At 73.0% G+C, this 110,381-nt stretch carries 91 protein-coding genes, 6 tRNA genes, 3 pseudogenes and 1 riboswitch; of the genes and pseudogenes, 51 read left to right on the top strand and 49 right to left on the bottom strand.

The genetic code is table 11. The features are described from left to right. The first annotated feature begins 636 nt into the window (after positions 1-636). Entirely contained in the window at positions 637-1,128 is a 492-nt protein-coding gene (locus AB0O19_RS14420; RefSeq protein WP_363619514.1) for a hypothetical protein, read from the top strand. A gap of 96 nt (positions 1,129-1,224) precedes the next feature. Here the strand turns inward: AB0O19_RS14420 and AB0O19_RS14415 are convergent, their stop codons facing one another. Beyond that, positions 1,225-2,184, bottom strand: coding sequence for an aldo/keto reductase (locus AB0O19_RS14415; RefSeq protein WP_363619513.1), 960 nt, complete (start codon positions 2,182-2,184; stop codon positions 1,225-1,227). A 164-nt stretch (positions 2,185-2,348) separates the two neighbouring features. On the opposite strand from AB0O19_RS14415, the gene AB0O19_RS14410 reads away from it, so the two are divergent. Then, positions 2,349-2,765, top strand: coding sequence for a VOC family protein (locus tag AB0O19_RS14410; protein WP_363619512.1), 417 nt, complete (start codon positions 2,349-2,351; stop codon positions 2,763-2,765). Position 2,766: 1 nt separating this feature from the next. On the opposite strand, the gene AB0O19_RS14405 is transcribed toward AB0O19_RS14410, so the two are convergent. Next, positions 2,767-3,474, bottom strand: coding sequence for a helix-turn-helix transcriptional regulator (locus AB0O19_RS14405; protein WP_363619511.1), 708 nt, complete (start codon positions 3,472-3,474; stop codon positions 2,767-2,769). 129 nt (positions 3,475-3,603) lie between these two features. Beyond that, positions 3,604-5,139, bottom strand: coding sequence for an MFS transporter (locus tag AB0O19_RS14400; protein WP_363619510.1), 1,536 nt, complete (start codon positions 5,137-5,139; stop codon positions 3,604-3,606). Positions 5,140-5,372: 233 nt separating this feature from the next. Between AB0O19_RS14400 and AB0O19_RS14395 the strand changes: the two genes are divergently transcribed. Continuing rightward, positions 5,373-6,125: a TetR/AcrR family transcriptional regulator C-terminal domain-containing protein gene (locus AB0O19_RS14395; RefSeq protein ID WP_363619509.1), complete on the top strand. Its 753-nt coding sequence runs from the start codon at positions 5,373-5,375 to the stop codon at positions 6,123-6,125. Between the two features lie 7 nt (positions 6,126-6,132). Here AB0O19_RS14395 and AB0O19_RS14390 read toward each other — a convergent pair whose 3' ends face one another. Next, the gene (locus tag AB0O19_RS14390) at positions 6,133-6,906 is read right to left on the bottom strand and encodes an isocitrate lyase/phosphoenolpyruvate mutase family protein (RefSeq protein ID WP_363619508.1); all 774 of its coding nucleotides are present in this window, start codon (positions 6,904-6,906) and stop codon (positions 6,133-6,135) included. Beyond that, positions 6,903-7,064, bottom strand: a complete 162-nt coding sequence (locus AB0O19_RS14385; RefSeq protein ID WP_363619507.1) for a hypothetical protein — start codon at positions 7,062-7,064, stop codon at positions 6,903-6,905. Before AB0O19_RS14385 ends, AB0O19_RS14390 begins: the two co-directional genes overlap by 4 nt. A 157-nt stretch (positions 7,065-7,221) precedes the next feature. Between AB0O19_RS14385 and AB0O19_RS14380 the strand changes: the two genes are divergently transcribed. Further along, on the top strand, positions 7,222-7,908 hold the full coding sequence (locus tag AB0O19_RS14380; protein ID WP_363619506.1) for a winged helix-turn-helix domain-containing protein: 687 nt from the start codon (positions 7,222-7,224) through the stop codon (positions 7,906-7,908). Between the two features lie 173 nt (positions 7,909-8,081). Here the strand turns inward: AB0O19_RS14380 and AB0O19_RS14375 are convergent, their stop codons facing one another. Next, a complete protein-coding gene (locus AB0O19_RS14375; protein ID WP_363619505.1) occupies positions 8,082-8,879 on the bottom strand; it encodes a VOC family protein in 798 nt (265 codons plus the stop codon). A 141-nt stretch (positions 8,880-9,020) separates the two neighbouring features. Next, positions 9,021-11,423, bottom strand: coding sequence for a terpene synthase family protein (locus AB0O19_RS14370; protein ID WP_363619504.1), 2,403 nt, complete (start codon positions 11,421-11,423; stop codon positions 9,021-9,023). 345 nt (positions 11,424-11,768) lie between these two features. Here AB0O19_RS14370 and AB0O19_RS14365 point away from each other — a divergent pair, with 345 nt between their 5' ends. Next, on the top strand, positions 11,769-12,404 hold the full coding sequence (locus tag AB0O19_RS14365) for an HhH-GPD-type base excision DNA repair protein (protein ID WP_350876398.1): 636 nt from the start codon (positions 11,769-11,771) through the stop codon (positions 12,402-12,404). 129 nt (positions 12,405-12,533) lie between these two features. Here the strand turns inward: AB0O19_RS14365 and AB0O19_RS14360 are convergent, their stop codons facing one another. After that, positions 12,534-14,054 carry an MFS transporter gene (locus AB0O19_RS14360; RefSeq protein ID WP_363619503.1) on the bottom strand — a complete coding sequence of 507 codons (1,521 nt, stop codon included), beginning with the start codon at positions 14,052-14,054 and terminating at the stop codon, positions 12,534-12,536. Between the two features lie 141 nt (positions 14,055-14,195). Between AB0O19_RS14360 and AB0O19_RS14355 the strand changes: the two genes are divergently transcribed. Further along, positions 14,196-15,161 carry a YafY family protein gene (locus tag AB0O19_RS14355; protein ID WP_363619532.1) on the top strand — a complete coding sequence of 322 codons (966 nt, stop codon included), beginning with the start codon at positions 14,196-14,198 and terminating at the stop codon, positions 15,159-15,161. A gap of 374 nt (positions 15,162-15,535) precedes the next feature. On the opposite strand, the gene AB0O19_RS14350 is transcribed toward AB0O19_RS14355, so the two are convergent. After that, positions 15,536-16,054, bottom strand: coding sequence for a YbhB/YbcL family Raf kinase inhibitor-like protein (locus AB0O19_RS14350; protein ID WP_363619502.1), 519 nt, complete (start codon positions 16,052-16,054; stop codon positions 15,536-15,538). Between the two features lie 268 nt (positions 16,055-16,322). On the opposite strand from AB0O19_RS14350, the gene AB0O19_RS14345 reads away from it, so the two are divergent. Beyond that, positions 16,323-17,489, top strand: coding sequence for a hypothetical protein (locus AB0O19_RS14345; RefSeq protein WP_363619501.1), 1,167 nt, complete (start codon positions 16,323-16,325; stop codon positions 17,487-17,489). A 31-nt stretch (positions 17,490-17,520) separates the two neighbouring features. Here the strand turns inward: AB0O19_RS14345 and AB0O19_RS14340 are convergent, their stop codons facing one another. Continuing rightward, positions 17,521-19,086 carry a helicase HerA-like domain-containing protein gene (locus AB0O19_RS14340; protein WP_363619500.1) on the bottom strand — a complete coding sequence of 522 codons (1,566 nt, stop codon included), beginning with the start codon at positions 19,084-19,086 and terminating at the stop codon, positions 17,521-17,523. A gap of 202 nt (positions 19,087-19,288) precedes the next feature. Here AB0O19_RS14340 and AB0O19_RS14335 point away from each other — a divergent pair, with 202 nt between their 5' ends. Together AB0O19_RS14335 and AB0O19_RS14330 are read left to right on the top strand one after the other, a co-directional pair. Then, on the top strand, positions 19,289-19,585 hold the full coding sequence (locus AB0O19_RS14335; protein ID WP_063348635.1) for a type II toxin-antitoxin system VapB family antitoxin: 297 nt from the start codon (positions 19,289-19,291) through the stop codon (positions 19,583-19,585). A gap of 253 nt (positions 19,586-19,838) precedes the next feature. Then, entirely contained in the window at positions 19,839-20,519 is a 681-nt protein-coding gene (locus AB0O19_RS14330) for a LytR C-terminal domain-containing protein (protein WP_363619530.1), read from the top strand. Positions 20,520-20,593: 74 nt separating this feature from the next. Here the strand turns inward: AB0O19_RS14330 and upp are convergent, their stop codons facing one another. Next, complete coding sequence (upp, locus tag AB0O19_RS14325) at positions 20,594-21,229, bottom strand: uracil phosphoribosyltransferase (protein WP_350876411.1); 636 nt, start codon at positions 21,227-21,229, stop codon at positions 20,594-20,596. A gap of 165 nt (positions 21,230-21,394) precedes the next feature. On the opposite strand from upp, the gene AB0O19_RS14320 reads away from it, so the two are divergent. The 8 genes from AB0O19_RS14320 to AB0O19_RS14285 all read left to right on the top strand — a co-directional run bounded on the left by AB0O19_RS14320 (position 21,395) and on the right by AB0O19_RS14285 (position 26,392). Beyond that, positions 21,395-21,631, top strand: coding sequence for a hypothetical protein (locus tag AB0O19_RS14320; RefSeq protein WP_063348632.1), 237 nt, complete (start codon positions 21,395-21,397; stop codon positions 21,629-21,631). Between the two features lie 303 nt (positions 21,632-21,934). After that, entirely contained in the window at positions 21,935-22,471 is a 537-nt protein-coding gene (locus AB0O19_RS14315) for a tRNA adenosine deaminase-associated protein (protein WP_363579757.1), read from the top strand. A gap of 51 nt (positions 22,472-22,522) precedes the next feature. Next, entirely contained in the window at positions 22,523-23,050 is a 528-nt protein-coding gene (gene tadA / locus AB0O19_RS14310) for a tRNA adenosine(34) deaminase TadA (protein ID WP_363619499.1), read from the top strand. Between the two features lie 93 nt (positions 23,051-23,143). Further along, a tRNA-Ser gene (locus AB0O19_RS14305) sits at positions 23,144-23,230 on the top strand. Between the two features lie 452 nt (positions 23,231-23,682). After that, positions 23,683-23,847 (top strand): hypothetical protein, encoded by a 165-nt coding sequence (locus tag AB0O19_RS14300; protein WP_167745863.1) that lies wholly within the window; start codon positions 23,683-23,685, stop codon positions 23,845-23,847. Positions 23,848-23,939: 92 nt separating this feature from the next. Then, positions 23,940-24,233 (top strand): Dabb family protein, encoded by a 294-nt coding sequence (locus AB0O19_RS14295; protein WP_063348630.1) that lies wholly within the window; start codon positions 23,940-23,942, stop codon positions 24,231-24,233. A gap of 338 nt (positions 24,234-24,571) precedes the next feature. Next, positions 24,572-25,354: an RNA polymerase sigma factor SigF gene (locus AB0O19_RS14290; protein WP_244293642.1), complete on the top strand. Its 783-nt coding sequence runs from the start codon at positions 24,572-24,574 to the stop codon at positions 25,352-25,354. 144 nt (positions 25,355-25,498) lie between these two features. Further along, positions 25,499-26,392, top strand: coding sequence for an RNA polymerase sigma factor SigF (locus tag AB0O19_RS14285; RefSeq protein ID WP_350876421.1), 894 nt, complete (start codon positions 25,499-25,501; stop codon positions 26,390-26,392). A 70-nt stretch (positions 26,393-26,462) separates the two neighbouring features. On the opposite strand, the gene AB0O19_RS14280 is transcribed toward AB0O19_RS14285, so the two are convergent. Continuing rightward, positions 26,463-26,591 (bottom strand): hypothetical protein, encoded by a 129-nt coding sequence (locus AB0O19_RS14280; RefSeq protein ID WP_363619498.1) that lies wholly within the window; start codon positions 26,589-26,591, stop codon positions 26,463-26,465. A gap of 597 nt (positions 26,592-27,188) precedes the next feature. Here AB0O19_RS14280 and AB0O19_RS14275 point away from each other — a divergent pair. From AB0O19_RS14275 to AB0O19_RS14235, 9 genes and pseudogenes are all read left to right on the top strand, one after another. Further along, complete coding sequence (locus AB0O19_RS14275; RefSeq protein WP_363619497.1) at positions 27,189-29,540, top strand: hypothetical protein; 2,352 nt, start codon at positions 27,189-27,191, stop codon at positions 29,538-29,540. A gap of 114 nt (positions 29,541-29,654) precedes the next feature. After that, the gene (gene pelF, locus AB0O19_RS14270; protein WP_363619496.1) at positions 29,655-31,169 is read left to right on the top strand and encodes a GT4 family glycosyltransferase PelF; all 1,515 of its coding nucleotides are present in this window, start codon (positions 29,655-29,657) and stop codon (positions 31,167-31,169) included. Next, positions 31,166-31,396 (top strand): hypothetical protein, encoded by a 231-nt coding sequence (locus tag AB0O19_RS14265; RefSeq protein ID WP_363619495.1) that lies wholly within the window; start codon positions 31,166-31,168, stop codon positions 31,394-31,396. Before pelF ends, AB0O19_RS14265 begins: the two co-directional genes overlap by 4 nt. Then, a complete protein-coding gene (locus AB0O19_RS14260) occupies positions 31,393-32,910 on the top strand; it encodes a hypothetical protein (RefSeq protein ID WP_363619494.1) in 1,518 nt (505 codons plus the stop codon). The genes AB0O19_RS14265 and AB0O19_RS14260 overlap by 4 nt, the downstream gene beginning before the upstream one ends. A gap of 183 nt (positions 32,911-33,093) precedes the next feature. Further along, positions 33,094-34,086 (top strand): SDR family NAD(P)-dependent oxidoreductase, encoded by a 993-nt coding sequence (locus AB0O19_RS14255; RefSeq protein ID WP_363619493.1) that lies wholly within the window; start codon positions 33,094-33,096, stop codon positions 34,084-34,086. Positions 34,087-34,160: 74 nt separating this feature from the next. Next, positions 34,161-34,862, top strand: a pseudogene (locus AB0O19_RS14250) (sugar phosphate nucleotidyltransferase); the annotation flags it as partial. Positions 34,863-34,987: 125 nt separating this feature from the next. Further along, on the top strand, positions 34,988-35,905 hold the full coding sequence (locus AB0O19_RS14245) for an NAD(P)-dependent oxidoreductase (RefSeq protein WP_363619492.1): 918 nt from the start codon (positions 34,988-34,990) through the stop codon (positions 35,903-35,905). Further along, positions 35,902-36,597 carry a spherulation-specific family 4 protein gene (locus tag AB0O19_RS14240; RefSeq protein WP_363579765.1) on the top strand — a complete coding sequence of 232 codons (696 nt, stop codon included), beginning with the start codon at positions 35,902-35,904 and terminating at the stop codon, positions 36,595-36,597. Before AB0O19_RS14245 ends, AB0O19_RS14240 begins: the two co-directional genes overlap by 4 nt. Positions 36,598-36,619: 22 nt before the next feature. Continuing rightward, complete coding sequence (locus tag AB0O19_RS14235) at positions 36,620-37,660, top strand: endo alpha-1,4 polygalactosaminidase (RefSeq protein WP_363579766.1); 1,041 nt, start codon at positions 36,620-36,622, stop codon at positions 37,658-37,660. A 75-nt stretch (positions 37,661-37,735) separates the two neighbouring features. Here the strand turns inward: AB0O19_RS14235 and AB0O19_RS14230 are convergent, their stop codons facing one another. Beyond that, the gene (locus tag AB0O19_RS14230) at positions 37,736-37,945 is read right to left on the bottom strand and encodes a hypothetical protein (RefSeq protein ID WP_350876437.1); all 210 of its coding nucleotides are present in this window, start codon (positions 37,943-37,945) and stop codon (positions 37,736-37,738) included. 154 nt (positions 37,946-38,099) lie between these two features. Between AB0O19_RS14230 and AB0O19_RS14225 the strand changes: the two genes are divergently transcribed. Beyond that, on the top strand, positions 38,100-39,065 hold the full coding sequence (locus AB0O19_RS14225; protein ID WP_363619491.1) for an aldo/keto reductase: 966 nt from the start codon (positions 38,100-38,102) through the stop codon (positions 39,063-39,065). Between the two features lie 529 nt (positions 39,066-39,594). Here AB0O19_RS14225 and AB0O19_RS14220 read toward each other — a convergent pair. From AB0O19_RS14220 to AB0O19_RS14195, 6 genes are all read right to left on the bottom strand, one after another. Next, complete coding sequence (locus AB0O19_RS14220) at positions 39,595-40,617, bottom strand: C40 family peptidase (protein WP_363619490.1); 1,023 nt, start codon at positions 40,615-40,617, stop codon at positions 39,595-39,597. Continuing rightward, a complete protein-coding gene (locus AB0O19_RS14215; RefSeq protein WP_363619489.1) occupies positions 40,614-41,906 on the bottom strand; it encodes an SPFH domain-containing protein in 1,293 nt (430 codons plus the stop codon). Before AB0O19_RS14215 ends, AB0O19_RS14220 begins: the two co-directional genes overlap by 4 nt. A gap of 194 nt (positions 41,907-42,100) precedes the next feature. Continuing rightward, positions 42,101-45,133 carry an Ig-like domain-containing protein gene (locus AB0O19_RS14210; protein ID WP_363619488.1) on the bottom strand — a complete coding sequence of 1,011 codons (3,033 nt, stop codon included), beginning with the start codon at positions 45,131-45,133 and terminating at the stop codon, positions 42,101-42,103. 277 nt (positions 45,134-45,410) lie between these two features. Continuing rightward, positions 45,411-45,486, bottom strand: a tRNA-Arg gene (locus AB0O19_RS14205). Between the two features lie 31 nt (positions 45,487-45,517). Then, positions 45,518-45,593, bottom strand: a tRNA-Arg gene (locus AB0O19_RS14200). 235 nt (positions 45,594-45,828) lie between these two features. Then, a tRNA-Ser gene (locus tag AB0O19_RS14195) sits at positions 45,829-45,919 on the bottom strand. 178 nt (positions 45,920-46,097) lie between these two features. Between AB0O19_RS14195 and AB0O19_RS14190 the strand changes: the two genes are divergently transcribed. Then, positions 46,098-49,574 carry a PAS domain-containing protein gene (locus AB0O19_RS14190; protein WP_363619487.1) on the top strand — a complete coding sequence of 1,159 codons (3,477 nt, stop codon included), beginning with the start codon at positions 46,098-46,100 and terminating at the stop codon, positions 49,572-49,574. A gap of 105 nt (positions 49,575-49,679) precedes the next feature. Here AB0O19_RS14190 and AB0O19_RS14185 read toward each other — a convergent pair whose 3' ends face one another. Further along, the gene (locus tag AB0O19_RS14185) at positions 49,680-51,341 is read right to left on the bottom strand and encodes a long-chain fatty acid--CoA ligase (RefSeq protein WP_363619486.1); all 1,662 of its coding nucleotides are present in this window, start codon (positions 51,339-51,341) and stop codon (positions 49,680-49,682) included. 147 nt (positions 51,342-51,488) lie between these two features. Next, positions 51,489-52,346 carry a glycoside hydrolase domain-containing protein gene (locus tag AB0O19_RS14180; protein ID WP_363619485.1) on the bottom strand — a complete coding sequence of 286 codons (858 nt, stop codon included), beginning with the start codon at positions 52,344-52,346 and terminating at the stop codon, positions 51,489-51,491. A gap of 152 nt (positions 52,347-52,498) precedes the next feature. On the opposite strand from AB0O19_RS14180, the gene AB0O19_RS14175 reads away from it, so the two are divergent. Then, entirely contained in the window at positions 52,499-53,563 is a 1,065-nt protein-coding gene (locus AB0O19_RS14175) for an EamA family transporter (RefSeq protein ID WP_363619484.1), read from the top strand. 46 nt (positions 53,564-53,609) lie between these two features. On the opposite strand, the gene AB0O19_RS14170 is transcribed toward AB0O19_RS14175, so the two are convergent. From AB0O19_RS14170 to AB0O19_RS14145, 6 genes and pseudogenes are all read right to left on the bottom strand, one after another. Further along, a complete protein-coding gene (locus AB0O19_RS14170; RefSeq protein WP_350876456.1) occupies positions 53,610-54,395 on the bottom strand; it encodes a pyridoxal 5'-phosphate synthase in 786 nt (261 codons plus the stop codon). Positions 54,396-54,852: 457 nt separating this feature from the next. Further along, a complete protein-coding gene (locus tag AB0O19_RS14165) occupies positions 54,853-55,182 on the bottom strand; it encodes a hypothetical protein (RefSeq protein ID WP_363579777.1) in 330 nt (109 codons plus the stop codon). A gap of 426 nt (positions 55,183-55,608) precedes the next feature. Next, positions 55,609-56,973, bottom strand: a complete 1,365-nt coding sequence (locus AB0O19_RS14160; RefSeq protein ID WP_363619483.1) for an FAD-linked oxidase C-terminal domain-containing protein — start codon at positions 56,971-56,973, stop codon at positions 55,609-55,611. A gap of 111 nt (positions 56,974-57,084) precedes the next feature. Further along, positions 57,085-57,913 (bottom strand): annotated as a pseudogene (locus tag AB0O19_RS14155) (MerR family transcriptional regulator). Positions 57,914-58,031: 118 nt separating this feature from the next. After that, a tRNA-Ser gene (locus tag AB0O19_RS14150) sits at positions 58,032-58,119 on the bottom strand. A 63-nt stretch (positions 58,120-58,182) separates the two neighbouring features. Further along, complete coding sequence (locus AB0O19_RS14145; protein ID WP_363619482.1) at positions 58,183-59,973, bottom strand: trypsin-like peptidase domain-containing protein; 1,791 nt, start codon at positions 59,971-59,973, stop codon at positions 58,183-58,185. Positions 59,974-60,284: 311 nt separating this feature from the next. Further along, a riboswitch (TPP riboswitch) is annotated at positions 60,285-60,432 on the top strand. Between the two features lie 151 nt (positions 60,433-60,583). Between AB0O19_RS14145 and AB0O19_RS14140 the strand changes: the two genes are divergently transcribed. The 4 genes from AB0O19_RS14140 (at position 60,584) to AB0O19_RS14125 (ending at position 64,724) form a co-directional block, all read left to right on the top strand. Continuing rightward, on the top strand, positions 60,584-61,882 hold the full coding sequence (locus AB0O19_RS14140) for a cytosine permease (RefSeq protein WP_363619481.1): 1,299 nt from the start codon (positions 60,584-60,586) through the stop codon (positions 61,880-61,882). A gap of 79 nt (positions 61,883-61,961) precedes the next feature. Then, complete coding sequence (locus AB0O19_RS14135) at positions 61,962-62,786, top strand: glycerophosphodiester phosphodiesterase family protein (RefSeq protein ID WP_363619480.1); 825 nt, start codon at positions 61,962-61,964, stop codon at positions 62,784-62,786. 305 nt (positions 62,787-63,091) lie between these two features. Next, entirely contained in the window at positions 63,092-63,634 is a 543-nt protein-coding gene (locus AB0O19_RS14130; protein ID WP_363579783.1) for an ATP-binding protein, read from the top strand. Positions 63,635-63,740: 106 nt separating this feature from the next. Then, positions 63,741-64,724: a DUF5926 family protein gene (locus AB0O19_RS14125; RefSeq protein WP_363579784.1), complete on the top strand. Its 984-nt coding sequence runs from the start codon at positions 63,741-63,743 to the stop codon at positions 64,722-64,724. Positions 64,725-64,930: 206 nt separating this feature from the next. Here AB0O19_RS14125 and AB0O19_RS14120 read toward each other — a convergent pair whose 3' ends face one another. After that, positions 64,931-65,608 carry a bifunctional DNA primase/polymerase gene (locus AB0O19_RS14120; RefSeq protein WP_363619479.1) on the bottom strand — a complete coding sequence of 226 codons (678 nt, stop codon included), beginning with the start codon at positions 65,606-65,608 and terminating at the stop codon, positions 64,931-64,933. A 613-nt stretch (positions 65,609-66,221) separates the two neighbouring features. On the opposite strand from AB0O19_RS14120, the gene AB0O19_RS14115 reads away from it, so the two are divergent. Together AB0O19_RS14115 and AB0O19_RS14110 are read left to right on the top strand one after the other, a co-directional pair. After that, positions 66,222-67,658, top strand: a complete 1,437-nt coding sequence (locus tag AB0O19_RS14115) for a PP2C family protein-serine/threonine phosphatase (protein ID WP_363619478.1) — start codon at positions 66,222-66,224, stop codon at positions 67,656-67,658. Positions 67,659-67,794: 136 nt separating this feature from the next. Next, entirely contained in the window at positions 67,795-69,294 is a 1,500-nt protein-coding gene (locus AB0O19_RS14110; RefSeq protein ID WP_363579787.1) for an aminopeptidase P family protein, read from the top strand. Between the two features lie 52 nt (positions 69,295-69,346). On the opposite strand, the gene AB0O19_RS14105 is transcribed toward AB0O19_RS14110, so the two are convergent. Both AB0O19_RS14105 and AB0O19_RS14100 read right to left on the bottom strand, forming a co-directional pair. Then, a complete protein-coding gene (locus tag AB0O19_RS14105) occupies positions 69,347-70,795 on the bottom strand; it encodes a hypothetical protein (protein ID WP_363619477.1) in 1,449 nt (482 codons plus the stop codon). Continuing rightward, the gene (locus tag AB0O19_RS14100; protein WP_363619476.1) at positions 70,792-71,466 is read right to left on the bottom strand and encodes a SigE family RNA polymerase sigma factor; all 675 of its coding nucleotides are present in this window, start codon (positions 71,464-71,466) and stop codon (positions 70,792-70,794) included. Before AB0O19_RS14100 ends, AB0O19_RS14105 begins: the two co-directional genes overlap by 4 nt. Before the next feature lie 233 nt (positions 71,467-71,699). Between AB0O19_RS14100 and AB0O19_RS14095 the strand changes: the two genes are divergently transcribed. Further along, entirely contained in the window at positions 71,700-72,758 is a 1,059-nt protein-coding gene (locus tag AB0O19_RS14095; RefSeq protein WP_363619475.1) for a helix-turn-helix domain-containing protein, read from the top strand. 61 nt (positions 72,759-72,819) lie between these two features. On the opposite strand, the gene AB0O19_RS14090 is transcribed toward AB0O19_RS14095, so the two are convergent. The 8 genes from AB0O19_RS14090 to AB0O19_RS14055 all read right to left on the bottom strand — a co-directional run bounded on the left by AB0O19_RS14090 (position 72,820) and on the right by AB0O19_RS14055 (position 79,954). After that, on the bottom strand, positions 72,820-73,593 hold the full coding sequence (locus AB0O19_RS14090) for a MerR family transcriptional regulator (protein WP_363619474.1): 774 nt from the start codon (positions 73,591-73,593) through the stop codon (positions 72,820-72,822). A gap of 131 nt (positions 73,594-73,724) precedes the next feature. After that, positions 73,725-74,885, bottom strand: coding sequence for a hypothetical protein (locus tag AB0O19_RS14085; protein WP_363619527.1), 1,161 nt, complete (start codon positions 74,883-74,885; stop codon positions 73,725-73,727). Between the two features lie 236 nt (positions 74,886-75,121). After that, a complete protein-coding gene (locus AB0O19_RS14080) occupies positions 75,122-76,321 on the bottom strand; it encodes an LPXTG cell wall anchor domain-containing protein (RefSeq protein WP_363619473.1) in 1,200 nt (399 codons plus the stop codon). 477 nt (positions 76,322-76,798) lie between these two features. Further along, entirely contained in the window at positions 76,799-77,377 is a 579-nt protein-coding gene (locus tag AB0O19_RS14075) for an NAD(P)H-dependent oxidoreductase (RefSeq protein ID WP_363619472.1), read from the bottom strand. Between the two features lie 98 nt (positions 77,378-77,475). Continuing rightward, positions 77,476-78,360, bottom strand: coding sequence for an NAD(P)-dependent oxidoreductase (locus AB0O19_RS14070; RefSeq protein ID WP_363619471.1), 885 nt, complete (start codon positions 78,358-78,360; stop codon positions 77,476-77,478). A gap of 91 nt (positions 78,361-78,451) precedes the next feature. Then, complete coding sequence (locus AB0O19_RS14065; protein WP_363579795.1) at positions 78,452-78,865, bottom strand: hypothetical protein; 414 nt, start codon at positions 78,863-78,865, stop codon at positions 78,452-78,454. Positions 78,866-78,908: 43 nt separating this feature from the next. Further along, positions 78,909-79,325: a PPOX class F420-dependent oxidoreductase gene (locus tag AB0O19_RS14060; protein WP_107453052.1), complete on the bottom strand. Its 417-nt coding sequence runs from the start codon at positions 79,323-79,325 to the stop codon at positions 78,909-78,911. Positions 79,326-79,396: 71 nt separating this feature from the next. Continuing rightward, on the bottom strand, positions 79,397-79,954 hold the full coding sequence (locus AB0O19_RS14055) for a heme-binding protein (protein WP_363619470.1): 558 nt from the start codon (positions 79,952-79,954) through the stop codon (positions 79,397-79,399). Positions 79,955-80,267: 313 nt separating this feature from the next. Here AB0O19_RS14055 and AB0O19_RS14050 point away from each other — a divergent pair, with 313 nt between their 5' ends. Further along, positions 80,268-81,539: a sensor histidine kinase gene (locus tag AB0O19_RS14050; RefSeq protein ID WP_363619469.1), complete on the top strand. Its 1,272-nt coding sequence runs from the start codon at positions 80,268-80,270 to the stop codon at positions 81,537-81,539. Continuing rightward, entirely contained in the window at positions 81,536-82,180 is a 645-nt protein-coding gene (locus AB0O19_RS14045) for a response regulator transcription factor (RefSeq protein WP_363619468.1), read from the top strand. Before AB0O19_RS14050 ends, AB0O19_RS14045 begins: the two co-directional genes overlap by 4 nt. A 594-nt stretch (positions 82,181-82,774) precedes the next feature. Here the strand turns inward: AB0O19_RS14045 and AB0O19_RS14040 are convergent. Further along, positions 82,775-83,284, bottom strand: a complete 510-nt coding sequence (locus tag AB0O19_RS14040) for a hypothetical protein (RefSeq protein ID WP_363619467.1) — start codon at positions 83,282-83,284, stop codon at positions 82,775-82,777. A gap of 114 nt (positions 83,285-83,398) precedes the next feature. Next, complete coding sequence (locus tag AB0O19_RS14035; protein WP_363619466.1) at positions 83,399-83,878, bottom strand: tail fiber domain-containing protein; 480 nt, start codon at positions 83,876-83,878, stop codon at positions 83,399-83,401. A gap of 377 nt (positions 83,879-84,255) precedes the next feature. Here AB0O19_RS14035 and AB0O19_RS14030 point away from each other — a divergent pair, with 377 nt between their 5' ends. Next, a complete protein-coding gene (locus AB0O19_RS14030) occupies positions 84,256-85,449 on the top strand; it encodes a histidine kinase (protein WP_363619465.1) in 1,194 nt (397 codons plus the stop codon). 58 nt (positions 85,450-85,507) lie between these two features. On the opposite strand, the gene AB0O19_RS14025 is transcribed toward AB0O19_RS14030, so the two are convergent. Continuing rightward, a complete protein-coding gene (locus AB0O19_RS14025) occupies positions 85,508-88,045 on the bottom strand; it encodes an FtsX-like permease family protein (RefSeq protein ID WP_363619464.1) in 2,538 nt (845 codons plus the stop codon). Positions 88,046-88,050: 5 nt separating this feature from the next. Next, positions 88,051-88,773 carry an ABC transporter ATP-binding protein gene (locus AB0O19_RS14020; RefSeq protein ID WP_363619525.1) on the bottom strand — a complete coding sequence of 241 codons (723 nt, stop codon included), beginning with the start codon at positions 88,771-88,773 and terminating at the stop codon, positions 88,051-88,053. Between the two features lie 489 nt (positions 88,774-89,262). Here AB0O19_RS14020 and lanKC point away from each other — a divergent pair, with 489 nt between their 5' ends. From lanKC to AB0O19_RS13995, 5 genes are all read left to right on the top strand, one after another. Then, positions 89,263-91,839 carry a class III lanthionine synthetase LanKC gene (gene lanKC, locus AB0O19_RS14015; RefSeq protein WP_363619463.1) on the top strand — a complete coding sequence of 859 codons (2,577 nt, stop codon included), beginning with the start codon at positions 89,263-89,265 and terminating at the stop codon, positions 91,837-91,839. 148 nt (positions 91,840-91,987) lie between these two features. Next, the gene (locus tag AB0O19_RS14010; RefSeq protein ID WP_363619462.1) at positions 91,988-92,104 is read left to right on the top strand and encodes a SapB/AmfS family lanthipeptide; all 117 of its coding nucleotides are present in this window, start codon (positions 91,988-91,990) and stop codon (positions 92,102-92,104) included. Positions 92,105-92,179: 75 nt separating this feature from the next. Further along, positions 92,180-92,296: a SapB/AmfS family lanthipeptide gene (locus AB0O19_RS14005; RefSeq protein ID WP_363619461.1), complete on the top strand. Its 117-nt coding sequence runs from the start codon at positions 92,180-92,182 to the stop codon at positions 92,294-92,296. Between the two features lie 148 nt (positions 92,297-92,444). After that, entirely contained in the window at positions 92,445-94,238 is a 1,794-nt protein-coding gene (locus tag AB0O19_RS14000) for an ABC transporter ATP-binding protein (RefSeq protein ID WP_363619460.1), read from the top strand. Further along, complete coding sequence (locus AB0O19_RS13995; RefSeq protein WP_363619459.1) at positions 94,235-96,016, top strand: ABC transporter ATP-binding protein; 1,782 nt, start codon at positions 94,235-94,237, stop codon at positions 96,014-96,016. The genes AB0O19_RS14000 and AB0O19_RS13995 overlap by 4 nt, the downstream gene beginning before the upstream one ends. Here the strand turns inward: AB0O19_RS13995 and AB0O19_RS13990 are convergent. Together AB0O19_RS13990 and AB0O19_RS13985 are read right to left on the bottom strand one after the other, a co-directional pair. Beyond that, a complete protein-coding gene (locus AB0O19_RS13990; protein WP_363619458.1) occupies positions 96,011-96,637 on the bottom strand; it encodes a response regulator transcription factor in 627 nt (208 codons plus the stop codon). The genes AB0O19_RS13995 and AB0O19_RS13990 overlap by 6 nt on opposite strands. A gap of 235 nt (positions 96,638-96,872) precedes the next feature. Further along, a tRNA-Gly gene (locus AB0O19_RS13985) sits at positions 96,873-96,943 on the bottom strand. Positions 96,944-97,218: 275 nt separating this feature from the next. Between AB0O19_RS13985 and AB0O19_RS13980 the strand changes: the two genes are divergently transcribed. After that, the gene (locus tag AB0O19_RS13980; protein WP_079135746.1) at positions 97,219-97,440 is read left to right on the top strand and encodes a hypothetical protein; all 222 of its coding nucleotides are present in this window, start codon (positions 97,219-97,221) and stop codon (positions 97,438-97,440) included. A 72-nt stretch (positions 97,441-97,512) separates the two neighbouring features. Then, positions 97,513-98,088, top strand: coding sequence for a dCTP deaminase (gene dcd, locus AB0O19_RS13975; protein ID WP_363579803.1), 576 nt, complete (start codon positions 97,513-97,515; stop codon positions 98,086-98,088). A gap of 84 nt (positions 98,089-98,172) precedes the next feature. Here dcd and AB0O19_RS13970 read toward each other — a convergent pair whose 3' ends face one another. From AB0O19_RS13970 to AB0O19_RS13955, 4 genes and pseudogenes are all read right to left on the bottom strand, one after another. After that, on the bottom strand, positions 98,173-99,063 hold the full coding sequence (locus AB0O19_RS13970) for a metal-dependent hydrolase (protein ID WP_363619457.1): 891 nt from the start codon (positions 99,061-99,063) through the stop codon (positions 98,173-98,175). A 164-nt stretch (positions 99,064-99,227) separates the two neighbouring features. Next, positions 99,228-100,283 carry a Yip1 family protein gene (locus AB0O19_RS13965; protein WP_363619456.1) on the bottom strand — a complete coding sequence of 352 codons (1,056 nt, stop codon included), beginning with the start codon at positions 100,281-100,283 and terminating at the stop codon, positions 99,228-99,230. Between the two features lie 273 nt (positions 100,284-100,556). Next, positions 100,557-101,630 (bottom strand): annotated as a pseudogene (locus tag AB0O19_RS13960) (NDP-sugar synthase); the annotation flags it as partial. A gap of 307 nt (positions 101,631-101,937) precedes the next feature. Further along, positions 101,938-104,160: a (Fe-S)-binding protein gene (locus tag AB0O19_RS13955; RefSeq protein WP_363619455.1), complete on the bottom strand. Its 2,223-nt coding sequence runs from the start codon at positions 104,158-104,160 to the stop codon at positions 101,938-101,940. Between the two features lie 339 nt (positions 104,161-104,499). Here AB0O19_RS13955 and dnaK point away from each other — a divergent pair, with 339 nt between their 5' ends. The 5 genes from dnaK to AB0O19_RS13930 all read left to right on the top strand — a co-directional run bounded on the left by dnaK (position 104,500) and on the right by AB0O19_RS13930 (position 110,102). Next, a complete protein-coding gene (gene dnaK / locus AB0O19_RS13950; protein WP_350876573.1) occupies positions 104,500-106,332 on the top strand; it encodes a molecular chaperone DnaK in 1,833 nt (610 codons plus the stop codon). After that, positions 106,329-106,964 carry a nucleotide exchange factor GrpE gene (gene grpE / locus AB0O19_RS13945; protein ID WP_350876575.1) on the top strand — a complete coding sequence of 212 codons (636 nt, stop codon included), beginning with the start codon at positions 106,329-106,331 and terminating at the stop codon, positions 106,962-106,964. The genes dnaK and grpE overlap by 4 nt, the downstream gene beginning before the upstream one ends. A gap of 238 nt (positions 106,965-107,202) precedes the next feature. Then, complete coding sequence (gene dnaJ / locus AB0O19_RS13940; RefSeq protein WP_363619454.1) at positions 107,203-108,360, top strand: molecular chaperone DnaJ; 1,158 nt, start codon at positions 107,203-107,205, stop codon at positions 108,358-108,360. A gap of 7 nt (positions 108,361-108,367) precedes the next feature. Next, the gene (locus AB0O19_RS13935; protein ID WP_363619453.1) at positions 108,368-108,892 is read left to right on the top strand and encodes a helix-turn-helix domain-containing protein; all 525 of its coding nucleotides are present in this window, start codon (positions 108,368-108,370) and stop codon (positions 108,890-108,892) included. Between the two features lie 202 nt (positions 108,893-109,094). Further along, entirely contained in the window at positions 109,095-110,102 is a 1,008-nt protein-coding gene (locus AB0O19_RS13930; RefSeq protein ID WP_363619452.1) for a hypothetical protein, read from the top strand. Positions 110,103-110,184: 82 nt separating this feature from the next. Here AB0O19_RS13930 and AB0O19_RS13925 read toward each other — a convergent pair whose 3' ends face one another. Continuing rightward, positions 110,185-110,367, bottom strand: coding sequence for a hypothetical protein (locus AB0O19_RS13925; protein ID WP_363619451.1), 183 nt, complete (start codon positions 110,365-110,367; stop codon positions 110,185-110,187). Positions 110,368-110,381 lie beyond the last annotated feature (14 nt).

Below are 110,381 nucleotides of genomic sequence, written 5' to 3'. Positions count from 1 at the left end.
GCAAGACGCTCGGCTGGGATACCCCAGCCGAGCGTCTACGTGATCTACTCACCGTCTGAAACCAAGCGGTGTTGCGACGACCCCTTGAACCTAAGTTCGACGGTCCGGGCCTTCGTCGTTCTGCGGTGCGGGGACACCACTGGGTGAACTCCGCGCGGCGGGCGGTTCGACTGCTGCAGGGCGCCGGAACCACCCTGGTCCAGGTCGACCCGGACGGCGCCGTCGGCGTGTTCGCCCGGATCGACCCGGCGAAGCTGCCCGGACCCTGCCCCGGCGGCACCGAGCGGGCCCCCGCCCGGTGCCGGCGCCCCGTTCGGGCTCGCGGTCGACCTCGACCACGACGTCGTGTACTTCGTCGACGACGCCACCAACTTCCTGGACGTCCCCCACTGACCTGGACCGCCCACGCGGAGGGCCCGGACCGCCTCGCGCGGTTCGGGCCCTCGCCGGTCCCACGGCTCCGACCGGTCGGCCGGTGCCGGAAGCGGCTTCCGCCCTCCCGCGCTGCGCCGCGAGGGAGACTAATCGATCTATTAGCCCCGGAATTAGTCCAGGTTAATACCTGGACACGTGGAGACATGACGTGCAAGTATCTGTCCTGCCGCCAGACGGGCGACACGTCGGAGGGGAAGAAACATGACGCAGGACAACCAGCAGTTCATCTCGGTGCCGGTGCCGGCTCAGTACGTCACGCAGGTGTACGCGTTCCTCGCGGAGCTCTCGGGCGCCGCTGCGGGGCCCCCGGCGGCGGCGCCGGCCGAGGGGGGGCCGCAGGAGGACGGCGAGTGGCCGTTCGTCGAGTGGACCGTGCAGGATCTGCGCCGACTGACGGCCGACCCGCTGGACTCGGTGCAGGCGGTGACCGGGGTGCTCGACATCCTGGCGAAGCAGCCCGGCGAGCGGGTGAGTTACACGTCCCTGGTCGAGCTGCTCGACGTGGACCGGAAGCGGCTGCGCGGCGTGCTGTCCGCGTTCACCCGGGTCGTGCACAAGCACTACGGCCGGCGGAACTGGCCGATGAGCTGGGTGGAGGCGCTGAGTGACGGGGCCGAGTTCAAGTCGGAGTTCTTCTACACGGTGAGCGAGACCACCGCCAACCGGTGGCGGGCGGTCCGCGCCCAGGGCTGACGGCGCCCAGGGCTGACGGCGCCCAGGGCTGACGGCGCCCAGGGCTGACGGCCGCAGGAGTGACGGCGCGCAGCCGGTTCGAGGCGGACGCCGCGGTCAGGCCGCGGTGTCCAGCCGCCGGCGCTGGTCCTCGTCGAGCACCAGGTCCAGGGCGGCCAGGCTCTCGTCCAGCTGGGCAACGGAGCTGGCGCCCACGACCGGGATCGTCGGCACCGGGTGGCCCAGCAGCCAGGCGAGCACCACCTGGTTGACGGTGGCCCCGGTCTCCTTCGCCACCTCGGCCAGGGCGGCCAACTGGGCCTGCACCACCGGCCACCGGTACTTCTCGGACAACGGCCGGTCGGGCCGGCAGTACGCGCCGCCGAGCAGCGGGGAGTACGCCAGCAGCAGCAGCTCCGGCCGCCGCGCGACGTACGACAGCAGCTCCTCGTCGGCGTGCTTCTGGATGCCGAAGTCCGCGTCCGGCCGCGGCCGGAGGTAGCTGTGGCGCTGCTGGACGCACCGGTAGCCCGGCCAACTCCGCTGCTCGGCGAGCTCGTTGGCGGCGGCCAGGTCCGCGGCGCTGTGGTTGCTGCAGCCGAGCCGGCCGGCCTTTCCGTCGGCCACCAGCTCGGCGAAGGCGCCGAGGGTCTCCTCGACCGGGGTGGACGGGTCCGTCACGTGGGCGTAGTAGACGTCCACGCGGTCGGTGCCGAGCCGGCGCAGGCTGCCCTCGGCCGCGTTGCGCAGCGCGGCGGCGGACAGCCCCTCCATGTGCGCGGGGAAGGGGAGTTCGGGCACCGGGCGGGCTCCCGCCTTGGTGGCGAGCACCAGTTCGTCGCGGTTGCGCCGGCGGGCGATCCAGCGGCCGAGCAGTTCCTCGCTCTCGTACCCCGTCCCGCCGGGGGCCCAGAAGGCGTAGTTGTTCGAGGTGTCGACGAAGGTCCCGCCGGCCTCGGTGAACCGGTCCAGGGTCGCCGTCGCGGTCTGCTCGTCCACGGTGGTGCCGAAGGCCATGGCGCCGAGGCACAGCGCGCTGGCCTTCGGTCCGTCAACTCCGAGACTGCGGTACAGCATCAGTCATCCCTCCCAGGGGGGCGTCGGCAACGGTGGTGCGTGCCGGGATCGGGTCACCGGAATCATTACCCCGGCCGTGCCCGACTCGGCCAGTGTGCAGACCGGCCGGGAGACCGTCCGATTCGTTCAAGACGGGCGTCCGGGCGCCGCCTACCGTGACGGGCATGAACAGCACACCAGCACCGCAGTTCGCCGTCGTGGGCCTCGCCGTCTCGGACCTGGCCGCCTCGATCGCCTTCTACCGGCGGCTCGGACTCGCGTTCCCCGACGGGGCCGAGCAGGAGCCGCACGTCGAGGCCGTGCTGCCGGGCGGGCTGCGCCTGGCCCTCGACCCCGACTCCACCATCCGCTCGTTCCACCCGGACTGGCTTCCGCCGGCGGGCGGCGGCCGGACGGCACTGGCGTTCCGGTGCGCCGACCCCGCCCAGGTGGACGCGGTCTACGAGGACCTGGTCGGCGCCGGGTACCACGGCGAGCTGAAGCCGTGGGACGCCTTCTGGGGCCAGCGGTACGCCGTGGTGCACGACCCGGACGGCAACGGCGTCGACCTGTTCGCGCCGCTGCCGGACGCCGCGGCCTGAGTCAACGGGGCAGCAGGACGGTCGCCGACACTCCCGCCAACTCCCGTACGTCACGCGCCAGATGGGCCTGGTCGGCGTAGCCCGTCCGGGCCGCCGTCTCGGCCAGGGGCACGCCGGAGCGGGCCAGCGCGAGGGCGCGCTGCAAGCGGAGGATCCGGGCCAGGGTCTTGGGGCCGTAACCGAAGGCGGTCAGTGAGCGGCGGTGCAGTTGCCGCGCGCCGAGGCCGACCGCCTCGGCGGTCGCCGCGACCGAGCGGCCGGCCGCCAGGGCATCGGCGGCCGCCCGGACGAGCGGGTCCACCGGCCGCGCGTCGGCCGCCAGGCGCAGCGCCAACTCCTCCAGGGCCACGGCCGGGTCGGGCGCCGCGTCGATGCGTCCGGTACGGCGGCGCACCTCGGCGCCGGGCCGGAGGTCGGCCAGGTCGACCCGCCGGTCGCGCAGTTCGTACGCGGGCACGCCCAGCAGGGCGGGGGCGGCGCCGGGCGGGAGGCGGACGCCCGCCCACGGGCCGCGCAGCCCCGGTCCGAGTTGGAAGGCGCGGGTGTCCGGCCCGGCAACGAGGAGCCGGCCCTCGGTCCAGAGCAGGTCCATGCAGCCGTCGGGCAGGACGAGTCCGGCCGCGCCGCCGCCCGTGCTCCCGACGGCCCGGCGCTTCCACACGACCGCTCCCGGCAGCTTCGACGCCCGCTCCGCGTACTCGGGGGACATGGGGCCCAGGCTACGCGCCGCCTCCGGGGGTCGCCGGGGGGCGGCTACAAACCGGCGGCACGCCGACGGCCCCGGCCGCACGCCGACGGCCCCGGCCGCACGAGGCAGGCAGGGCCGGGGCGAGCAGGCTCAGCCCACCCGCTGGACGACCCCCGCCTCCGCCGCGCCCTCGACCGCGTCCTCCACCGGGCCCGCCGCCGGAGCGGCCTTCCGGCCGTCCCGCATCAGCACCAGCGTCAGCCCCGCGGCCGCCAGGACGGAGATCCCGCCCGCCGTGAAGGTGACGGAGGCCGCGGTGTTGAACGCGTCGCGGGCGGCGGCGGCCAGTCCGCCGTCCCCGGTGCCCGCGGCGAGGGCGAGCGCGTCGGTGATCGCGTGCTTCCCCGCCGTGGGCGCGTCGGTGGGCATCGCGCCGGTGTAGGTGCTGGACAGGACGGCGCCGAGGATGGCCACGCCCAGCGCGGAACCGGACTGCTGGATGGTGTCGTTGAGCGCGGAGCCGACGCCGGCGTGCTCGCCGGGGATCGCGCCCATCAGCGCGTTGGACGCGGCCGGCATCGCGAGGCCGGAGCCGGCGCCCAGCACCAGCATGGCCAGGGCGACCTTGACGAAGCCGTCGCCGACCGAGAGCGTGGCCAGCAGCCCGAACCCGGCCGCGATGACCAGCATGCCGACCGAGGTCAGCACCCGCGGGGCGACCTTCCTGCCGAGCGCGGCACCGACGGCGTTGAACACCAGCGAGGCGACGGCCAGCGGGATGAACGCCAGGCCGGTGTCGGCGGGCGAGAACTTCAGCACGAACTGCAGGTACTGGGTGAGGACCAGCATCAGGCCGCCGGTGGCGAAGGTCAGCAGGACGAGCGAGAAGCTGGCCCCGGTGAACACCCGGTTGCGGAACAGCTTGAGCGGGACCATCGGCGAGTCGGTCCGGAGCTGGCGGACGACGAACCCGGTCAGCGCGAGCACCCCGACGACGAGCGGGCCGAGCGTGCCGGGGCTGGTGAGGCCGTCCCGGGGCAGCACGGTGATCGACCAGACCAGCGCGGTCATCCCGGTCATCGAGAGCACCATGCCGGGCAGGTCGGGCCGGCGCCACGGCCCCTTCGACTCCGGCATCAGCACGACCGCCGCGATGACGGCGACCACCGTGACCGGCACGTTGAGCAGGAAGACCGCGCCCCACCAGAAGTGCGCGATCAGCGCACCGCCGAGCACCGGCCCGCCGACCATGCCGATCATGGCCACCGCGCTCCACACGGCGATCGCCTTGGGCCGTTCCTCGGCGTCGAAGACGGTGATCAGGATGGAGAGCGTGCTCGGCATGACCAGGGCTCCGCCCACGCCCATCAGCACGCGTCCGGCGATGAGCTGGCCGGGGCTGTCGGCGACGGCCGCGACCAGGGAGGCGGCGCCGAACAGCACCAGCCCGATGATCATCACCTTCCGCCGGCCGAACCGGTCGGAGAGGCTGCCCGAGGTGAGCAGCAGCCCGGCGAAGACCAGGATGTACGAGTCGATGATCCACTGGATGTCCTGGGCCCCGGCCCCGAGGTCCGCCGCGATCTGCGGGATGGACACCGCGAGCACCATGTTGTCGACCACCAGCACCAGGCTGCTGAGACAGAGCACGACCAGGATGAGCCAGCGGCGCGGCTGACGGTCCACCGCGGTCCCCCTTCGAAGTGAGCGCGCCGGCCGCGGCCGGACGAAAGTCCTCGCGGGCGCACCGCGGTCCGTCCCCACGGCCGCGGCGCGCCTCGCTCCGCACACCGTGCGGACACCGAACACTGTACGGAGACCGCACAGTGTTCGCAACGCCGTACGGTGTGCGGCGCGGCTTATGCTGAACGGAGCAGCCGAGCCGAGCACAGGCGGGCGAAGACCGAGAGGAGGGCCGGATGCCGGCCAGGTCGAAGGACGCGCCCGGGACACCGTGGAGCCGCCCCGAGCGCCCCCGGCGCGAGCAGCCGGCGCTCAGCCGGGCCCAGATCGTCGCGGAGGCCCTGGCCATCCTGGACAGCGACGGCATCGAAGCCCTGAGCATGCGCAAGCTCGGCGCCCGCCTCAACGCCGGCGCCACCTCGATGTACACCCACGTCGCCAACAAGGACGAACTGCTCGCCCTGGTCGTCGACGAGGTGTTCGGCAAGATCCGGATCCCCACGGTCACCGACACGGACCCGGCGGACTGGCGCACCACCCTCGCCGAGTGCGCGGCCAGCACGCGTGAGGTCGTCCTGCGCCACCCGTGGATGGTGTCGGTGATCGGCGACCTGGGGCTGGTCTACTTCGGGCCCAACTGGATGCGCCTCTCCGAGGCCCTGCTCACCTTCCTGGATGCGGCCGGCTTCACCCCGACGGAGGCCAACGACGCGATGGGGGCCCTGCTCGGCTACGTCATCGGGACGGCCAGCGTGGAGGCCGCCTGGCTGAGCGCGCTGGCCCGGCAGGGCCGGGACGAGCAGGGCTGGATGGACGAGCTCGTGCCCGCCGTCATCGAGGCCACCCGGGACTTCCCGCGCCTGCACCACCTCTACACCACCGAGGTCGGCTCAGCGACCGACGGCGGCCGCGACAGCGGCTTCACCAACGGCGTCCGACTGATCCTGGCCGGCATCGAGGCCACCCGGCAGGACCGACCCGGCAGATGACGCATCGTCACTTCCTGCTCAGCTCCTGGACCTCGGCGTAGCCCGGCACCGGACCGACCTCATCGCCCGCACCGACGGCCGCCGCCGTGGCCACCGCCGCCGCCAGCGCGGAGCGGTACAGCAGCGAGCCGAGGCTGACCCGGGCCACCCCCAGCGCGGCAAGCTCGGCGAAGCCCGGACCGGTCGGCGTCCAGAGGACGTTGAGCGGGGCGGCCAGCCGTTCGACCAGCGCCACGATGGCGGCCGGATCGGCCAGCCCCGGGACGAACACGCCGTCCGCGCCCGCCTGTTGATAGGCCTCCAGGCGGCGGACCGTCTCCGGCCCGGGGTCGTGGCGCCCGGCCCAGCAGGTGTCGGTACGGGCGTTCACGAAGAGCTCCGGCACGGCCGCCTTCACCGCCGCGATCTTCGCCGCGAGGACGGCGGACGGCGCCAGGGTGCCGTCCGCCCGGCCGTCCTCCAGGTTGATGCCGACCACCCCGGCCTGCGCCAACTCGACGGACAGGCAGGCGACTTCCTCCGGATCATCACTGAACCCGGACTCGGCGTCCACGCTCAGCAGGAACCCGCTACGGCCCAGCCGGCGGGCCAGCCGCACGGTCTCCGCGCGGGTGACGGCCACGCCGTCGGGCAGGCCGGCGGCGGCGGCCACGCCCAGGCTGGTGGTGCCGATCGCGGCGTAGCCCTCGGCGGCGAGGGCCACGGCCGAGGCGTGGTCCCAGGCGTTCGGCAGCAGCAGCGGCCGGCCGGGGCGGTGGTGCAGGGCGGCGAAGGGGGTCATCGGGTCACCTCCGGGGAGTGGTCGCCGACGGCGCCCGCGCAGAACGCGGACCCGACGACGTGGTGGACGAGTCGGCGCGAGCCCCAGCCGGTGCCCGGCGAGTCGTCCGGGGCCGCGGTCACCTCGCCGCGGCGGGAGAACATCGTGGGATCGTCCATACCGGCCATCCTGGCTCCGGCTCGTTTCGGCCCACGCCGAACCGTGCCGCCCCCGACCGCCCCGCGACGCGACGCCGACGGTTCGGCCTGCCCCCGACCGCCCCGCGACGCCGACGGTTCGGCCCGCGCCGAACCGTGCCGGGGCGACCATGGAGGCATGTCGCTCGCCGCCTTCGCCGCCCTGCTCGCCGACCCCACCCGCGCCGCGTTCTGCACCGCACTGCTCGACGGCCGCGCCTGGACGGCCGGCGAGCTGGCCCGGCACGCGGGCGTCGCGCCGTCCACGGCCAGCGAGCACCTGTCGCGGCTGATCGCCGGCGGGCTGCTGGCCGAGGAGCGGCAGGGGCGGCACCGGTACGTCCGGCTGGCCACCCCGGAGGTCGCCACCCTGATCGAGGACCTCACCGCCTTCGCCGACCAGGGTGACCGGCCCACCCCGCACGGCCTGCGCGAGGCCACCCGGCAGAGCGCCGAGGCCCGCGCCCGCACCTGCTACGACCACCTGGCCGGCCGCCTCGGCGTGGCCGTCGCGGACGCGCTGCTCGCCCGCGGCCTGCTCACCGACGACGCCGGGCTCGCCGTCACCGGGCGCGGCCGGGCCTGGCTGGCCGCGCAGGCGATCGAGCTGCCCGAGCGGGCGGGCCGCCGGGGCGGGCGGCCGGTGGTGCGCAGCTGCCTGGACTGGACGGAGCGCCGCAGCCATCTCGGCGGGGCGCTGGGCGCGGCACTCTGCCGGACGGCGCTGGACCGGTCCTGGGTGGAGCGGATCGGCTCCGGCCGGGCCCTGCGGGTCACCCCGGACGGCGACCGCGCACTGCGCGAGCTGCTCGGCGTCGAGCTCTGAGCGATCGGGCCGCCGGGGCGGGCCTCGGCATCAGCCGGACCTCAGGACCGGACGCCCCTCAGGACCGGACGCCCCTCAGCCCCGGGCGACCTCAGCCCGTCGACTTCGCCCCGTCCAGCGCGGCAGATCGCGGTACCCGTCCAGCCGCTCGACGAGTTCCTCCCGCTCCCCCCTCAGGCGTCCGCCACCTCGGGCGGCTCTCCCGAGGTCCGGCCGAGGTCGATGATCCCGAAGGCCGCGCCCTGCTGGTCGCCGACAGCGGCGAACCGGCCGAACGGGCTGTCCATCGGCCCGAAGTGCACCGTGCCGTCGCGCGCCCGCAGCCGTTCGAGCGCGGCGTCGGTGTCGTCGACCGCGAAGTACACGCTCACGTACGAGGGCACCTCGGGCGGCAGGAAGTCGCCCTCCGCCCCCATCCGGCCCAGCACGGGGCGGCCGTCGACCTGGAACATCCGGTAGTCGAAGTCCTCGGCGTCCATCCGCTTCACGCCGAACGGGAAGACCGCGGGGAAGAACGCGTCCGCCTTCGCGGGCTCGCGGGTCACCACCTCGGCCCAGCTGTACGCGCCGGGCTCGCCCTGCTTCTCGAAGCCCTGGTGGCGGTCGCCCTGCCAGACGCCGAACACGACCCCGCCCGGGTCCCTGGCGATCACCATGGTGCCGAAGTCGCCGATCTGCATCGGCCCCATGACCACCTCGCCGCCGTTGGAGCGGATCCGCCCGGCGGTGGCGGCGGCGTCCGGCGAGGCGAGGTACAGGCACCAGGCGGACTGCGCCTGCGCGCCGGGCATCGACGGCACGATCGCGGCGACCGCCTTGCCGCCCGAGTACGCCTGCGTGTAGTTGCCGTACTCCGACGAGCTCTCGCCGAAGGTCCAGCCCAGGACGTCACCGTAGAACGCCTTCGCGCCCTCCGGATCGGTGAACATCGCGTCGACCCAACAGGGCGTGCCCTCAGGTAGCGCTGCCATCTCTTCCGCCCTCTCGCCTGGCGACGTGCGCCCGCGATCCGGAGCGCACCCGGCCCCGTCCGGCCACCCTAGCCAGTACCGGGCGCACCCGCGCGGGATCGGCCCGCACGGGTGCGCCGTGGACTGGTCCCCCCCCGCCGGTCAGCCCAGGGCCGCCACCCCGGCGGCCGGGGCCGCACCGGCTCGCGGCAGGCGCAGCGAGGCCGTGCCCAGGCCGGTCGGGCCGACCGGGAAGGCCGCGGGCCCGGGCAGTTCCTTCACCGCCGCCCCCGCCTTGAGCTCCCGCTCCGCGCCGAAGTGCCGCAGCAGGTCCTCCTCGCGGTACCGGCGGCAGTCCCGGTGCCAGACCAGGATGCCCGCGAGCCAGTTCTCCAGCTCCTCCACGTACCCGTCCAGCAGCTCCCTCGCCTCCGGCTCCAGCGCGAAGTCGTCGTACAGGACGGGGAGTTCCTTCCCCGCGACGTGCTGGAACTGGTCCAGCCGGGAGTGCATCAGGTCGTCGACGATCCGGACCGCCGACGGGTAGTCGCAGTTGAAGAAGTTCTGCACCACCAGGACGGCGTTGTGCACCTCGCCCTCGTACTCGATCTCCTTCTGGTACGAGAACAGGTCGTTCATCATGCACGCGTAGTCCGCGGCCGAGTTCTCCAGCGAGCGCATCGAGCCGTGCTCGTACACCGCGGGCGGCACGACCTGGCCGTGGGCGAGCCGGCACAGGCTCATGGTGAGGTCGGAGCCGAAGGTGGCACGGCGCATCTCCAGGTAGTCCACCGGGTCCGGGATCCGGTTCTGCACCTGGTTGTTGAGCTCCCAGATCCAGCTCGCGGTCATGTCCTCGACGGTCTGGCGGAACTTCCGCCGGGCGTCGGCCGTCATCGGGCCGGCGGTGCGCTCCCAGATGTCGGCGAGTCCGCGTTCCAGGGCGTTGGCGGGCTCGGGCGCGGGGCTGCCGTCCACCGGCATGAACAGCGGGAGTCGCTCGTTGGCGAGCTTGGCGCCGGCCAGGTCGCGGGTGCGGCCGAAGACCACCGGGTAGTAGTCGTCGGCCCAGGTGCCCCAGGCCAACCAGGCGGAGGAGACGTCGAGTTGGTCGGCGGTGGCGTCCGGGTGGATGCCGGCCGCGCAGAGCGGGAGGTCGTAGTCCCGCATGGACGCGGCGTCCCAGATGCCGGATCCGGGGATGCCGGGCTGCTCCTCCAGCATGCCCATCCGCGCGGCCCACTCGATCACCCGGTCCCGCGCGCCGTCCAGGTGCGGGCTCAGCGTGGCCTCGAACGGCAGCTTGAACTCGGGCAGTTGGGACGGCCCGACGGCCTGGTACGGCACGTGGCTGTGCGACCGGGCCCGCCGAACGGCCGGTCCGACGCCGCCCGGGCCGCCCGAACCGGCCGGACCGGCCGCAGGTCCACCGCCGCCCATCGCCCCGCTGCGCAGGATGTCCAGCGCCGAGGTGCCCACCCCGCCGATCGCGAACGGGTCCCACCAGTTGCCGGTGCCGGGCAGCGCGCCGCCCGTCCCCGCCGCGACGCGGCCGCCCGAACCGGCCGCCGCACCACCGCCGTTCATGTACCGGCTGGAGCGCATGTGCCACTCGTGGCCGCCGGACTGCCAGTCCTGGAGGCCCTTGACGTACGCCAGCACCCGGGCGCGGCCCTCGGGAGCGAGCCCGGTCTCGGCGAACAGCACGGGCAGTTCGGTGAACACGGTGTTCTCGAACTGCTGGAGCCGCGAGGTGAGCAGGTCGTTGACCGCCTCGGCGGCTTCCTGGGTGGAGCACTCCAGGAACTTCTCCAGCACCAGGATGCCGTTGCTCAGCTCGCCCTCGTCCTCCACCTCCCGCTGGTAGGAGAAGATGTCGTTGCGCAGGTGCACGCCGTCCGAGAAGGCGTCCATCAGCACCCGCAGCGCGCGCGAGCCGGAGACCTCCTTCGGGACCTCGGCGCCGGCCGCGTACTCCACCAGTTGGGCGGACCAGGGCGCACCGCCCACCTTGCGGCGCATCTCGATGTACTCGACCGGGTTGGAGACCCGGCCGGCGTTGATGTTGGCGAGCTCCCAGAGCGACTCGTTGAGCAGGTTTCGGGTGCTCTCCGCGAAGCGGATCCGCCAGTCCTCGCCCATCACCGGCACGGTGCGCCGCCACAGGTCGGCCAGGCCCGCCTCGACCGGGTTCTCCGGCTCCGGCATCGGGGTGGCCGGGTCGGCCGGCATGAACAGCGGCAGCCGGTCGAGGTGCGCCTTGCCGGCCTCGCGGTCGTTGGTGCGCTTGAACATGTCGAGGAAGTGGTCGTCGAAGAAGAAGACCCACACGTACCAGTCGGTGACCAGCGAGAGCGCCTCGGCGGAGGCGTCGGGGTGGGTGTAGGCGCAGAGCAGGCCGTAGTCGTGGGCGTCCAGGTCGGTCTGGTCCCAGATGCCGGAGCCCTCCAGCATGCCCATCTCCCTTGCCCAGACGGAGGAATGGGCCCGGGCCTCGTCCAGGTGGGGGTTGAGGCGTGCCGGGTGCGGCACGTAGAAGGACGGCAGTTCGAACGGCTGGGTCACGGCGGGCGAGCCTTTCTGGACGCGTCGATTGCACCAAGAATGACCCGCCGGCAGGTCGCCGCACCGGCGCAACAGAAACAGTCATACAAGATGACCTACCTCGCTCCAGCCCGCCCGGGCCGCCCGCCTCCTCGCCACCCGAAGCGGGCAAAAAGTATTCCGCCGGCTCTCCCGACCGCCGGAGCTGGCATCCCAGGCGGTCGCTCCGCCAACGAACAAGCCAGCTACGCCAAGGCCCTGGAACTCCAAGACTTCCCCTGCTACGGGCGTGTTGACCGCCCCCGCCCCCGCCCCGTCCACCAGACTGGGCGCCGACCCGACGTCAACTCCGAGGAGGGCAAGCCCATGAACGTCACCGTCCGGCTCGCACAGCAGCCCGAGGCCGACGAACTGCTCGGACGGAGTGCGCTGGCCGCGCTCGTCGGCATGTTGCTCGACCAACAGGTGCCGATGGAATGGGCGTTCACCGGTCCGCTGACCATCGCCCAGCGGCTCGGACGGAACGACCTGGACGCACGGGAGATCGCCGTGTACAACCCGGAGGAGTTCGTCGCCCTGCTGTCCGCGAAGCCCGCCGTGCACCGTTACCCCGCCGCGATGGCCAAACGGGTCCAGCAGCTCTGCCAGTTCCTGGTGGCGCAGTACGACGCCGACGCCGCCGCGCTCTGGAAGGACACCCGCACCGGCAAGGAGCTGCTCAGCCGCCTCAACGCCCTGCCCGGTTTCGGCAAACAGAAGTCGCAGATCTTCCTGGCCCTGCTCGGCAAGCAGTACGGCGTGCGGCCGGAGGGCTGGCGCGAGGCGGCCGGCGTGTACGGCGAGGAGGGCGCGCACCGCTCGGTCGCCGACATCACCGGGCCCGAATCCCTCGACCTGGTACGGGAGTTCAAGCAGGAGATGAAGCGCGCCGCGAAGGAGGCCAAGTCCGCGGCGAAGACCACGCCCCGGACGACGGCGGTGAGCACGGCCGGGGCGCGCTGAAAGCCGATCGCCCGGCCGGGAGCCGTTGCCGAGCCGCCGAGGAGTCCACCGCCGTACGGTCCACGGCCCTCCCAGGATGCGCCGAGGGCCCCGGTCGCACCGCGCGACCGGGGCCCTCACCCGTGCCCGTCAGGCCAGGACGGGCTCCCGCTCGTCCGTCGGATCCGCCGCACCCGCCGTCGCCGGCGCGTCCACCGCGCCCGCCGCATCCGCGTCGGCCTGTGCGACCGCCTTGCGCCGCGGCAGCGCGAACATCAGCAGGAACACCACCAGCAGCGCCCCCGCGACCCACCACATCGCGTGGACGAACGCCCCGCCGAACGCGGTGCCCATCGCCTCCGGCGCGACCACGTCGTCCATCGCCCCGAAGAAGGCCACCGACACCAGCGCGAGCCCCAGCGCGTTCCCCATCTGCTGGACGGTGTTGATCAGCCCCGACGCCGAACCGGCGTGCGCGCGCGGCACCTCCGCCAGGATCGCGTCGGTGATCGGCGCGACGATCAGGCCCATCCCCAGGCCCATCACCACCAGTGGCAGCGCCATCTGCCAGGGCGCGATCGCCGTCCCGTACCGGTCCGCCTCCCAGATGTACGTCAGCACACCCGCCGCCATCACCAGCGCGCCGGTCTGGAGCACCCGGCGCCCGAACCGGGGCACCAGCTTCTGCACGGACAGCCCGGCCGCGGCCGAGACGGCGAGCGAGAACGGGATGCCGGTGGAACCGGCCTTGAGCGGGCTCCAGCCGAGGCCCAGCTGCATGTACAGCGTCCAGACCAGGAAGAAGATCCCGCAGACCACCCCGAAGGCCAGCTGCACGCCGATACCGGCCGCGAAGCTCTTCACCCGGAACAGCGACAGCTCGACCAGCGGCGAGCCGTCCCGCCGCGTCTTGGCCTTCTCGTACGCCACGAACAGCGCGAACACCACCAGGCTGCCGGCCATCGACAGGTAGCCCCAGAGCGGCCAGCCGGCCTCCCGCCCGTGCGTCAGCGGGTAGATCAGCATCAGCAGGCCGACGCTCGCCAGCGCCACCCCGACCAGGTCCAGCTTGAGCGCCCGCTCGGCCTTCGACTCGTCGATGAAGCGGCGCCCGAGCAGCAGCCCGGCGATGCCGACCGGCAGGTTGATCAGGAAGATCGGGCGCCAGGCCAGGCCGAACAGGTCCCACTCGGTGAGCAGCGCGCCGATCAGCGGCCCGGAGACGGCGCCCAGCCCGACCACCGCTCCGAACATGCCGAACACCTTGCCGCGCTCCTCCGCCGGGAAGGTCGCGTGGATGATCGACAGCACCTGCGGCACCATCATGGCCGCCGTGCCGCCCTGGAGCACCCGCATCCCGACCAGCATCTCGGGGCCGGAGGCCAGGCCGCACAGCGCGGACGCCACGGTGAACCCGCCGATGCCGATCAGGAACAGCCGCTTGCGGCCGTAGATGTCGCCCAGCCGGCCGCCGGTGATCAGCCCGATCGCGAAGGCCAGCGCGTAACCGCCGGTGACCCACTGGATGGCGCTGAAGGAGGCGCCGGTGTCCTCCTGGATGCTGGGGATGGCGATGTTGACGATGGTGACGTCCACCAGGTCCATGAAGGAGGCGACCATCACGATCGCCAGCGCGATCCACCTCCGTCGGTCCGCGTCCGCGGTCTTCATTCGGTACTCCTCATTCGTCCTGCTCGTCCTGCTCGTCCTGCTCGTCCTGCTCGCGCTGCTCGCACTGCTCGTCGGCACGTCCACGAGGGTACGGGGCATGTAGGTCAGATCCTGTCCCAGTTGTCCGGCATCCTGGACGGCATGACGGACACCCCCGCACGGCTGCTGAACCTGCTGTCCCTGCTGCAGACCCCGCGAGAGTGGCCCGGCAGCGAACTCGCCGAACGGCTCGGCGTCAGCCCCCGGACGATCCGGCGCGACATCGACCGGCTGCGCGACCTCGGCTACCCGGTGCAGGCCACCATGGGCGCGGTCGGCGGCTACCGGCTGGTCGCGGGGACGGCGATGCCGCCGCTGCTGCTGGACGACGACGAGGCCGTCGCCATCGCGGTCGGACTGCGGGCGGCCGCCGGGCACGCGGTGGTCGGCATCGAGGAGGCCTCGGTCCGCGCCCTCGGCAAGCTGCTCCAGGTGCTGCCGGGCCGCCTGCGGCACCGGGTGGGCGCGCTCAACACCGCCACCGTGCCGCTGCTCACCGGCGACGGCCCGACCGTCGACCCGGACGACCTCACCGTGCTCGCCGGCGCCGTCACCAACCGGGAACGGCTGCGCTTCGCCTACCGGGCCGGCGACGGCGCCGAGACCAGGCGCAACGTCGAACCCGAGCGGCTGGTCTCGGCCGGCCGCCGCTGGTACCTGGTCGGCTACGACCTGGACCGGGACGACTGGCGGCTCTTCCGCGTCGACCGGCTCAGCGAACCCCGCGCCACCGGCGCCCACTTCACCCCGCGCCCGCTCCCGGCCGAGGACGCCGCCGCGTACGTGGCGGGCAAGCTGCGCCGCCAGTCACCGGCCCGCGCCGTGGTCGCCACCGTGCACGCCCCGGCCGCGAGCGTCCGACGGCACTTCGACCGGGGGGACTCCGAGATCGAGCCGATCGACGAGCACCGCTGTCGGCTGCGCTCCCGCACGGACTCCTTGGAGTGGACGGCGGTGCGGCTGCTGACGCTGGACTGCGAGTTCGAGGTGCACGAGCCCCCGGAGCTGATCACCCACCTGCGCGCCCTGGCCGCCCGCGCCGACCGGGCCACCCGCGCAGACGGTTAGGCCTCGATCCGGTACCAGCGGTCCCCCGTGCGGAACCACAGCGCGCCGACCCGGCCGTGCGCCCGCGCACCCGGTCGAGCGCGCCGGGCACGCCCGGCTGCCGGCGCCGGGTCTGCTTCCACTCCTCGCCGATCAGCTGATACCGGGTCAACTCCCCGCCACTGGACAAGAAGCCGCCCTGACCGCCGTGGACCGCGAAGCCGACCGGCAGCCGGACCGGCGGCCAGGATCCGGCCGGCGTCTGGTGCTGCTCCGGCGCCACCAGGAGGGCCGGTTCCCCGGCCGGCCCGACCGTCCAGGCCACGGCCCTGCGACCGGCCGACCGGTCCTCCTCGGGCAGCCGCCGGACCTCGACCGGATCGTGGCCCCCGTGCTCAGACCCCGTACTCGGCGGTGAGCAGCGCCCGCCCCAGCGTGTGGAAGGTCAGGTGGAAGCCGATCTGGGCCGCCGGGGTGTCGGCGGAGACGTCCAGCTTCTCGACGTCCAGGGCGTGCACCGCGAACACGTACCGGTGCGGGGCGCCGGGCGGCGGGGCGGCGCCGTCGTACTGGTGGCCGGGGAAGTCGTTGCGGCCGTGGAAGGAGGCCGCGCCGGGCAGGTCGTCGTCCGAGGAGCCGGCGCCGCGCGGCAGTTCGACCGTGTCGGCGGGCAGGTCGAGGGCGAGCCAGTGCCACCAGCCGGAGCCGGTGGGCGCGTCCGGGTCGTAGCAGGTGACGGCGATGCTCCGGGTGCCCTCGGGCAGGCCCGACCAGGCCAGCTGCGGCGACCGGTTGCCTCCGGCGTGGCTGAACTCCCCGGCCAGTGTGCCGCCGTCGGTGATGTCCTGGCTGGTCAGCGGGAAGGACGGCACCTGCGGCAGGAAGTCGTACGGCAGCGGCGGGCGAACGCTCATGGGGTGGTCACCTCTCAACGGGCCGTGCACGGCCTCGGGCTGAAGGACGCTGAAGGACACGGTCCGACGGGCACGCACTGTCGGACACGCGCTGTCGGACACGGCCTGACGGACACGGCTCACTGTAGTGGGGGCCCGTCCGGTCCGGCCGCCCCGATCCGGCCGCCCCTCGTTCGGGCCCGGTCCGCTCGAATTGCCAGGTATAGACCAATCAGGCGCCTGCGGCTAGCGTGGACAGCGCACCCGCCCCCAGCTCCGGAGCCGCACCGTGGAGTCGTCCGTCCTCGCCTTCGCCACCGACCTGCTCGACGAGGGCGCCGACACCTTCTTCGGCAACCTCACCGACCGCGCCGGAGTCGGCGGCGTCACCCTCGCCTCGGTCTACCACGAGGCCCGGGACGTCTTCCCGCACAACCCCCGCCGGGTGATCCGCTACCTGGAGCCGGGCGCGGCCTACTTCCGCCCCGATCCGGCCCGCTGGCAGGGCCGTCGGCTGGCGCCCGTGCCCTCCACCGCGATCGGCGACCGCGACCCCTTCGCCGAGGCCGCCGCCGAGACCCGCCGCCGGGGGCTGAAGCTGCACGCCTGGACGGTGTTCTGCCACAACGACCGGCTCGGCTTCGCCCACCCGGACTGCGCCCCGGCCAACGCCTTCGGCGACCGCCACCTCACCGAGCTCTGCCCGGCCCACCCGGAGGTCCGGGAGTACGCACGGACCCTGGTCACCGAGCTGGCCCGGTACGGCGTGGACGCGATCCGGGCCGAGTCCCTGCACTTCCACGGGCTGCGCCACGGCTACCACCACGAGCGCTACTTCGAGGAGCTGGGCGCGGGCGCCGAGGCACTGCTCGGCATCTGCTTCTGCCCGCACTGCCGCGCCGCCGCCACCCGCGCGGGCGTCCCGGCGGAGGAGGTCGCGGAGGCCGTCCGCACCGAGCTGCGCCGCCGGCTGGCCGCCGAGGCGGCCGCCGCCGAACCCGCGGACCTGAGCGCGCTCGCGGACGGCGCCCTGGCCGCCTACCTGGACGCCGCCACCGCCACCGTCACCACGCTGGCCGCCGAACTGACCGAGGAGGCCAGGCGCCACGGCATGCGGCTGAGCTTCATGGACGGCGCCGGCCCGGGCAAGGGCTGGCTGTCCGGCATCGACCTGCCCGCGCTCGCCGAGGCGACCGACCAGATCGAGACGCTCGGCTACGCGAAGACCCCGGAGGCCGTCCGGGAGAAGGTCGCCGCGTTCGCCCTGCACGGCGTCCGCCCCCAGGACATGGCGGTGATCCTGCGGCCGATGGCCTCGGACTGCGACGGTCCGGCGAACCTCGCCGCCAAGATCGCCACCCTGCGCGAACTGGGCGTCCCCGAGGTCGAGTTCTACAACTACGGCCTGATGCGGCTGTCCTCGCTCGACCGGATCGGCGCCGCCCTGGCCGGCTAGGCGCCCACCCCCACCGTCCGGGGCCCGGCCGCTACCGCCGCCGCTTGGACGTCCCGAACAGGCTGCGCGAGATCTCCTGCCCGAGCTGCTTCCCGGCCGAACGCGCCAGGGACTTCACCGTCGGGTTGCTGAGCAGCGAATCGAGCAGCCCGCCCGCCCCCTTCGGCTCCTCCCGCCGCGGGGCGGGCTCCCGCTCCTTCGGCGCCCTGGCCGGTGCGGCGGCCTCCGGCCTGGGCGCCCGCGCCGCCCGCGCCGCCAGCTTCTCGTACGCCGACTCCCGGTCGATCGCGTCCCGGTAGCGCGCCGTCAGCGGCGAGGCGTCGACGACGGCCCGCAGCGCGCCCGCCTCGATCGGCCCCATCAGGGACTGCGGCGCCCGCAGCCGGGTGGCCGCGACCGGCGTCGGCGCGCCCTTCTCGGAGAGCACGGTCACCACGGCCTCGCCGGTGCCGAGCGAGGTGAGCACCGCGCCGAGGTCGTAGGAGGAGCGCGGGAAGGTCGAGACGGTGGCCTTGAGCGCCTTGGCGTCGTCCGGGGTGAAGGCGCGCAGCGCGTGCTGCACCCGGTTGCCCAGCTGCGCGAGCACGTCGGAGGGGACGTCGCGCGGGGATTGGGTGACGAAGAAGATGCCCACGGCCTTCGAGCGGATCAGCCGGACGGTCTGGGTGATGGCCTCCAGGAAGGCCTTGGAGGCGCCCTTGAACAGCAGGTGCGCCTCGTCGAAGAAGAACACCAGCTTGGGCTTGTCCAGGTCGCCGATCTCGGGCAGTTCCTGGTAGAGGTCGGCGAGCAGCCACATCAGGAAGGTGGAGAACAGCCGCGGCCGGTCCTGGACGGCGGGCAGTTCCAGCACCGAGACGACGCCCCGGCCGTCCGGGGCGGTCCGCAGCAGTTCGGCGGTGTCGAACTCGGGCTCGCCGAAGAACGCCCCGGCGCCCTCGTTCTCCAGCACGGTGAGCGCGCGCAGGATCACCCCGGCGGTGGCCGACGAGAGGCCGCCGATGGTCCTCAGCTCCTCCTTGCCCTCGGGCGAGGCGAGGAAGGCGATGACGGCGGTGAGGTCCTTGAGGTCGTACAGCTCCAGGCCCTTGGTGTCGGCGTAGTGGAACACCAGGCTGAGCGAGGACTCCTGGGTCTCGTTCAGGTCGAGCACCTTGGCGAGCAGCAGCGGCCCGAAGCTGGTGACGGTGGCGCGGATCGGGATCCCGGCGCCCTGGCCGCCGAGCGAGTAGAACTCGACCGGGCAGCCCTGCGGGGTCCACTGCTGCCCGACCTCGGCCGCGCGGGCGGCGGTGCGCTCGCTCGGCGCGCCGGGCGCGGCGACGCCGGAGACGTCCCCCTTGACGTCGGCGAGGAACACCGGCACGCCCTGGGCGGAGAGCTGTTCGGCGATCAGCTGGAGGGTCTTGGTCTTGCCGGTGCCGGTGGCGCCGGCGACCAGCCCGTGCCGGTTGAGCACCCCGAGCGGGATGCGCACCTGGGCGTCCGGGTAGGCGGTGCCGTCCAGCAGCACCGCGCCGAGGTCGAGGGCGGGCCCGGTGAAGGCGTACCCGTCGGCGATCTCCCGGACGGCCGGCGGGGTGGGGGCGGAGGACATCGGGGCACTCTCCTGGGCGGTGCGGGGAGGCGGGGCGGGCCCGGAACCCGGTCCCGGGCGGGCCGTGTCCCGATCGGAACCGGGCGATGTTCGCGACATTTCCCATCAAACAGCCGCAATCGCCCTCCCGCAGCTCACACCCGAGCGCGTGGCGGCGTCGCGGCGGCTGCGCCATCCGCCGCCCAAACGGTAGGCTTTCCGTGTGATCTTCAAGCGCATCGGCAATGGGCGGCCGTACCCGGATCACGGCCGGACGAGCACCCGCCAGTGGGCTGACGTCGCCCCACGCCCGGTGCGGCTCGACCAGCTGGTGACCACCAAGGGGCAACTCGACCTCGAAACCCTGCTCGCCGAGGACTCGACCTTCTACGGGGACCTCTTCGCGCACGTGGTGAAGTGGCGCGGCGACCTGTACCTGGAGGACGGACTGCACCGGGCGGTGCGGGCCGCGCTGCAGCAGCGCCAGGTGCTGCACGCCCGGGTCCTCGAAATGGAATGACGGACCCTCTGCACGGGCTCCCGGACCGCCCCCTCGCCATCCGGCGGAGGGCGGTCCGCGCGTACCCGGGTACCTCCTTTCGGGTACCGGCGTACTCCAGATGATGATCATTTAGTACCTTCGCAGCCTGACGGCACTACGCTGCTGACTACGGCCGCGACCAGGGGATCCGCCCGCACCACGGGATCCACCCGCACCAGCCGATCCGTCATCCCGACCCCGCCCTGGCACGAGGGGGAGACAAACCGTGAGCATGTTGACTCCCCAAGGCCTCAAGGGGAAGCAGTACCGCGTCACCGGCAACGCCTATCCACGACTCGGCCGGCCCCCGAGGAAGAGCCGCAAGGTGATCTCCGGGCTCGCGAGCCTGCTCGCCCTGGCCCTGATCGGCCTCGGCGGCGTCCAGCTCTACGACATCTTCAGCGGGAAGAACAAGAACTCCTCCGCCCAGGCCTGCGTGACCCCGTCGGGCAAGCCGCTGGCCGCCCCCTCCCCGGGCGCCACGCCCGGTGCGCCCACCGACTCCGGCGCCCCCGCCGCCCCGGGCGACCCGCACGCGATCCCGCAGCCGGCCGGCGTCACGGTGAACGTCTACAACGCCACCACCAAGGGCGGCCTGGCCGGCCGGACCGCCGAGGAGCTCAAGAAGCGCGGCTTCACCATCGGCAAGGTCGGCAACGCCCCGGCCGAACTGGACAAGAAGGTGCCCGGCACCGCCCAGGTGATCGCCGGCCCGGCCGGCGCCGGCGCCGCCACCCTGCTCGGCTCGCAGATCGCCGGCGCCACCACCACCGCCGACGCCCGCACCGACGGCACCGTGGACTTCGTGGTCGGCGACAGCTACAACGCCCTGCTGGACGAGACCCAGGCGGCCGCCGCCCTCGCCCTCGCGACCAAGCCGTCCCCCACCCCGACCGCCACCGGCAGCTGCTGAGGCCGGTCGTCCCGCGCGACAGGAGAGCCCCCCGGCACCGCGCCGGGGGGCTCTCGTCCGTTCGGGGGATTCGCTCAGCCGGCGGTGCCGTACAGGCGGTCGCCCGCGTCGCCGAGGCCGGGCACGATGTAGCCGTTCTCGTTGAGCCGCTCGTCCAGGGCGGCGGTGACGACGGTGACCGGCAGGCCGGCCAGCTCGCGCTTCATCACCTCGACGCCCTCGGGGGCGGCCAGCAGCACCACGGCGGTGACGTCGGTGGCGCCGCGCTCGATCAGCATCTTGATCGCCGCGACGAGGGTGCCGCCGGTGGCCAGCATCGGGTCGAGTACGTAGACCTGGCGGCCGGAGAGGTCGTCCGGCATCCGGGTGGCGTAGGTGGAGGCCTCCAGGGTCTCCTCGTTGCGCACCATGCCGAGGAAGCCGACCTCGGCGGTCGGCAGCAGTCGGGTCATCCCGTCCAGCATGCCGAGACCGGCGCGCAGGATCGGCACGACCAGGGGGCGGGGGTAGCTGAGGCGGGTGCCGAGCGTGACCGCCACGGGGGTGGTGATCTCCACCTCGTCGGTGCGGACGTCCCGGGTGGCCTCGTAGGCGAGGAGGGTCACCAGCTCGTCGGTCAGGCGACGGAAGGTCGGCGAGTCGGTGCGCTCGTCGCGCAGGGTGGAGAGCTTGTGGGCCACCAGGGGGTGGTCGACGACGTGGAGACGCATGTATCGAGGTTAGCCCGGGTCTGGACGCCTGTACGACTCGCCGCGTGCCGACCGCCCCCGTCGCCGGGGTGCACCCGGCCGTGCCGCGCCGTGGCGCCCCGCGAATGTCCGGACGGAAGCGCCTCCTGTGGTATCAACCGGGCTGATCTGGGAATGTCACGTCTTATGACGAGCAACCCGAACGCCGGGGACGGCTCGGCGGACGAGCCCGCAGGCCGGTCGGGCAATCGCCCCGGCCCGCCACAGGACCCCCCGGAGACCGAGGCGGACCGCCGCAGGCGGCGGGCCGTCTTCCTGCGCGAGCTCACCGAGGCCCGCGAGCTCCGGGAGCGGGTCCAGCCCCGGCGGACCAAGGAACGGCGGATGCGCGAAGCCATGCGGATGCGAACCTTCCGGATCTGACGAGGATCCGAAGCGGTTCCGGCGCGGCTCCCTCCGCAGCTCCCCCCGCGGCTCCGCCGACCGGCTGGTCCGGATCCGACGGGCCCCGGGCGGTGGCGCCGGCGCCACACCGGCCGCCGGCCGGACCTTCCGACACGACCTGCAAAGACGCGCTGCCGAACACCCCCCGCAAGGGCGGGCTTTCTGTCACGATTCCGATGGGACGGTCCGAACGAGCGGACCGCCTCTGGCGCGGGGGCGGCCAGATTTTCGCGTTGCCCGAGCGCGCCGACAGCCGAGACCGAGATCTTGGGAGTGTCCCTGGTGGCGTACTTCGCTGCAGTGCTTGCTCGCACCGAGGACGGGTGGGATGTGAGCGAGACGGAGCTCGACGACGTCGAAACCCTCGCCGACCTGACCGAACTGGCCCGCGACTCCACGCAGGACGACGACAGCGTCCTGATCTTCATCGAACAGGAGGACGCCTGGTTCGCCATCGTCCGGGTGGACGGCGAGGAGGACCCACGGATCTTCGTGTCCGACGGCGCCGCCGCCGCCCGCAGCTCCTACGGCTCCGTCCTCACCGACGAGCTGGTCGACCAGGCCGGTGAGAGCGAGTTCGGCGACCTGGACCACCTGGTCGTCGAGCTGGAGGAGGACGAGGAGACGCAGGAGCAGGACGAGGACGCCCGCAGCGGCGTCCCGGTCGGCCCGCTCGGCGACGCCCACCTGCTCACCGAGTTCGGCCTGGCCGCCGAGGAGCTGCTCGCCCTCAGCGGCGAGGGCGCCGTCCCGGGCGACGCCCTGGAGGAGATCGCCGAGGCCCTCGGCTGCGGCGAGGTCCTGGAGGCGGTCCGGTAGCGGGCGGTGACCAGGCCGGTGCCCACCGCCGGATACCCGACACTGGATGCCATGCAGTCCGCATCCACCCCGCAGGCCGTCCCCCGCATCGCCCCTCTGCCCGCCCCCGTCCGCCCCGACCCGGTCCGTGACCGCTGGGCGGCGCCGATGCGCCTCGCCATCGCCGAGGCCGCCCTGGCGCCGGCCACCGGCGACGTCCCGGTCGGGGCGCTCGTCCTGGGCCCGGACGGCGAGGTGATCGGGCGCGGCCACAACGAGCGCGAGGCGGTCGGCGACCCGACCGCGCACGCCGAGGTGGTCGCGATCCGGCAGGCGGCCGAACGGATCGGGGAGTGGCGGCTCAGCGGCTGCACCCTGGTCGTCACCCTGGAGCCCTGCACGATGTGCGCCGGCGCCATCGTGCTGTCCCGGATCGACCGGGTGGCCTACGGCGCCCTCGACGAGAAGGCCGGCGCGGCCGGCTCGCTCTTCGACGTGATGCGCGACCGCCGGCTCAACCACCGCCCCGAGGTGGTCTGGGGCGTCCTCGCCGACGAGTGCGGCGAGCAGCTGCGCGAGTTCTTCGAGTCCCACCGCTGACGTCCGGCGCCGACTTCCGCCGCCGGCTCCCCCGTCGGCCGCCCGGCCATACGGATTTCGTGACCGCGCCACCCGTCCGGTAGAGTTCCCCTCGGTAGCGTGTCCGAGCGGCCAAAGGAGCACGCCTCGAAAGCGTGTGTGGGGGCAACTCCACCGTGGGTTCGAATCCCACCGCTACCGCTGTAGAGCCCGAGGGCCCGTCCGATCCGGACGGGCCCTCGGCGTTTCCGCGCACCCCCGAACGCGAAAAGGGCTCCGTACTCCGGGCTGATGACCACCAACGCCCGGAGAGTACGGAGCCTGGAAAGGGGGAGCGGCTCGGGGGGACGACCGCTCCCCCGGCGGAGTCCCACAACCGGCGCCGCGTCGGGGGGAAGCCGCGGCGCCCGGTCCCACAGCGGGGAGCTCCGGATCCACGCACCGGGGATTCCTGCCAGATCCTCGGCACGTCTCCCATCCTGCCGCCCGGGACGTTTCCGGGCATCCGGAGAAAGGCCCCACTCACGGGGACCTTCGTCCCGCCGGGCGAACGCGTCGCACACTTGATAGCCCGTCCGATGGATAAGCTGCTTCCGCAGGGCCGCTCGGGGACCCGGATGGCGGCGGCCCACAGCAGGAGAGGACGACACCCGATGGCGCAGGCGAAGAAGATCGGCATGGCCCTCCTGCTCATCTTCGTCCTCTACTCGATCATCAGCTCGCCGGCCCGCTCCGCCCAGCTCGTCCAACTGGGCTTCGAGGGCATCTCGAACGCGGCCAAGGCGGTCGGCACCTTCATGACCGGGCTGATCAAGTGAGCCGTCCGGTCGCGTAGGGCCCGTCGTCCCGCCCCGGCGCACCGGCTACGGTGTGCGGGACCCTCTGTCCCCGTCCGCGAGGAGCGGCAATCGTGATCCGGCATCTGGTCCTGTTCAAGCTCAACGAAGGCGTCCGCAAGGACGACGAGCGCGCGCTCGCCGGCGCCAAGGCGTTCGCCGAGCTGGGTTCGCTGATCCCCGAGCTGCGCGAGTGGGAGTGCGGCTGGAACACCACCGAGCGGGACATCGCCCACGACTACGCGATCAACAGCCTGGTCGAGGACCGCGACGCCCTGCACGCGTACCTGACCCACCCGGCCCATCAGGCCGCGGCCGGCCAGTGGCGCGAATTCGCCACCTGGGTGATCGCCGACATCGAGGTCTGACACCCGAGGCACCCGGGTCCGTCCCTCGGACGGCCCGCCGCGCCCCGTCCGGCCACCGGACGGGGCGCCTTGCTCCGCCCCGGAACGATCCGTGCGGCGCCTGGGCGGGAAGCCCGGTGAAGCCCTGACCCCGCACCAACACACCTCCGCCGGGTGCTTGCCCGACCTGCGCCCGCCTTGTGATGCTATGACCGGTTTTGCCGGACATGGCGAGGTGGTGAAGCAGCCGCGACACCCGATCCGCAGGGCCCTTCGTTATCGACTGAGGGAGGGGTGACGTGTCCGACGAGGTACTGGCGTCGATCATCAGCCCGGCCGGCGAGCTCCGCCCGGACGGTCTGCGCGGCCCCGGCGGCCGCCCCGCGGTGGACGTCCGGACGCTGACCCGGGTGCTGTTCGAACGGCTCGCGGAGCTGCCCCCGGGCACCCCCGAGCGGGAGCGGGTCCGGGCCGCCCTGATCGAGGTGAACATCCCCCTGGTCCGCTACGCGGCCACCCGCTTCCGCAGCCGCAGCGAGCCGATGGAGGACGTCGTCCAGGTCGGCACCATCGGCCTGATCAACGCGATCGACCGCTTCGACCCCACCCGAGGCGTCCAGTTCCCCACCTACGCACTGCCGACCATCCTCGGCGAGATCAAGCGCTACTTCCGGGACAACGTCCGCACCATGCACGTCCCGCGCCGGCTCCAGGAACTGTGGGTCCAGGTCAGCGGCGCGATGGAGGAGCTGACGGTGCTGCACGGCCGGGCCCCCAAGGTGCCGGAGATCGCCGCCAGCCTGCGGATCCCCGAGGAGGACGTCCGGGCCTGCCTGGACGCCGGGCGGGCCTACAACGCGGCCTCGCTGGAAGCGGCGCAGGAGCACGAGGGCGGGCTCGCCCTGCTGGACCGGCTCGGCTACGAGGACTCCGCGCTGGCCGAGGTCGAGCACCGGGACATGGTCCGCCACCTGCTGGTCCAGCTGCCCGAGCGGGAGCGGCGGATCGTGATGCTGCGGTTCTTCGCCAACCTGACCCAGTCGCAGATCAGCACCGAGCTGGGGATGTCCCAGATGCACGTCTCGCGGCTGCTCTCCCGCATCCTGACGAGGCTTCGGACCGGCAACTCCTGGGAAGACTGAGATTGCAGCGCGTTACCCTCGCGTGACATCTTGCGACGTTCGGGTTTGCCGTGGACCGTGTTCCGGTATGGAGGGGGAGGGCCCCCGCCGGGAACCTCCGTGCGACGGCCCCCGTTCAACTGTCAGTCACAAGGGGGTGGGCGCATGTCCGGAGAGCTGGGCACTGCGGAGATCCACGCTGGTCAGGCCAACGGTACGGCTGTCGCCGAGGACCGGATCCCGCTCCAGCGGGTCCCGGCCGCCGCGCCGCCCGGGCCCGAGACGCCGCCCGGCTCCGGGCTGGACACCCGGACGCTGTCGCGCTCGCTGTTCCTGCGGCTGGCCGCCCTGGAACCGGGCAGCGCGGAGCACACGTACGTCCGCGACACCCTGATCGAGCTCAACCTGCCGCTGGTCCGGTACGCCTCGGCGCGCTTCCGCAGCCGCAACGAGCCGATGGAGGACATCGTCCAGGTCGGCACCATCGGCCTGATCAAGGCGATCGACCGGTTCGACCCCGAGCGCGGGGTGGAGTTCCCCACCTTCGCGATGCCCACCGTGGTGGGCGAGATCAAGCGCTTCTTCCGGGACACCAGCTGGTCGGTCCGGGTGCCCCGGCGGCTCCAGGAGCTGCGGCTGGCGCTCACCAAGGCCGGTGACGACCTGTCCCAGCGGCTCGACCGCTCCCCCACCGTCGCCGAGCTGGCCACCTGCCTGGGGGTCAGCGAGGAGGACGTGGTCGAGGGCCTCGCAGTGGGCAACGCGTACACCGCCAGCTCGCTCGACTCCAGCCCCAGCGAGGAGGACGGCGACGGACCGCTGGCCGAGCGGCTCGGCTACGAGGACCTCGCGCTGGAAGGCGTCGAGTACCGGGAGTCGCTGAAGCCGCTGCTGGCCAAGCTGCCGCCGCGCGAGCGCCGGATCATCATGCTGCGGTTCTTCGGCAACCTCACCCAGTCGCAGATCGGCGAGGAGATCGGCATCTCCCAGATGCACGTCTCCCGGCTGCTCACCAGGACGCTGACCCAGCTCCGCGAGGGCCTGATCAGCGAGGGCTGACAGGCCCAGGGAAGCCCTCCGTCGCCGTCCTGGCAGGCTGATGCGCAGCCTGCCAGGACGGCGTCGTCCATCACCCGGGCCGGCCACTGCGGCGGCGCGCTCGACGGTGCTCGACGGTGCGCAGGTAGTCGGCGAGGACGGTTCCGCGGTCGGCGCCGGCGGCGTGCGCGCAGCGGGCCGAACTCGTCGGTAATGACATGGTTCAGGCCATCACTGCACAGGGCCGCGGCGCCCGCCCGTCGACCGTCCAATAGCCGCCGGGATCACGGTCGTCGAGCGCACCGCGCAGTCCGGGACTGCGCCCGACCAGCGCCGTTCGACCGGCTCCGGCGCCGCTTTCCGCCCGGCCCCGATTGCACCGGACTCGGTCCGCCGATCGGCCGCACGAGCACCTCCATTGCATATTCGGACTGTCACATGGCACAGCGGTGCCCGATATTGCATGAACCTGCCCAAGGCGTCGGCAAGATGTGCAAGAGTGTCATGCGCGACGACGACAGTGTAGGTGTCCGGTGGTCCGCCCAAGCCGCACGGGTGGTAACCAGGTGTAGCTCTCAGCTTCCGCTTTTTCATTCTCAATTCATTATTTGCATGGCCGGTCCGGTTCCGGTCACAATCGGCGCCTTCATGGCTTCGCCATGAACGTTGGTAACAGGTTCGCTGCACTCTCGCCCAATTGGTCCCTCGCAGAGGCCCCCCTCGACCAGGATGGGCGCCGGGCAGCCTGCTGCCCGCGAACAGCTACAGGGCAGGCGAGCGCTGAGCAGCGAGGCGCCTACCCAAGGGGAGGATCACCATGGGTCGAGCGACCCGAAGAGTTGCCGCGTGCGCGGCGGCAGTTCTGCTGGCCAGCGGCCTGCAGACCACCCTGGCCCACGGCGACACGCCGCCCAGGATCGACCTCACCATCCTGGTCATCGACGACGGAGGCCCGTCGGTCGCGGCGATCACCGCCGAACTCAAGAACCAGGGCACCCCGTACAAGGTCGTCAACCTCAACGACACCAACCGTCCCATCATCAACTCCGCTTTCCTCAGCGACACGGTGAACGGCCAGCCCCGCGGGAAGTACCAGGGCATCGTCCTTCCCAACGAAAACCCCTTCCCCAACAGTGCGGCCGAGATGACGGCCATCGCGGGCTACGAAGCCGCATTCGGAATCCGGCAGATCGACGCGTACACGTTCGCCAGTCCTGCGGTGGGGCTGAACTACGCGGTGAATCCCGGTTACTACGGCACGCTGGACGGATTCCAGGGAGCCACCACCACGGCCGGCACTTCGGGCCCGTTCGGGTACCTGAAGGGCAGCGTGCCGTTCGAGGACAACGACCCGACCGTCAGCGAGAGTTACGGTTACCTGGCCACGCCACTGGCCACCCTGCCGGCCGGCGCCTCGTTCGTCCCGCTGGTCGACGCCGCGATCCCGAGCACCACCTCGCGCGGTTCGCTGGTCGGCGAGTACACCCACGACGGCCGCAAGGAACTGGTCGTCACGTTCGTCTACAACCAGTACCAGCAGCAGTACCGCCTGCTGGCCCGCGGCATGGTCGACTGGATCACCCAGGGCGTCCACCTCGGCTACGACCGCAACTACTTCGCGGCCCACGTGGACGACGTCTTCCTGGCCGACGACCGCTGGGACACCGTGCTCAAGTGCACCCCCGGCGACGTCACCTGCCCGCCCGGCACCCCGGACACGGCCAACCCGATCCGGATGACGCCGGACGACGCCCAGCACCTCAAGCAGTGGCAGACCGCCAACAACTTCACCCTGGACATGGTGTTCAACGGTGGCGGCAGCGAGGACTGGAAGGCCGACCACCAGACCACGGTGGACCCCACGGCCAACCAGATGATCGCCGACCAGAACAGCTACCGCTGGGTCAACCACACCTACACCCACCCGTACCTGGGCTGCGTCCAGGACGTCACCGTGGTGCCGTGGCGCTGCACCAAGGACTCCTCGGGCAAGACCGTCTGGACCGACCAGAACACCATCTCGGGCCAGATCAAGGACAACTTCGACTGGGCCGCCAAGAACGGCCTGAAGGTCGACCCGCAGGCCCTGGTCACCGGCGAGCACTCCGGTCTGCTGACCGCCCCGCAGGAGACCAGCGACAACCCGAACCTGGCGCCGGCGCTGGCCGCCAACGGCATCAAGTTCACCGGCAGCGACGCCTCCCGCGAGCCCGCCCAGCGGACCGTCGGCTCGTCCACGCTGACCGTGCCGCGCTACCCGATGAACGTCTTCTACAACGCCGGCACGGCGAAGGAGGAGGCCGACGAGTACAACTGGATCTACACCAGCAAGGCCAACGGCGGCAGCGGCGTCTGTGAGAACAACGCCAACTCCACCTGCCTGACGCAGCCGCTGGACGTCAACACCGGATTCCAGTCGTACATCGTGCCGCTGGAGGCCCGGATCGACCTCGGGCACGTGCTGAGCAACGACCCGCGGCCGCACTTCATCCACCAGTCGAACCTGTCCGAGGACCGGATCCTCTACCCGGTGCTGGAGAAGATCCTCGGCACCTACCGGTCGCTGCACGCCGACAACACCCCGATCGTGAACCTCGGCGAGCGCGAGATCGGCCTGGAGTTCCAGCGCCGCGCCGCCTGGAACTCGGCCGTCTCGGCCGGCCAGGTCACCGGCTACCGGGTCGGCAACACCATCACGGTCAACGCTCCGGCCGGTGTTCAGGTCCAGGCCACCATGCCGACCGGAACTTCTCAGAAGCTGGTCATCGGATCGACCGCCTTCGGTTCGTCCTACGCCGGTACGCTCTCCGGTTGGGTGTCCCCGGGCACCCTGCAGAGCAGCGTCTCCCTGCAGCTCCCCTCGGCCGGCACCCCGGCCGCCCCGGCCGCCGTCGCCCCCGGCGTCGCGGCCAAGTCCGTCCCGGCCCCGGCCCCGGCGGACAAGAAGGTCGTCCCGCAGGGCGTCGCCACTCCCGTCCCGGTGGGCCCGAGCGACACCGGTCGTACCAGCGCCCCGACCCTGGTCCCCGGTAGCGGAACCCCGGTGCCCGGCAAGGGCGTCGCCACCGACGGCAACGGCGGCACCGCCGCTGCCGCCAAGAGCGGTAAGGCCACCGGGGGGGCGGCCTCGCTCGGCACCAGTACCACCGGACGCTCCGGCAACCGGTAGCCCGCAGCACCCGATGGCGGGGCCGGGCCGGTCGCCCGGTCCGGCCCTGCCTCGGGTCCCGTTCCGGCCACCCAGACCGGACACCGAAGCAAGGAACAGGAGGGGGGACAGGAGATGCGCGTCACCCTGCTCACCGAGGGGACGTATCCGCACCAGCACGGCGGTGTGAGTGTCTGGTGCGACCAGCTCGTTCAAGGCATGCCGGACGTCGACTTCGACGTCATCGCCGTCACTGGTACCGGCCAGGAACCGCTGGCCTGGGAACTGCCCGCCAACGTGCGGTCGGTCACGACCGCACCGCTGTGGGGCCCGGCCTCCGAGGCCGGACCGCCCCGCGGCAAGGAGATGCGGCGCTTCCTCAACGCGTACGAGCGCTTCCTCCACTCCATCCTCGATCCGGTCTACACCACCCACTTCGGCACCGAGCTGTACGGCTTCGCCGACCTCGCCCGGCGCGGGCTGCTCAGCCCGGCGCTGCGCAGCGAGCGCGCCCTGCGCACCCTCCAGCACGTCTGGACCCGGGACTACCTGCCCACCGCCGTCTCCCGGCCCACCATGCACGACGCCCTGAACGCCACCGACCTGCTGGAGCACGCCCTGCGGCCGCTCTCGGTCGAACCGCCCACCGGCGGCGTCGCGCACGCCGCCAGCGGCGGGCTGGCCACCCTGCCGGGGCTGATCGCCGCCCAGCAGTACGGCGTACCGTTTCTGCTCACCGAGCACGGCATCTACCTGCGCGAGCGCTACCTCGGCTACCGCACCGGCCCGTACCGCTGGCCGGTCAAGGCGCTGCTGCTCGGCTTCTACCGGATGCTGGCCGAGGAGAGCTACCGGCAGGCCGCGCTGGTCACCCCCGGCAACCGGTACAACCGGCGCTGGGAGGAGCGCGGCGGCACGCCGTCCGCCCACATCCGCACCGTCTACAACGGCGTGGACCCGGCGGCCTTCCCGCCCGCCGGGCCCGAACCCGAGACGCCGACCCTCAGCTGGGCCGGCCGGGTCGACCCGATCAAGGACCTGGAGACGCTGATCCGGGCCTTCGCCATCGTCCACCGTGAGATCCCCGAGGCGCGGCTGCGGCTCTTCGGCGGAACCCCCAAGGGCGGCGAGGCCTACCGGGACGGCTGCATAGCCCTGGCCGCCGAACTCGGCATCGCCGACTCGGTGGCCTTCGAGGGCCGCGTCGCCGACATCACCGACGCGTACGCGGCGGGCAACGTGGTCATGCTCTCCAGCATCAGCGAGGGCTTCCCGTTCACCCTGATCGAGGCGATGTCCTGCGGCCGCGCGACCGTCTCGACCGACGTCGGCGGCGTCCGCGAAGCCGTCGGCGACACCGGACTCGTCGTCCCTCCCCGCGAACCCGAACCGATGGCGGCCGCCGCGATCGAGCTGCTGCGCGACGCCGAACGGCGCGCCCGCCTGGGCGAACAGGCCCGGCTGCGGGTCATCGAACAGTTCACGCTCCGCCAGAACATCGACGGCTTCCGGGGCATCTACACCGAACTCCTCGGCACCGCCCGCTGGATGCCGGACGGCGTGGTGGCCGTCACCGACCAGCCCCCCACCACCGACTGGGACCAGCAGCTCGCCGCCGCCCAGCCCCAGCACAGCGAGGTGGGCGCGTGAACGAGCGGAGCGAGAGAACCATCGACAGGTGCGTGTACCGCGAAGCGGCCGCCGAGCGCAGCGGGGGGCGCGTGAACGAGCGGAGCGAGAGAACCATCGAGAGGTGCGTGTACCGCGAAGCGGCCGCCGAGCGCAGCGGGGGGCGCGTGAACGAGCGGAGCGAGAGAACCATCGACAGGTGCGTGTACCGCGAAGCGGCCGCCGAGCGCAGCGAGGTGGCAGCATGAGTGGGCCCCTGCGGCTCGTGGAGGACGAGGGCGGCTCCGAGCGGACGATGCAGCTGCGCACCCTGCCGCTCAAGCGCCGCCGCCCCGCCCTGCCGGCCCAGCCCGAGCCCGAGGAGCAGCTCGACCTCTCCGCGGATCCGCTGGACGAGCTCGCCGAGCGGCTGCACGACATCTGCGCCGATGCCGTCCACCCGTACGAGATCGCCGCGTTCCTGGAGTCCGACGGCCTTTCCGACGAGCAGGCTGCCCTGCTGTACGGCCGCCCAGACTCGTTCACCCTCGCCGAGGAGCTGTTCGAGAAGGTCGAGCGCCGATATCCCGGCCCGAGCTCCGAGTTCGCCAACCCGTGGCGGGCCGACCCCTGGCGCTGCGTCGTGCGCGGCCTGGTGTTCGCCCTGCCCGGGCTCGGCTACCTGCTCGGCGCCAACCTGTTCGCGGCCACCCGGATGCGGTTCGGCCTGCCCTCCGGCATGCTCGCGCTGTCCGTCGCGACGCTGGTCAGCTGGGGCTTCAACCAGGCGCTGGCACACCGCTCGTACCGCTGGCTCGGCCGGCTGCGGCGTCGCGAGGCCGCGATCTGCCTGGCCCTCGGGGCGCCGCTGGGCGCACTGGTCGCGTCCGCCGCGGCGTACGTGGTCGGCGGGCCGCTGGGCGCGCTCTTCTTCGCCGCCGGGCAGTCGCTGTACCTGGGCGCGGCCACCGTCCTGCTGGTGCTGGGGCGGGAGAAGTTCCTGCTGCTGGCCCTGGTTCCGGCCTCGGTGGGCGCGGGCGTGGTGCTGGCCGCGGACGTCCCGCAGGTCGTGCGGACGGTCGTGCTGCTCGTCTCGCTGGTGCTGGCGGTCGGCCTGGCCGCCCGGGAGCTGCTGTTCTGCATCCGCGGCGGCGAGAAGGAGTCCGTCGAGCTGAAGCTGCCGATCCGCCAGGAGGTCCCGCACCTGCTGTTCGGCCTGGCCTGCGGCACCCTCACGCTGATCGCCGGCCTCGGCGAGACCATCCACCAGGCCGTGCAGACCGGCGCCGCGCACGGCGCGAAGGCCACCCCGACCGGACCGGCCATGATCGCGCTGACGCTCAGTCTCGGCCTCGCCGAGTGGCTGCTCTTCCGCTACCGGGCGATGGCCGTGGCCGCGCTGCGCACCAGTCACACCAGCGGGCAGTTCACCCGCCGCACCGGCGGGATCCTGCTCGGCTGCCTGTTCATCTACCTCACCACCGTGGCCGCGCTGGACGCCGCCACGACCGTGCTGTGGCCCGGCGCCCCCGCGCTCGGCGTGCCGCAGCTCGGCGCGATGCTGCTCCTCGGCGGCTCGCTCTGGCTGGCGCTGCTGCTGAACGCCTTCGGGTTCAGCTGGAGCACCGCCCTCATCTGTCTGGCCGCCGCGGGTGCCGAGAGCGCCGGGCTGCTGACCGGTGCGGATCCGATCGTCCTGCAGCTGATCGGCTGCGGGGCGGCCGCCTTGCTCCTCACCGCCATCGCCGGGCCTGCGCTCGGCCGCACCACCCAGCACCGCTGAACACCGAAATCACGCACGCCCAATTCGCGTGCACCGCTGGACCCGCTCCACCTGAACACGCTCCACAACGCGCTTCACCGCAACACGCTTCACCCGAACACGCTTCACGGCACAGCTGAACCACCACCGGCCGGTCGCCACCGGGAGTCCGGCCGTTCCCAAAATCGAGAGAGCGAATCACGCATGAGCAGCGTCGCGGTCACCGGAGCCGAGGGCTTCATCGGCTCCCACCTCGTCGAGTCCCTGGTTGCCGACGGGCACCAGGTCCGGGCCATGGTCCAGTACAACTCCTTCTCGTCCTTCGGCTGGCTGGAGACCCTGCCCAAGGAGGTGCTGGACTCGGTCGAGATCGTCCTCGGCGACGTCCGGGACCCGGGCTCGGTCAACGGCCTGGTCAAGGGCACCGAGGCGGTCTACCACCTGGCCGCCCTGATAGCGATCCCGTACTCCTACCGGGCCCCGCACTCGTACGTCGACACCAACGTCACCGGCACCCTGAACGTGCTGGAGGCGGTGCGCCACCAGGAGATCCCGCGCCTGGTGCACACCTCCACCAGCGAGACGTACGGCACCGCGCAGACCGTGCCGATCACCGAGGACCACCCGATCAACACCCAGTCCCCGTACGCCGCCTCCAAGGCCGGCGGGGACCGGCTGGCCGACAGCTACCACGCCAGCTTCGAGACCCCGGTCGTCACCCTGCGCCCGTTCAACACCTTCGGCCCGCGTCAGTCGATGCGCGCCGTCATCCCGACCGTGATCGCCCAGGTCGCCGCCGGCGAGACCGAGATCACCCTCGGCGACCTGCGCCCGACCCGCGACTTCATGTTCGTCAAGGACACCGCGCACGCGTTCCGCACGGTCGGCACCGCTCCCGCCGAGACCGTGGTCGGCAGGACCTTCAACGCCGGCACCGGCGGCGAGATCTCGGTCGGCGACCTGGTCTCCCTGGTCGGCAAGCTGATGGGCGTCGACCTCCTGGTGAAGGAGGACGAGCAGCGCATCCGCCCGGCCAACTCCGAGGTCATGCGCCTGGTCGCGGACGCCACCCGGCTGCGCGAGGCCACCGGCTGGGCCCCCCAGTTCACCCTGGAGCAGGGCCTGGAGCAGACCATCGAGTTCTTCCGCGACCCGGCCAACCTGGCCCGCTACAAGACCGACATCTACAACGTCTGACCGCCGTAGCGATCAATGCCCGTCCTGGTAACCAAGGTTCGTGTCCTGCACATCCTTTCCGTGGGGGAAACACCATGCATGCAGTGATCCTGGCCGGCGGTAAGGGCGTCCGCCTCCGCCCGTACACCACCGCGCTTCCCAAGCCGCTCGTCCCGATCGGCGACCAGCACGCGATCCTGGAGATCGTGATGCGCCAGCTCGCCGCCGCGGGCTTCAAGACCGTCACCCTGGCCATCGGCCACCTCGGCCACATCATCCGCGCGTACGTCGGCAACGGCTCCCAGTGGGGGCTGCGGGTCGGCTACGCCGTCGAGGACAGCCCGCTCGGCACCATGGGCCCGCTGCTCACCATGCAGGACCGCCTGCCGGAGCACTTCCTGGTGATGAACGGCGACATCCTCACCGACCTGGACTTCGCCGGGGTGCTCAAGCACCACGAGGCGTCCGGGGCGCCGCTCACCATCGCCACCTACGCCCGTCAGGTGAAGATCGACTTCGGTGTGCTGACCGCCGAGTCCGGCAGCATCACCGGCTTCCAGGAGAAGCCGAGCATCGACTACCGCGTCTCGATGGGCGTGTACGGCGTGTCCCGTTCGGCACTCGCCAAGTACACCCCCGGCCTGCCGCTGGGCTTCGACGAGCTGGTGCTGGACCTGCTCGCCGCCAAGACCCCGCCCGCCGCGTACGACTTCGGCGGCTACTGGCTGGACATCGGCCGCCCGGACGACTACGACCGGGCGAACGCCGAATTCTCGTCCATCCGACCGGTGCTGATGCCCTTCGAGTCGGCCGGCGCCGGCCAGGGCGCGGCGGAGCTGCCGATCCCGGCCGCCCGCACCGCCCCGGACGACACGGCCGAGGCTCCCGCCACCGCGGGCGCCCAGAGTGACGGACGGGCCGCGTGAGAATCCTGCTCCTCGGCGGCGACGGCTTCCTCGGCCGTCACGCCACCGCCGTCCTGCGGTCACTGCCCGGTGCCACCGTGCTGACCGCGGGCCGGCGGCCCGCCCACGACCTCCGGCTGGACCTGGCCACCGCCCAGGCCGGCCCGCTCGGCGAGGAACTCGCCGCGCTGGCACCCGACGTGGTGGTCAACTTCGCCGGCGCGGTGGCCGGCAGCGCGGTCAAGCTCGCCGAGGTGAACGCGCGCGGCCCGGCCGTGCTCTGCGAGGCGCTGCAGCTCGGCGCCCCGAAGACCCGGCTGGTGCACATCGGTTCGGCCGGCGAGTACGGCGTCTGTCCGGCGGGCAGCTCGCTGTCCGAGGACTCCGACGCCCGCCCGGTCGGCGTGTACGGCGCGACCAAGCTGGCCGGCTCCCTCGCGGTGGCGGGCTCGGCGCTGGACGCCGTGGTCCTGCGGGTGTTCAACCCGGTCGGCCCGGGGGCACCGGCGGGCTCGCTGCCCGGCCGGCTGGCCGCCGAGCTGCTCCGGGTGGCGCCCGAGGGCGCCGACGGCGTGATCACGGTCGGCGACCTCTCCGCCTACCGCGACTTCGTCGACGCCCGGGACATCGCCCGCGCGGTCGGCCTGGCCGCCGCCGCGGACCGTCCGCTCCCCCGGGTGCTCAACCTCGCCTCCGGGCAGGCCCGGCAGGTCCGGGCGATCGCGGACGGGCTGGTCACCGCGGCCGGCTTCACCGGCCGGATCGACGAGAGCGGGGCGGGCTCCGAGCGCTCGGCCGCGGTCTCCTGGCAGCAGGCCGACGTGTCGGCCGCCGCCCGGGAGCTCGACTGGCACCCGGAGACGGACCTCGCCGACACCCTGCGCGACCTGTGGCTCAGCACCGCCGAGCCCGCCTCCCCACCGGTCGTCGCATGACCGGCGGGATCATCCCCGACGGCCGCCTGCTGGTGCCGCTGTACGTCCACCCCGCGGTGGACCCGGCGGCCTGGCAGGCGGTCGCCGCCGCCGACCCGGGCCGGATCGCCGCCGTCGTGCTCAACCTCGCCGACGGGCCGGGCGAGAACCCGGACAACGTCTTCGCCGAGGCCGCCGACCGACTCCGCGCGGCCGGAGTGCCGCTGGTCGGCTACACCGACACCGACTACGGCCGCCGACCGCACGCGGCGGTGGTCGCCGACATCCTGACCTACCGTCAACGCCACGACATCACCGGCGTCTACCTCGACCAGGTGGCCACCCACCCGGGCGCCCTCGCGCACTACCGGCGGCTGGCCACGGCCGCGCGCGCGGCCGGCTGCGGCACCGTGGTCTTCGGCCACGGCGAGCACCCCGACCCGGGGTACGCCGAAGTCGGCCTGGCCGACCTGCTGGTCACCTTCGAGGGCGACTGGGACACGTACCGCGCGATGACGCTCCCGCTGTGGACCGGCCGCCACGCGGCCTCCCGCTTCTGCCACCTGGTGTACGACGTCCCCGCCGAACACGCCGAGGACGCCACCGCGCTGATCGCCGCCCGCCGGGCCGGCGTCGGCTGCGCCGTACCGGGCGCCGGGGAGAACCCCTGGCGCACCCTGCCCTACGGCCTGACCGCTGCTGAACTGACCTGACCCGATCCGGAGTTCGACTACCGTGAACCGCCGTACCCGGCTCCTGCCGGCCGCCATCACCATCGCCGCCGCCCTGCTGGCGACCTCGTGCAGCAGCTCAGGCTCGGACGACGACGGCTCCTCGGCCGACGGCTCCCCGAGCAGCCCGCCCGCGGCCACCGCCCCGACCACCCCGGACGGCAGCGCAACCCCGGGCACCCCGTCGGACGCCGGCACCACACCCCCGGCCCCCGGCACGCCCAGCGCCCCCGGCTCGCCCACCGCGCCCGCCGCCACCACGCCCCCGGGCGCCACCACCGCCCCGGGCACCCCCGGGACCCCGGGCGGAACTCCCGGCGGCACCACCGCCCCGCAGCCGGCCGGCGCCCGCTGGCAGCCCACCCCGGGCCTCGCCTGGCAGTGGCAGCTCGGCGGCACCGTCGACCAGTCCGTGGACGTCCCGGTCTACGACATCGACGGCTTCGAGAACGACGCCTCGGTGGTGGCCGCGCTGCACGCCAAGGGCCGCAAGGTGATCTGCTACATCAACGCCGGCTCCTGGGAGAACTTCCGCCCCGACTCCGCGGCCTTCGCCAAGTCCTTGCAGGGCTCCGACACCGGCTGGAAGGGCGAGAAGTGGTTCGACATCCGCAAGCTCGACCAGCTCAAGCCGCTGATGGCGGCCCGCTTCGACATGTGCAAGAGCAAGGGCTTCGACGCCATCGAGCCGGACACCATCGAGGCCTACAACCAGAACAGCGGTTTCCCGCTCACTCCTGACGACCAGATCAAGTACAACCGCATGCTGGCCCAGCTCGCCCACGAACGCGGCCTGGCCATCGGTCTGAAGAACGACCTCGACCAGATCCCGGCGCTGCTGCCGGACTTCGACTTCGCGGTCAACGAGGAGTGCTCGCAGTTCGACGAGTGCGACCGGGTCGCGCCGTTCGTCAAGGCGGGCAAGGCGGTCTTCCACGTCGAGTACAAGCTCGGCACGGACCAGTTCTGCGCCAAGGCCAAGTCGCTCGGCTTCAGTTCGATGCAGAAGAAGCTCGACCTGGACGCCTGGCGCAAGCCCTGCTGAGCACCGGCGCACCGGTCCTCGGCGCACCGGTTTCCGTCGCGCGGGTGACCCTCGTCCGGGTCACCCGCGCGAGGATCACTTGACCGCCAGCCAGATGACGCCGCCCAACACGGCCAGCACGATGACGGCGACCAGCGCGATCACGCCGGTGCGGCCACCACCACCGCTGTTGCTGCGGCCGTAGGTGGAGACGGTGCCCGGCGCCTGCGGGGCCGCCGGGGTCTCGTCGACGAACGCCCGGAACATCTGGGTGCTGCCGGCGGGGTCGTAGTCGTTGTCAGCCATGGCACGGACTCTAACGAATCCGCCCACCTCACGGACACCCCGGACCCCTCCTGCGCGACCCCCACCACCCGGTCGCGCAACGGCGGTACGACATCCTCGTGAAGTCCGCCCGACACGCGGAATGCCGCCCAGTGCGATCCGGTTGAATCCGACCATGACCGGAAACCACAGCGACGCCCCGGGCCGGGTCCGCCTCGGCGCCTCCGACCTGTCCGTCTTCCCGCTCTCCCTCGGCGGCAACGTCTTCGGCTGGACGGCCGACGAGCAGCAGTCCTTCGCCGTCCTGGACGCCTACGCCGCGGCCGGCGGCAACTTCGTCGACACCGCCGACGTCTACTCGGCCTGGGCCCCGGGCAACACCGGCGGCGAGTCCGAGACCGTCCTCGGCAACTGGCTGCGCAGCCGCGGCAACCGCGACGACGTCGTGATCGCCACCAAGGTCGGCATGCACCCCGAGGCCGGCGGTCTGGGCGCGGCCAACATCAAGGCCGCGGCCGAGGGTTCGCTGCGCCGCCTGGGCGTCGAGCGGATCGACCTGTACTACACCCACCGGGACGACGACACCCCGGTCGAGGAGTTCGTCACCGCACTGGACGAGCTGGTCCGCGAGGGCAAGGTCGCCGCGGTCGGCGCCTCCAACATCGGCGCCGAGCGGCTGTCCGAGGCGCTGGCCTTCGCCGACCGCGAGGGCCTGGCCAAGTACGTCGCCGTCCAGCCGCACTACAACCTGGTCTCGCGCGGCACCTTCGAGGGCCCGCTGGCCGACGTGGTCGCCGAGCACGGCCTCGCCACCGTCCCGTACTACGCGCTCGCCTCCGGGTTCCTCACCGGCAAGTACCGCCCCGGCGGCCCCGGCGTCGACAGCGCCCGCTCCGAGGGCGCCGCCCGCTACCTGGACGACCCGCGCGGCCCGAAGGTGCTGGCAGCCCTGGACACCGTCGCCGGGGAGCAGGGCGTCGCCCTCGCCACGGTCGCCCTCTCCTGGCTGGCCGGGCGGCCGACGGTCGCCGCCCCCATCGCCAGCGCCCGCACCGTCGAGCAGCTCCCGCCCCTGCTGGCAGCCACCACGCTCCGGCTCACCCCCGAACAGACCGCCCTCCTCGACGCCGCCTCCGCCTGACCCCGCCCCACCCGCAGGCTGCGAACCCGCCCCCACCCGGGCCCGTTCGCAGCCTGCGCCCGTTCCCGGCGAACCCCGCCCGGTTGGGAACGCCGTCCGCAGTGACGGACTTGGTCCACGAACGACCTGACGCGGAGCGGGACTTCAACGCCGAATCCACCACGGCGGCGGCATCGCCGGGAATCCCGCCCGGGACGGGCTCTTCGACGACGAGGACCGGAAGAAGTACGCGCGCCCGGCCCTCGATTCCGCAGACAATCCGGGCCCGGGCGGTAACACCCGCAGGATGACCGTCGGCCCCGCCGATCTGAGGGCCCGCGCCGGCACCGTCGACGAAATCCGGGCGACTTTCCGGGCGGTCGGCGAATCGGCCCGGAAAAGGACGGCCAACGCGCTTGGCGCACCGGCCCATTGACGGATCGGGCCCGAACTGCGCACCCGATGCATCCGCGGGGACGACCAGGTGGCCACGGTCGCGCTTCGGGCCCCCGACAGCACGCCGCTGTCGGGGGCCCGGTGCGCCCCGGCGCTACGGCCGCCCGAAGTGGGTCGGGTAGTAGCCCGAGTTGAGAGTGGAGACCCGGACCGTCTTGCCGGGCCGGGGCGCCTCGACGAACTTGCCGCCGCCCAGATAGATCCCCACGTGGTGGATCCCGGAGGCCCGGCCGCTGTCCGACCAGAACACCAGGTCGCCGCGGCGCAGCTGCCCCGCGCTGATCGGCGTGGTGGCCGCGTACTGGTCGTCGGCCACCCGCGGCAGGCTGATCCCGCTGCGCCGGTAGGCCTGCTGGACGAGCCCCGAGCAGTCGTAGCCTGACGGGCCGTTGCCGCCCCAGACGTACGGCTTGCCCAGCTGGGCGAGCGCGTAGTCGATGGCCGCCTCCATGCTGCCGGAGGCCGGTGCCTGGTCCGCCGACGGCGTGGCCGCGGGCCGGGCGGGAGCGGGATCAGCGCCGCCGCCGGACTGGCCGGTGCGGCTCGCGTAGACGTCGTAGTGGCTGGTCCACCGCCACTCGCCGCTGCCGTTCTTGAACCAGTACTTCGACCCGTCCCAGCCCTGGCGCAGTCCGGAGGAGGAAGCGGAGGAGGCCGAACCGTTGGACACGGCGGCCGCCTTGCCACTGGCACCGCTGGAGCCGCCCGAGCCGCCGGACTGGCCGGTGCGGCCCGCGTAGACGTCGTAGTGGCTGGTCCACCGCCACTCGCCGGCGCCGTTCTTGAACCAGTACTTCGACCCGTCCCAGCCCTGCTTCCCGGCCGCGGCGTGCGCGGACCCGGCACCGGCCGTCAGGCCGACCACGCCGGCGCCCGCCAGCACGGTGGTGGCCAGGCAGGTACTTCGCACGGCGCGGTGTATTCGGCTGCCGCCGGTCCCCGCCGCGGGGCGGGCGGTGCGCGGCCGGGCCGCGCAGTTCGGGCAGCCGCACCCCGCGATCGCGGGGATGCTGCCGGTGCTCTCCTCGAAGCCGATCAGGCCCCGGTCGAGGGCGGCGTCGAAATCGGCGTCGAGGTCGAGACCGGGATCGGCGTACGCGCCGGTGGCTATCCTCATGCGGGTCGTCCTTCCTTCCGCCCGGCCCGTGCGGCCGGGGGCGGTACCGAGGCGGCCACTCCGGCCGGGGCGACGAAGGCGACCAGCAGTTGCTCCATCAGCGCGCTGCGGGCGGCCTCGTCCAGTTCGTGGGCGGTGGCGCGCTCCAGCCGCCGGACGGCGAGCGCCGCCGCCTCGACCGCGTCGTCCACCAGCACCGTCCGCAGGCCCGCGTCCAGGTCGGCCAGCCGGCGGCGGCGCATCGACTCGGCGACCTCGGGCGCGTAGTCCAGCGCCAGCGGCTGCGCCGAGTAGACCTCCAGGCCCGCCGGGGCGACCTCGGCGGCCAGTGCTCTGGTCAGCTCGTCGGCGAACCACTGCCCGTCACGCAGCGCGGGCCCGGGCGCCGCGTTGCTGTCGCACGGCAGGATGGACGCGGTGCGGGTGAGTACCGCCTGGACCTGCTCGCGCAGGTAGCTCTCGTGGTCCTCGATCGCCAGCAGCGCCCGCGCGGTGTCCTTGACCCGCCAGACGATCAGCAGCCGGACGACGATCGGCGTGCCGGTCCGGTCGACCGCCTTGACCGGCTCGCTGCGCCAGTGCCGCAGCCGCACGTCCACCCGGCGCCGGCGCAGCAGCGGGTTGACCCAGACCAGGCCGGTACGGCGGACGGTGCCCCGGTAGCGGCCCCAGCGGGTCAGCACCCGGGTCTCGCCGCCCGCGTTGGCCAGCAGCCCGGCGAGCGCGAACACCACGAGCAGGCCGACCGCGCTGACCGCGGCGACCGACTTGGCGTCCACCTCGGCCTGGCCGCTCGCCTGCGCGGCGGCGCTGCGCAGGTCGGGCAGCGCGTCCCAGTACGGGATGACGCCGTCGCGCAGCAGCATCAGCAGCACGCCGGCCACGCCGACCAGCACCACCAGCAGGGCGATCCAGCCGGGCAGGGCGGTGGCGCCGTGCTCGCGGACCGCCTGGTCGGCGCGCGGGGGCCGGCGGGAGGTGGCGGCCGCGGGGGCGCCGACCTGGATGGCTTCCGGGATCTCGGCGGTCTCCGGGGCGGCCGCCTCCAGCGGATCGCGCAGGTCGGCGGAGGCGCCAGAGGCCGGGCCGGGGACGACGACCAGCGGAGTGGTCGCGGGGCCGCCGTCGACCGGGCCGAGCGGCTTGGCCGTCTTGGCGGCCGTGACGGTGGCTGTGGCGGTGGCTGTGGCCAGCGGGCTGGCGCCGGAGGCGGAACGTTCCGGCAAGGCCGGTGGGAGCGCCTTGGGCAGGTGGTCGGGTCGCTGCGAAGAATCGCGGGTGACGTCCATGCACGGATCCTCGGGGTCGGTGTGTCGCGCAACGGGCGGCCCGGATCTGACGGGCAGTGCCAAGATCAGGCTAAGTTCATACGTCATCAAATGCGACATTTGAGGTGAGGTGTGTCGACATTTGCTGACGAATCGTCCGAAGCCGACCTGACGCGCAGGCACATGAATGGATGGTCGGGATGGTTCAGCGCAGGTCAGCGCCGCCGGACACCGCCATCACGGGCGAACACCCGGCGGGTGATCAGCCCGATGGCGGCGAGCACCAGCAGGCCAGCGGCGACCCCACCGCGCCAACCGCTCGCGGTGGACCGAGCGGCCGCCGCCTGCGAGGCCTCCGCGGCCGCCCCCACGGGCGACGCACTGGGCGGCGCCGGCAGCTGCCCGGCACTCTCCCCGGCGGACCCGAGCGGTTCGGCCGCCACCGGCGTCGATGACGGTGACGGTGACGGAGGCGCTGACAGGGGCGGTGGCAGTGACGGCGGCGGTGACGACGCCACGACGCCGACGGCCGCCCGGGACGGACTGGCACCCAGGGACGGAACGGTACGGAGCGTCGGAGGGACGGAACCGGCGGAGGTGGTGGTGGCGGTCGGGACCGTCGGGACGGTCGGGGTGACGGAAGCAGCGGACGGCCCGGCCGCCGCCGGAACGGCAATCGGCAGCACGCCCACCGGCACCGGCGCGAGCACGGACGCATCGGGCGCCGCCCCCACAACCGGGCTCGGCGACGAGGTGACCGGGATCGAAGGCGTGGACGGGGACGTTGACGTGGACGTGGACGGGGACGTGGACGTGGGCGACATCGCGGGACGGGACGGTACGGAGGAGGCCACCGGCGCGGAAGCACCGGCCGAGGGCAGCACCGGCACCGCCACGCTCGGACTCGGCCCGATCGGCACCGAAGCCGACGCCGACGGGCTCGGCACGGTCGGCACGGTCGGCACCGAGGCCGCGGGGCTGGGCCGCACGGGAACCGACGCCCCCGAACCCGGCACCGCAGAAGTCGACGCCGAAGCCGACGCCGACGGGCTCGACGCCGACGGGCTCGGCGCCGCCGCGACGCGCACGGGCACCGCGTCCGCCGCCGCCCCGTTCCCCGCCAGGTCGGTCGCCGTGACGACCAGCCACTGCTGCCCGTCCGTCAGGTCCCGGTTGGCGGTGCAGGTCCAGCTGCCGTCGAGGGCCGCCGTCGTCCCGCACAGCACCGTCCGCTCGCCCGAGGCCGAACCCGAGACCGAACCCGAGGCCGAAGTCGACCCCGAGGCCGCCGAGCCGCCCGCCCGCGCCGTGACCAGCACCTTCGAACCCGGCTCGGCCCGCCCGGTGAACGTCGGCCGGCTGACCCGCAGGGTCTCCCCGGCGGCCGGCGAGCCGAGCACCGGCTTGTCCGGCGGGACGGTGTCGACGACCAGCGCGACCGCCTGCCCGGCCGTCCGGTTCCCGGCCGCGTCGACCGCGACGGGGGTGAGCAGGTGGCGCCCGTCCACCAGGTTCTCGACCGGCAGGCAGGACCACTGGCCGTCCGCCCGGACGGCGCTGCGGCACAGTTCGGCGGCCTGGTCGGTGACCGCGACGGTGCTGCCCGCCTCGCCGGTACCGGTGAGCTGGATCCCCGGGTCGTTGGTGTACTCCGGGAGGGTGAGGACGGGCGCGGCGGGCGGCGCCGTCTTCACGGTGACCCGGACGGCCTCGCCGCGCAGCACCACACCACCGCTGGTGATCTCGACCGGGGTGAGGGAGTGCGGGCCCGCGGTGAGCGCTTCACCGGGCCGGCAGGACCAGTCGCCGCCGCGCTCGACCCGGGCCCGGCAGGCCGTGGCGTCGCCGTCCCGGATCTCCACCGAGGCACCGGCGACCGCTCCGTCGCCGTGGACCCGCGGACGGGCTTCGGCGAGGACGGCGCCGTCGACGGGTTCGGCGATCTCGGGCCGGGCGGCGCCGACGGTCAGTTTGATCCGCTGGTCGGTGACCTGCCCGGAGTCGGCGAAGCCGCCGGAGGGGACGAGTTGGCTGGCGTCGCGGGCGATCCGCAGCCGGGCCCAGGTGTCGCCGGAGCCGGCGCCGGTCGGGACGGTCCATTCCAGGGTCGCGGTGTCGGCGCCGGCCGGGATCTCGGTCTGCACCCGCTCGGCGGGGTCGAAGCGCCCGCTGTGGTCGAAGTCGATCCAGCCGGCCAGGGTCGCGGGCTGGTCGCCGACCGCCACCGGGACGGTGAGCCGGTAGTAGCGGCCGATCGCGGCCTCGGTGGGGAAGCCGATCGACGGGTCGGCGCCCTGGTACTCGCCGCGGCCGGGCTGGAGCTTGGGGGGCGGCGGGCTGGCGAAGACGCTGCGCCGGCCGGCCCCGTGGTCGAGCTGGACCAGCGGCTCGCCGGTCGGCCCGGCCGTGCCCCGGTCGTCGGCGGACCGGGAGCGGGTGCGGTGCGCAGCGTTGGCGGCGTCCGCGCCGAGGAACAGGTCGGAGAGCACGTGCGAGGCGTTGCCGTAGTTCTGCGGGGCAGTGCCGAGGTCCTCGTCGACGGTGACGGTGTAGGCCTGGCGCAGGACGGGCGGGGCGGTGGTGCTGCCGGCCCGGGCGGTGGAGCGCTGCTCGATCCGGAAGACCGCGGTGCGCAGGGTGCCGACGAGTTCCAGGGTGCCCTCGGAGGCGGAGCCGGCCGCGCCGTCGGAGCTGCCGTCGGCTCCGACGGGCGCAAGGGCGTTGGCGTCGACCGTCCATCCGGGCCAGTCGGTGCGGTTGACCAGGGTGGGGGCGGCGGGTGAGCCGCCGGTGAGGGTCAGCCGGGCCGCGGTGCTGGTGGTGCCCGACTTCCCGGTGGCGAGCGCGACCAATCCGCTGAGGTGCAGCCGGGGGTTACGGACCGGTCGGGAGAAGGCGAGCCGGAGCGTTCCGACGGTGCGCCAGGATCCGTCCGTCTGCGGGCGGTTCTCGGTGACGCTGAAGGTCTGCGCGGGGTTTCCGGGGCGCATTCCGTCCGTGTACGGCCCGGCCGCACGCCCCCCGCCGGAGCGGTCGGCCAGTTCGCCGGCCGCGGCGGCCACCTCGGTGCCCGGGGTGGCCGCGAATTCGAGCTGGACGGAGAGGCCGGAGGGCAGGACCGCCCGGTGTTCCCCCGACCAGGCGTCAGGGGACTGCTGGGCCACTGAGAGTGGGGCGTTCCAGCCGGTCAGCAGCCCGGCCACGAGGACGGTCAGGGCGACGGCCGTGCGGGGAAACTGTCGGCCCATCCGGCTCTCCTTCGCGGTCGGCTGCCGGGGTGCCGGGCAGCCTGGGCACAAGATCTGACAAAAAGGAATCACGATCCTGAACCGGTCATACTGCGACACCTGGGCTTATAGCCGGGTCCCACCCGTTTGGCGGTCATCCGAGCGACAGGACGGGATATACCCGAAACAGATGTATTTCATCCATTAGGCCCGCAATCCAGAACGGACCAGGCACCCGGCGCCCTGTCCGGGCCCGGAAACGGGAGAAGCCCCCGGCCGGTGGCCGGGGGCTTCTCGCTGGTGCGCTCAGCAGGATTCGAACCTGCAACCTCTTGATCCGTAGTCAAGTGCTCTATCCGTTGAGCTATGAGCGCAAGGAACGGGCGAACCCGATCTTGCGGAGATTGGTGCGCTCAGCAGGATTCGAACCTGCAACCTCTTGATCCGTAGTCAAGTGCTCTATCCGTTGAGCTATGAGCGCTCGCCCTGATGAACGGTGCCAGCGGGGCGTTGCGGGGACAACATTACATGACCTGCGACGCGGGACGAAATCGATTGCTCCCTCCCTCCGGGCCGACCCCCTGGAGGCCGCCCGGGCCCCCGACGGCCCCGGCCCGCGGGGCAGGTCGGGGAGGTGGGCGGCGGGGCGGGTCCGGAACCTCCCCGGGGACGGGGAAAGCCCCGCCGACAAGATCGTCGACGGGGCTTTCCGGCTGCGGAGGCTGAGGGATTTGAACCCTCGATCAGGAATAACCCCGAAACCGCATTAGCAGTGCGGCGCCATAGACCGGACTAGGCGAAGCCTCCTCCACAGGGACCACGTCCGCGTGAGCGGACCCGTTCCGTGTGCCTGAGATGATGCCACAACCGTGGGGCTCGGCACCAACCACCGCCCACGTTACTAGGCGGGTCGACCCCGCCGCAAAGAAGAATGAGATACTGCCGTCTCCGGAGGAGCTGCCCTGAGCCGAGGAGACCTGTCGACGTGAGCAGCAGGCCGATCCGAGGCGCTGCTCGCCTCGCCGCCATACTCGACGCCCTGCCCGACGCGTTGTTGCTGGTGAACAGCAACGGCACCGTCGTGGACGCCAACAGCGCAGCCGTCCAGGCGCTCCAGACGCCCGGCACCTCGCTGGTCGGCATGGGCGTGCTGGACCTCCTGCCCGAGTTCGACCCCAGTCGGATCCCCGGCTCGATGCGCCCGGCCGCCCGCGACGGCGACGAGCCCGACCGCCCGGTCCGGATGACCGCCCGGCGCACCGACGGCACCAGCTTCCCGGTCGAGGTCTCCGGCAACGACTTCCCCGACGACGGCACCGGCGAGGGCCGCGGCTACGGACTCACCTCGTACGACTCGTACCGCGAGCGCTCCCGCCCGTCCTCCGCGAGCGACCTGCTCCTGCTCCTGGTCCGCGACCTCTCCAGCCGGCTCGGCGTCGAGGCCGAGCTGCGCCGCCAGCACAAGCAGACCGAGATGATCCTGCGCGCCGCCGCCGAGGGCGTGCTCGGCGTCGACCTCGAAGGCCGCTGCGTGCTGGTCAACCCGGCCGCCGCGCACATCCTGGAGTACCGGGCGAGCGAGCTGGGCGGGCGCGAACTGCACCCGCTGATCCAGCACTCCCGGGCCGACGGCACGCCGCTGGCGCTGGAGGAGTCCGCGCTGCTGGACACCCTGACCTCCGGGCGCAAGCACCGGGTGCGCGGCACCGTGCTGTGGCGCAAGGACGGCCGCCCGGTCACCGTCGACCTCACCACCGCGCCGGTGCGGGACGGCGACCAGCTGGTCGGCGCGGTGATGACCTTCACCGACCGCAGCCGCGAACTCGCCCTGGTCGCCCGCAACGAACACCTCACCGCCGTCCTGGAGAGCGAACTCGGCGGCGCGCTGACCGCGCTGAACCAGCGGCTGGACGCGCTCGCCGCCGACCCGGCCGGGCAGCTGTGGCCGGAGGCCAACTGGACGTTGCGTCGGCTCGCCGACGAGTGCCGCCGGTTCAGCCGGCTGATCGACGGCGTGCTCGCGCACCAGCGCTCCGAGGCCGGCGAGACCGGCGAGACCGCCCCGGCGGACGGCCCGGACGCGAAGGACGGCAAGGACGGCAAGGACCGCCGCAAGCCGACCGAGCGGCGGGTGCCGGTCGCCCTGGACAAGGTGGTCCGACGGGCCGTCGAGGCGGCCGGCGAGCTGGTCGGCCCGGGCCGGGTGCGGTTCTCGGTGCACGCCGCCGCCGTCGAGGTGATCGCCGACGAGCGCCGGCTCGCCCAGGCGCTGGCCCACCTGGTCGCCGACGTCAGCGGCATCGGCCTCGCCCTGGACGCCCCGACCGCCCCCTCCCCCGGCCTGACCGCCCCCGGCGCGCCCGCCGCGCTGCCCTCCGGCGGCGAGCCGCCGACCGTCGTCCTGGCCGCCGCCCAGCGCGGCGAGGTCGCCCGGGTCGAGATCCGCGGGCCCGGCCTCGGCGGCAGCCCCGTCCACCTGCCGATAGCCCGCGCGGTGGTCGAGCGCCACGGTGGCGTGCTCCAGCCGCACGAGCTGCCCGGCAAGGCCGGCACCACGTACGTCGTCGAGCTGCCGTTGGACCCGGCCGCCGCGAAGGCCGCCGCCGAGCGCGCGGCCGCCGAGGGCCGCTCCGACCGGCCCAAGGAGGGCGACAGCGCCGTCCTGCCCGACCTGCCGGGCATCCCGCAGCTGCCCAGCAGCGACGGGGCCGCCGAGCCGGTCGCCGACGGCGGCGAGCAGCCCGACCGCGAGACCCCGGCCGCGGAGGCGGAGGCGGAGGCGGAGCAGCCCGCCGAGGAACCCGCCGCCGAGCGGCGCGGCCGCCGGGGCCGCCCCGCCGCCGAGGAACCGGCGCCGCCGGCCCGGACCGCCCCCGGCGCCCCCGCCGACCAGTGGCCGAACGCCCCCGCCCGGATCGAGCGGGCCGTCCCCGAACAGTGGAACGGCACCGGCAACGACCCCGCGTACGGCCGCCAGGGCCTGGCCGGTCCGGACGGCGCGCAGCGTGACCCCTGGGGCAAGGACGACGGCCGCTCCGGCCCCGCCTACGCCGTCCCCGTCGAGGGCGAGCGCCCGCAGCAGCACCGGACCGGCGGGCGCGAACCGCTCGCGCTCGGCCCCGGTGCCGCCCCCGCCGACGGCACCCCGGCGGGCGGCACGCCCGCCGCGGAAGGCGGCCCGGCCGCCGACGGCGCCGAGGCCAAGCCCCGCCGGCGCCGCGCCCTGCCCTCCACCGAGGACTCCTCCGGTGGCTTCGCCCTCCCCGGCGCCGCCGACACCCCGGTGTACCCCGGCCTGGAGCACGCCCTGCCGACCGGCCCGGCGCCCGCGCAGCCCGAGCCCGCCGCCCCACCGACCGGCCGCCGACGCCGGCTGGCCGTGCCGCCCGGCCCCGGCCAGGAGGTCCCGGCCGCGCCGTCCGACCAGGCCCCGCAGGAGGACCGGCCCGCGCCCGGCGGCCCCGCCGCGCTACCGGCCGCCCGCCCGGCGCTGCCCGCCGCCGAGGACCCGTCCGGCCCGCGCCCGGTCGGCACCGGCCTCGCCGAACTCGCGCCGCCGCGCCCGCTCGGCGGTTCGCCGACCCCCGCCGCCGGACCGCAGCCGCCCGTCCCGGCCGAGGCCAGGACCGCCCCGCGCCCGATGGCCGAACTGCCCGCCGCCGCCGGCGACCGGACCGAGGAGCAGCCGCCGGCCATGGCCGGCCCGAACGGCTCGACCGGCGAGGGCGGCAGCGCCCGTCGGCTGCTGGTCTGGCCCGAGCCCGATCCGGCCACCCGGCAGGCCCTCCAGGAACGCGGCTACCGCCCGGTGATCGTCCGCTCCCGCGAGGAGGTGGACGCCCAGGTCGCCGGCTTCCCCGCGGCGCTCTTCGTCGACCCGCTGACCAGCCCGATCACCCGCACCGCGCTGCAGTCGCTGCGCACCGCCGCGCTCAACAGCCGCGTCCCGGTGCTGGTCACCGCCGGTCTCGGCCAGGCCACCCGGGACGCCGCGTACGGCGCCGACCCGGCCGTGCTGCTGCGCGCCCTCGCGCCGCGCGACGGCGAGCACCACGCCCCGCGCGTCCTGCTGGTCGAGGGCGACCCGGACATCGCCGCCGCCATGATCAGCAGCCTGGAGCGGCGCGGCATGCACGTCGAGCACGCGGTGGACGAGAACGACGCCGTCGCCCGGGCCAGCAGCGTGCAGCCCAACCTGGTGGTGATGGACCTGCTCCAGATCCGCCGCCGCCGGGTCGGCCTGCTGGACTGGCTGCGCGCCAACGACCGGCTGCACCGCACCCCGCTGGTGGTCTACACCTCGGTGGACCTCGACCCGCGCGAACTGCCCCGGCTGCGCACCGGCGAGACGGTGCTGTTCCTCTCCGAGCGCTCGACCAGCGCCGACGTCCAGTCCCGGATCGTCGACCTGCTCGGGCGGATCGGCGCGATGGGCGAGGCGGGCGTCGCCGCGGCGGGCTGACCGCGCCCTGACGCCGAGGGCCCGGCGAGATCCACACGGCACGCGCCGAGGGCCGACCACCCCGCTGGAACGGGGGTGGCCGGCCCTCGGCGGTCGGGCGGGCGGCTACTCCTTGCCGAGCACCGTCACGTCCAGTTCGTCCGCCGCGTAGCTGGCGCGGATCACCTTCTTGTCGAACTTGCCGACCGAGGTCTTCGGCACCGACTCGACGATCGACCAGCGCTCCGGCAGCTGCCAGGAGGCGATCCGTCCGGCCAGGAAGGCCCGCAGCTCGCTCAGCCCGGCCGTGGCACCCGGGCGCAGCACGACCGTGGCCAGCGGGCGCTCGCCCCACTTCTCGTCCGGGACGGCGACCACGGCGGCCTCGGCCACCTCGGGGTGGGCCATCAACTGGTTCTCCAGTTCGACCGAGGAGATCCACTCGCCGCCGGACTTGATCACGTCCTTGGCCCGGTCGGTGAGGGTCAGGTAGCCGTCGGCGGTGATGGTGCCGACGTCGCCGGTGCGCAGCCAGCCGTCCTCGGAGAACTTGTCGTCCGGCCGGAGCGGGTCCTGCCCGGCACCGCCGTAGTAGGCCCCGGCGATCCACGGGCCGCGCACCTCCAGCTCGCCCGCCGCGACGCCGTCGTGCGGCATCCGCTCACCGGACGGGCCGACCAGCCGGGCCTCGACGGAGGCCGGGAAGATGCCCTGGGTGACCCGGTAGGGCCACTCCTCCTCCGGGGTGAGGCCGCCGGGCGGCTGGGCGAAGGAGCCGAGCGGCGAGGTCTCGGTCATGCCCCAGGCGTGCAGCACGCGGATGCCGTGGCGCTCCTCGAAGCCCTTCATCAGCGAGGGCGGGCAGGCGCTGCCGCCGATGACCACCATGCGCAGGCTGGAGGTGTCGTAGTCGCCCGCGTCGAGCTCGTCCAGCAGGCCGCTCCAGATGGTCGGGACGGCGGCGCCGACGGTGGGCCGGACGGCGGCGATCATCTCGGCCATCGGCTTGGGCTGGAGGAAACGATCCGGCATGAGCAGGTTGGCGCCGGACATGAAGGCGGCGTGCGGGATGCCCCAGGCGTTCACGTGGAACATCGGGACCACCGGCAGCGCGGTGTCGCGCGGGGTGAAGGCGAAGTTGTCGCCGGTGTTGACCTGGAGGCAGTGCAGGTACACCGAGCGGTGGCTGTAGAGCACGCCCTTCGGGTCCCCGGTGGTGCCGGAGGTGTAGCAGAGCACGGCGGCCTCGCGCTCGTCGAGGTCGCCGCGCCACGGGTAGGCGGCGGGCCGGCCCGCGATCAGTTCCTCGTAGTCGTGCACGGTGCCCGGGAAGCCGGCCAGCAGCGAGCGGTCGCCGGGGCCGTTCACCACGATGTGCCGGAGCGTCGGGGCGAGGTCCGGCAGGACGGCGGCGAGCAGCGGGAGCACGCTGCCGTCCACGATCACCGCGTGGTCGGCGGCGTGGTTGACGATGAACGACAGCTGGTGGGCGGGCAGCCGCAGGTTGAGCGTGTGCAGCACGGACCCCATCGCGGGGACGGCGAGGTAGGCCTCCAGGTGGACGGCGTTGTTCCACATCAGGGTCGCGACCCGGTCGTCCCCGGTCACCCCCAGTTCGTCGCGGAGCGCGTGGGCGAGCTGCGCGGCCCGCGCCCCCACCTCGGCGTACGTCCGCACGACCGGCCCGGTGCCGTCCCAGGTGGTGACGGTGGACCGGCCGTGGATGGTGGACCCGTGCTCCAGAATCCGGGCGACGGTGAGCGGGACGTCCTGCATCGTGCTGAACACGGGTCCTCCTTGACCTGACGGCACTGGCGGCTGCGCCTGCGGCACCTACCGGGCGGTAATGCGCGCGGACGTGCCCGATTGTGCCGCCCCGCCCCGCCCGCTGTCAGTATCCCGGCCCCGTTGCCGGCATCACGGACCGGCGACGCGTCAGCCCGCGGTCGGGCCGTCGACGTGGTTGCGGTCGATCGTGAGGGCGGCGCCGCCGTAGGTCTCCTCGACGTTGCCGCGGTACTGGTGGACGCGCTGGTGGTAGCCCCAGAGGTCGGAGCCGAGGGCGCCGGAGTCGGAGGTGTCGGCCCGGTCGTCCCAGCGGGCGTACCAGAGGACGTCGGGCAGCGGGAAGCTGCCGGCCCGGGCGGCGGCGGCCAGGTCGGCGATGCCGGAGTCGAGGCTGGAGTAGAAGCCGGAGCGGTAGCCGGCGGCGTGCAGGGCCTGGGTCCAGCCGACGGCGAAGTCGACCACCGCCTGGCCGCAGGCGGGGTCGCGCATCGGGTAGGCCTCGATGTCGAGGTAGACCGGGCCGCCCTTGCCGAATCCGAGCGAGCCCATCGCGTGGACGGCTTCGGTGGCCTCGTCCCGGCCCTGCTCGACCGCGTGGGCGGGGTCGATCCGGCGCGGCTTGTTGCCGAGTTCGCTGCACGGCGCCTGGAGCCCGACGTGGGCCGGCAGGAAGCGCCAGCCCAGTGCGCGGGCCTGGCGCACCCACTCGGCGGTGAGCCGGGGCTGGCCGCAGCCGCGCTGGGCGCCGCTGACGTAGATGCCGAGCGCGCCGTACGGGGAGGCCCCGTGCCAGGCCCGCAGGGTGTCGAGGGGCGGCGCGGTGCAGGCGTCGAAGGCGGGGCCGGTGAAGTCGTCGTGGATCCTGGGCGGGCCGAACCGGTCGGGCAGGGTGAGGGCCCGGATGCGGGGGAGGGCGGCGGCCCCGGCGCTCACGCCCGTCCCGTCGGTGGCCAGCAGGAGCACGAGGGAGGCGGCGAGCATGGCCACGGGGCGGAGATAGCGCACCCGCCCTTGCTACTGACGGACCATCGGACGAATGCGGCAACCACGCCGGACGCACCGGGGGAGCCCACCCTTTCGGCCGTACCCGTCCGCATCCGTCCCGATAGTTGTAACGAGCTTGCCCGTTCATCACTCCTTACGGCAAACTCGCCCATATGCCCACCTCCCCTCCCAGCGAAACCACCGCCCCGATGCCGGCTGCCGCCGTCGCCGAGGCGCTTGCCATGCCGCCCGCCCCCCAGGGCGAGCCCGCCGGCGAGCGGGGCAGCTGGCGACGAGGCGGGGCACCCGGCTCCACGGCACCGCCCGACGCGCCCCCCGGCCGGCCCACCGGCCGACTCCCGAAGGTCCTGCGGCGCCCGGAGAGGATCCCGGCGCCGCTTCTCTGTCTGACCGCGATGTTCCTGGTGCAGACCGGGATCGCCCTGTCCAAGCCGCTGTTCGGCCCGCTCGGGGTCAGCGGCACCACCTTCCTGCGGCTGGGCTTCGCGGCGGTCATCCTGCTCGCCGTCACCCGGCCCCGGCTCCGGGACAAGCGCCCGCGCGACCTCGCCGCGGCGGCCCTGCTGGGCGTGGCCTCGGCCGGGATGACCTTCCTGTTCGCCGGGGCGATCGACCGGCTGCCGATGGGCACCGCCGCGACCATCGAGTTCCTCGGCCCGCTCGCGGTCGCCCTGGTCTTCGCCCGGCGCGCCAGCCACCTGCTCTGGGCGCTGCTCGCCGCCGGCGGCGTCGTCCTGCTGACCCTGCTCGGCGAGGGCGGCGACGGGGGCGGGCTCGACCCGGTCGGACTCCTCTACGCCTTCGGGGCGGCCGCCTGCTACGCCGCGTACATCCTGTTCACCGACAAGGTCGGCGCCGCCTTCCAGGGCTTCCAGGGCCTGGCGGTGTCGATGACGGTCGGCGCGCTCGCCCTGGCGCCGTTCGGACTCGGCCAGGCCTGGGACGGGCTGACCGCGCCCGGCGCCTCGCCGCCGGGGCTGCTGGCCGCGGTGGCCGGGGTGTCGCTGCTGCTGCCGGTGATCCCGTACGCGCTGGAGATGACCGCGCTGCGGCGGATGCCGCAGCGGGTGTTCAGCGTGCTGGTCAGTCTGGAGCCGGCGGTCAGCGCGCTGGTCGGCCTGGTGGTGCTCGGCCAGCTGCTGGGCGTGCCGCAGCTGGCCGGGATCGGCTGTGTGGTGGCGGCCAGCGTGGGAGCCACGCTGACCGGGCGGCGGTAGGGCAGCACGGTCGGTCCAAGGGCCGGGCCCTTGGACCGTCAGGTCGTCACGGCCACAGCAGGGTGCGCGACCACTCCGGGGTCCGGACCGGTCCGGTGCGGGTGTAGCGCAGCCGGACGTGCCGGCGCTGCGCGTCGCCCTGCCAGTACTCCACCTCGTGCGCCCACAGGGTGTAGACCGCGTGCCCGGCCGCGACGGCGTCCGGGGTGGCCTCCAGGCGGCGGCGGGCGACGGCGACGGCCTCGTCGTACTCGGCGAGCGAGGCCATCGGCTCGCTCTGCCGCCCGACCAGCGCACCGACCCGGGCGTCCGGGGAGCGGGTGGCGAACTCGGCGGCGGCGACCAGGTCGGCGGCCCGCTCGACGGTGCCGCGGACCCGTACCTGGCGGCCCAGCTGGGGCCAGTAGACGGTCAGCGCGGCGGCCGGGTGGTCGGCCAGCTGGCGGCCCTTGGGGCTGTCGGCGGCGGCGGAGAAGACCCAGCCGGTGCCGGCCGCGTCGACGTCGCGCAGCACCAGCACCCGGGCGTCCGGCAGGCCGTCCGCGTCGACCGTGGAGAGGGTGACCACCTGCGGGTCCGGCACGCCGGCGGCCAGCGCGGTGGCGAGCCAGTCCACGAACAGCGGGCCGGGCTCGGCGGGCGCGGCCTCGGCGTCGAAGGTCGGCAGCGGGCGGGCCATCGGCGGGCGGCCGAGCAGCAGCTCGGGCACGGACTTCGGCTCGGGCCGGTGCTCCGCCGGCTCCCGGCGGGCGTCCGGCCCGGATCGCGGATCCGGCTCCGGTGCAGGCCAGGCCTCGCCCGGGCCGGTCAGGCCCTCCTCCTCCGCCGCCATCGCGCGCCCTCTCCTCCGGTTGCCGCGGTCGCCGCCCCGGCCGGGCCGTCCTTCCCGGGCCCGGGCACGTGGTGCGCTGTCGGAGCGCAACCGTACCGCCGAACACCGACGGCTCCGGGCGCGGGCCCTCGCTGGACGCGTCCGGGCCGTCCGGGCCTGCCTCGACGGGCGGTCCCGGGCGGTCCCGGGCGATGTCGGCGGCGACGGGCAGCCGGCGACGAGCGGGCCCGGGCGGTTCGCTCCCGGCTCCGGACGCACTCGTGGGCGGTGCCGATGGCGGCACCGCCCACGAGGCCGGCTTCACGGTGACCCTTTCCGCTGGCCGGTCATGCGCTGTTCTGATCCGCGCCCGGGCGGGAATTCCGCCCGGAGACTGGTTCGAGCCCCTCCGCGAGTGCTCAGCTCACCCGCGGCCGCCCACCTCCGGCGCCCCCGCCGTCGGTGGTGCCCGATCGGATCAGTGGAAGATCGGGGCGAACACGACGTTGATGTTCTTGTTGGACTGCCCGGCCAGGATGGTGCCCGCGTTGTCCTTCACCGCGAGGGTGTTGTTCTGGTTCGAGGCACCCGTCCCGGTGGCGGTCTGCTGGGTGGAGATGTAGTTGCCGTCGACCCCGCCGAACACGTTGCCCGTGCCGACGTTGGACACCACGCCGGCGTTGGAGCCGGCACCGGCGCCCGCACCGTTGTCGGCGGCCGCAGCGCCGGCGCCGGCCAGCAGCAGGCCGGCCGCGAGCGGGGCGGCGAGCAGGAGTCCGGCCACCCGGCGGGTGTGGATGCGAGCCATGAGAGCCTCCAAGAAGCTGTAAATCGTGCAATTGTCGAGCAGGGGGTGCGGGAGTTCGCCGGCCAGACGAACACCTGCGGGCTGCGACGCCGAGAGACAGACTTCCGCAACAAATCGACAAAGCACTAGTCGGCGAAGCAGTTTTCGCCCGTTAGCGTGATATCCACCCGGGCTGCGCATAACGGGCCGAAAATCGGACAGTGCGCCGACACACCCCTGCCGAGCTGGCACTTTGCCCGGGCGATGGCCTCCCGGAAGGCCCTTCAGGCAGGGCGCTCCGCCGTCACACGAACCACCAGGCGCACCACCCCGGCGCAGGGAAATCAGGAAACGCGCCCCCGAAAAGTTCGACCACCCTCCCATGTCGACTTTTCCAGCCATTCCCAGACCATCGGAAAGTCGTACTGGAATATGGGAGAAATAACATCACACCATCTTGCCCGGGTTCATGATTCCCAGCGGATCGAAGACCGCCTTCAGCTGTCGCTGGAGGTCCAGCGCGACCGGCCCCAGCTCGCGCGCCAGCCAGTCCCGCTTGAGCAGCCCCACCCCGTGCTCCCCGGTGATCGTGCCGCCCAGCTCCAGCCCCAGCGCCATGATCTCGTCGAAGGAGCGCTGCGCCCGCGCCGCCTGCTCCTCGTCCGAGCCGTCGAAGATCACGATCGGGTGGGTGTTGCCGTCCCCGGCGTGGCTGACCACCCCGATGGTCAGCGCGTGCCGCTCGGCGATCAGCGCCACGCCGTTCAGCATCTCGGCCAGCCGGGAGCGCGGCACCGCCACGTCGTCGATCATCGTGGTGCCCAACCGGTCCAGCGCGGGCAGTGCCAGTCGCCGGGCCTCCAGCAGCAGCTGCGACTCCGCCTCGTCCTCGGCCGGCACCACCTCGGTCGCCCCGGCCGCCCGGCAGAGCTCCGCCACCCGCGCCAGCCCGGCCTCCCGGTCCGGCCCGTCGAAGGCCACCAGCAGCAGCGCCCGGGTCGTCTCCGGCAGCCCCATCCGCCCCAGGTCGTTGACCGCCCGCACGCTGACCGCGTCCATCAGCTCCATCAGCGACGGGGTCAGGCCGCACGCCATCACCTCGCAGACGGCCGCGCCCGCCGCGTCCGCGCTCGGGAACTCCGCCGCCAGCGCCAGCTGCGGCGCCGGCGCGGGCCGCAGCGCGAGCACCGCCCGGACCACCACGCCCAGCGTGCCCTCCGAGCCGACCAGCAGCCGGGTCAGGTCGTACCCGGCCACGCCCTTGGCCGTCCGGCGCCCGGTGGACAGCAGCCGCCCGTCCGCCAGCACCACGTCCAGGCCGAGCACGTACTCGCTGGTGACGCCGTACTTCACGCAGCAGAGCCCGCCCGCGCCGGTGCCGATGTTGCCGCCGATCGTGCAGGACTCCCAGCTGGACGGGTCCGGCGGGTACGACAGGCCCAACTCACCGGCTGCTCGCGAAAGTTCGGCGTTCACCACGCCGGGCTCGACCACCGCGATCCGGTTCACCGGGTCGAGCTCCAGGATCCGGTTCAACTTCACCATCGACAGCACGATGCAGCCGTCCACGGCGTTCGCCGCCCCCGACAGCCCGGTCCGCGCCCCCTGCGGCACCACCGGCACCCGCAGCGCGGTGGCGGTGCGCAGCACGTGCTGCACCTGCTCGACCGTCTCCGGGAACACCACCACGGCGGGCGCACCGGCGGCGCAGAAGCCGGCCATGTCGTGGCGGTAGGCGGCGGTCACGTCCGGATCCACCACCACCGCCCCGGCCGGAAGGCCCTGCGCCAGTCGGTCCGTCAGGTCACCCATCGCCGCCTCCACTCGCCGCCAGCCGCCTCCACCGCACTCTGCCCGCCCGCCGGAGGCCGGGCAAGTGGGCCCCCGGCGGATCTGCGGGCGTGGGCCCCGGCCGGACCGGGCCTACCGGCGGACCACCGGCTCCTGGAACTCCGTGACCCACCGCGCCGGGTCGTCCGGGCACTCCAGGTAGAGCTCCCGGGCGTAGCCGGCCGAGCGGTAGCCGTTCGCGTCGATGAAGCGGGCCAGCTCCTGGAAGCTCCCCATCGCCTCGTCCATCGAGCCGCGGTGCACGACCGTCGCCGCCTCCTCGATCGGCGGCAGGTCGAGCACCGCGAAGCCGTACCGGCCCGGCTCCACCGCCGGCCCGACCCGGGACGGCCACCCGGATCAGCACCGTGCCCTCGCCCTCCGGCACGTCCTCGTACCGGGCGACGGACGGGCCCGCCTCGGCGATCCCGGCCTCGGCCAGCCGCCGGCACAGCTCCGCGAACAGCGGGCCGATCACCGGCCCGATGTCCTCCGGCTGGTAACTCGCGGCCACCGCGGTCAGTTCGGCCACCCGGACGGACGGCACCCGCTTCAGTACGACGTCGTGTGCGGACATGGTCCCCTCGCTCTCGATCGTCCGGAGCCTCGCCTCCACCCGGGTCAGCCGCTGCTCGTCCGCGGCGATCGCCTCGGCGAGTTGGGCCCGGCGCAGCCGCAGCATCCCGCGTAGTTCGGCCGCGTCCACCTGCTCGTCCAGGACGGCCCGCACCTGCTGCAGCGTGAAGCCGAGCTCCTTGAGCGCGATCACCCGGTTGAGCCGGGCGAGTTGGGACGCCTCGTAGGACCGGTACCCGCTGACCGGGTCCACCCTGGCGGGCCGCAGCAGCCCGATCGCGTCGTAGTGGCGCAGCATCCGCACCGACACCCGGCCGTGGCTGGCGAAGTCTCCGATGTTCAACATGGTGCCCCCACTCCACCCCCTGCCACCGTGTCAGGGTCAACCCCCGCCCGCCGGAAACGCGGAAGGCGGGTGCCGAGTGATCTCGGCACCCGCCCTGAGCAGGTGGTTCTCCAACCAGCGGAGAGCGTGGGATTCGAACCCACGGTACGGGGTCACCGCACGACAGTTTTCAAGACTGTTCCCTTAGGCCGCTCGGGCAGCTCTCCAGGCGGAGGTCAGCCTAACGGGTCCGGCGGGGTTCGGTGCACACCGTTTCGTGCGGGTGGGGGTCAGCTGTCGCCGTCCCGCTGGCCGAGGGTGACCTTGGTGTTGAACTGCTGGCCGTTGCGGGTGTACTCGACGTCGACGGTCTCGCCGGGCTTGTGCGTCCAGATCCGGCTGACCAGGGCGGGGCCGTTGTCGATCGGCACTCCGCCGAGCTTGGTGATGACGTCGCCCGGCTTGAGACCGGCCTTGTCGGCGGCGCCGCCGGGGGTGACGGCCGGCTGGCCCTGGATGTCGCGGGTCTGGATCTGCGCGCCGTCGCCCTTGTAGTCGTCGTTGCGCAGCACGTCGAGCTTGGCGTAGACCGGCTTGCCGGTCTTGATCAGGGTGTCGGCGACCCACTTGGCCTGGTTGATCGGGATGGCGAAGCCGAGGCCGATGCTGCCGGCCCGGCCGTTGGCGGAGGCGTTGGACTGGATCGCCGAGTTGATGCCGATCACCGAGCCGCTGGAGTCGAGCAGCGGGCCGCCGGAGTTGCCGGGGTTGATCGAGGCGTCGGTCTGCAGGGCGTTCATGTAGGAGGACTGGCCGCCGGTCTCGTCGCCGGAGGCGACCGGGCGGTCCTTGGCGCTGACGATGCCGCTGGTGACGGTGGACTCCAGGCCGTACGGCGCACCGATCGCGACGGTGGCGTCACCGACGTTGACCTTGTCGGAGTCGGCCAGCGGAAGCGGGGCCAGCTTGCTCTTCGGCGGGTTGTCGATCTTGACCACGGCGACGTCGTAGCCCTCGGCGTGGCCCAGCACGGACGCGTTGTAGGACGTGCCGTCGGCGAACTTGACGGTCAGTTTGCCGCCGTTGAGGGTCGGCGCGACCACGTGGTTGTTGGTGAGGATGTGGCCCTCGGTGTCGAAGACGAAGCCGGTGCCGGTGCCGGACTCGCCGTTGCCCTGCGCCTTGATGGTGACGACGCTGGGCAGCGCCTTCTGCGCGATGCCGGCGATCGAGCCGGGGGCGGGCTCGTTCTTCTGGGTGTTGCTGGCCTGGACGGTGGTGCTGCGGTGGTCGTCGGCGCTGTTGGTGCTGTCGTTGCGGTCCGCGACGGTCACGCCGAGCGCACCGCCGGCCACGCCGGCGACCAGCGCGACGGCGGCGATCAGGGCGACCAGGCCGCCGCGCTTCTTGCGCGGGCCGCCGGGGCCGCCGGGGTAGTCGGCCGGGTAGCCGAGCGGTCCGGCCGGGCCACCCGGGTAGCCCGCGCCGCCGCCGGCGTCGTGGGAGGCACCCCAGCCGCCGAGCGGCTGGCCGGCGCCGAACGGGTGGTGGCCGGGCGCGGGGTGCGCGGCGGGCGCGCCGGGGGCGGCCGGGGTGCCGTACGGGTCGTGCGGGCCGGCGGCGGGGACGCCGTGGGCCGGGGTGGCGTACGGGTTGGCACCCGGCGGCAGGGCCGGGCTCTCGGCGACGGGTGCGACGGGTGCCGCCGGCGCGGCCGGGACCGGCGGGGCGGGCGGCAGGACCGGCGGCGGCGCGTCGATGTAGCCGGTGGCGGCGTCGACCGGGGCGGCCGGGGCCTGCGGGGGCGCCTCCGGCGCGGGGACCTTGGTGAAGGCCACGGTGGGCTGGTACCCGCCCTCGGCCGGACCGCCCTCGGCCGCAACGCCCTCCGTCGGCGCCGCCTCAGCCGGTGCGGCCTCGGCGGCCGGAGCGGCCCCGGGCTCGGGGACCCGGCCGAAGGCCAGTGTCGGCTGGTGCCCGCCCGAGGCGTGGCCGTCGGAAGCGGGAACAGCCGCCGCCTGGCCGCCCGAGGGCTGCTCCCCCTGCGGCCCGGTGGGCCCAACCTCGCGCTCGGTGCTCACGAACGACCTCCATAGCTGACAGAACCAAGGACCATAGTTTTTCGTACTGCCGATTCGTTTGCCGTAAGGACCCCTCTGAATAACTCATAAGAATCCTTAGCCGCCGCCGACAGCCGGGCCGCCGACCAGGCTGTCCTGCGCCGACGACCGACCGACAACCGACCGACGACCGAGCGACGAGCAAGTCGACGGCCGAACCGAAGACCAGGCCGGCGACCGGAGGCTCCCCACCTCCGCCGGGCGTCCCGCGATGCGGGCCGCACACCCCGTGGCCTTGGCGTTCACCCCCGGGCCGGTTAGCCTGTCGCTCACAACTGACACGCGGGAGCTTGGACCATCCAGGCTGAGAGTGCGCTGGTCGACCGTACGCCACGGGATCGTGGGCGGACCGTCGAGGGGGCGCAGACCGCCGGAACCTGTCCGGGTAATGCCGGCGTAGGGAGTATCGGCCATGTCGCCTGCTTCGCCATCCTCTTCTTCGGACGCGCCCGCGTCCAAGGGTTTCCCCGAACCGTCCCCGACCGCTCACGGCGGTGACAGCGGTCACGCGGGTCCCACCGGCACGGCGACCGCCGTCCTGGACCGCCCGGAGCGTGCCGAGGCGCCGCTCGTGCTGGACACCGAGCCGCCGCGCACGCTGCGCTTCCGGGACCACTTCGCGCTCTGGATGAACCTGGGCGTCAGCCTGATCGGCTTCTCCACCGCCGCGACCGTGCTCGGCGCCAAGGGCAGCGAGCTGTCGCTGGCCGCCGCGGTGACCGCGATCGTGGCCGGCACCGTGGTCGGCACCGCGATGCTCGGCGTGGCCGCGCTGATCGGGGCCCGTACCGGCGCGCCCGCGATGGCGAACCTGCGCGGGCTGTTCGGCACCCGGCTGTCGTACGTCCCGACGGTGCTGAACATCGTCCAGTGCGTCGGCTGGGGCGTGTTCGAGCTGCTGACGATCGCGGCGGGCGCGCAGACCGTCGCCCACACCGACGGCTACCGCTGGCTGTTCGTGCTCCTGGCGGGCGCGCTGACCACCGCGCTGACCATCTGGCCGCTGGGCTCGATCGCGGTGCTGCGCCGCTTCGTGGCCGGTGCGGTCGCCGTCGCGATGGTGTACTTCACCGTCCAGCTGGGCCGCCAGGGGGTGCCCGACCCGGGCGCCGGCAACTGGCACGGCTTCCTGGGCGCCACCGACGCGATGATCGCGGTGTCGATCTCCTTCGTCCCGCTGGCCGCCGACTACACCCGGCACTCGCGCACCGCACGCTCGGCGTTCTGGGGCAGCTTCTCCGGCTACACGATCGCCCAGGTCTGGTGCTACGTGCTCGGCCTGATGGCCCTGCTGCAGTCCGACGGCGACCCGAACAAGATCTTCGACTCCTTCCTCGGCGTCTGGGCCGGCTGGCTGTTCCTGCTGGTGCTGGTGCTGCGCGAGACGGACCAGTCCTTCGCCAACGTGTACTCGACCGCGATGTCGGTGCAGAACCTGCTGCCGAAGGTGGACCGCCGGGTGCTGACCGGCGGGATCGGCCTGCTGATCACCGTGCTGGCACTGCAGATCGACAAGTTCACCGACACCTACACCAACTTCCTCGGTCTGATCGGCTCGGTCTTCGTGCCGCTGCTGGCGGTGCTGGCGGTGGACTACTTCTTCGGCGCCGGCCGGTACGGCTGGAACCTCTCCGCCGACGCGCCCTCGCGCCGCCTGATGCTGCTGCCGTGGGTGCTGGGCTTCGCGGTCTACCAGTTCATCGCGCCGACCGCGGTGGCCGGCTGGTGGACGGACTTCTGGACCTCCGCGCAGGACGCCCTGCACTTCACCCCGCAGGAGTGGACGTCCGCCTCGCTGTTCGCCTTCCTGGTGCCCGCGCTGGTCACCTGGGCGCTCACCCCGCTGACCCGCAGGGCGGCGCTGAGCTGACCGACCGACACCGAAGACGGCCCCGCGGATTGGGGCCGTCTTCGCCTGCGCGTCACTTCCGCCGCCTATCGTGGGGCCCGTGACCAGCACAGACCCGTCCTCGACGGCGGCGCGCACCACGCCGCCCGTCCAGGTGATCGCCCACCGCGGTTCCTCGCACGCCCTGCCCGAGCACACCCTGGCGGCGTACCGGCGCGCGCTCGACGAGGGCGCGGACGCGGTCGAGTGCGACGTCCGGCTGACCGCCGACGGCGAGCTGGTCTGCGTGCACGACCGCCGGATCGGCCGGGTCTCCAACGGCCAGGGCACCGTCTCGGCGATGACGCTGGCCGAGCTGGAGGCGTACGACTTCGGCGGCTGGAAGACCGGCCGCCCCAGCACCGACCCCGAGCTGCGCGGCGTGCTGCGGCTGGAGCGGCTGCTGGAGCTGGTGGTGGACTGCGGCCGCCCGGTGGACCTGGCGATCGAGACCAAGCACCCGGTGCGCTACCGCGGCCGGGTGGAGGCCGAACTGCTGCGGACGCTCGAACGCTTCAAGATCGGCGCGAGCCGGGAGGGCGAGCGCCCCTCGGCCCGGATCATGAGCTTCTCCTCGGTGGGGCTGAACCGGGTGGCGGCCTCGGCGCCGGAGTACCGGCGGGTGTTCCTGTTCGAACGGACCCTGCCGCTGCTCGGCCGGCTGCGCCCGGGCTCCCCGCTGCCGGGCGGGGCTCGGATCGCCGGACCGGGCATCGACCTGGTGCGGGCCCGCCCGCAGCTGGTGACGCGGCTGCGTGAGCTGGGGCACGAGGTGCACGTGTGGACCGTGGACGAACCGGCCGACGTGGAACTGTGCCTGGAGCTCGGGGTGTCCGCGATCATCACCAACCGGCCCGCCGAGGTCCTGGCGCAGCTCGGCCGGTGATCCGGCGTCGGACGGCGGGCCGCCCGCGAATCCACCCGCAAAGCCCGGACACAACCTGATCGTTCTGGTCGGCAGTCAAACCTTCCGGGCCCGTTATTGCCGGAATTCATGCGCCGGGGCGACGCACGGTGAGCACGGAATGACCTCGGGTCCACCCTCGGTCGCAATCGCTTGAAATGTCCTCGCGGGATCGTCCGGCGGTCGTTTCCGACGCATTACCAAGGGGCATCTCTCCCTCGGCATACGCTGAAGGAGGTCCGGGGGTGGCGTTGATGGTGGCGCGTGAAGTGCCGGCTTCATCGACCATGGCAGTGCCGCACGGCCCGGCGAGTGTCGGGGTCGCACGGCGCCGACTGCGTCGAGATCTCGGCGACCGGGAGATACCGGAGCCGGTCGTTGATGATGCCGTACTGATCCTTTCCGAACTGCTGAGCAACGCCTGTCGGTACGCCCGTCCGCTCGGCCCGCTGCGGGCCCTGGGGCGCGGCGCCCGGGCCGAGGTGGTGGACCAACTGCTGGTCGGCGTCCCCTCCGGGGCGCATTCCGCCACGGGCGGCCGGGAGCGCGAGGAGCACGGGAGCGGAACGGACGGCGGCGTGCTGGTCCGCTGGCAGCTGCACGCCGACGGCGTGCTCACCCTGGAGGTCACCGACGGCGGCGCGACCACCCGGCCGCTGCCCGCCGGCCCCTCGCTGACCTCGCGCGGCGGTCGCGGCCTGAACATCGTCGACCAGCTGGCCAGCGACTGGGGCGTGCGCGACGCGCCCGGCGAGGTGACGGTCTGGGCGGCGCTGCCCGCCCGGGCCCGGCACGCCCGGCGCACCGGTGGTGACGCCCGCAGCGCCTGAACCGACGCGCGCTCCCCACCCGTCCGCCCGGCGTGTGCCCGCGCGCCGGGGGAACGTCAGTAGGCTGCCCGGAGCAAAGGACCACCGTTCCCGGGAGAGCCGCACCATGGGCAAGAAGGCCGCCAAGAAGGCGCCGCAGCGTCAGTCCACCACCGCCGTCGCGGGCGAGGTCCCCGTGGTGGGGGCCCGCGAGAACTGCCCCTGCGGTTCGGGCCGCCGGTACAAGGCCTGTCACGGCCGGGAGGCCTCGCACGCGGTGCAGGAGCTGGTGCACCGCCCGTTCGAGGGCCTGTCGGGCGAGGCCGACTGGGTCGCGCTGCGCGAGCTGGTGCCCGCCGCCACGGTGCCGCTGACGCTGGCCGCCGGGGTGGCCGAGGGCGCCACCGGCGAGGTCCCGTCGGTGACCCTGGCCACCGTGCTGCCGCTGGCCTGGCCGGCCCTGCGCCGCCAGGACGGCTCCATCCTGCTCGGCCTGCAGACCCAGTCCTCCTCCGGCGACCTCAGCCGCGACCTCGCGGACGCCCTGGAGCTGGCGCTGGCCACCGAGCCGGGCAACCCGGTGCCGTCCCGCCGGACCGAGGCGGGCGGACGCCGGCTCCAGGACCTGCTGGACGTCACCGCCGCGTTCACGCCCGCCGTGCACACCGGCTTCGAGTTCTGGCTGGAGGACGCCGAGACCGCGACCGGCGAGGTCGCCGCCTCCCTGGAGCGCGCCAACGCCTCGGCCATCCCGACCGAGAAGCTGGCGAGCGCCGACGCCGCCTACTGGTGCGGCACCCCCGACAAGAACCACCTGCGCTGGGTGATGACCGTGCCCGAGGAGCGGCTGCTGGACGCGCTGGCCCGGCTCAGCGCCGCCGACCAGTCCTCGCTCGGCCCGGACACCCGCCTGGTCGGCTCGTTCCGCGCGCACGGCCTGACCGTCCCGGTCTGGGACCTCCCGCTCGCCATGACCGCCGCCGACTGCGAGAAGCCGGCCGCCGAGTTCGCCGAGCGACTGGCCTCGGTGCTCGCCGACGAGACCCCGTTGACCGCCGAGGAGCGGCGTGCCCGCGCGAACCTGGTGAACCGTCAGGTCACCTTGAACTAAAGCGCCCGGGATCCGGGTGATACGCGTCACATTGTCGCCATGAAGCCGCAATTTCCGGGCTGGCAGGGCGTCTTGGAAATTGGCGCGGGCGCGGATCCTTGTTACTGTCTAAAGAGTCCGGCCGCTGGTGCATCCCCCGTCGCCAGCGGCCGGATCTTTTGTTTTCCGCGGGGCCCCGACGAGCGGCCCGGGAACGGACCGGCGGATCAGTACGCCGAGCGACCGCTGTCCAGCCGGACCGTCGCCTCCACCAACTCGCCCAGCAGCGGCCCGACCTGCGGCAGCCACACGCCGCCGTCGGCGTCCGGGCGCGGGGCCAGCACCCAGCGCACCCGGCCGGCCGCTCCACCGGGCGGCAGCGGCAGGAAGCCGTCCACCCCGTGATAGCGCAACGAGCCTGGCACCCAAGGGAGTTGAGAGAGCATCTCGCCGAGCGCGTCCAGCGAGTACGGGGCCACCAGCAGCGCGTACCGGCCCGGCATCGCCAGCACCGGACCGAGCGGCAGCCGCAGCGCGCCCAGGTAGACCAGCGCCCGGGCGCCGGCCGCCGCCGGCAGGCTGACCGCCGAGACCACCGAACCGGTGGCGGCCAGCACCGGAGCGTCCGGGCTCTGCCGCTCCCACCACCAGCGCACCATCCGGGCGTCCGTGGTGGCGGCCAGCAGCGACGGGTCGTGCGGGTGCGCGCCCGGCACGACGCAGTCCTGGTCGCCGCAGGAGCACTGACCGCCGCGCAGGACGGCCCCGGGCACCACGGGCCAGCGGTGGTCGACGGCGGCCGTCAGGGCCGCGGCGAGCCGGGCAGGGCGCTGACGTGCGACGTCGTCCTGGACGGGGTGGTGGGGAGTGGCGGGCGGACACGGATCTTTCGGGTTCTCACGCATGGCGCTCGTTCCTTTCCCTGACCGCTCGGTTCGCTCCGGCCCGTCGGCACCGCCGGGACTCGTCACGCGGACCCGCGGTGGCACGGCCCCGGCGGCGCGAAGGGGGGCGGGCGGCATGGCGGGCGGCGCGGCGACGACGTGGATCACGGTGTGGAGCACGACATGAGAAGGGCCGCGCACTGAAACAGCCCCTGGAACGAGAATCCCGTATGCGACCGGATGGACGCCGCCCGGGCGCGCTTGGTTCCACCGTACGAGTGAGAGACTTCCGGCCAGCCCGGGTCCCGGGCGGCGCGGGCATACGATCCGGACGGCCGCCGGGTCCGTCCCCTCCGTTCTGCCCGCTCCCGGTCCCCTCCATGCCTCCCGACCGGACCGGCGCGCGCCCAGGCCGTACGCGCCCCCCGACCGGGTCTCGCGGATGTGGAACAGGCCACCGCGTCGTCCTGGATCTGGACATGCCCCAAATGGCCTGTGTAGAAGTGGTGGCATTGCTGTCGATCAATGACGAGTAGTAGCGAATCGAGGCGAAACGCGCCCTTTGGCCGTCATCGCTCCACACCGGCCGTACCTGGGGGTTCCGCATGGCACGTAGCACGTCAGGAGTGGCGGCATGACCGAGTCCCACCCGTCGTCGTCGACACCCTCCGAGCCGGGCGAGCCCGGCAGCGCCGGCGGGCTGACCGTCCTCGACCCACCGGGCTTCCCCGGTCCCGCCGACGCGCAGGACGGCGCGGCGGACGTCCGCACGGCACCGGCCGCCGGAGTGCAGGACCGTTTGGCCGGACGACTGTCCGATTTCGCCAGCCTGCACCGGCACACCGAACAGCTCGCCCGCGCCCGCGGCCTCGCCGCCACCCTGGACACCGTCCTCGCCTCCGGCGCCGCCCTGCTCGGCGCCCGACGCGGCGTCCTGGTCACCCGGATGCCCGGCGGCAGGCCCGGCCAGCCCGTCGGCCTCGGCCTCGACCGCGCCAGCCTCGGCGCGCTGGAGACCGTCCCGCCCGAGCAGAGCCTGCTCGCCAGGCTGCTGCGCGAACAGGACCGGCCCGAACGGCTGCACTCCCCCGACCTCGCCGAGGACCCGGCCACCGGCGCCCGGCTGCGTGAACTCGCCACCCAGCTCGGCCTCGGCGGCTGCTACGGCCTGCCGCTCGCCACCGAGGAGGACGGCCCGCTCGCCGCCGCCCTCTGGTTCTACGACGAGCCCGCCGAACCCACCGAGCGCCAGCGCGAGCTCGCCCACCGCTACGCCGCGATCGCCGCCCCGCTGCTCGCCAAACAGCTGGAGGCGGACAAGGTCCGGCGCACCACCGAGGCGCTGCGCCGCGGCCTGCTGCCCGACCGGCTCCCCCAGCCCGCCGGCCTGCGGCTGGCCGCCCGGATCCTCCCGGCCGGCCTGGACCGCTCCTGCGGCAGCGACTGGTACGACGCCATCCCGCTGCCGGACGGCACCGTCGGCCTCACCGTCGGCTCCGTCTCCGGCGACGGCCCCGGCGCGGGCCCCGGCTCCGCCCCCGGCGCGGCCGCCGCGATGGGCAGGATCCGGGCCGCGCTGCGCGCCTACGCCGTCCTGGAGGGCGAGGACCCGGTCTCCGTCCTCGGCGACCTGGAACTCCTGCTCAAGACCACCGAGCCGGCCCGCACCGCCACCGCCGTCTACGCCTGGGTGGAACCCGAGGAGCGCCGGATCACCCTGGCCGGCGCCGGCCACTGCCCGCCCGTCCTGGTCGGCCGGCACGGCGCCGAGTTCGTGGAGACCTCGCTCTCCGCCCCGCTCGGCATGCTGGCCTGCTGGGAGGCCCCCGGCGTCGAGCTCACCGCCGACCGCGGCGACACCCTGCTGCTCTACACCGAGGGGCTGGCCCGCCGCTGCGGCCCGACCCTGCACGCCGGCCAGGCCAACCTGCGCCGGGCCGCCGCCGACGCCCCGCGCGACGTGCGGATCGACCCGGACCGGCTCTGCGCCCACCTGCTGGCCGTCTGCCCCGACCCCGGACCCGGACCGGCCACCGACGACCTGCTGCTGCTCGCGGCCCGCTTCGAATAGCCGCCCCGAACAGTCGTCCCGACCCCGAACGGGCGAGCGGCCGGGCGTCCGTACCATGGACGCACGGCCGCCCGCGCGTGTCGCGATCCGACACTCCCCCGAGGGGCGGCGGTACCACCCCAAGGAGGCGTTACACGTGACCGAGGACCGCACGCCCGCAGTGGCCGAGAACCCCGAAGCCGACGGCGGCGACGAGCCGCAGCAGTTCAAGGGCCGCAAGAACGGCCTGTACGGCGAGGTCTCCGACGAGCTGGCCGCCTCGATGAAGACCGGCTGGGCCGACACCGAGCTGCACGGCCTCGTCCCGGTCGCCCAGGCCCCGTACGCGGCCGAGCGCCGCGCCCGGCTCTCCGCCGCCTACCCCGGCGAGCGGCTGGTCGTCCCGGCCGGCAACCTGCGGGTGCGCTCCAACGACACCGACTACAGCTTCCGCGCCGCCAGCGAGTACGTGCACCTCACCGGCGACCAGACCGAGGACGCCGTGCTCGTCGCCGAGCCCACCGGCGACGCCGGCCACGAGTTCGCCCTCTACCTGCTGCCCCGCTCCGACCGCGAGAACGGCGAGTTCTGGCTTGACGGCTACGGCGAGCTGTGGGTCGGCCGCCGGAACAGCCTGGGCGAGCAGGAGCAGCTGCTCGGCCTGCCGGCGCGCGACGTGCGCAAGGCCGCCGAGGAACTGGCCGGGCGCACCAAGGACTCCGCGGTGCCCACCCGGATCGTCCGCGGCTACGACGCCGGCCTGGAGGACACCCTGGCCGACGTGCTGGACGCCGACCGGGACGCCGAGTTCAAGGAGTTCCTGAGCGGCCTGCGGCTGGTCAAGGACGAGTGGGAGGTCGGCGAACTGCGCGCCGCCTGCGACGCCACCGTCAACGGCTTCACCGACGTGGTCCGCGAGCTCGGCCAGGCCGTCGCCACCTCCGAGCGCTGGATCGAGGGCACCTTCTGGCGCCGCGCCCGGGTCGAGGGCAACGACGTCGGCTACGGCACCATCGCCGCCGCCGGCCCGCACGCCACCACGCTGCACTGGGTCCGCAACGACGGCGACGTCCGCCCCGGCGAGCTGCTGCTGCTGGACGCCGGCGTCGAGACCCACACCCTCTACACCGCCGACGTCACCCGCACCCTGCCGATCGACGGCCGCTTCAACGACCTCCAGCGCAAGATCTACGACGCCGTGTACGACGCCCAGGAGGCCGGCATCGCCGCGGTGAAGCCCGGCGCCCGCTTCCGCGACTTCCACGACGCCTCGCAGCGCGTGCTCGCCGAGCGCCTGCTCGCCTGGGGCCTGCTGGACGCCTCGGCCTACGACGTCGAGAAGGTCCTGGAGCTGGGCCTCCAGCGCCGCTGGACCCTGCACGGCACCGGCCACATGCTCGGCCTCGACGTCCACGACTGCGCCCACTCGCGCCGCGAGGAGCACGCCGACGCGCTGCTGGTGCCCGGCATGGTCCTCACCGTCGAGCCCGGCCTGTACTTCCAGCAGGACGACCTGACCGTGCCGCAGGAGTACCGCGGCATCGGCGTCCGGATCGAGGACGACATCCTGGTCACCGCCGACGGCAACGAGAACCTCTCGGCCGGCCTGCCGCGCCGCGCCGACGAGGTCGAGGCCTGGATGGCCTCGCTGGCCTGAGCCACCCTCCGGGGGCCCGGCCTCCCCGTGGCGGGGAGGCCGGGCCCCCGTGTCACTTGGTGATCTTGAGCGAGACAACCTCGTTGCCGAGACCCGTGAGGGTTCCTCCCGTGTAGGGAAGGACGGCCCGCGTCATCACCCACAGTGGCCCGAGGCCGTGTCCGGCATCGATCGTCATCCGGTACTTGACCGTTCGGCTCTGCCCTGGAGCCAGGGGGAAGAGCGACTCGGGATCCGCCGTCGCGTAGTCCATCGCGCTTCCTCGCGTGAGCGGCTTTTCCTTCCAGGTGGCACCGTCGAGACGCTCGAGCTTGCCCGCGTTCAGCGACACCACATCCACCGGCGTGTCCACGGGCCACTCGGTGTAGACCAAGGGCTCCACCTGGGCGAAATTCGTCGGACTGTTGTTCTTGTAGGTCACCGAGAAGGTGACGGCCGGACTTCCCGCCTTCAGCTCCTGAACGCCCGTGAAGCCGCCCACGGTGATATCGATGTCGTTCTCGTGGTACTTCACCGGCGGCGCCTGGCGGCCGCTCAGGTCGAGGGTGTTGACGATCGTCATCAGTCCGGGCTGGTAGTCGGCCTTGAGGCCGATCGCCGAGACGGACACGAAGTCCTTCGGCAGGGCCCACATCTGGGCCGTGAAGGCGTCGCCGCCGCAGTTGATCTGCCACTGCGACTTGCGTGCGGCACGGCCTGCCACGGTGGGTGTGCTCCTGGTCGGGCCGACACTGTCGATCTGTCCGTTCCTGGTGAGCGTGGGGGAGTAGGACCACGCCGGGCACCAGGGCTGCGTGGACCAGCCGCTCTCGGAATCCAGGTCGGGCAGCCTCGGCCAGAGCTGCGACTCCTGGTCCGTGACCGTCAGAAGCACGCCGTGCGGCAGGCAGTCCCCGGCCGTCGCGTCCTGCGGAGCGCTCGGGCTCAGGATGCAGAGGGTGTTGGCGGAAGGATCCGGATTGACGGCCCGCCAACCTGGCGGGATCTTGAACCTGACGCCCCGGAAGGGGTAGGTCGTCCCGGCCGGCGCGGTGCTGGCCGGGGTGGTGGCGGGGGCGGTGGGCGGCGCCGTCGTCCGGGTGCCGGCCGACGTCGGGTCGGAGAGGGGGGCCCCGGTCTCCGGGTCGGCGGCGGGGCTGCCGGTGTCCGGCGAGGTGGCTGTGGGGGTCGGGGCGGCGGTCGGCTCGGGGGTCGGGCTCGGCGAGGTCGTCATGGTGGCGGCCGGTGGGGGGACGTCCTTCCTGGCCAGCGGGTCGCCGTGGAAGGTGAGCAGGCCGATCGCCAGGGAGGCGGCCAGCGCGAAGACCGGCACGGCGGTCAGGTAGACCGGGCGCAATCGCCACACCCGGCCGCGCGGCGGTTGCGCCGGGCGCAGGTCGTGCGCGGTGATCAGCGAGGCGCGGGCGTTCATCGCCTCGCGCAGCAGCCGTTCGGTCGCCGTCTCGGCCGGCCCGTCACCGTCTCGGCCTCCGCTCTCGCGGCCGGGGAGCTTGTCGGTCATCGAACCTTCTCCAGATGCTTTTCCAAGGCGTCCAGGGCCCGGCTGGCGGTGGACTTCACGGCGCCCCGGGACAGCCCCAGGGTCTCGGCGATCCGCGCCTCCGACAGGTCGGACCAGTAACGCAGCACCAGCACCTCGCGCTGGCGGGCGGTCAGCTCCTGCATGGCCGCGAGCACCCGCCGGTGCTCGTCGTTGAGCACCGCGTGGTCCTCCGCGGAGGCGGCGTCGGGCTCGTGCGGCGGGACGTACTCGCGGGCGGTCTTCCGGCGGCGCAGCACCGACCGGGCGCCGTTGACCACCGCGGTGCGCAGGTAGCCGAGCGCGTTGTCGAGGTCGTCCAGGTGCTCGCCGTACCGCTGGTAGAGCTGGGTGAAGGCCTCCTGGACGACGTCCTCGGCCAGGTCCTGGTGGTCGACCAGGAGGACGGCCATCCGCACCAGGCCCAGCCGGTGGACGTGGTACAGGTCGGTCAGGGTGGGCCGGTCCTCCGTGGGCTTGCGCCCGCCGCGCAGCAGCCGGAAGCCGGAGCGGCGCTGCGCCGCCTGCTCGTCGCCCGGGCCGGCGGGCACCTCGCCGGCCTCCTGCGCGCCGAACAGCACGGCGACCACTCCGCGAACGGAGAAACCGCGCCCCCTCGTCGGCCCGGCGATCGGCCCGATGGCCATGGACATGCGCGTTTCCGCTTTCCCCCGGGACGGTGGCGGCTCTCGCCGGACCGTCAGGACTCCTGATCAAGATCGTGACCGGGGAGATCCTGACAGCCGCCCTCGGCCCGACTCTCTCCGCCCCGTACCAATGGACGTGTGGCCGGGGTGGAGGTTGCAGGTGGATCCGAGGAAGATTCCCGGCCGGCCGGAACGGCTACACTCACCGCCATCCCGCCACCCGTCAGCAGGGGGTCCGCATGACCGAGCAGCACGTCGAGGGCCCGGTCGGCACCGGGTCGGGCCCGGTGCCCGTCGTCATCGGCCCCCGCCCGGAACCGGTGCACCACGTCGCGGTGTACGCCTTCGCGGGCATGGCGCCGTTCGAACTCGGCGTGGTGGTGGAGGTGTTCGGACTGGCCCGGCCCGAACTGGGCGGCCTGCTGGCAGCGCCCTGGTACGGGCTGAAGGTGTGCGCCGACCGGCCCGGGACGGCGCTGGACGCGGTGGGCGGGTTCGCGCTGACCGCCCGGCACGGGCTGGACGAACTGGCCTCGGCCGACACGGTGGTGGTCCCCGGGGTGCCGAACGCGTTCGGCGGCGCGGTCTCCCCCGGGCTGGTCGCCGCGCTGCGGACGGCGCACGAGCGTGGCGCCCGGATCGTCTCGATCTGCTCGGGCGCCTTCGCGCTGGCCGCCGCCGGACTGCTCGACGGGCGGGAGGCGACCACCCACTGGCGGTACGCCGACCTGCTCCAGCAGCGCCACCCGGACGTGCGGGTCAACCCGGACGTGCTGTACGTCGACAACGGGAACGTGCTCACCAGCGCGGGCAGCGCCGCCGGGATCGACCTCTGCCTGCACCTGGTCCGCCGCGACCACGGCGCCAAGGTGGCCAACAGCGTGGCCCGCCGCTTCGTGGTGGCGCCGCACCGGGACGGCGGGCAGGCCCAGTTCATCGAGGCCGCCGTCCGCCCGGTCGAGGAGGAGGACGACGGGGTCGCCCGCAGCATGCAGTGGGCGATGGGCCACCTGGCGTCCCCGCTGACCATCTCGCTGCTGGCCCGCGCCGCCCGGATGTCGGACCGCTCGTACCTGCGGCACTTCACGGCCCGCAACGGCACCAGCCCGATGCGCTGGGTCGTCGCCCAGCGCATCGCGGCCAGCCTGCCGTTGCTGGAGTCACCGGAGGGGACGGTGGAGGAGATCGCGGCGGCGGTCGGCTTCGAGAGCGCCGCGACCTTCCGCCACCACTTCGGCCGGGTGATGCGCACCTCCCCGACCGCCTACCGGCGCTCCTTCGGGCGCGGGGTCGCGTAGCCCGCGGCCACGTGGCCCGGCATCCGGCATCCGGCATCCGGCATCCGGCATCCGGCGGCGACTATGCCTTCTCGTGCCGGTCCGCGTTGGCGAGGATGGCGTCGTGCAGCCACTGCGCCAGGCCCGGGGCGAGGTTCTCGTAGGTGGTGGTCCACCTCGGGTCCGAGACGTACAGCCCGGCCAGGCCGCGGTGGATGGTGAACGTGCAGTCGTAGAAGTTCTGGCAGATGTGCTGCCGGTGCGCCTCGGCGAGGTCCGTGGCGGCGGCGCCGTCGGCGGGTTCGCCGGCGGTGAGCGCCTCGACCAGGCGGGTGTTGAGGTCGGCCATCTCCGCCTGGATCCGCTGCCAGTCGGCCTTGTCGTAGCCGCCGGTGCGGCGCTGCGACTCGGCCCAGGCCGCGGTGTCGCCCCAGCGCTGTTCGGCCTCCTGCTCCCACTCCTCCTGGTAGCCCTCGCCGAAGATCTCGAACTTCTCCTCCGGGCTCAGCTGAATGCCCATTCTTCGTGCCTCCATGGCGTGTTCGACGGCTGTGGCGAGGTCCTGGAGGTGCCTGATCCGGTCGGTCAGCAGTCGGTGCTGCCGACGGAGGTGCTCGCTCGGACTGACCGAGTCGTCGTCCAGGATCGCCGCGATCCCTTCCAGGGGGAACCCGAGTTCGCGGTAGAAGAGGATCTGCTGCAACCGGTCGAGGTCGGCGTCCTGGTAGCGGCGGTAGCCGGTCCGGGTGCGGCCCGCGGGGGACAACAGGCCGATCTCGTCGTAGTGGTGCAGGGTGCGGACGGTCACCTTGGCGATCTTGGCCACGGCTCCGACCGAGTAGCCCTCGCTGCTCATCCGGGTTCTCCCTTCGTGCTGACCACCAGCCTCCGCTCTCACGCCGCGTGAGGGTCAAGCCGTCCTCGGGAGAGAGGGCCCCGGTCAGGCTCGGGCTCCGGGGCCGGTGCCGGTGCCGGTGCCGGTGCCGGTCAGGCTCCGGTGCCGGTCAGGACGCGCTCGCGCCGCCGGGAGGAACGGCGCCGCCCCTCGCCGTCCGCTGGGGACCGCGGGCGGCGCGTCTGCTGGGTGGGCCAGAACAGCACGTACGCGGCGGAGACCACCACGAAGGCCAGCCGGACGAAGCCGCGGGCCGCGTCGGACGGGATGAACAGCGTCCCGCCGTACAGCGCGGCCAGCGCTATCCAGCTCCACCACGGGACGAGCCGCTTCTGCCCGACCGCGTCCCAGAGCAGGGTGCCGAGCAGGATCGAGGCCGTGTAGTAGGTGTAGACGCTCGGATCGAGCAGGATCCGGGCGTCCGCGCCGAGCAGCACCACGGCCGGCCAGCGGCCGCGCCAGACCGCGATGGTGCCGAGGCCGAGTCCGAGGGCGAACTGGGTCGGACGGTCCCACCAGGGGGTGGCCGGGTCGGTCACCCCGAACCAGCGCAGTGCGGAGGCCGGCTGGTTGGGGATGGTGAACTTGGCGGCGGCCAGGGTGTCCAGATTGCCCAGGTAGAACGGCAGCCAGGCGATCGCCACCAGTCCGACGAACCAGATCGCGCTGCGTAGCCAGGCGGGCCTGGGCAGCGCCAGGATCAGCGGGGCGAAGGCGATCGCCCAGGGCTTGGAGTCCACAGCCAGCGCCAGGTAGACACCGACCATGGTGGGTTTGCCGCGGGCCAGGGCGTGCGCGGCGAGGGTGGTGAAGAACAGCGCCAGGACGTCGTCCAGGTGCGCGAAGCGGACCGAGACCTCGACCCACATCGGGATGAACGCCAGTCCGGCGATCAGCAGGCGCTGCTGGAGCCGGCGGTGGTTGGTGCCGGTGCCCAGGTAGTACAGGGCGGCGGTACGACCGATCAGGACCAGCATCACCAGGCCGAGCCCGGACATCGCCGCCTCGGCGATCAGCTGGCTGGTGTGGGCCGAGAACGGGGCCGTGAGCCGGGCCACGGCCAGGCTGACCGGGCCGATCTGCAGCTCCGGGTGGTGGGCGTAGAGCGCCAGCCCGCCGTCCGGGTGGTCGCTGAAGAGCAGCTGCTCACCCTGGCGCAGGTAGTGCCAGGAGAAGCCGCCGCTGGGCTCGACCAGGAAGAACCAGAGCACCGTCCAGGCCACCAGCAGAACGTGGTGTCTGCGCAGCGGCAGCCCCGCGATCCGCCCGGTCGCCGACTCGTAGTCGGTGGCCGTCCGTGCCGTGCGTGATCCCCGCACCTGTCCCTCTCCCCGCCGGTTCCGCCCCCCTCCGGCCGGACATCCTATGTGACGGAGGTGTCCCGCCCGCGCCGCCCGGAGGTCCGTCGAACGGACGGCCGGGCGGCGCGGGCGGTTGTCAGACGGGTACCGCCTCGGTGTAACGGCTGGAGCGTGCCTTGCGGCCGCGGTCAGCCCTGCTGGGCCGACTTGCGGCGGCGCAGCACCACGAGGGTGCCGACACCGGCGAGCAGCACGGCGCCGCCGGCCACGGCGATGGCGGTGGTGTCGTCACCGCCACCGGTCTGGGCCAGGGCCTTGTCCCCGTTGTCGGCGGCGGCCTTGGCCTTGGTGACGGCGGCCGGGGTGAGCGGCGGCGGGGTGAGGGTCGGGACGGCCACCGGGAAGTCGATCGGGCCGGCGGTGTCGCCGTTGCCGTCGGCCGGGGCCGGGGCGGAGGTCGACGCGGAGGCGGAGCCGGACGGCTCGCCCGTGGTCGGGGTGGTCGGGGTGGTCGGCGGGACCGACGGCGACGGCGTGGTCGGCTCGGCGCTCGGGGTGGCCGAGGTGGAGGGGGTGGCCGTGGCGGAGGTGGAGGCGGTCGGCGACGTGCTCGCGGTCGCCGAGTGGGAGGCCGTCGGCGAGGTGGAGGCGGTCGGCGAGTGGGAGGCCGTCGGCGAGGTGCTCGCGGTCGGGCTGGGCTTGCCGGTGTGGCTCGGGCTGATGGTCGGGCTCGGCTTGCCGCCGCCGCCCGCCTTGATCACGAAGCCCGCGCCGCGGACGCCGTCACAGCTGAGGTGGCCCCCGTCGACCGGCGCGTGGGTCTCGTCGTCGAGCTCGGCGGAGAACACCACCGGGACGACGCCGGCCCGGCCGAGCGGCGCCTCCGAGGTGAAGGAGACCCGGACCTTGATCGAGAAGCTCTTGCCGCGGTTCACGACGAGCAGGTCGTCGTCGGTGGGGTTGCCGTCCTGGCCGAGGGCACCGAGCAGGGTGAGGACGGACTTGTCCTTGTCCTCACCGCCGTCGGCGGCGACCGAACCGGTCTGCCACTGGCCGCCGGGCAGCTGGTACTGGACCTTGAGGTCCTTCGCCTTGAGCGAGCCCGCCTTGTTCTTGAACTTGAGCAGCGGGAGGAAGAGGAAGTCGTGCTTCGTCGAGTTGTCGATCTTGAAGGTGAAGTCGCGGGCGTCGCCGCCGGCGATGAAGGTGCCGGGCACGCCGTTCACCGAGAGGTCGAGGCTCTGGTGGGAGGCCTTGCCGGCCGCCTGGGCGGCGGCGGACGGGGAACCGGTGGTGCCGACGGCCACGGCGCCCTGGGCGCCGGACAGCACGAGCGAGGACGCGAGCGCGGCGACGCCGGCAAGGGCAAGACTGCGACGTATGGACAAGGGAGACCTCACGGAAGAGTCCGGGCGAGGCCCGGGGCGCGGCGGGGCGGGCGGCCGTGGACGCCTCTGACCCCTCGCGAAGCTTGAAAGTCCGACGGAGATTACCGAAGGATCCGGCCACTCCGGAAGGCGGGTGTCACGCTGGGGACCGCTCACGGGACGGGAGTGCCCGAATCGCCCAATTCCGTCCTGTGGTAAGGCTTTTGCGCTTTACAGAAAGATGACCGGAGAGTGACGGGTACACGCCTGGGGGACCGTATCGCACCACCTCGCGTGGCGTGAAGCGATCGGTCGTGTGAACGTCCGGCGAATGCCCGGGTGAATGTCCTGTGAGGGTCGGTGCGAACGCCTTGTGCGCGCCGGTGCGAACGCCCTGCGGACGTCCACGCGAGCGCCCACGTCAACGTCCGCGTGCACATCCGTGCGAACGCCCGCGTCAACGTCCGCGTGAGCGCCCGCCGGAACGGGTGCGCGGGCTCAGCCCGCGAAGAAGGACTTGGCCGCGATCAGCGCCCGCTCGTCGCGCAGCACGTCCCCGGGGCGGGTGCCGTTGCCGAGCAGCGCGCCGCCCCAGCGCATCCCCATGTACTCGGCCGTCAGCCGGAGCGTGCCGATCAGCGGTTCGGCCTTGTCGTCCTCGGTGGCGAGGGCGGTGACGCCCCAGATGGTGCCGCCGCGCATCCGGGCGCGGAAGTCCGCCCCTGGCTGCCGGAGCCAGGACGACCAGTGGTCGAGGTAGAGCTTCGCGCTGGTCGGCAGCGAGTACCAGTACAGCGGTGCGACGAAGACCAGGTCGGTGGCCGCCAACGTGGCGTCCAGCAAGGTCCGTTCGTGACCGACCGGCTCGGGGTAGCGGCCGCCTTCGACGTGCCGCAGGTCCTCGAAGGGCGGCAGCGGGTGCTCGCTCAGCCGCAGCCAGCGCTGCTCCGACCCGGCCGGCAGGCCCGCCTCGGCGGCCAGCCGGGCGAGTTGCTCGGAGTTGCCGCCGGCCCGCGCACTGGCGTTGAGGAACAGGAAGGTGCGCGGCGCCTCGGCGCCCGTCGGCTGGTCGGCCATCGGAACTCCCCCGGTCGGTGGTGTGGATGGAAGTGCGAGCACCCCCCGCGCCCCGGTTGTTCCACGTCCGGCACCCGGGAGTTCGCCCGGGAGTTCGCTCAGGCGGGCAGGCCGGCCCGGCGCCGGGCGACGGCCGCGACGGCCGCCCAGTCCTTGTCCGCGTCACCGTGGGCCAGCGCGTCCAGGAAGGCGTCCCGCAGGATGCCGCCGAACGGGAGCGGGACGTTCCGCGCGGCCCCGGCCTCCAGGGCCAGGCCGACGTCCTTGAGGCCCAGCGGCAGCCTGAACCCGGCCGGCTCGTAGCGGCGTTCGGCCACCATCGCGCCGTAGCCGGAGTAGACCGGCCCCGGGAACAGCGTGCCGGCGAACATCTCGACCAGGTCGGTCGGCCGGACGCCGTGGGCCTCGGCCAGGCTGCACGCCTCGGCCATCGACTCGATCGCGCAGGCCAGCAGGAAGTTGGTGCTGATCTTGGCGGTGTTGGCCTGTCGCGGGCTCGCACCGAAGTGCCAGGTGCGCTCCCCCATCGCGGCGAACAGCGGCTCCGCGCGGGCCAGCAGCTCCGGCGCGCCGGCGGTCAGGATGTTCAACCGGCCGGCCGCCGCGACCGGCGGACGGCCGAGGACCGGGGCGGCCAGGTAGCCGATGCCGTGCTCGGCGTGCAGTGCCTCGGCGCGCTCGGCGAGTCCGACGGAGATGCTGGCCATGTTGACGTGCAGGGTCGTCGCGGCGCCCGCGAGCAGGGCGGGGTCGAGCAGCAGCCGTTCGACCGCCTCGTCGTTGGCGAGCATGGAGACCACGGTGTCGGCGGCGTACACCTCGGCGAGCGTGCCCGCCGCCTCGGCGCCCTCGGCCACCAGGGCGGCCACCGGCTCGGGCGAGCGGTTCCAGACCCGGACGGCGTGGCCGGCCCGCAGCAGGCTGCCGGCCATGCCCCGCCCCATCGCACCCAGCCCCACGAAGCCGATCGTCGCCCCGGCCATCACGCACTCCCGTCGCCGTCACCGTCACTGTCACCGCATCTGCGGATGACTGTACGTCAGGAGACGGTGGCCTCCTGCGTACTGGACGGACTCACGCGCAGGCGCGCTCCGGCAACCGGACGCGGCCGCGCTCCAGTTCGGTGACCACCCGGCGGCTCAGCAGCTCGTACTGGGCCTGGAGCCGGCCGGGGCGGGCCGGGCGGGCGACCGGACGGCCGGGGCCGACCAGTTCGTCCGGTCCGAACTGCTCGCGGGTGAGGTCGATCTCGATGCCGGTGGCGAAGCGGTTCCACCAGTGCAGATCCGTCCGGACCCCGCCGACGTGCACCTCGCCCATCATCAGCTCGCCGCCGAGCAGGTCGTGCACCACCATCGCCGTCACCCCGCACTGGCCGCGGGCGGGATTGTCGGGACGCCAGTGGGCCAGATCCTCGGGCGCACAGGTGTCGACACCCCAGGAGGAGCGGATCGCACGTTCGATGTCGTTGAGGGTCCACGCCGTCATACCGGGAAGCCTGCCATGCACCACTGACAGCGGCACCGGCTTTTCAGAGGGCCACCCCGTGTTCTGCGGAGACCTTCTCGATCTTCACCCGAACGAGCAGTTCCCCCGGCACGCCGTTCCGGGCCCCGTACTGCTCCGCGACGTCCTCCCCCATGTACCGGGCGGCGATCCGGGTGGCCCAGGCGCGCACCTCGGCCAGGTCCTCGCTCAGCCGGGCGGTGCCCTGCACGAGGACGTACGCGAAGGGCGGCCGGTCGTCGTCCACGCAGATCATCACCCGGCCGTCGCGGGCCAGGGTGCGGCCCTTGACGGTGCCCGCACCGGTGTTGAAGACGAGCTCGTCGCCGTCCAGCAGGAACCAGACCGGCGCGACGTGCGGGCGGCCGTCGGCCCGGGTGGTGGCGAGCTTGGCGGTGCGGGTGCCCTCGGAGAGGAACGCCCGCCACTGGTCATCGGTCATCGTCGGCATACCGCCCATCCTGGCCGGTCGGCCCGCCCCGCGCATCAGGGGGCGGGCAACCGGCCAGGGGGTCACTTCGCCAGTGCGGCGACACCCGCCTGCGCGAACTGCTCGTCCAGGTCGCCGCTCGGCGCGCCCGCGACACCGATCGCCGCGACCGGGGCGCCCTTGGACTGCACCGGGGCGCCGCCGGCCAGGAACAGCGTGCCCGGGATGTCCTTGAGGGCCGGGGCCTGGGCCAGTCGCTTGGTCAGCTCCGAGGTCGGCGCGTTCCAGGAGACCGCCGTGAACGCCTTGCGCTGCGCCGACTCCGGAGACTGCGGGCCGGCACCGTCGCCCTTGAGCAGCACCCGGGTGACACCGTCCCGGTCGACGACCGCGACCGAGACGTGCTGGCCGGCCTTGGCCGCCGCGTCCAGGGTGGCCTGGGCGGCGCGGGTCGCGGCGTCGAGGGTCAGGCCGGTGCTCTGGGCGAGGTTCCTGTTCTGGGTGTCGACCTTCACCGCGGCCGGCGCGGCCGGGGTCCCGGAGGTCTCGGCGCTGGCCGAGACGGCGCCCGCGGTGGCGGCGAGCGCGGCGGCGGCGAGGGTGCCGGTCAGCACCCGGGTGCGCACGGAGATCTTCTTCATGGTCCAGCTCCTCAGCGGATCGGCGAACGGGATCGGGGCCGCCGGGCGGCAGGGGTCCGCCCGGCTCCACCCCGATCCTCCGGCCGGGGCGGGGCCCGCCACATCGACGCTCCGGCGCGACCGCGCGGGCATGATGGAGGACAACCCCGTCAACCGATCGGCTGATGCGGGACCGGGCCGACCGGGCCACCATCGAGGGATCGGTGCAGGTCGGTGCGCCGGGCGCACGGTCGAGGCGGCCGGTGCCCGTCCGGGTGCCGACCGCCCACCGAGGCGCCCAGGTGCCGATCGCCCGTCCAGCCAGGAGCCACCCGTGCAGCAGCCCCGCCCCGCCGCCGGTCACGACGCCGGCGACCCGGACGCGGGCCGCCTGGCGGTGCTGCTCGACTCCGCCTTCCTGCTGCTGCTCGCCGCCTCGCTCAGCCGCTACCTCACCCACCATCCCGGCAACCCCCGGATCCCCTGGGTGATCGGGCTCAGCATCGCCCTCGCCCTCGCCCAGCCGGCCGGCTCCTGGCTCGCGCACCGCCACCCGCCACCGCCACCGCCACCGCCACCAGCGCCCGCGCCCGCGCCCGGGGCTGAAGCCGCGCCCGGCGACCGGGTTCCGCGTCGGCGCCGGTGGCCGCTGGCCCTGGTGGTCGCGCTCTGGGTGGTGCTGGTGCTGCTCGCGCCGAGCTTCGCCTGGTGCGCCGTCCCGCTGGTCTACACCGCGCTGCGCACGCTCCCCGCGCGGGCGGCGATCCCGCTCGTGGCGGCCCTGACGCTGCTGGTGGTGATCGCCGAGCTCCGGCTGGCCGGCGGGGCGGACGCCACGCTCGTCCTGCTGCCGTTCGCGGTGGCCGCGCTCGCCACCGGCGTGTTCCTCTTCATGGACCGGCAGGACGCCCGGCAGCGCGCCCTGATCACCGACCTGGTCCGCACCCGGCGCGAACTCGCCGCCACCGAACGGCGGGAGGGCACCCACGCGGAGCGCGAGCGGCTCGCCATGGAGATCCACGACACCCTGGCCCAGGGGCTGTCCAGCCAGCAGATGCTGTTGCAGGCCGCCGAGCGCACCTGGGACACCGAGCCGACGACCGCCCGCACCCACGTTCGGACCGCCGCCGAGGTGGCGGCCCGCAACCTGGCCGAGGCCCGCCGCTTCGTCCACGACCTCGCACCGGCCGAACTCGCCGACGGCCGTCCGCTCGACCAGGCGCTGTGCGCGCTCGCCGGACGGGAGGCCGCCGAGAGCGGTCTGCCGGTCCGCTTCCACCTGGACGGCACGCCCGTCCCGCTGCCCGCCGCCGCGCAGTCCGCGCTGCTGCGGATCGCCCAGGGCGCGCTGGCCAACGTCCGGGAGCACGCCGGTGCGTCGGCCGCGGCGATCACCCTGTCCTACCTCGGCGACCAGGCCGTCCTGGACGTCGCCGACGACGGACGGGGCTTCGACCCGGGCGCGGTCGGGGCGGCCGGCGGCCGCGGGTACGGGCTGCCCGCGATGCGCGCCCGGCTGCGGCAGTTCGGTGGCACGCTGACCGTGGAGAGCGCCCCCGGCGAGGGCACCGTCGTCTCCGCCGCGATCCCCCTGGAGCACCGATGAGCGAACGAACCGGACCCGCCCCCGTCCGGCTGCTGGTCTGCGACGACCACGCGGTGGTCCGGGCCGGCCTGCTGGCGCTGCTCGCCAGCGCGGGCGACATCGAGGTGGTCGGCGAGGCGAGCACCGGGGAGGAGGCGGTCGCGCTGGCCGCCGGGCTGGCGCCGCAGGTGGTGCTGATGGACCTCCAACTCGGCGACGGCATCGACGGGGTGGAGGCCACCCGGCGGATCACCGCCGCGCCGGGCGGCCCGCACGTGCTCGTGCTCACCACCTACGACACTGACGCCGACATCACCCGGGCGATCGCCGCGGGCGCCACCGGCTACCTGCTGAAGGCCGAGCGGCCGGAGGAGTTGTTCGCCGCCGTGCACGCCGCCGCACGGGGCCGTACGGTGCTCTCGCCGCCGGTCGCCTCCCGGGTGATGGCGCAGATGCGGGCGCCCGCACCGCAGCTCACCGAGCGCGAGCAGGACATCCTCGCGCAGTTGGGGCAGGGGCTGGGCAACCGGGAGATCGCCCGGGCACTGTTCATCAGCGAGGCCACCGTGAAGACCCATCTCGGCCGGATCTACGACAAGTTGGGGGTGGACACCCGGTCCGGCGCGGTGGCCGTGGCCAAGGAGCGCCGACTGCTGCGCTGACGGGCCCTCACGCATGGCCGGCCCGGCCCGCCGGTGAACTCACTCCGCATCAGCCTGCCAGAGCACCACCGGACGCATCCGCTGCGCTCAGCGCTCGCGCGGTGTCACTGCGTGCTGCCATGATGCTCGGAATGTCGGATTCCAGCGCGGCCCGCCGCACGGCCCGCCGCCCGTACCGGAGCCCGTCGCGCGCCCGCCGAAGGGTCGCCGGGCGTCCTGCCGGGCCTCAATCCGCTGGTCCAGCGCCTGGCGGGACCTTACGGACCGACCATCACGTTTGTGGATTTTTCGTGGATCCCGCTATTGACAAACCAACCACGCGGTTTGTTAGCGTGATACCAACGACGTCCCCGGGGGTGGGGGCTCGCCGGGGCCTGTGCGGACCGCTCTCGCCGGAGGGTGCTGCCAGGGGGGAACGGCGGGGCTGCCGGGGAGTCGGGGGGAGCGGCAGCGCGAAGCCGCGCGACGAGGCGGTGCGGAGCGAGTCCGGGGGGACTCGCTCCGCGCCTCCCCTGCGTCCACGAACCTCTGCCGCCCCCAGCGCCTTCCGGTTCTTCCGGTTCCCCGGTTCTTCCGCAGCCGGACAGGGCCTGGCTAGCCCATCGCGCTCCAGTACGGGCAGCACACGTTCGGCAGCGGTGCCGGGCCGCGACCGCCGGCGCCCTGCAGTGACGGCAGCCGCTCCGAGCGGGCCACGCCGGGCGAGCTCGCGGTCAGTCCAGCCTCGCCCAACTCACCGAATGTCAGAGCCAGTCGATAACCGTCCAGAGTGGCGGCGGCGACTCCGGGGCGGCTCCGGCCGGCGTTCAGCGAAGTGATCGTCCAGCCTCGCCGCCGCCAGTGCCGCTCGACCGCGTCCACCAGTGCCGCCCGCCGGACCGCCGAGACGATGGTGAGGATGTCCCGCCCCCGGGTGACGTACCAGCGCAGGTCCGGGTCCCGGCCCGGCAACGGCAGCCGCGCGCCCGCTCTGGGCGCCGCACCCTGCCAGACCGGCGCCGGCCGGACGGCGTCCAGGGTGTCCTGCAGCAGTGTCTCGCAGCGCTCGGCCGCTTCGAGCTGATCGACCGCCGACGTCGGGCCGAGCCACCGGGCGGGCGGCACGACCGGCACCCCGCCTCGGCTTCCACCCGGGAATCCGACGTTCAGTTCGGCACCACCTGGCTGCACTGGTCCCCTCCACGCTCCTCCCGGCGTTCAGACCGGGCCGGGATTCCGTCACTGCTTGGACGGTGGACGTGGACGGACAGTTCCGCCTCTTACCGTTCCCACACCCTCTTCCGCACTCCTCTCGCACGCCCCTCCCGCACGCCCCTCCCGCGCCCCCGCGTCCCCCACATCTCCCGCATCCCGCAGTTCGCTCAGGCGCCGGACCTCGGTGGTGAGTTCGTCGATGCGCCGGTTCAGGGCCTGGATGCAGACCAGGGCGATGCCGTTGGCGTCGACGACGGGGATCACGCGGGTGTTCTCATGGTGGAAGTCGAAGGAGGCGTGCCAGTCCTGGGCCATCGGTCCGATGTGCCGCACCTGCTCGGGCTCCCACAGGTAGCGCCAGGTGCTGATGGGCAGGGCGACGACCGTCTCCAGCACCTGATGGCCGTTGACCGCCCCGGCCGGGGCGACCGCGGCGGTGTCAGCGGTCTCGGTGCGCTCCGGGGCGGTCCGAGCCGCCTTCCCGGAGCGTCGGAACAGACCCATGCTCAGCGGCTCCAGTCGATCGGGACGCCCATCCCACCCGAGCGCCCCACCCGCCCACGTCCGACAATCGGGACATAGGGGACCTCGCCGCCACGCTTCCCTCCATCGAGTGAAGCCCCCACCCGGACCCGCATTCGACCGCCGCACCACCTGTACGAGCCGCCGTCCGGTCCGTCGAGAGCCGATCATCGCGAAACCCAGGGCGAGTTGGCAGGAGCAACTGGCGGTGGACCTCGGATTCGCAGGCCGGGGCCGGATGTTAACGGCGGGTTTCCGACGGGAACTATGCTCACGGTCGGAAGTACGGGGGGCCTTGCGGTAAACGACGGGCCTCCCGTGCGCCCATGGCGGGTCAAGTCGCTTTTCGGGAGCTCTCATTGGGTCACGGTGCGTACCGACGGGGCGGCGACCGCTACTCGGAGTCGTCGGGCGAACGGCTCACCCCGAGGGATCCCCCGTCCCGCCTCACCAAGGCCATCGTGATCATGGTGACCTTCGGGTTCTTCACCGCCTCGGTCGTGGCCACCATCCGCAACCGCGACGGCCTCCCGTACCAACTGGCCGCCGTCACGGTCCTCTTGGTTCTGCTCGGCTTCCAGATCCTGCACGCCGGCCCGTGGCGCCACAGGCGACCGTGGTGGCCGTGGAGCCTGCTCGCCCACGGAGTGATCACCTACCTGCCGTTCCTGGTCTTCGACGGAGCGTGGGTCGGCATCCCCGGGTCGTTCGCCGGATCGATGCTGCTGACCGTCGCCGCGCCCAGGTCCTGGATCCTCTTCACCCTGCTGGTGGCGGGCCAGTACCCGATCTACGCGGCGCTGGGCGACAACCCCGGGCAGTGCCTCAACGCGAGCGTCTCCACGGCCGCGGGCGGAATCGTCGTCTACGGCGTGGCCCGACTGGCCGACATGACCGCGGAGTTGCGGGCAGCCCGCACCGAGCTGGCGGAGCGCGCCGTGGACCAGGAGAGGCTGCGCTTCTCACGGGACCTGCACGACCTGCTCGGCTACAGCCTCTCCGTAGCGGCGCTGAAGTGCCAGATCGCCGAGCGGACCGTACTGGAGGACCCGCGGCGCGCCCGGGCGGAGATCTCCGAGGTGCTGGCGATGGTGAGGCAGGCGATGTCCGACACCCGTTGGATCTCCAGCGGCGATCTCCAGATGTCATTGGCGCGGGAAACCCGCTTCGCCGCCTCGGCGTTGCGGGCGGCCGGCATCAGCGTGGAGGTCGACCTGGCCTACGGCGCCCTGCCGCCCGAGCACGACGCCGTACTGGCGACGGTGGCGCGGGAGGCCGTCACCAACCTGCTGCGGCACAGCGTGGCACGGCGCTGCGAGATCCGGGCCGTCAGGGGCGAACTCGGCGATGTGAGCCTGGTGGTGTCCAACGACGGCGTCCTGGCGGAGGGCGTCTCGGCGGAGCCGGGCGGCGGCCAGGGCATCGACAACCTCACGGAGCGGTTGCTCGCCGTCGGGGGACGGCTGACCGCGGAGGAGGGCGAGACCGGCTGGTTCCACCTCTCGGCGGTCATCGCGGCCCCGCAGAGCAGGACGACGTCCAGGGCCGGCTGACCGTGCGGTCGTGGCCGCGCGGCGCCCGGCGGCGACGGCCACGACCGCACGGCGCCCGCTACTCCCGGAGTCCCATGGCCTCGACCGGCTCCCTGCGCAGCGCCAGCCGGGTGGTCAGCAGTACGGTGCCCAGACCCAACAGAGCCGCCCCGCCCAGCACCGCGGCCGCCCAGGCCGCGGAGACGGACGGCCAGGCCGAGCCGGTGAGCGCGAGACTGACGGGCACCAGGACGGCGGCGGTGACCGCGGCACCGAGGGCGAGGGCCACGCCGACCGTGATGCCCCCCTCCCAGGCCATCATGCGCAGGATCTGACGGCGGGTGGTACCCACCAGGCGCAGCAGGGCGAACTCGCGCAACCGCTCGGTCGTGGCCATCACCAGGGTGTTGACGACGGCGATGGCCGTGAAGAGGCTGATCATGCCGAGGAGCAGCCGGCCGACGGCCGTGGCCGACTCCTGCCGGTGCCTGCGGGCGTCGTCGTACGCGGCCCGGTCGCTCGTACGGGCCATGGGGTAGGCGGCGGTGAGGCTTTGGAGCTCCCGGCCGACCTGCTGGGGGTCGGCGTCGGGGGCGGAGCGGACCAGGACCGTCGGCGCGAGGGGGTTCGGCGTGTGCGCGGCGGCGAACTCGGTGGGCATGAGGGCGTCGGCGAACCCCAGGTCGCGGTCGTAGACGGCGACCACCGTGGCGGTGCTCTCGCTGCCGTCCGTCCAGCCGATGCGGAGCTTGGCGCCGACGCCCGCGCCGAGTCCGGAGGCGGAGCGCTGCCCCAGCGCGACGCCGTCCCCGCGCAGTTGGTCCAGCGAGCCCGCGGTGACCCCGGGATCGAGCAGCTCGGACAGCTCGGTGGAATCGACCACCCGGGCACTGACGCCCCGCGAGCCGGCGGTGCCGGGCGATGCGTTGGACACCATGGTCATGGCGGGTACGACCCCGCTGACCGCTTTGACGCCGGGCAGTCGGCGGGCCGCGGCGACGAAGTCCGGGGGGAGCCCGACACCGTCGGCCTGGACCACGTGGTCGGCCCTCAGCCTTCGGCCGTCCTCGACCCCGGCGGCCTGGGCCTTGACCCCGGGGACGAACAGCACCGTGCTGGTGAAGGCCACCGCCAGCACCAGCGGGGTGACGGCGGCGGCGAAGCGGCGGGGCTGGGCGCGCAGGGCCGCGGACGCGAGGAACCCCGCCACGGGGAAGAGCCTGCCCACTGGTCCACCGATCACCACACTGGCGACCCGCCCGATCACCGGTCCGAGCAGCGCCACCCCCAGGAGAAGCAGCAGGACCATGCTCTCGGCCGTGCCCGCCCCGCTCCGGCTGCCCGTGGAGGACGCCAGCACCACGGCGCACACGGCGAGCGTCCCGGCCCCGAGCACCGCCCGCACCCAGCCGATCCGCGGCGCGGGCGCGGCGGACTCGCGCAGGGCCTGGGTCGGTTCGACCCGGGACGCCCGGCGCGCCGAGGCCCACACGGCGAGTTGCGCGGTGACGACGACCCCGCCGACGACGGTCAGCAGTGCGGTGGGCCCGACGTGGAGCGGGACGTCGGAGCGGACCACACCGCGGTCGACGAGTACGCCGCGGAGCAGCGACGCGACGCCGACCCCGACCGGGCATCCGACCAGCGCGGCGCCGAGGGTCAGGACCAGCGTCTCCATCGCGATCATCCGCCGCACCTGTCCCGACGTGGCGCCCACCGCCCGCAACAGGGCCATCTCCCGCAGGCGTTGCTGGACGGTGAGCGCGAGCGCTCCCGCCACCACGAACACCGAGATGAACAGGGACAGGATGCCGACGGTCCCGGCGAGCGAGGCCAGGCCGTCCCCGGGCCCGGGTGTGCCCGAGAACTCCCACTCGCCCCGCTGGTCGCCGGTGCTCACCTCGGGCCCGGACCAGAGCTCCGTCCCGGTGGCCGGGAAGGCCGTGGCGAGGACCTGTTCGACCTGCGCGGCCAGCGCCTGCGGATCGGCTCCGTCCCGTGCCGTGATGCCGATCGCGTCCGCGCCCTTGGTGGTGCCCGCGAGCCGGGCCGCCTGGTCGGGGCTGAAGAAGAGGGCGGCCTGGCGGGCCAACTCCCTTGGGGATGCGGCCAGTCCGGACACCGTGTAGGCACGGGGGGCGGTGGTGGTGGCCAGCCGCACGGTGTCGCCGGGCCGGAGCCCGCCGCGTGCGGCCGTCGCCTCGTCGAGGACCACCTCGTCGGGGCCGGTCGGCGGGTGGCCGGAGGCCAGGTGGAAGGGGGCGAGGACGGCGCTGGTCCAGGAGTGCCCGAGGGACGCGCCGCCCTGCGGGCCGGAGAGGAGCTGCCCCGATCCGGTGATCACGGCGGCGGGGAAGGAGACCTCCGGGGCGACGGTCCCGGCGCCGGGCAGTGCGGCCAGCTTTCCGATCAGCGGGTCGACGTCGGCCATCCGGGTCGAGCCGCTGATCACGACCGGGGCCGCCGCGTAGCGTTCGGTGGGGGTGCCCGCACGCAGGGCGGACTCCAGCAGGACACCGCACGCGGCGGTCAGGACGAGGGCGAACGACAGTGCGGTGAAAGCACCGGCGAAGCCCGCCTTGCGGGCGCGCACCGTCTGCCAGGCCAGTAGGAGCATGCCGTTCAGCGCCTTCCCAGGTGGGTCATCCGGTCCGCGACCTGCTCGGGCGAGGGGCTGGCGAGTGCCTCGACGAAGGAGCCGTCCGCCAGGAAGAACACCTGGTCCGCGTAGGAGGCGGCGACCGGGTCGTGCGTCACCATGATCACGGTCTGCCCCAGTCCGTCGACGACGTGCCGCAGCAGCCGCAGGACCTCCGTACCGGTGGTGCTGTCCAGGGCGCCCGTGGGCTCGTCCGCGAAGACGACCTCGGGTCGCGTCACCAGGGCCCGGGCGATCGCCACCCGCTGCTGCTGACCGCCCGACAGCTGGGTGGGCAGGTGCCGCACCCGGTCGGCGAGGCCGGTCCGGTCGAGGATCTCCCCCAGCCAGGCCCGGTCCGCCCGGCGCCGGGCCAGTCGCAGCGGCAGCGTGACGTTCTGCTCGACCGTCAGGGAGGGCAGGAGGTTGAAGGACTGGAAGACGAAGCCGATCCGCTGCCGGCGCAGGACGGTCAGCTCGGTGTCGCCGAGCGCCCCCAGCTCCACGCCGGCCAGCCGGACCTGACCGGAGGTCGGACGGTCGAGCCCGGCGGCGCAGTGCAGGAACGTGCTCTTCCCGGACCCCGAGGGCCCCATCACCGCGGTGAACCCGCCCCGCCGGAACTCCATCGACACCTCGCGCAGGGCGTGCACGGCCCCCGCCCCGCGCCCGTACACCTTGCTCACCCCGTCGAGCCGCACCGCCAGGTCCGGCTCCGAAGCGGAATGGGCCTGTTCCGGATCGCTGGAATCCGCAGTCCGAGAGAAAACGGGAATCCCCTCCTCGATGTGGCGCCCTGCCCTCATTTACCGCAAGCTTAGCCAAATCCACACCGCCCGCCTGGACCTCCGACAGCTTCCGGACAGCGGTCGGGCGGCACCCCCGAATGCTCCTTCCCAGGTCAAACGGCCACCAGGCCTTCTGGCGGCCCGTCCGGGAGGGTCCGGAAGTGGACAATCCATGGACACATCCATGCGAATCGCATGGGGCATTTCATGGAGTACCTCGTAGCCAAAAGGCCGCCCGGATGCCAGGATCGTACTTGTTCGAAATAATCAAACGCGAACCTCCGGAATTCGGCAAAGATAGCTTCTGTCCGGTTTTCCGGACTTCCGACGGTTCGGCCGCTCATTGCTTTGGAGTACTTCGGATAAGTCACGGGGGTAGTGATGTCCCAGCATTACGATGTGTACTGTATGGCTGATCCGACATTCTTCGACTCGCCCACCGAGTTGAAGGAGGAGGGCCTGGATTTCGCCTTGTCCGACCGGGCGGTGCCCGAGGGCTGGAGCCGGATCCGGAACGGTGACTGGGTGATATACCGCCCCGAGGGCGGCAGGCCGCTGCCCCGGCAGGGCTGGAAGATCCACACGTCCGGCCGAGCGGAGAACGCCGACAGGATTCTCGACGAGGTCTGGGACCACTGCATGAGCGAGCGCATCGCGTTCAAGCACCTGTCCGGCCGCCACATCCTGCACACCCGGAACATGAAGTACGCGCACCGAGGCTCCAGCGGCAAGCTCGTCACCATCTACCCTCGGGACGAGGCCCAACTGAAGGCCGTGCTGGAGGCGCTCGACCTCCGCATCGGGGGCGAGACCGGGCCCTACATCCTGAGTGACCTGCGGTGGAACGCCGGCCCACTGTACGTGCGCTACGGCGGCTTCGCCGAGCGGCACATGGTCTCCGACCAGGGCCTGCTCATCCAGGCCATCGAGGCGCCCGACGGAACGCTGGTGCCCGACCGGCGCGATCCGGCCTTCCACGTTCCGCCGTGGGTGACGCTTCCGGACTTCCTGGCTCCCCAACTGAGGGCCCGGCAGCAGGAGTCGGTCGAGGACCTGCCCTACCGGATCCAGAAGGTGCTGCACTTCTCGAACGGCGGCGGCCTCTACGTCGGCGAGGACGAACGGACCGGGCAGCAGATCGTGCTCAAGGAGGCCCGGGCCCACGCCGGTCTGACCAGCGACGGGGCGGACGCGGTCGCCCGGCTCCAACGCGAGCGGGACGTTCTCGAACGGCTCGCCGGACTGAGCGTAGTGCCCAAGGCCATCGACTACTTCGTGGTCGGCGACCACCATTTCCTGGTCGAGGAATTCCTGGACGGTCAGCCGCTCAACAAGTTCTTCGGCCAGCGCTACCCATACAACAAGTCCAGGCCGGACAAGGCGGAAATCGCCGAGTACACGGACTGGGCCCTCGGGATCTGTCGCGCCATCGAGGAGGCGGTCGACGCGCTGCACGGGCGCGGAGTGGTCTTCGGCGACCTGCATCCGTTCAACGTCATGGTCCGGCCCGATGGCCGCGTCGCGCTGATCGACTACGAGGTCGCGGCCGGGGTGGAGGCCGAGACCAAACCGGCGCTCGGCAACCCCGCCTACGCGGCACCGCGCGACCGGACCGGGTTCGACATCGACCGGTACGCCTTGGGCTGCATCCGGCTCGCGATGTTCCTGCCCCTGACCGCCCTGCTCCGCCAGGACATCGGCAAGGCCAGGCACCTGGCGGAGGAGATCGCCGCCCGGTTCCCGGTGCCACAGGACTTCCTCGACGCCGCGGTGCGGGACATCCTCGGCCCGACCCGTACCGACGCCATTGGCTCCGGCTCCGGCTCCGGCTCCGGCTCCGGACTGGCCACGGCGCCCTTGCCGACGCCACGTCAGGACGGCTGGGCAAGCACCCGCGACTCGCTGGCGGGCGCCATCCTGGCCAGCGCCACCCCGGACCGTGACGACCGGCTCTTCCCCGGCGACATCGAGCAGTTCAAGACGGGCGGACTCAACCTCGCCCACGGCGCCGCCGGAGTGCTGTACGCGCTGGACGTGACCGGAGCCGGCCGTTTCCCGGAACACGAGCAGTGGTTGCTGGACCGCGCCCTGCGCAGGGACCAGCGCGCCCGGTTGGGTTTCTACGACGGCCTGCACGGCGTGGCCCACGTCCTCGATCGTCTCGGCCACCGGAGCGAGGCATTGAAGGTGATCGAGCTCTGCCTCGCCGAGGCCTGGGAAGGTCTGGGGACCGACCTCCTGAGCGGTCTCTCCGGTCTCGCGCTCAACTTCGTGCACCTCGCCGACGTCACCGGGGAATCCTCGCTGCGCGACGCCGCCTTCCGGGCCGCCGACCTGGTGTCGGGGCAGCTCGGCGGAGCGGACGACGTGCCCGTGACCAGCGGCGGACGCCATCCGTATGCGGGGCTGATGCGCGGCTCCGCCGGACCCGCCCTGATGTTCGTCCGGCTGTACGAACAGACCCGCGACGAGACCTTCCTGGATCTGGCCGCCACCGCACTGAGGCAGGACCTGCGCCGCTGCCTGGTCCGCGCGGACGGCGCCCTGCACGTCAACGAGGGATGGCGCTCGATGCCCTACCTCGCGACCGGCAGCGCGGGTCTCGCGATGGTTCTGGAGCTCTACCTGGCGCACCGCGAGGACGAGCAGTTCCGCACCGCCACCGCCGGTGTGCGGATCTCCTCGCAGTCCGAGCACTACGTCCTGTCCGGCCTCTTCAACGGCAGGGCCGGCATCCTGCAGCACCTCGCTTCGACGTCACGGCACCCACAGCCGGCGGACGACCCCGACGTGGCTGTGCAGATCAGGGCCCTCTCCTGGCACGCTCTCTCCTACCAGGGCCACCTCGCCTACCCCGGCGAGCAGTTGCTCCGACTGTCGATGGACCTCGCCACCGGCTCCGCGGGGGTGCTGCTCGCCCTCGGCTCGGCCCTGGGCGAAGGCCCGGTCCACCTGCCGTTCCTCGGCCGCACCGGCTCCGCCTGAACCGGCACGGACCGCCGGCCGCAGCGGCCCTCCCGGCCGGGCGACGCCCTCCACCGGGCCTCGTGACCGCGCCACCCCACAGACTTCCCTTCCGACCCCGGAAGGGTGCCCACAAGGGCGAGACCGCATCCACCTGAAAGGAACGACCATGGCACTGCTCGACCTGCAGACGATGGAACTCCCCACCGAGGCGGAGGAGATGACCCCGATGGGCAGCGGTCAGAGCACCGACTGCTCGAACTCCAGCTGGCTGTTCTGCAACTGACGCCGACCGGTTCGGTTCCGTCGCAGCACCCGGCACAGCACTGACCACCCGCACGACAACCCGAAAGGAACGACCATGGCACTGCTCGACCTGCAGACGATGGAACTCCCCACCGAGGCGGAGGAGATGACCCCGATGGGCAGCGGTCAGAGCTCCGACTGCTCGAACTCCAGCTGGCTGTTCTGTAACTGACGCCAGCCTACCCGCTAGTCGGTGAGGCCACCCGGTCCTGGGCGGGCACCTGCCCGGGGCCGGGTGGCCTGCGCCTTGCGTCCTCCGCACGGTCGACGCACGGCCGAAGATTCAGCAGTCCACCGCGACGACCTGGACGGGCAGAGCGATGACCGACCCCCTGGAAACGGGCGACCGTGCCGGCCCCCGATTCAGCCGTGCCGCTGACCGGCTGCTGCTGCGCACGGTTCGGCAAGCCGGCGGCTGGGCCGTCCTCCTGGTGCTCTCGGCGCTCGGGAGCGTGGTGGCCCAGGTGCTCCTCCCCGCCCTGGTCGGTGCCGCGGTGGACAGCGCGATGGCCGGCCGCACCGCGGACGGGCGGATCACCAGCTGTTCCTTCGCGATCGCCCTGTTCATCGTCTGCGAGGTGCTGGCCGACCTCGCGGCGGGCCGGAGCTCCGCCACTGCCACGGCCTGGCTGCGCCGCGCCCAACTCGCCCACCTGCTGACCCTGGGCGGGCGGGCCACCGCCCGTTTCAGCCCCGGCGACCTCACCACCCGACTGATCGGCGGCGCTGCGGACGCGGGTGCCGTGGGGGAGGCCGCCGTGTGGGCGGCGCTGTCCGCCATCCCGACGCTCACCAGTGTCGTCGCGCTCTGGCTGATCGACCCGCGGCTGGCTGCGACCTTCCTCGTCGGCATGCCCGCACTGTTCCTCTTCCTGCGGTCGTACGCGCAGGACATGTCGGCCCTGATCGCCCGCTACCAGCGGGTCCAAGGGGCCATCGCCGCGGGCTTCGTCGAGGCCTTGGGCGGAATGCGGACCATCGCCGCGGCGGGGACCGCGGACCAGGAGGCGGAACGGGTCCTGCGTCCGCTCCCCGAACTGAGCAGCGTCGGACACGGGTTCTGGCGGGCACAGACCAAGGTGGCGGCGCAAAGCGCTCTCCTGGTGCCGCTGTTGGAGGTCGCTGTGCTCTCGGTCGCCGGGTTCGGCCTGGCGGCGGGCCGCGTCACGCCCGGTGAGATGCTTGCCGCCGCCCGCTACGCCGCCCTGGGCGCGGGAGTCGGCATGACCGCGATGCTCCTCGGCAGGATCGCCCGCTCCAGGGCCGCTGCCGGACGGATCGAGGAGGTCATGGCGGAGCCCGCCATGGCGTACGGGACCAGGGAGCTGCCGACCGGCACCGGGCGTCTGGAACTCCGCGACGTCACCGTGCGGGTCGCGCGGGAGACGCTGTTCGAAGGCGTCAACCTGACGGTGCCCGGTGGGACTTCACTCGCCCTTGTGGGCCGCTCCGGCGCGGGCAAGTCCGTTCTCGCCTCCGTTGCCGGACGATTGACGGACCCACAGGACGGCACGGTGCTGCTGGACGGGGTGCCGTTGCCGGATCTGTCGCACGACGGGCTCCGCGGCGCGATCGCGTACGCCTTCGAGCGCCCGGCCTTGTTGGGCGGGACCGTCGGGGAGGCCATCGCGCTCGGCGATGCGGCGGAGGCGGACCGGTCGCGAATCGCCCGGGCCGCTGCGGCCGCTTGCATCGACGCGTTCGTCCAGCGGCTGCCGGAGGGCTACCGCACCGACGTCCGGAAGGTGCCGATGTCCGGGGGCGAGATCCAACGCATCGGCCTGGCCCGGGCGTTCGCACACCAGGGCAAGGTCCTGATCCTCGACGACGCGACCTCCAGCCTCGACACCGTCACCGAGTTCCGGATCAGTGCTGCTCTCACCACCGGGTCGGGCAGCCGTACGCGCCTGGTCGTGGCCCACCGGGCCTCCACCGCCGCCCGGTGCGATCTGGTGGCGTGGCTGGACGACGGCGGCATCCGGCAGGTCGGCCCGCACAGCGAGCTCTGGGGCCTGCCCGAGTACCGGGCCGTGTTCCAACCCGAGCCGTCGCCCGGCGGGGGCGGCGCGGAGCACACCGCAGCGCGTCCCCGACAGGCCGAGGTGACCGCATGAGCAGCGTGAGCGGATCGCCGGCCGACCGGCCCGTCCCGCTACGGACCGAGCTGATCGCCCCGCTTCGCCGTCAGCCCCGCGTGGTCGGGCAACTGGCGCTGTGGTCGATGGTGGAGGCAGTGCCCGGGTTCGCCGCCGGCCGGCTGGTGGCGGCCTCGGTCGACTCCGGCTTCGGCGCCGGCCGGCCGATGGCCGGGATGGCCTACCTGGCGCTGCTCGGGACCGCGGTCTTCCTCGGCGCATGGGCGACCCGCCAGGTGTACCCGCGATTGGCGGCCCTGGTGGAACCCCTCCGGGACGAGCTGGTGCGGCGGGTGGTGACCGGCGGGCTGCACACGGTCGAAGCACTTCCGGGGCGTCCCGACACATCGGGAGTTGCCCGGCTGACGCACCAGGTGGAGATCGTCCGCGAGGCGTACGCCGGGATCACCATGGTCGTCCGCAGGTTCGTCTTCACGGTGGGCGGCGCACTGCTGGGCATGTGCTTCCTGGAGCCCGTGGTCCTGGCCGTGGTCCTGCCGCCGCTGGTCGCCGCAGCAGGACTGCTGGCGCTGATGCTGCGCCGGACGACCGACGGCCAGCGCGAACTGCTCCTCGCGGACGAACACCTCGCCGCGATGGCCGGCACCGTCATCGCCGGACTGCGCGACGTGACCGCCGCCGGCGCCGAGCGGTGGACGGGCGACCGGCTGGAGGCGGCCGTCCGGCGGCAGGCCGACGCAGCGCAGCGGATCGCCCGGCTGACGGCGAACCGGACCATGGTGCTGGCCGTCGGCGGCTGGCTACCGCTGGTCCTTCTGCTGTCCAGCGCGTCCTGGCTGACCGGGCAAGGGGTGACGGCCGGGGCCCTCCTCGGCTCGGTCACCTACATCATGCAGGGACTCCAACCCGCGCTGCAGACCCTCGTCCAGGGCCTGGGCGGGAGCGGTGTCCGACTGGCCGTCACCCTGCGCCGCATCCTGGAATCCACTCCGGCCGTGCAGGCCCCGGCGGCCGGGGCCGTGGAAGGCCCCCACCAGCCGGCAGGCCCGCGCGGCGGGACCGGCCTCGGGCGCGGCGTGGAGCTGAACCAGGTCACCTTCGCCTACGGCCCCGGTGCCGAACCGGTGGTGCGCGACCTCGACCTCGTCATCGAAGCCGGGGACCACCTGGTCGTGGTCGGCCCCAGCGGGATCGGGAAGTCGACCTTCGCCGGCCTGATCGCCGGACTCCTCCGGCCCACGAGCGGCGAGGTGCGATTCGACGGCCGCCCGCTGCCCGACCTCGCAGCCGCGCTGGTCCACCGCCGCGTCCTGATCCCGCAGGAGGCCTACGTCTTCTCCGGAACCTTGGCCGAGAACCTGACCTACCTCAACCCCGCCGCGAGCTCGGACGAGTGGGAGGTGGCCGTAGCCGCCATCGGTCTGGAACGGCTGGTCGAGCGGCTCGGCGGCTATCGGGCCACCGTCCCGGCGGATGCGCTCTCGGCCGGCGAGCGCCAGCAGATCGCCCTGGCCCGCGCCTACCTGTCGCCTGCCGAACTCGTCATCCTGGACGAGGCGACGTGCCATCTCGACCCGGTCTCGGAAGCTCGGGCAGAGGAGGCGTTCATCCGGCGTCCGGGGACCCTGGTGATCATCGCCCACCGGATGAGCTCGGCCCTGCGGGCCCGTCGAGTCCTCGTGATGGACGGGACGGACGCCACCGTGGGAAACCACGAGGAACTGCTGGCGCGCTCGGGGCTCTACCGCGACCTCGCCGGCCACTGGCAGCGACCCGCCGGGGCCGGGGCCCTATGAGGGGCGAGGGCCGGCGGAGAGCCAGCCCATCTCCTCGGCGATCCGAATGGCGTCCACCCGGCTGCGTCCCCCGGCCTTGGTCACCGCGGCGGCCAGGTGGTTGCGGGCGGTTCCCGCCGAAATGAACAGCCGGGCGGCGATCTCCGTGACGGAGGCACCTTCCGCGGCCAGGCGCAGGGTGTCCAACTCCCTGGGCGTCAGCGGGTTCTCGCGCGCCCCCAGGGCGGCGAGGGCCAGCTCCGGGTCGATGGCGCGCTCGCCGGCGGCCACCTTCCTGATCGCCGCGGCCAGTTCCTCGGCCGGGGCGTCCTTGCCGAGGAACCCGAGCACGTGAACGGACATCGCACTGCGCAGATGCGCGGGTCTCGCCAGCCCGGTCAGGATGAGCGTCCCGCACGTCGGGAGCTTGTCGTGCAACTCGGCCGCGGCCCGGAGCCCGTCCAGACCGGGCATGTCGATGTCGAGCACCGCCACGTCCGGCCGGACCCGCAGCGCCGTCGGCACCACCAGGTCACCGCGTTCGACGTCCGCGACGACCTCCAGATCGTCCTCGTACGCGAGGAGTGCCATCAGCGCGCTGCGCACCATGGTCATGTCCTCGGCTAACAGAACCCTGATCATCTGCGTCCTCCCCTGGCAGGCAACCGCCGCCCGCGCGGCTCCATGAGACAACAGGGCTGCGGGCAGCCCGTATCCGATTGATCCACCATGCGTTACCGCGAGCGACGGAAACAACAGTGCGAACCCGATCGAACTACGGCCACCCCTCCGCGAACACGGATCCGGCACGGCGGACCCGAAGTGGCCCGGACAACACAAGAGCCGCAGGTCAGATGACCTGCGGCTCTCGGTACGGAGCGGGCGACGAGAATCGAACTCGCGCTCTAAGCTTGGGAAGCTCATGTTCTACCATTAAACTACGCCCGCCTGATGAGCCGTCAGAGACCGCTCAATCCAGTGTCACTGTACCCCATTCGCGACTGTGGTTGCACGGCCCGCCCGGGGAGTGGCGGGGCGGGCAGGGGTGGGTGGGGGGCGTACTGTGTGGGCCGCGTACGAGTGCTCCGGCGGGTGGGTTCGGGGCGGCGAGCCACGGTGTGGAATGTCCGGAGCATCCCCTAATGTGACGCTGTCCCGGGGCGAGGTCCCGCGGGGCGCGATGAGTACGGGTGAGTACTGGGTTAGGGATGGGAAGGGGATCGATGGAGCAGCGCGCCGTCGTTCGTTGTGCCGAGGGGCACCTGTTCAGCACCACCACGTTCCCGATGCAGAACCTCGGTCCGGGCCGGCTCGGGCCCGGGCGGCTGATCCGCTGTCCGCAGTGCGGGCGGCTGAGGAGTTCGGTGCTGGCCGACGTGCGGGAGCTGTCGGCGCCGCAGCTGGACCGGGCGCTGCGGCTGGAGGCCGCGGAGTTCCTGGCCTGACGGTCGACGCGAGGACGGAACGGGCCCCGGGCGGATTCGTCCGGGGCCCTGTCGTGCACGTAACCTCGAAGCGTGCTGCTCTCTGACAAGGACATCCGGACCGAAATCGACCTGGGCCGGGTCGTCGTCGACCCGTTCGACCCGGCGATGATCCAGCCGTCGAGCATCGACGTGCGCCTCGACCGCTTCTTCCGCGTGTTCGAGAACCACCGCTACCCGCACATCGACCCCTCCGAGGAGCAGCCGGACCTGACCCGGCTGGTGGAGCCCGAGGGCGACGACGCGTTCATCCTGCACCCGGGCGAGTTCGTGCTGGCCTCGACGTACGAGGTCATCTCGCTGCCCGACGACGTGGCGTCCCGGCTGGAGGGCAAGTCGAGCCTGGGCCGGCTGGGCCTGCTGACGCACTCGACGGCCGGCTTCATCGACCCCGGTTTCAACGGTCACGTGACGCTGGAGCTGTCGAACGTCGCGACGCTGCCGATCAAGCTGTACCCGGGGATGAAGATCGGGCAGCTCTGCCTGTTCCGGCTCTCCTCGCCGTCGGAGCACCCGTACGGCTCGGAGCGGTACGGCTCGCGCTACCAGGGCCAGCGCGGCCCGACGCCGTCCCGTTCGTTCCTGAACTTCCACCGCACCGACGTCTGATCCGGGCGGAGCGCACGCAGTACGGGCGGCCGACCCTCGCCGATGACGGACGAGGGGCGGCCGCCCGTCGCGTTTCCCGGGTGCTCAGGCCCGCTTGGGGCGGGTGACGGCGACCAGTTCGGTGCCGTCCTCGGAGAGCCGCAGTTCGGTGCGGAGTTCGGCGAGTTCGCCGAGGTGGTGCAGGTGGGTGCCGCCGCAGGAGATCTGCGCGCCGCCCTCGGGAAGCTCGCAGTGCCACTGGCGGCGGGCGGTGAGCTCGGGGCCGGGGACCTCAATGCGGACCGGGGCGTCGGCGGCGACCCAGGCTGCGAGCCGGGCGTTGACGGCCTCGGTGAGGGCGGGCAGGGCGTCCGCGAGGGCGGGGAGCTCGTCGGTGGCGTCCGCCGTGAAGCCCTTCTTCTTCAGCGACTTGCCGAGCCGGTAGGTGTCGGTGCTGGCCTCGGTGTCCATCACCGAGGTGGCCATCGCGAGGCTGTCGAAGTCGGGGTGGCCGAGGGCGTCGGAGCGGCCCGGGTCCTTGCGCCAGCGCGGCGCGAGGGCCTCGTTGAGGGCGAGGGCGAGCAGGTGGCAGCCGCTGTGCGAGGCACTGAGGGCGGCCCGGCGGTCGGCGTCGACGGCGAGGACGGCGGTGCGCCCGACGAGGTCGCCGGGGTCGGTGTCGACGACGTGCAGGACCAGCCAGGACCACTCCTCGTCGCCGCGCCGGACCGGGATGTCGGCCCCGGCCAGCGGCGTTCCACCGTCCGGGCCGACGGCGCCGGTGAGGCAGTCGACGACGGCCAGCTCGGTGCCGTCGACGGTGAGGGTGCCGAGGTCCGCGGGCTGGTCGGGCCAGGTGTGGTCGAGCGGGTGGAACGGGGTGGCCCCGGTCACGACGGCGTGCCGGCCGTCCCCCAGCGGGTGCACCGCGATCACCGTCGACTCGCCGGTCACCGCCCCGGCCGGGAAGCTGACGTGCGTGGTGGGGAGGGTCATTCCTGGCTCCGGTGACGTGGAACGGGTGAGGGAGTGAGGGGGTGGGGAGTGAGGGAGTGAGGGAGTGGAGGCGTGAGGGGGTGGGGGGTGAAGGCTGAGGGGGTGAAGAGGGTGGACGGGCCCCGGCCTGACCGGGATCCGTCCACCATTGTGCCCTCCGGCCGTCAGCCCAGGGTCGGCAGCTTGATCAGCACCAGCAGCGCGAGCAGTTGCACCGCCGAGGCGGCGGCCGCCTTACCCCAGGGCAGGTCGTGCACCCGCCGGACCATGCTGGTCAGCAGGTACGCGCAGAACGCCCAGGTGGCCCATCCGGCGACCTGGACGACCGCGCTGCCCGAGGGCAGCACCAGGTCGAGCAGCAGCCGGGGCGCGTCCGTCAGCCAGCCGATCAGCGCGGCCAGGCCGACCGTCGACTTCCACGGGCCGTCCCCGCCGAGCTGGCGGGCCAGCGCGTAGGTGACGCCGCCGAAGACCGCTCCGGCCACGGCGAAGCCGATCGCGGCGGCGGCGATGCCGGTCAGCGCGACGGTGAAGGTCGAGTCGACGATGTCGTCGTGGGTCAGGCCGATGCCGAGCACCGCGAGCGCGCCGTACAGCATCGAGACGGTGAGGGCGGGCAGCCAGACCTGGTGGTCGCGGGCGCGGTCGAAGGTCGCGGTGGGGGCGCGGAAGATGCCGATGAGCAGTTCGCGCCAGTGCGGGCGGGGCCCGGCGACGTGCGGGGCGGACTGGCCGCCGGCCCGGTAGACGGTGACGTTGTCCTGGCCGTACGGCGGCTGCTGCTGCGGCCCGTAGCCGTCCTGGCCGTAGCCGTCGCCCTGCGGGTGTCCGCCCTGGTCGTAGCCCTGGTCGTAGCCCTCGGCGCCGTACCCCTCCTGCGGGTACCCGGGGTAGCCGGCCGGTCCGGGGTGCCCGGGGTACTGGCCCTGGTCGTAGTACCCCTGGTGGGGCGGCTCCTGCGCGTACGGGTCGCCGGTCGGGAAGGCCCGGGTGCCGCCGGGCCGGTCGGCGGCGTACGGGTCGTAGCCGCCCTGCGGGCCCGGGGCGCCGGGGCCTCCGGGCCTGCCGTCGGGGCCGTCGGTCACGCCCCGGTGCGAGGTCGTGAAGTACTCCGGCCCGTCCGTCTGCCCGTGCCCCCCGGGCCCCGCCGGCGGCGGAGGGGGCGCCCACCCGCCGTGGGGGTCGGCGCCCTGCCCGCTGTCGTATCGATTACCAGCCACGCTCTGACGGTACCCGTCCGGCCCAATCCGCGTGGGGCCTGGACGGAGCCGGGGCCGGTTTGCAGCGAGCCTGAGACGAACGCGGCCGAAATCCCGCCGCCGACGGCGCCACCGCCGATCCGCCGACGGCGCTACCGCGACCCGGCGACAGCGCTACCGCGGCCCGGCGGCAGCGCCCCGGCCCGGCCCGGCGTCCTGCTACCGCTGCGCGCTGACCGAGGGCCCGTGCACCGCGGCGGCCGCGGCGGTGCCGGCCGGGCAGCCGCCCGGGCCGGCCGAGGTGCGGACCGCGCCGACCGGCAGCAGGGTGCCGCAGGCGATCCGGATGCCGTTCGGCAGCTCGTTGTCGGACTCGACGATCGCGCCGTCGCCGATCACCGCGCCGTCCAGCGCCGAGCGGGCGCCGACGGTGGCGAAGGCGCCCACGATGGAGTCCTTGACCAGGGTCTCCGGGCCGACCACCGCGCCCGGCAGGATCACGCTGCCCTCGACGATCGCGCCGGCCTCGACCACCGCGTTCGCGGAGACCACGGTGCCGCCGCTGAGCACCGCGCCGGGGTGGACGGTGGCGCCGGGCAGCAGCAGGGCGTCGCCGGTCGGGCCGGGGACGGCCGGGGAGTCGACCTTGCCGAGCACCAGGTCGGCCGAGCCGCGGACGAACGCGGCCGGGGTGCCGAGGTCGAGCCAGTACGAGGTGTCGACGACGCCGCGCAGCAGCGCGCCGGTGGCCAGCAGCTCGGGGAAGGTCTCGCGTTCGACGGACACCTCGCGGCCGGCCGGGATGCGGTCGATGACGGACCGGGTGAAGACGTAGCAGCCGGCGTTGATCTGGTCGGTGACGATCTGCTCGGGCGTCTCCGGCTTCTCCAGGAACTCCAGCACCCGCCCGTTCGCGTCGGTCGGGACGAGGCCGAAGGCGCGCGGGTCCTCGACCCGGGTGAGGTGCAGGGTGACGTCGGCCCCGGCGGCCACGTGGCCGTCGCGCAGGGCGGCGATGTCGACGCCGGAGAGGATGTCGCCGTTGAAGACCAGCACGGGCTCGTCGGGGCCGCAGGTCAGCCCGGACGCCGCGTTGCGGATCGCGCCGCCGGTGCCCAGCGGCTCGCGTTCGGTCAGGTAGACCAGCTCGATGCCGTACGGGGTGCCGTCCTGGAAGTGGTCCTCGAAGACCTCGGCCAGGTAGGAGGTGGCCAGCACGACGCGGGTGACGCCGGCGGCGGCCGCGCGGGCCAGCTGGTGGGCGATGAAGGGGACGCCCGCCACCGGCAGCATGGGCTTGGGGGTGTGGGTGGTCAGCGGACGCAGTCGCGTGCCCTTACCACCGACCAGCATGATCGCCTCGGTCATGGTCTGCGCTGTTCCCCTTGTGCTCTGCGGCCCGGCCCGGCGGGCCGATACCTCCGTCGGTGGTCAGGACCCGTCCGGCCGTCCGGAACGGGTCGACCGGCGCGAGGCCGGTCTGCCGCCTACTGTATTTCCTCCCAACGGGCGGACACTCAGGCGGCCGTGCGATTGGCACCACTCCCCTACGAGTCCCGCCCCGGATCCGCCCCCGGTCCGGCCCGTCCCGGCCCCCCAAAAGCCCGGCCCGGCGGGCGCTCTCGCGGCGACCACCGGGCCGGGCAGTTGTAGCAGAACTGTCGAACAGAGGACGCTACGCGTCCACCGTCGCAGGCTCCTCGGCGGCGGCCGGCGGGGTCGCCTTCACCGAGTCGAGCAGCAGCTGGGCGACGTCGACCACCTTCAGGTGCTCCTTGGCTGCGCCCTCGTTCTTCTTGCCGTTGACCGAGTCGGAGAGCATCACCAGGCAGAACGGGCAGGCGGTGGAGACGATGTCCGGGTTGAGGGACAGCGCCTCGTCCACGCGCTCGGTGTTGATCCGCTTGCCGATGCGCTCCTCCATCCACATCCGGGCACCGCCGGCGCCGCAGCAGAAGCCGCGCTCCTTGTGCCGGTGCATCTCCTGCTGGCGCAGACCGGGGACCTTGTCCATGATCTCGCGCGGCGGGCTGTAGACCTTGTTGTGGCGGCCCAGGTAGCAGGGGTCGTGGTAGGTGATCAGGCCCTCGACCGGGTTGACCGGGACGAGCTTGCCCTCGTCGATCAGGTGCTGCAGCAGCTGGGTGTGGTGGATGACCTCGAAGTGGCCGCCCAGCTGCGGGTACTCGTTGGCGATGGTGTTGAAGCAGTGCGGGCAGGTGGCGACGATCCGCTTGACCGGCGCGTCCTCCAGGGCCGCGTTCAGCGTCTCGACGTTCTGCGCGCCGAGCATCTGGAAGAGGAACTCGTTGCCCAGCCGGCGGGCGGAGTCACCGGTGCAGGACTCCTCCTTGCCGAGGATGGCGAACTTCACGCCCGCGGTGTGCAGCAGCTCGGCGAAGGCCTTGGTGGTCTTCTTGGCGCGGTCCTCCAGGGCGCCGGCGCATCCGACCCAGTAGAGGTACTCGACCTCGGCGGGGTCGATGTCCTCGCCGATCACCGGCACCTCGATGCCGGTCTCCTTCTTGAGCTCCTTGACCCAGTCCAGGCGGGCCTTGGTGGCCATGCCCCACGGGTTGCCCTTGTTCTCCAGGTTCTTGAGCATCGTCCCGGCCTCGGTCGGGAACGAGGACTCGATCATCACCTGGTAGCGGCGCATGTCGACGATGTGGTCGATGTGCTCGATGTCCACCGGGCACTGCTCGACGCAGGCGCCGCAGGTGGTGCAGGACCACAGGACGTCCGGGTCGATGACGCCGTTCTCCTCGGCGGTGCCGATCAGCGGGCGCTCGGCCTCGGCCAGGGCGGCCGCCGGGACGTCCTTGAGCTGCTCGGCGGTGGCCTTCTCCTCGCCCTCCATGTCCTTGCCGCCACCGGCCAGCAGGTAGGGCGCCTTGCCGAAGGCGTGCTCGCGCAGGCCCATGATCAGCAGCTTCGGCGAGAGCGGCTTGCCGGTGTTCCAGGCCGGGCACTGCGACTGGCAGCGGCCGCACTCGGTGCAGGTGGAGAAGTCGAGGATGCCCTTCCAGGAGAAGTGCTCGACCTGGGAGACGCCGAACACGGCGTCGTCGGCCGGGTCCTCGAAGTCGATCGGCTGACCGCCGCTGGTCATCGGACGCAGGGCGCCGAGCGCGGTGCCGCCGTCCTCCTCGCGCTTGAAGTAGATGTTGAAGAAGCCGAGGAAGCGGTGCCAGGCCACGCCCATCGAGGGGTTGATGCCGATGGTGGTCGCCCACGCGAACGAGATGCAGATCTTCAGCATCGCGAAGAGGTAGATCAGGTTCTCCAGCGTGCCGTGCGACAGGCCGCTGAAGGCGGAGACCAGCGGGTACGAGACCAGGTGCTCGGGCCCGTAAGAGTCGACGCCGTTGAGGGCGCCCTCCAGGGCGCGCAGCATCAGGATGCAGAGGCCGATGCCGAGGATCGTGTACTCGACGTAGAAGGCCTGCCAGGCGATCGAGCCGGCGAAGCGGGACTTGCGGCCGGACCGGGACGGCAGGCTGAGCAGCCGGATCACGATCAGCGTCGCGATGCCCAGCGTGGTGAGGGTGCCGACGAGCTCGACGAAGAGCTGCCAGAGCATCCAGTGGCCGATGATCGGCAGCGCGAACTCGGCGTCGAAGAGCTGGCCGAAGGCGTTGACGATGGTCAGCACCAGGCTGAAGAAGCCGACCGCGACGAACCAGTGGGCGATGCCCACGATCCCCCAGCGGTTCATCCGGGTGTGTCCGACGAACTCGACCGCGACGGTCTTCACCCGCTGGGCGGGCTGACCGAAGCGGGTGGGGTCCGGCTGGCCGGTCCGTACCACTTTGTAGATGTACAGCGCCGCACGGGCGGCGAGCGCGGTGCCGATCACGAACGTGACCAGCGAGATGACGATCGCTGCTAGCTGCATCGGCTCTCCGTCTCCTGCGGCTTGCTGTTGAGCGGTCTTTGAACGGTCTTGCGTGGAAGGGATTGTACTCGCCGGTAACTTTCCGGGCCGACGGCCCGGACATTACCGCCCACCACCAGTCCTCCAGAAGGTTCCCAAGCTATGGCGGCAGTCACGTGGCGCCACACGCGCCGCGGCCGCGACCACGGCCGCGACCACGGCCACGGGAAGTCACCGCGGCCGCGGGAAGGAGAACGCTCAGCAAAGTTGAGCGGCAGCGACTCATCCCTGTTGACGGCACCCATCCGGTCATGCATCCTTGAGCCTGTAAAGCTCAACTCTTCCGTGGAGGTATTTACGATGGCACGCGCGGTCGGCATCGACCTCGGTACGACGAACTCGGTCGTCAGCGTTCTGGAAGGTGGCGAGCCCACCGTCATCACGAACGCCGAGGGCGCGCGGACCACGCCGTCCGTCGTCGCTTTCGCGAAGAACGGCGAGGTCCTGGTCGGCGAGGTGGCCAAGCGTCAGGCGGTCACCAACGTCGACCGCACCATTCGCTCGGTCAAGCGCCACATGGGCACCGGGTGGAAGATCAACCTGGACGGCAAGGACTTCAACCCGCAGCAGATCAGCGCCTTCGTGCTGCAGAAGCTGAAGCGGGACGCCGAGGCCTACCTGGGTGAGACCGTCACCGACGCCGTCATCACCGTTCCGGCGTACTTCTCCGACTCCGAGCGCCAGGCCACCAAGGAGGCCGGTGAGATCGCGGGCCTCAACGTCCTGCGCATCGTCAACGAGCCGACCGCGGCCGCCCTGGCCTACGGCCTCGACAAGGACGACCAGACCATCCTGGTCTTCGACCTCGGCGGCGGCACCTTCGACGTCTCCCTGCTGGAGATCGGCGACGGGGTCGTCGAGGTGAAGGCCACCAACGGTGACAACCACCTCGGTGGTGACGACTGGGACCAGAAGGTCGTCGACCACCTGGTCAAGGTCTTCCAGGCCGGCCACGGCGTCGACCTGTCCAAGGACAAGATGGCCCTGCAGCGTCTGCGCGAGGCCGCCGAGAAGGCCAAGATCGAGCTGTCCTCGTCCTCCGAGACCTCGATCAACCTGCCCTACATCACGGCCTCCGCCGAGGGTCCGCTGCACCTGGACGAGAAGCTCACCCGCGCCCAGTTCCAGCAGCTCACCTCCGACCTGCTGGAGCGCTGCAAGGTCCCGTTCCACAACGTGATCAAGGACGCCGGCATCTCGCTCTCCGAGATCGACCACGTCGTCCTGGTCGGCGGCTCGACCCGCATGCCCGCCGTCGCCGAGCTCGTCCGCGAGCTGACCGGCGGCAAGGACGCCAACAAGGGCGTCAACCCGGACGAGGTCGTCGCCATCGGCGCCGCGCTCCAGGCCGGTGTCCTCAAGGGTGAGGTCAAGGACGTCCTGCTGCTCGACGTCACCCCGCTGTCCCTCGGCATCGAGACCAAGGGCGGCATCATGACCAAGCTGATCGAGCGCAACACCACGATCCCGACCAAGCGCTCCGAGATCTTCACCACGGCCGAGGACAACCAGCCGTCCGTGCAGATCCAGGTCTACCAGGGCGAGCGCGAGATCGCGGCGTACAACAAGAAGCTGGGCATGTTCGAGCTGACCGGCCTGCCGCCGGCGCCGCGCGGCCTGCCGCAGATCGAGGTCACCTTCGACATCGACGCCAACGGCATCATGCACGTCGGCGCGAAGGACCTCGGCACCGGCAAGGAGCAGAAGATGACCGTCACCGGCGGCTCCGCGCTGCCGAAGGACGACATCGAGCGCATGATGCGCGAGGCCGAGCAGTACGCGGAGGAGGACCACAAGCGCCGCGAGTCCGTCGAGACCCGCAACTCCGCCGAGCAGCTCGTCTACTCGACCGAGAAGTTCATCGCCGACAACACCGACAAGCTCCCCGCCGACGTCAAGGCCGAGGTCGAGACCGCCATCGGCGAGCTCAAGGAGGCCCTGAAGGGCGAGGACATCGCGAAGATCCGCGAAGCCTCGGAGAAGGTCTCCACCACCGCGCAGAAGCTCGGCCAGGCGCTGTACGCCAACGCCGACGCCGCCGCCCCGGCCGGCGAGTCCACCCAGGCCAAGGACGACGACGTCGTCGACGCCGAGATCGTGGACGACGAGAAGCCCAAGGGCGGTGCGGCATGACGGACAAGCCGCAGGGCGGCAAGCCCGGCGACGACTCCGCCGCCGACGAGGCTGTGATCAAGGCCGCCGAGGAGGCCGCCGCAGCCGGCGCCGCCGACTCCGGCTCCGGTGCGGGCTCCGACGAACTCGCCGCTGCCAAGCGGGAGTCGGCCGAGCGCACCGCCGACCTGCAGCGCCTGCAGGCCGAGTACCAGAACTACCGCAAGCGGGTCGAGCGCGACCGGCTGACGGTCCGCGAGATCGCGGTCTCCAACATCCTGGAGTCCCTGATCCCGGTGCTCGACGACATCGGCCGCGCCCGCGAGCACGGCGAGGTCACCGGCGGCTTCAAGTCCGTCGCCGAGTCCCTGGAGACGGTCGTCGCCAAGCTGGGCCTCCAGCAGTTCGGCAAGGAGGGCGAGCCCTTCGACCCGACCATGCACGAGGCGCTGATGCACAGCTACTCCTCGGACGTCACCGAGGACACCTGTGTGCAGATCCTCCAGCCCGGCTACCGCATCGGCGAGCGGATCATCCGCCCCGCCATGGTCGCCGTCGCGGAGCCCCAGCCGGGCACCCAGACCACGGCCGCGCCCGACGGCGAGGCGAAGTCCGGGGACGCGGACAAGTCCGACGGTGGTTCGGACAGCTGACAACCTGTGACAGCTGACAACCAGTGCGCTGCGGAGTCGTACGCCGGCCAGTACGGCGGCCGGCTCCGCAGCGCGCTGTCAACAGCGCCAGGTGAAGCGGCTGTTGACAGCGCAGCGACGATGGACATCGGGAGGTGGCGGCAGCTATGAGCAAGCGCAGCGAGCGAATCGTTGAAAAACGAATCGTTGAAAGGCGCGTGTTGCGCGGAGCGGCTGCCGAGCGGAGCGAGGTGGACGCATGAGTGGCAAGGACTACGTGGAGAAGGACTACTACAAGGTCCTCGGCGTGCCCAAGGACGCCACCGCCGCCGAGATCAAGAAGACCTACCGCAAGCTCGCGCGCGAGTTCCACCCGGACGCCAACAAGGGCGACGCCAAGGCCGAGGAACGCTTCAAGGACATCTCCGAGGCCTACGACGTCCTGTCCGACGAGAAGCGCCGCAAGGAGTACGACGAGGCCCGCAGCCTCTTCGCCAACGGCGGCTTCCGGGCCGGCGGCCCCGGCCAGGGCAACGGCAGCTACAACTTCGACTTCGGCGACCTCTTCAGCGGCAGCCAGAACACCGGCAGCGGCGGGCTCGGCGACGTCTTCGGCGGGCTCTTCAACCGCGGCGGCGGCCGGCAGGCCCAGCCCCGGCGCGGCGCCGACGTCGAGACCGAGGTGACCCTCGCCTTCGACGAGGCCGTCGACGGTGCGACCGTCCCGCTGCGGATGACCAGCCAGGCCCCCTGCCGCAGCTGCAACGGCACCGGCGCCAAGTCCGGCACCACCCCGCGGGTCTGCCCGACCTGCGTCGGCGCCGGCACCGTCAGCCGCGGTCAGGGCGCGTTCGCGCTCTCCGAGCCGTGCAAGGACTGCCGCGGGCGCGGAATGATCGTCGACGACCCGTGCGTCGACTGCCACGGCAGCGGCAGGGCCAGCTCCGCCCACACCATGCAGGTCCGCATCCCGGCCGGCGTCCAGGACGCCCAGCGCATCCGGCTCAAGGGCAAGGGCGCCCAGGGCGAACGCGGCGGACAGCCCGGCGACCTCTACGTCACCGTGCACGTCGGCCCGCACCCCGTCTTCGGGCGCAAGGGGGACAACCTCACCGTCACCGTCCCCGTCACCTTCCCCGAGGCCACCCTGGGCGCCACCATCGAGGTGCCCACGCTGAACGGGCCGGCCGTGAAGCTGAAGCTGCCCCCCGGCAGCGCCAACGGCCTCACCATGCGCGCCCGCGGCAAGGGTGCCACCCGCAAGGACGGCACCCGCGGCGACCTCCTCGTCACCGTCGAGGTCGTGGTGCCGCGGCACGTCACCGGGGACGCGCTGAACGCCCTGGAGCAGTACCGCGAGGCCACCGCCTCCGACGACCCACGAGCCGCCCTGTTCCGGGCGGCGAAGGGAGCGTGACGACCAGATGATCCCCGACAGCCCCATCGGCCCCGGCATCGGTGAAGGCCTGCCCGGCATCGGCTCCGGCCTGCCCGGCGACGGCCGCCGCACCCGGCGGCCCACCGCCCCGCCGCAGTACGTCCTCACCGAGGACACCCCGGTGTACGTCATCTCCGTCGCCGCCGAGCTCTCCGGCCTGCACCCGCAGACCCTCCGCCAGTACGACCGCCTCGGTCTGGTCAGCCCCGACCGCACCGCCGGCCGGGGCCGCCGCTACTCCGCGCGCGACATCCAGCAGCTGCGCGAGGTCCAGCGGCTCTCCCAGGACGAGGGCATCAACCTGGCCGGCATCAAGCGGATCATCGAGCTGGAGAACCAGGTCACCGCGCTCCAGTCCCGCATCGGCGAACTGGTCGACTCCCTCGAAGGCGCCACCAGCGCCCTCCAGCAGCGCGAGGCCGCCGTCCACGCCTCCTACCGCCGCGACCTCGTCCCCTACCAGCCCCCCGCCCAGTCCAGCGCCCTCGTCGTCTGGCGCCCCAAGCGCTGAAACTTGGCTGAACACCTCCGGCCGCCGGCTCCCCTCCACCCGGGGGGGTGTCGGCGGCTCGGTCTTGGTGAGAGGGTGCTGTCAGCAGACGCACATCGAGGCTGCACGTCGACTCCGAATCGCGTGAAAGGCGCCTATGATCCCAGCCGGGACCGACATGTCCAGCCCTCGTCCGGATCTGTACAACACCAAGGAGCCGCAAATGCCAGAGACGGCCGAGCCAGGGCTCACGTCAGGCGGGCTCGGTGTTCTCTCGGCCGATGCCCGGAAACTCTATCTCCAGGTGGTCGGCGATCATGGCCGACTTACGCGCCAAGAGCGGGTAAAGGCCGAGACCAAGCATCTGCAAGAACTCCTCGATATCGGCCTGCTGGTGCCCGACACGGACGAAGCCGATGTGCTCATCGCGGTCGACCCCCAGCAGCTTTCCGCCGGCCTCATCGCGTCGTGGCAACGCAAGGCGCTCGACCTCTTGTCCCGGGCGGAGGAACTGCCGACCGACTTGAAGGAGTTGGCGGAGGCCTTCAACACCCCGATGCAATCCGGGGGAAGCATCGAATACGTCCGGGGAAAGGCCCTCATCAACCAGCGGCTCAGCCAACTGGCGAACAGCTGCACCGAGGAGTTCCTCGCCGCACAGCCCGGGGGACCCCGCCCGCCGGAGGCCCTCGCCGGAAGCCGTGACCGTGACCTCGCGCTGCTCCAACGAGGTGCGTCGGCCCGGACGATCTATCACCCGAGCACCCGGTACCACCCGGCCACCCGCGACTACGTCCTGGCGATCACCGAAGCGGGCGGACACGTCAGGACCCTTGACGAGCCGTACGCCAGACTCATCATCGTCGACCGACGGACCGCGATCATCCCGGTGGCGGACGATCTGAACGTCGCGGCGTTCATCCACGACCGTGCCATCATCGACTTCCTCGTCTCCGAGATCTTCGAGCGGCACTGGAGCCACGCGCTGGAATTCGACGGAGCCCGTGTCGTCCCGCAGCAGGTGATATCAAGCCTGCGGCAGACGATCATCGACCTCTTGCTCAAAGGCACCAGTCACCGTGTGATAGCCCGCAGCCTCGGGATCAGCGAGCGCACGCTCGCACGGCACATAGCGGACATGAGAGAGGACTACCAGGTGGATTCGCTCTTTCAGCTGGGATACGTGCTCGCTCGCGCCGCTCAGCACCGGGATCCGGACGCCCCTGCCTAGGTCGTCGAACCGGACGGCCCGACCCCGCGTCGCAACGCGGGATCCCGGCCAGGTCCGCCCCGACAACCGAACTGTCCCCGTCTCAGGTCCAGTTGCTGTCGTTCTCCAGCGACATGCCGCCGGTCTTCGCCTGCTGGGTCACCGAGGCCCCTCGATCCACCGAACCGCCCTTGGCGGCCTGGAACTGAGCGCCGCCAGCCAGTACGGCGATAACCACAGCGACCGTGGCCGCCGCGATGCGAACGTGTCGGATCATGCGAGGCACGCGATCACACCTTC

The sequence above is a fragment of the Kitasatospora sp. NPDC091276 genome, assembly GCF_040684355.1.
GTDB lineage: Bacteria > Actinomycetota > Actinomycetes > Streptomycetales > Streptomycetaceae > Kitasatospora.
Note: the sequence above shows the minus strand (reverse complement) of the source record. Positions and strands in the feature narration are given on the sequence as shown.

Excerpts from the sequence above, each read along its gene's own strand:
- grpE (WP_350876575.1), top strand. The coding sequence starts at position 106,329 with ATGACGGACAAGCCGCAGGGCGGCAAGCCCGGCGACGACTCCGCCGCC.
- AB0O19_RS14410 (WP_363619512.1), top strand. The coding sequence starts at position 2,349 with ATGAACAGCACACCAGCACCGCAGTTCGCCGTCGTGGGCCTCGCCGTC.
- AB0O19_RS14065 (WP_363579795.1), bottom strand. The coding sequence starts at position 78,865 with ATGACGGCGTGGACCCTCAACGACATCGAACGTGCGATCCGCTCCTCC.
- AB0O19_RS14380 (WP_363619506.1), top strand. The coding sequence starts at position 7,222 with ATGTCGCTCGCCGCCTTCGCCGCCCTGCTCGCCGACCCCACCCGCGCC.
- AB0O19_RS14170 (WP_350876456.1), bottom strand. The coding sequence starts at position 54,395 with ATGGCGGCGGAGGAGGAGGGCCTGACCGGCCCGGGCGAGGCCTGGCCT.
- AB0O19_RS14420 (WP_363619514.1), top strand. The coding sequence starts at position 637 with ATGACGCAGGACAACCAGCAGTTCATCTCGGTGCCGGTGCCGGCTCAG.
- AB0O19_RS14100 (WP_363619476.1), bottom strand. The coding sequence starts at position 71,466 with ATGTCCATGGCCATCGGGCCGATCGCCGGGCCGACGAGGGGGCGCGGT.
- AB0O19_RS14215 (WP_363619489.1), bottom strand. The coding sequence starts at position 41,906 with ATGGACGTCACCCGCGATTCTTCGCAGCGACCCGACCACCTGCCCAAG.
- AB0O19_RS14275 (WP_363619497.1), top strand. The coding sequence starts at position 27,189 with ATGGGTCGAGCGACCCGAAGAGTTGCCGCGTGCGCGGCGGCAGTTCTG.
- AB0O19_RS14025 (WP_363619464.1), bottom strand. The coding sequence starts at position 88,045 with ATGCTCCTACTGGCCTGGCAGACGGTGCGCGCCCGCAAGGCGGGCTTC.
- AB0O19_RS14355 (WP_363619532.1), top strand. The coding sequence starts at position 14,196 with ATGACGGACACCCCCGCACGGCTGCTGAACCTGCTGTCCCTGCTGCAG.
- AB0O19_RS14220 (WP_363619490.1), bottom strand. The coding sequence starts at position 40,617 with ATGAGGATAGCCACCGGCGCGTACGCCGATCCCGGTCTCGACCTCGAC.
- tadA (WP_363619499.1), top strand. The coding sequence starts at position 22,523 with ATGCAGTCCGCATCCACCCCGCAGGCCGTCCCCCGCATCGCCCCTCTG.
- AB0O19_RS14060 (WP_107453052.1), bottom strand. The coding sequence starts at position 79,325 with ATGACCGATGACCAGTGGCGGGCGTTCCTCTCCGAGGGCACCCGCACC.
- AB0O19_RS14090 (WP_363619474.1), bottom strand. The coding sequence starts at position 73,593 with ATGAGCAGCGAGGGCTACTCGGTCGGAGCCGTGGCCAAGATCGCCAAG.
- AB0O19_RS14055 (WP_363619470.1), bottom strand. The coding sequence starts at position 79,954 with ATGAAGAAGATCTCCGTGCGCACCCGGGTGCTGACCGGCACCCTCGCC.
- AB0O19_RS14005 (WP_363619461.1), top strand. The coding sequence starts at position 92,180 with ATGGCACTGCTCGACCTGCAGACGATGGAACTCCCCACCGAGGCGGAG.
- AB0O19_RS14415 (WP_363619513.1), bottom strand. The coding sequence starts at position 2,184 with ATGCTGTACCGCAGTCTCGGAGTTGACGGACCGAAGGCCAGCGCGCTG.
- AB0O19_RS14095 (WP_363619475.1), top strand. The coding sequence starts at position 71,700 with ATGACCGAGCAGCACGTCGAGGGCCCGGTCGGCACCGGGTCGGGCCCG.
- AB0O19_RS13930 (WP_363619452.1), top strand. The coding sequence starts at position 109,095 with ATGCCAGAGACGGCCGAGCCAGGGCTCACGTCAGGCGGGCTCGGTGTT.
- AB0O19_RS14160 (WP_363619483.1), bottom strand. The coding sequence starts at position 56,973 with ATGGGTGACCTGACGGACCGACTGGCGCAGGGCCTTCCGGCCGGGGCG.
- AB0O19_RS14120 (WP_363619479.1), bottom strand. The coding sequence starts at position 65,608 with ATGCGTGAGAACCCGAAAGATCCGTGTCCGCCCGCCACTCCCCACCAC.
- AB0O19_RS14070 (WP_363619471.1), bottom strand. The coding sequence starts at position 78,360 with ATGGCCGGGGCGACGATCGGCTTCGTGGGGCTGGGTGCGATGGGGCGG.
- upp (WP_350876411.1), bottom strand. The coding sequence starts at position 21,229 with ATGCGTCTCCACGTCGTCGACCACCCCCTGGTGGCCCACAAGCTCTCC.
- AB0O19_RS14045 (WP_363619468.1), top strand. The coding sequence starts at position 81,536 with ATGAGCGAACGAACCGGACCCGCCCCCGTCCGGCTGCTGGTCTGCGAC.
- AB0O19_RS14010 (WP_363619462.1), top strand. The coding sequence starts at position 91,988 with ATGGCACTGCTCGACCTGCAGACGATGGAACTCCCCACCGAGGCGGAG.
- AB0O19_RS14320 (WP_063348632.1), top strand. The coding sequence starts at position 21,395 with ATGACGAGCAACCCGAACGCCGGGGACGGCTCGGCGGACGAGCCCGCA.
- AB0O19_RS14255 (WP_363619493.1), top strand. The coding sequence starts at position 33,094 with ATGAGCAGCGTCGCGGTCACCGGAGCCGAGGGCTTCATCGGCTCCCAC.
- AB0O19_RS14230 (WP_350876437.1), bottom strand. The coding sequence starts at position 37,945 with ATGGCTGACAACGACTACGACCCCGCCGGCAGCACCCAGATGTTCCGG.
- AB0O19_RS14165 (WP_363579777.1), bottom strand. The coding sequence starts at position 55,182 with ATGGCTCGCATCCACACCCGCCGGGTGGCCGGACTCCTGCTCGCCGCC.
- AB0O19_RS14390 (WP_363619508.1), bottom strand. The coding sequence starts at position 6,906 with ATGACCCCCTTCGCCGCCCTGCACCACCGCCCCGGCCGGCCGCTGCTG.
- AB0O19_RS14395 (WP_363619509.1), top strand. The coding sequence starts at position 5,373 with ATGCCGGCCAGGTCGAAGGACGCGCCCGGGACACCGTGGAGCCGCCCC.
- AB0O19_RS13970 (WP_363619457.1), bottom strand. The coding sequence starts at position 99,063 with ATGACCCTCCCCACCACGCACGTCAGCTTCCCGGCCGGGGCGGTGACC.
- AB0O19_RS14130 (WP_363579783.1), top strand. The coding sequence starts at position 63,092 with ATGGCAGTGCCGCACGGCCCGGCGAGTGTCGGGGTCGCACGGCGCCGA.
- AB0O19_RS14175 (WP_363619484.1), top strand. The coding sequence starts at position 52,499 with ATGCCCACCTCCCCTCCCAGCGAAACCACCGCCCCGATGCCGGCTGCC.
- AB0O19_RS14210 (WP_363619488.1), bottom strand. The coding sequence starts at position 45,133 with ATGGGCCGACAGTTTCCCCGCACGGCCGTCGCCCTGACCGTCCTCGTG.
- dnaJ (WP_363619454.1), top strand. The coding sequence starts at position 107,203 with ATGAGTGGCAAGGACTACGTGGAGAAGGACTACTACAAGGTCCTCGGC.
- lanKC (WP_363619463.1), top strand. The coding sequence starts at position 89,263 with ATGGCTGATCCGACATTCTTCGACTCGCCCACCGAGTTGAAGGAGGAG.
- AB0O19_RS14340 (WP_363619500.1), bottom strand. The coding sequence starts at position 19,086 with ATGTCCTCCGCCCCCACCCCGCCGGCCGTCCGGGAGATCGCCGACGGG.
- dnaK (WP_350876573.1), top strand. The coding sequence starts at position 104,500 with ATGGCACGCGCGGTCGGCATCGACCTCGGTACGACGAACTCGGTCGTC.
- AB0O19_RS14260 (WP_363619494.1), top strand. The coding sequence starts at position 31,393 with ATGAGTGGGCCCCTGCGGCTCGTGGAGGACGAGGGCGGCTCCGAGCGG.
- AB0O19_RS14300 (WP_167745863.1), top strand. The coding sequence starts at position 23,683 with ATGGCGCAGGCGAAGAAGATCGGCATGGCCCTCCTGCTCATCTTCGTC.
- AB0O19_RS14360 (WP_363619503.1), bottom strand. The coding sequence starts at position 14,054 with ATGAAGACCGCGGACGCGGACCGACGGAGGTGGATCGCGCTGGCGATC.
- AB0O19_RS14115 (WP_363619478.1), top strand. The coding sequence starts at position 66,222 with ATGACCGAGTCCCACCCGTCGTCGTCGACACCCTCCGAGCCGGGCGAG.
- AB0O19_RS14385 (WP_363619507.1), bottom strand. The coding sequence starts at position 7,064 with ATGGACGATCCCACGATGTTCTCCCGCCGCGGCGAGGTGACCGCGGCC.
- pelF (WP_363619496.1), top strand. The coding sequence starts at position 29,655 with ATGCGCGTCACCCTGCTCACCGAGGGGACGTATCCGCACCAGCACGGC.
- AB0O19_RS14125 (WP_363579784.1), top strand. The coding sequence starts at position 63,741 with ATGGGCAAGAAGGCCGCCAAGAAGGCGCCGCAGCGTCAGTCCACCACC.
- AB0O19_RS14365 (WP_350876398.1), top strand. The coding sequence starts at position 11,769 with ATGAACGTCACCGTCCGGCTCGCACAGCAGCCCGAGGCCGACGAACTG.
- AB0O19_RS14350 (WP_363619502.1), bottom strand. The coding sequence starts at position 16,054 with ATGAGCGTTCGCCCGCCGCTGCCGTACGACTTCCTGCCGCAGGTGCCG.
- AB0O19_RS13995 (WP_363619459.1), top strand. The coding sequence starts at position 94,235 with ATGAGCAGCGTGAGCGGATCGCCGGCCGACCGGCCCGTCCCGCTACGG.
- AB0O19_RS14375 (WP_363619505.1), bottom strand. The coding sequence starts at position 8,879 with ATGGCAGCGCTACCTGAGGGCACGCCCTGTTGGGTCGACGCGATGTTC.
- AB0O19_RS13990 (WP_363619458.1), bottom strand. The coding sequence starts at position 96,637 with ATGATCAGGGTTCTGTTAGCCGAGGACATGACCATGGTGCGCAGCGCG.
- AB0O19_RS14225 (WP_363619491.1), top strand. The coding sequence starts at position 38,100 with ATGACCGGAAACCACAGCGACGCCCCGGGCCGGGTCCGCCTCGGCGCC.
- AB0O19_RS14000 (WP_363619460.1), top strand. The coding sequence starts at position 92,445 with ATGACCGACCCCCTGGAAACGGGCGACCGTGCCGGCCCCCGATTCAGC.
- AB0O19_RS14405 (WP_363619511.1), bottom strand. The coding sequence starts at position 3,474 with ATGTCCCCCGAGTACGCGGAGCGGGCGTCGAAGCTGCCGGGAGCGGTC.
- AB0O19_RS14035 (WP_363619466.1), bottom strand. The coding sequence starts at position 83,878 with ATGGGTCTGTTCCGACGCTCCGGGAAGGCGGCTCGGACCGCCCCGGAG.
- AB0O19_RS14330 (WP_363619530.1), top strand. The coding sequence starts at position 19,839 with ATGTTGACTCCCCAAGGCCTCAAGGGGAAGCAGTACCGCGTCACCGGC.
- AB0O19_RS13935 (WP_363619453.1), top strand. The coding sequence starts at position 108,368 with ATGATCCCCGACAGCCCCATCGGCCCCGGCATCGGTGAAGGCCTGCCC.
- AB0O19_RS14075 (WP_363619472.1), bottom strand. The coding sequence starts at position 77,377 with ATGGCCGACCAGCCGACGGGCGCCGAGGCGCCGCGCACCTTCCTGTTC.
- AB0O19_RS14240 (WP_363579765.1), top strand. The coding sequence starts at position 35,902 with ATGACCGGCGGGATCATCCCCGACGGCCGCCTGCTGGTGCCGCTGTAC.
- AB0O19_RS13955 (WP_363619455.1), bottom strand. The coding sequence starts at position 104,160 with ATGCAGCTAGCAGCGATCGTCATCTCGCTGGTCACGTTCGTGATCGGC.
- AB0O19_RS14285 (WP_350876421.1), top strand. The coding sequence starts at position 25,499 with ATGTCCGGAGAGCTGGGCACTGCGGAGATCCACGCTGGTCAGGCCAAC.
- AB0O19_RS14105 (WP_363619477.1), bottom strand. The coding sequence starts at position 70,795 with ATGACCGACAAGCTCCCCGGCCGCGAGAGCGGAGGCCGAGACGGTGAC.
- AB0O19_RS14280 (WP_363619498.1), bottom strand. The coding sequence starts at position 26,591 with ATGTCATTACCGACGAGTTCGGCCCGCTGCGCGCACGCCGCCGGCGCC.
- AB0O19_RS13980 (WP_079135746.1), top strand. The coding sequence starts at position 97,219 with ATGGAGCAGCGCGCCGTCGTTCGTTGTGCCGAGGGGCACCTGTTCAGC.